Genomic DNA, 83,607 nt, shown 5'->3' on the forward strand with positions numbered 1-83,607 from the left:
CGTCCGCGCAGCCAATCCTGTTGCAGGGCGGCGAATATGTCATGTTTACCTATGAAGGCCTGGGAACGGGCGTGCAGGAATTTATTCTGACAGTGTACGGCACCTGTATGCCAATGCTGAACCTGACCCGTCGTAAAGGTCAGGATATAGAGCGATACTACCCGGCAGAAGATGCCAAAGCAGGCGATCGCCCTATTAACCTACGCTGCGAATTCCTGATTCCTATTCGCCGTTAACGCTGTAGCTCATCCAACGCAGGGGCGTCCAAATGCGAGATGTCCCCTGCCGTTTCGACCACCCAACCCGGTGCCAGCCATAAACTTTCCTGATAATCGACACGGGAAATCGAGCAGTTGCGCAGACGCAGCCGACGCTCAGCCCAGGCGGGCAGTCCCAAAATCGTGCTCACCAGGCAACCCAGCGCAATACCGTGGCTTACCAACAATGGGCGGCTCCCTTGCGGCAGTTCCAGACAAGATGCCAGCGCGGCGTTAACACGATCGGCCAGTTCCTGCATGGATTCCCCATCCGGAATACGACCATCAACCGTGCCGTTGACTAACTGGCGACGCCAGCCCTCTTCCTCTGGCGTCAGAGAGTCGATGTGGCGCTTTTCCAGCACCCCCATATTCAGCTCGCGCAAGCGGGCGTCGAAGGTGATATCACAGCCACACGCCTGGGCGATGATTTCTGCGGTGCGTCGTGTACGACCTAAATCGCTACTGATGACGTGAGTAATGCCAAGCGAGCGGGCGCGTTCGCCAACCTGCATAGCTTGCTGTTCACCTTTAGCGGTCAGCGGGCTGTCTGACTGGCCTTGAATACGTCGCTCGGCGTTCCACTGCGTTTCACCGTGGCGAACAAGGTATACCTGTAACATGCGTTTTTTCCGTTATACTGCGATTCGATGAATTTTCAAACTGAGCTTAATTATGCACAAGGTTATCTCTGCGACCACCAATCCTGCCAAAATTCAGGCAATTCTTCGGGCATTTGAAGAGATTTTCGGTGAAGGATCCTGCCATATTGAACCCGTCGCCGTCGAGAGCGGTGTGCCGGAACAACCTTTTGGAAGTCAGGAAACGCGCACTGGCGCACGAAATCGCATACATAACGCACGCCGCCTGCATCCGCAGGCCGATTTCTGGGTGGCCATTGAAGCCGGCATTGACGATGACGCGACCTTCAGCTGGGTAGTGATTGATAATGGCGTTCAGCGCGGTGAAGCGCGTTCCGCTACGCTGCCGCTGCCGTCGGTGATTCTCGACAGAGTCCGTCAGGGAGAAGCGCTCGGTCCGGTGATGTCACAGTACACAGGCATTGACGAGATAGGTCGTAAAGAAGGGGCGATTGGCGTGTTTACCGCCGGGAAGTTAACCCGTGCCAGCGTCTATCACCAGGCGGTGATCCTGGCGCTCAGCCCGTTCCATAACGCGGTGTATCGGTAATTATTTTCGCTACGTTGTAGGCCTGATAAGCACAGCGCCATCAGGCAATTCAATCTTTTCCGAGCAGCACCTGTTCCAGCCACTGACGCAGCTCGACCGGCGCAGTTTTGAGGCTATTGGACCCACGCGTTATGGTCGCAATACCGGCCCCAAGCTCGTTTTTCAACTCGCGTTGGCTCATCTCACCGCGCAGCAGTTCTTCAATAATGCGCACGCGAGTCCCCAGCGCTTCGCGCTCATCAGGCGTTAACATCAAATTGAGCAATGGCTGGTGTAAATCTTGCTCATAAGCGTGTTTAAGCAGGTCGACAAAACGTAACCACTCCTGGTGACGCTGTTCTGCCATCTCTGCTGAATAGGGTGATTGCTGAGTCATAAGATATCGCCATCGTTGCGGGGGAGGCGCGATTGCCTCCCCCTTTGTACTCTTTAACGAGTACGATAGCATAACACACTCGCCACGATCAGTAACGGCGTTGCCTTTCTGCGTCGTTCATCAATTCCGGCTTATCACCGAGGAAGTAACGATAGTAGGCATCGTAAGCCAGCACGTTTTTCACGTACCCACGGGTCTCGGAGAACGGGATGCTTTCTACAAAGGCCACCGCGTCAATGCGCCCTGCACTGTTGCCAAGCCAGGTACGAACGCGACCCGGTCCGGCGTTATAGGCTGCGGAAGCAAAGATGCGGTTATTGCCAAACTGTTGATACACATACTGTAAATAGCTGGTGCCGATGTTGATATTGGTTTCAGGATCCAACAGTTGGTTAGGACTGCTGTAACCCGGAATCGAGAACATCTTCACTGTATGCGTCGCCGTACCCGGCATAATTTGCATCAACCCGCTGGCACCCACCGGCGATTTTACCTTCGGGTTCCAGGCACTTTCCTGACGGGCAATGGCCATCGCGTAGCTTGGCTGAATGTCTTTCCCGCTGGTGTAACGGGTAAACAGATCTTTGTAGGCCAGCGGGAAACGCTCTTCCAGATGATCCCAGAGTTTACCTGCGATCGTGGCCTGCACGCTAAGATCCCACCAGTGATTGTTAAACGCATAACGCGCCAGCTGCGCCTGCTCAGACTTGGTGCGGCTGGTGACCAGATTCGCCCACTCGCTGCGCGCGGTGTTGTCCATGTTCCAGTACATTAACTCACGTACGCGCGCCATCTCCGGTCCCTGCGTCAGGGCAGCGTCAACATCCGCAGGCGCTTTATCGATTTTCAGCGTGTACTCTTCACCGAGGCGCTGTGCCGCCACCATCGGATAGAAGCCACGCTGCTGCATCAGCGCATGCAGGATCTCTTTCGCTTCGGCGTCACGTCCACGCTCCAGTAGCAGATCCGCCTGCCAGTAACGCCATTCATCTTTTTCCTTCGCGTCCATCGGCAGACGCGCCAGCCAGGTATTCAGCCCTCGACGATCGCCAGTTCCCAACGCCATCCGCACGCGGCGCTCCACAAGCGTGGTGGATTGTGAGCGCATAATCGCGTCATCGCGCCATTTGGCCTGCTCGTCAGTGACGTCGTTGCCCATCAGACGCCAGGCGACAATATCGCGCAGCTCCTGAGTTTGATCGTCATTAAGCTGCTGCGCCTGCGCCAATGATGGGATCATCAAACGTGCATTTTCCGCGTCCTGACGCGCTACGCTGGCAAACGCCACCGCCGCCATCTGACGGGTAAAATCCGTAGCGCCGGTGGTACGCGCAAACGTCATCACCGAATTAGGGTTATTTGCCAGTGCAATAATCGCTGAAGCAATGGTCTGATAATCCGCGGGCATTTGTCCGGCCAGCGCGGTAACCAGTCCGGTATTACCCGCCTTCATCGCCAGGCGAATACGTTCAAGATACGCTAACGGATCCTGAGTCCCCGATGCCCGCCATACGCCGAATAATTTGTCACAGGCGTTGGGCTGACTTTTCCCGGTCAGCCAAAGATCTTTTGCACCTTGCCAGGCTTCTTCGGCCTGCCCGGTACTCCATTTCGCAAAGTAGTAATTACATTGCGCTTCGGTGGTGCCGGGCTTATCCGGGCTGAATGCTAACAACCCTCGCCAGTCTTCCCGACGTGCCAGTTCGTTCACGAAGCGCGATTGCAACGTGCGTGCAGGTGGCAGCGTTGGATTAGCGCGCACAAAATTGGTGACGGTAACGGTGGGCTGATTCATCAGATCGTCAGTAATCTGGCGATATTCAAGGTAGGGGTACAGAGGGTAGCTTTTCAGGCCCGGCATCATCTGCTCAACGACGTCCATCTGCCGGTTATCCCAGGCCTGCTTAATTTGTGCATAGCGATTGCGCTGTTCATCCAGAGAATCCGCTCGCGCCACTTGACTGACCGTCAGCAGACATACACTGGCTGCCAGCAGGCGCCAGGCTACGTGTTTGGCTTTGTCCACAAGCTCTTCCTCTTATCGTGTTACGACTGTGCAGCATCATGCCGCTTAATAGATTCATGCTAATCAGACATTGCAGAAAGTGCCACGTTCCGGACACTTTTTTACTTTTGTTGCGAGTGAGATCTGCTGGCTGGGATTAGAACGTGAAAAAGGCTACACTTCGCCTTTGATAACTATTCACTACCCTACTCAAAATCATTCTGGCTGCATCAAGGCGGCAAGAGAGAAAATCCCTGCGAGCATAGATGGCTATGTGACCAGGGTTTTCGAATGCAGCCAACACAGAGGCAGCCTGAAGGATGAAGAGTATATAAAAGAGGCGAAGTCCAACGTGGCTCAATTCGTTTATACCATGCATCGTGTCGGCAAAGTCGTTCCGCCGAAACGTCATATTCTTAAAAACATCTCTCTGAGCTTCTTCCCGGGTGCCAAAATCGGTGTACTCGGTCTGAACGGCGCGGGTAAATCCACCCTGCTGCGCATCATGGCCGGTATTGATACCGACATCGAAGGCGAAGCACGTCCACAACCGGGCCTCAAGATCGGTTACCTGCCGCAGGAACCGAAACTGAACCCGGAACATACCGTGCGTGAATCCGTTGAAGAAGCGGTCGCCGATGTGGTTAACGCCCTGAAAGGCCTGGATGAAGTGTACGCGAAGTACGCCGAGCCGGATGCCGACTTCGATAAGCTTGCCGCACAGCAGGGTAAATTCGAAGAAATCATTCAGGCACACGACGGCCACAACCTGAACGTGCAGCTGGAGCGCGCCGCTGACGCACTCCGTCTGCCGGACTGGGATGCCAAAATTGAAAAGCTGTCCGGGGGTGAACGCCGCCGCGTCGCGCTGTGTCGCCTGCTGCTGGAAAAACCAGACATGCTGCTGCTCGACGAACCGACCAACCACCTGGATGCAGAATCCGTGGCATGGCTGGAACGCTTCCTGCACGACTTCGAAGGGACCGTAGTGGCGATTACCCACGACCGTTACTTCCTCGATAACGTGGCTGGCTGGATCCTGGAGCTTGACCGCGGTGAAGGTATTCCGTGGGAAGGTAACTACTCTTCCTGGCTGGAGCAGAAAGATCAGCGTCTGGCGCAGGAAGCCTCTCAGGAAGCGGCTCGCCGTAAATCCATTGAGAAAGAGCTGGAGTGGGTACGCCAGGGCGCGAAAGGCCGTCAGTCGAAGGGTAAAGCCCGTCTGGCACGCTTTGAAGAGCTCAACAATACCGAATACCAGAAGCGTAACGAAACCAACGAACTGTTTATTCCACCAGGACCTCGTCTGGGCGATAAAGTCGTTGAGGTTACCAACCTGCGTAAATCCTACGGTGACCGCGTCCTGATCGACGATCTGAGCTTCTCGGTACCGAAAGGCGCTATCGTCGGGATCATCGGTCCGAACGGCGCGGGTAAATCCACCCTGTTCCGTATGCTCTCCGGTGAAGAACAGCCAGATAGCGGCACCATTGAACTGGGTGAAACCGTGAAACTGGCCTCCGTTGACCAGTTCCGTGACGCGATGGATAACAGCAAAACCGTGTGGGAAGAAGTGTCCGGCGGGCTGGATATCATGAAGATCGGCAACACCGAAATGCCAAGCCGCGCTTACGTAGGCCGCTTCAACTTCAAAGGTGTTGATCAGGGTAAACGCGTCGGCGAGCTGTCCGGTGGTGAGCGTGGTCGTCTGCACCTGGCGAAGCTGCTGCAGGTTGGCGGCAACATGCTGCTGCTCGATGAACCGACCAACGACCTGGATATCGAAACCCTGCGCGCGCTGGAAAACGCCTTGCTGGAGTTCCCGGGCTGCGCAATGGTTATCTCGCACGACCGTTGGTTCCTCGACCGTATCGCCACCCACATTCTGGATTACCAGGATGAAGGCAAAGTCGAGTTCTTTGAAGGTAACTTTACCGAATACGAAGAGTACAAGAAACGCACGCTGGGCGCAGATGCGCTGGAACCGAAGCGTATCAAGTACAAGCGTATTGCTAAGTAATTACCATTAAGCGCCGGATGGCGGCGTTACGCCTTATCCGGCCTACGAGGTTAGTGCGATTTGTAAGCCGGATAAGCGCAGCGTCATCCGGCCTATGAGGTTAGTGCGACTTGTAGGCCGGATAAGCGCAGCGCCATCCGGCATTAAATCCTATCTCTGCTCACCCATCAATTCTTTCACCAGCTCCACACAGCGCAGGAAGCGACCGTCATAGTCCGGCTCCTCGACGTGGACAAAATCGATGTTATTTTCCTGCAGCATTTCCACCAGCAGCGACTGAAACGCCTTACGGTCAACCGAGCTGCCCAGACTGCGTAGTCCATCTGCCACCCACGGCGTGTTGTTTTCCAGCAGAATGACCAGGTCAAAGCGATACTCGTCGATCAGTGCCTGCACAAACGGGTGCTCACGCCCTTCGTACTTTTTACAGAACGCCTGAGTGGTCACGAAGTCGGTATCGATAAACGCCACTTTATTGGCGTATTTAACTGCAAAATCAATGTACTGTGCCTGACCCAAAGCAATTTTATCGTAGTCAGAATACTGTAACGCCATCTCGTCGCCGCCCAAATGGGAGAAGACATAATCACGGCCGTACTCCCACGCACTGGTGGTATTGAAGATATTAGCGAGCTTATTCACCAGCGTCGATTTGCCGCTCGACTCACCGCCGAGGATCGCCACGGTACGCACGAAAAACGGCTTCACTTCGGTCGGAATATATTCCCAGTAGCGGAACGGATTTTCGCGGATTTGCCCACCGCTGATGCTCATAAACGTCCGTTTCGGATCGACCAGTACCGTTTCAATGCCCAGATGCTCCAGATACTGCGGGGCATCTGATTCCTCAGAGGTGTAGATCCAGTTTGGCTGGATCCCTTTCTCCTGCATAAACGTTTTGATGCCGTTGCTCCAGACATCCCAGCCGTGCGGGTAAGGCTCCATGCCCTCTTCATTGAAGGCGTGAATCCGGATATTTTTCTGATATTTGAACGTTTGCAGCAGCCAGCGTAAACGATCGGAAACCGTGGGCTGCTGTGACATGGCGCTGTCTTCAAACAGGCTACGATCGCGCGTATCGTCATAGCCCATGATGATATGTAGCTCATCAACCTGGCTACAAGCGCGCTGGATCAGATAGATATGACCGGTATGCAGCGGATAAAACTTCCCGAAGACCACGCCGATGTTTTTCTGCTGGCGAGGAAATTCGAGTCCGAGAAAACGGTGCAGCGCCTCCAGCTTTTGCGCGCTGGGGCTTTTGATTTTGGCATTCAGCAGCTGGCTTAAATAGCCCTTGGTCATGCCACTGGCATCCGCCACCTGTTGCAGAGTACAGCCCTTTTGCTTAATGGCGGTTTTCAGATAATCAAATGACACAAGAGCCTCCTGCTGAAAAAACATGCAACAATGCCTGATGGCGCTTCGCTTATCAGGCCTACAGGGTGAAACAAATAATTACCCTATGGATTTCTGGTGGCAGGAAGGCGGCAAGTGAGTGAACCCCGATGAGCTTAGTAAACTAAGTGATTCGGGTGAACGAACGCAGCCAACACACCTGCCGACAGAAAGACGACGGGTAATGAATTATAAGTCGTCAAACACGTTTAACGCATCCGCGAGCTTTTTAACGCCAAAAACCTGCATTCCTTCCGGCACCTTTTTCGGCACATTGGCGGCAGGGACAATCGCCCGACGGAAACCGTGCTTTGCCGCTTCAGAAATTCGCTCCTGGCCGCTGGGAACCGGGCGAATCTCCCCCGCCAGCCCCACTTCGCCAAAGACCACGAGATCGTGCGGTAGCGGCCTGTCGCGCAGGCTGGAAACCATCGCCAGCAGTAACGCAAGATCGGCACTGGTTTCGGTGACTTTGACGCCGCCAACCACGTTAACGAACACGTCCTGATCAGACATTTGCAGGCCGCCGTGACGGTGCAACACCGCCAGCAAAATCGCCAGGCGGTTTTGTTCCAGCCCTACAGCTACGCGTCGAGGGTTCGCCATCATCGAGTGATCGACCAGCGCCTGAATCTCCACCAGCAGCGGGCGCGTCCCTTCCCAGACCACCATCACCGAGCTGCCGGAGGTCACTTCATCGCCACGGCTTAAGAAAATCGCGGAAGGATTGCTGACTTCGCGCAGGCCCTGTTCGGTCATGGCGAAGACACCAAGCTCATTCACCGCGCCAAAGCGGTTTTTATGGCTACGCAGGGTACGGAAACGAGAATCCGCATCGCCGTCAAGCAGCACCGAGCAGTCAATGCAGTGCTCCAGTACTTTTGGCCCAGCCAGAGAGCCATCTTTGGTGACGTGACCGACCATGACAATCGCCACGCCGCGCGTTTTAGCAAAGCGTGTCAGGTATGCGGCGGTTTCACGCACCTGCGCCACGCTGCCCGGCGAAGACTGAATATCCGCCATGTGCATCACCTGAATGGAGTCGATGACCATCAGCTTTGGCTGCTCTTCCTCTGCAATCAGGCAAATCTGCTCAATGCTGGTTTCTGACAGCATATTCAGATTTGCCGTCGGCAGACCGAGTCGATGGGCGCGCATCGCCACCTGTTGCAGCGATTCTTCCCCGGTGACGTACAGGGTCTTCATCTGCTCGGCAAGCTTGCACAGCGTTTGCAGCAGCAGGGTGGATTTCCCGGCCCCTGGATTACCGCCGATCAGAATGGCGCTGCCGGGCACCACACCACCGCCCAGCACGCGGTCGAATTCTTTAAAACCGGTAGAAAAACGCGGCAGCTCTTCCAGACTGATATCCGACAGCTTTTGCACCTTTGCAACACCCGCATTACCGGCATAGCCGCTGAGACGCTCGTTACGCGCCACCGTCGGCGACGCGGCAAGACGCACCTCGGTAATGGTGTTCCAGGCCTGACAGGCGCTACATTGCCCCTGCCAGCGCGGATAATCGGCCCCGCATTCATTACATACAAAGGCGCGTTTAGGAGCTTTTGCCACGTTTTACCTCGTTATTTCTGGTTCATGCTGCCGGAGAGAATGCAGAACACCCCCATCAGATCAGCGTGACGGATAGTAATCTCCGTCTTTTCATTCACTTTCGGCTTAGCATGGTAGGCGATCCCCAGCCCTGCCGTTTTGATCATCGGCAGATCGTTGGCGCCGTCGCCAATCGCCACCGTTTGTGTCATCGGGATTTCATATTCCTGCGCCAGTCGGGTCAGGGTGGCGGCCTTGTACTGGGCATCGACGATATCGCCAATCACGTTGCCGGTAAATTTCCCGTCCATGATCTCCAGCTCGTTCGCCACGATCGCCGTCAGACGCAGCTTTTCACGCAGGTAGTCAGCAAAGAAGGTAAAGCCACCAGAGGCAATCGCCACTTTCCAGCCCAGCGTTTCCAGCTTCAGCACCAGCTGCGTTAAGCCGGGCATCAGCGGGAGATTTTCACGTACCTGCATCAAAATATTGGCATCAGCGCCCTTCAGCGTAGCGACGCGGCTGCGCAGACTGGCGGTAAAATCCAGCTCGCCGCGCATCGCGCGTTCCGTCACTTCTGCGACCATCTCGCCGGTGCCGGCCAGTTTGGCGATTTCATCAATGCACTCGATCTGGATCGCCGTCGAATCCATATCCATCACCAGCAGGCCTGGCGTGCGCAAATGCGGGATTTTCCCCAGCGGGGCGACATCCAGTTTGGCATCATGCGCCAGTTTTGTTGCCCGCGGTGTTAACGACCCCGCCAGGCGAATCACCTGATAATCCTCGACGCACCAGGCTGCCACGATCACCATCGCCGCCCCCAGTTTGCTCTGGTATTGCGTTAAGCGCTGTTTATCCAGCCCACGACCATACAGCAGCCAGCCGCTACGGCCCGCGTGGTAATCCAGTGGCATCACTTCATCACCACTTAAAGAGAGGGGCAGACCTGGCCACAGAGAGACATCTTCAGGTAGATCGCACCAGGTAATGTTAGGCATTAAAGCTCCTGTAAAATCGTTCGGGTCGGAATCATCAGGGGAAAATAACGCATGAGGCTACCCTGTAACCAGCGCTTCTGGCAACATTAAGCCTCAAATTTTCAGCAGGTGGAATATGGCTCGCGCAAAACTGAAATTCCGACTTCATCGTGCAGTGATTGTATTGTCCTGCCTCGCGCTGCTCGTCGCCCTGATGCAGGGCGCGTCGTGGTTTAGTCAAAACCATCAACAGCAGCGAAATCCGCAGCTGGAAGAGCTAGCCCGCACGCTGGCCCGCCAGGTTGCGTTAAACGTCGCGCCGCTGATGCGAACAGAAACGCCGGATGAAAAACGCATCGCTGCCGTGCTGCGTCAGCTCACCGACGAGAGCCGTATTCTCGATGCGGGCGTCTATGATGAACAGGGCGATCTCATTACGCATGCCGGTGAGAGCGTGAATGTTCGCGACCGGCTGGCGCTGGACGGTAAAAAAGCCGGGGGCTATTTTAACCAGCAGATTGTCGAACCCATTCAGGGTAAAAACGGCCCGCTGGGCTATCTGCGCCTCACGCTCGACACCCACACCCTTGCCACCGAGGCCAAACAGGTGGATAACACCACCAACATTCTACGCCTGATGCTGCTCCTGTCACTGGCGATTGGCGTGGTATTAACCCGGACATTACTGCAAGGTAAGCGCACCCGCTGGCAACAATCGCCGTTCCTGCTGACCGCCAACAAACCGGTGCAGGAAGAAGATAGCGAGAAAAAAGAGTAATTTACCAGGAAGGAAATCAACCATGACCACATTACGCCTGCTTATCTCCGACTCTTACGATCCGTGGTTTAATCTGGCGGTTGAAGAGTGCATTTTTCGTCAAATGCCCGCCACGCAGCGCGTGCTGTTTTTATGGCGCAACGCCGATACGGTGGTCATAGGCCGGGCGCAAAACCCGTGGAAAGAGTGCAATACCCGACGCATGGAAGAGGATAACGTCCGGCTGGCTCGCCGTAGCAGCGGCGGCGGCGCGGTGTTTCACGATCTCGGTAATACCTGCTTTACCTTTATGGCAGGCAAACCGGAATACGACAAAACCATCTCCACCACTATCGTACTCAATGCCCTGAACGCACTGGGCGTCAACGCTGACGCCTCCGGGCGTAACGATCTGGTGGTCAAAACGGCCGAAGGCGATCGCAAAGTTTCAGGTTCGGCGTATCGCGAAACCAAAGACCGCGGATTCCACCACGGTACGCTGTTGCTAAATGCCGATCTCAGCCGCCTGGCGAACTATCTTAATCCCGATAAAAAGAAACTCGCGGCGAAGGGAATTACCTCCGTTCGTAGTCGGGTCGCTAATCTGGTTGAACTGCTGCCGGAGGTTACTCACGAGGCCGTATGCGAAGCCATCACCAACGCCTTTTTCGCGCATTATGGCGAACACGTGGCGGCAGAAATTATTTCCCCGGATAACACGCCGGATCTGCCCAACTTTGCCGAAACGTTTGCCCGCCAGAGCAGCTGGGAGTGGAACTTTGGTCAGGCGCCTGCCTTCTCTCATCTGCTGGATGAGCGTTTTACCTGGGGCGGCGTCGAGCTGCATTTCGACGTTGAGAAAGGCCATATCACCCGTGCGCAGATGTTTACAGACAGCCTGAATCCCGCGCCGTTAGAAGCGCTGGCGGGTCGCCTGCAAGGGTGTCTGTATCGTGCGGATAGGCTACAACAGGAATGCGATGCGCTGGTTGGTGATTTCCCGCAGCAGGAAAAAGAGCTACGCGAACTGTCGGCATGGATAGCGGGCGCAGTACGCTAATAAAAAAGCCCGCTGGCGCTGTGCTTAGCGGGCATACAAAACCGTAGGCCGGGTCAGGCAAAGCCGCCCCCCGGCACTAAAGATATTACGCTTTATCGCCCAGCAGCACGGATTCCAGCGCGATTTTGATCATGTCGTTGAAGGTCGTCTGACGTTCAGCGGCAGTGGTCTGCTCGTGAGTACGGATATGGTCGGATACGGTGCAGATGGTCAGCGCTTTCGCACCAAACTCAGCCGCAACACCGTAGATACCTGCAGCTTCCATTTCCACGCCCAGCACGCCGTATTTTTCCATCACATCGAACATTTCGCCGTCCGGAGAGTAGAACAGGTCAGCAGAGAACAGGTTGCCCACGCGCGCGTCTACGCCCAGCGCTTTGGCCGCATCCACAGCGTTACGCACCATGTCGAAGTCAGCGATAGCAGCAAAGTCATGATCTTTAAAACGGATACGGTTAACTTTGGAATCGGTGCAGGCACCCATACCGATGACCACATCACGCAGTTTCACGTCCATACGCACAGCGCCGCAGGAGCCTACGCGGATGATTTTCTTCACGCCGAAATCGGTGATCAGCTCTTTGGTGTAGATGGAGCAGGACGGGATACCCATGCCGTGACCCATCACGGAGATCTTACGGCCTTTGTAGGTGCCGGTGAAACCTAACATGCCGCGAACGTTGTTCACTTCACGAACATCTTCGAGGAAAGTTTCAGCAATGTGCTTCGCACGCAGCGGGTCGCCAGGCATCAATACGACGTCAGCGAAATCACCCATTTCTGCATTAATATGTGGAGTTGCCATCTTTTATCCTTATCTCGTTGTTATTGCCTGATGGCGGCTACGCCTTATCAGGCCTACAAAACTACAAAACGTATTCAAATACCTTAAGGATTTCACGTTGTAGGAAGGCGACGAATTCGTGAATCCCCGGGAGCATAGATTAACTATGTGACCGGGGTGAGCGAATGAAGTCAACGCATCTACAGCGGGAAAGACAACGGGTATTACAGCATGTTTTTACCGTAGTCCATCGGCGACGTACCAAAGTAGCTCGCCAGCGTCTGACCGATATCCGCGAAGGTTTCGCGGTGACCCAGTGAACCCGGTTTGACTTTCGGGCCATAGATCAGCACCGGAATGTGCTCGCGCGTGTGGTCAGTGCCCGGCCAGCTTGGGTCACAGCCGTGGTCAGCGGTCAGGATCAGAATGTCATCTTCACCCACCAGCTCCATCAGCTCAGGCAGGCGGCGGTCGAACAGCTCCAGGCCTGCGGCATAACCGGCGATATCGCGACGATGGCCCCATGAGGAGTCGAAATCGACGAAGTTGGTGAAAACGATAGTCTCGTCACCGGCTTCTTTCATCTCTTTGATAGTGGCGTCAAACAGCGCGTCCAAACCGGTCGCTTTCACTTTTTTAGTGATACCGCAGTTCGCGTAAATGTCGGCAATCTTACCTACAGAAACAACGTGGCCATTTTTCTCGTCGACCAGCTTCTGCAGAACGGTCGCCGCTGGCGGTTCTACAGCCAGATCGTGACGGTTACCGGTACGCTGGAAGTTACCCGCTTTATCGCCAATAAACGGACGGGCGATCACGCGACCAATGTTATAGCCGCCTTCGGTCAGTTCTTCACGGGCGATTTCGCACAGCTCGTAGAGTTTATCCAGACCGTAGGTCTCTTCGTGACAGGCAATCTGGAACACGGAGTCAGCGGAGGTATAGAAAATCGGCTTGCCGGTTTTCATATGCTCTTCGCCCAGTTGGTCCAGAATCACCGTACCGGAAGAGTGGCAGTTGCCGAGGTAGCCCGGCAGGTTGGCACGCTTAACCAGCTTGTCCAGCAGCTCCTGCGGGAAGCTGTTTTCATGATCGGAGAAGTAACCCCAGTCAAACAGAACCGGCACACCGGCGATTTCCCAGTGACCAGACGGCGTGTCTTTGCCGGAAGAGAGTTCATGCGCCCATGCGTAGGCACCGATTACCTCTGCATTACCGTCCATTCCGGCGGCAATTTTACCTGTAGAACCTTCGTGAGCTTTCACCAGGCCCAGACGGGTCAGGTTAGGCAAATTCAGCGGACCTTTGCGACCATTGTCAGCTTCACCTTTCGCGCAGGCTTCTGCAATGTGCCCCATAGTGTCTGAGCCTACGTCGCCAAAGCGATCCGCATCTTCAGTCGCACCAATACCAAAGGAGTCCAGCACCATAATAAATGCACGTTTCATCTTGTTCTCCATACATCTGCGCCGCAAAAAAGCGATCAGATCAGTATACAGTTATTCGGTTATACGACGATAGACTGTCGGTGTAATTTCTGGCGCTTTGTCGTCAAGGCTAATTGCCGCTTTGACCGCTTTCGCCGCTTCCTGCCAGCTGGCTTCATCTTTAGCGTGGATCACCGCCAGCGGACGCTGTCCGTCTACGCTGTCGCCCAGACGCGCCATGTCGCTAAAGCCGACGCTGTAATCAATAGTGTCCGATGCCTGACGACGACCGCCGCCCATGGAAACCACCGCCATCCCCAGCGCACGGGTATCCATTGCGCTAACAAAACCTTCGGTATCAGCATAGACAGCTTTGCTGAGCATTGCCGTTGGCAGATACTTCGCATAGTTTTCCACGAAGTCGGTCGGACCTTTTTGCGCTGCGACCATGCGACCAAAAATTTCCGCCGCTTTACCGTTATCCAGCACCGCCTGCAATTTCGCGCGAGCTTCGGCATCGTCTTTCGCCAGTTTGCCGGAGATCAGCATTTCCACACACAGCGCCATGGTGACGTCTAACAAACGTGGATTGCGATATTCACCGGTCAGGAACTGCACGGCTTCGCGGACTTCTACTGCGTTACCGGCGCTGGAAGCCAGCACCTGGTTCATATCGGTTAACAGTGCGGTGGTACGCACGCCTGCCCCGTTCGCCACGCCGACAATCGCTTCGGCAAGGGCTTCAGAAAGCTCGTAGGTTGGCATAAAGGCGCCGCTACCGACTTTCACATCCATCACCAACGCATCCAGCCCTTCCGCCAGCTTTTTAGCGAGGATCGAACCGGTGATCAGCGGAATGGAATCCACCGTCGCGGTAATGTCGCGGGTGGCATAAAAACGTTTATCCGCCGGTGCGAGCGAGCTGGTTTGCCCAATAATCGCCACACCCACGTCTTTAATAATTTCACGGAAACGCGCGTCGTCCGGGAAGATGTCAAATCCCGGAATAGCTTCCAGTTTATCCAGCGTACCGCCGGTATGCCCCAGGCCGCGCCCGGAGATCATCGGAATATAGCCGCCGCATGCTGCGACCATCGGGCCTAACATCAGTGACGTTACGTCACCCACGCCGCCGGTCGAGTGTTTATCCACAATCGGGCCGTTCAGCTGCAGACTTTTCCAGTCCAGCACGGTTCCTGAATCACGCATTGCCATGGTCAGCGAAACACGCTCAGGCATTGTCATATCGTGGAAGAAAATGGTCATCGCCAGGGCGGCGATTTGCCCTTCAGAGATGGTGTTGTCGCGAATACCGTTAATAAAGAAACGAATTTCTTCATCACTTAGCGCATGACCATCACGTTTTTTACGAATAATTTCTTGTGCGAGAAACAAGGGAACCTCCCGATTATGGGCCGGGTAAGCAATGCGCCACCCGGCAAGTCGTATTCATGCCGGATGGCGGCTTGCGCCTTATCCGGCCTACGATGGGCAATGAAAACTTAGTAGCTGCTTGCGCTCTTACCGTCGCCGTGACCCAGCGCCTTCAGCAAGCTTGCCAGCAGGCTGGATGCGCCAAAGCGATAGTGACGGGAATCCGCCCAGTCTGCGCCAAACAGTTCGTCGGCAATGGCGAGGAATTGCTGCGCGTCTTCCGCAGTACGCACGCCGCCAGCCGGTTTGAAACCAACGGTTTTCGAAACGCCCATATCGCGGATCACTTCCATCATGATGCGTGCGCTTTCCGGCGTCGCATTAACCGGGACTTTACCGGTAGAGGTCTTGATGAAATCAGCCCCTGCTTTGATGGAGATTTCAGATGCTTTGCGAATCAACGCTTCTTCTTTCAGTTCACCGGTTTCGATGATCACTTTCAGCAGCACGTTTGCTTCTGCACATGCGTCTTTACAGGCTTTCACCAGGTCAAAACCGACCTGCTCGTTGCCAGCAATCAGCGCACGGTACGGGAATACCACGTCAACTTCGTCTGCGCCGTAGGCAATCGCTGCACGGGTTTCTGCCAGCGCAATATCGATATCATCGTTGCCGTGCGGGAAGTTGGTTACCGTTGCAATACGGATATCCGGCGTGCCCTGCTCGTTCAGCGTTTTACGCGCAATAGGGATGAAACGCGGATAGATACAGATTGCCGCCGTGTTGCCCACCGGGGTTTTTGCCTGATGACACAGCGCGATCACTTTTTCATTGGTGTCGTCGTCATTCAGGGTGGTCAGGTCCATCAGTTTCAGGGCACGCAGGCTGCTTGCTGTTAAATCGGTCATAACATTCTCCAACGGCATCGCCGTATAAAATTTCACCTTGCGAGTTTGTTAGTATTCTAACATCCGCTCGCTATTACACTTCGATATACATCACAGTTAATGAAAACCACATACAGATTTGCATTACTCTAATGAGATCTACTTCAAATAATCGACCTTTACTGGCGACATGCGATGGCATCAGGCGCATCCGGATCAAAGGTTGAGGATCGGTTGCTTCCTACAATGTTGCTTAACCTTCGGCACATAAAGGAATCGACGATGCCCACTTCAAGCGAACTCGCGCTGCAACAGCGCTGCCAACAAATCGTGACCAGTCCGGTGCTCAGCCCTGAGCAGAAACGCCACTTTCTGGCGCTGGAGGCAGAAAACGCACTGCCTTATCCGCAGTTGCCTGCACAAGCACGCCAGGCGCTGGATGACGGGGTTATCTGCGATATGTACGAAGGTCATGCCCCGTTCAAACCACGTTATGTTTTGCCCAATTATGCGCATTTTCTGGCCAACGGCTCAGCCTGGCTTGAGCTGGAAGGTGCACAGGATCTTGATGACGCCTTATCCTTGCTCACCATCCTGTACCACCATGTTCCGTCAGTGACGTCGATGCCGGTGTACCTTGGTCAGCTTGATGCCCTGCTGCAACCGTATGTTAGAATTCTAACACAAGACGAGATCGATATTCGAATAAAACGTTTCTGGCGGTATCTCGACAGAACCCTGCCAGACGCCTTTATGCATGCCAATATTGGCCCGGCCGATACGCCGATCACCCGCGCCATTTTACGTGCAGATGCAGAGCTAAAGCAGGTTTCGCCTAATCTTACCTTTATTTATGATCCACAAATCACACCTGACGACCTGCTGTTAAACGTGGCGCAAAATATTTGCGAATGCAGTAAACCGCATATTTCCAACGGCCCTGAAAATGATAAAATTTTCACAAAAGGACATTATGGCGTCGTCAGTTGTTACAACTCGCTGCCGCTGGCGGGCGGCGGAAGTACGCTGGTCAGGCTGAATCTGAAAGCCATCGCAGAGCGCAGCACGTCTGTCGATGACTTCTTTACACGCACCCTACCGCACTACTGCCAGCAGCAAATTGCCATCATTGATTCACGGTGTGAATTCCTCTATGAGAAATCACATTTCTTTGAGAATAGCTTCCTGGTGCAGGAAGGGTTGATTGATCCCGAACGTTTTGTGCCAATGTTTGGCATGTACGGTCTGGCGGAAGCGGTAAACCTATTGTGTGAGAAAGCCGGGTTGAACGCACGCTATGGCAAAGATGAAAGCGCCAATGAGATGGGCTATCGGATCAGCGCCCAGCTTGCTGACTTTGTGGCCAACACACCGGTGAAATACGGCTGGCAGCAGCGTGCGATGCTGCATGCGCAGTCGGGGATCAGTTCAGACATTGGCACCACGCCGGGCGCGCGTCTGCCGTATGGCGACGAGCCGGATCCTATTACTCATCTGCAAACCGTGGCCCCGCATCACGCGTATTATCACGCCGGGATCAGCGACATCCTCACGCTGGATGAAACCATCAAGCGTAACCCACAGGCGCTGGTACAGCTTTGCCTGGGCGCGTTTAAAGCCGGAATGCGTGAATTTACCGCCAACGTCAGCGGTAACGATCTGGTCCGCGTCACCGGTTATATGGTGCGCCTGTCGGATCTGGAAAAATACCGTGCCGAAGGATCTCGCACTAACACCACCTGGCTGGGTGAAGAGGCCGCACGCAATACGCGCATTCTGCAACGACAACCTCGTGTGATAAGCCATGAACAGCAGATGCGCTTCAGTAAGTAAACTGATCCCTTTTTCCTGCGTCGACGGGCCAGGTAGTCGCCTGGCCCTGTTCCTGCAAGGGTGCAATCTGCGCTGTAAAAATTGCCACAATCCGTGGACGATGGGGCGCTGCAACGATTGCGGGGAGTGCGTGCTGCATTGTCCGCATGACGCATTAAGTCTGAGTGCGGGAAAAGTGTGGTGGCAGTCTGATGTTTGCCAGCAGTGCGACACCTGCCTGCAAATGTGCCCGCAGCAGGCCACGCCGATGGCGCAGACGATGAGCGTCGATGAGGTGCTGCGTCACATTCGTAAGGCATCGTTGTTTATTGAAGGGATAACCGTGAGCGGCGGTGAGGCGACGACGCAGCTTCCCTTCGTGATTGCGCTGTTTTCCGCGATCAAAGCCGATCCGCACCTGCAACACCTGACCTGCATGGTGGACAGCAACGGCATGCTGGGCGAAACCGGTTGGGAGAAGCTGCTGCCGGTGTGCGATGGCGTCATGCTGGATTTAAAAGCCTGGGACAGCGCGTGCCATTTGCAGCTCACCGGGCGCGATAACGCGGCAATCAAGCGCAGTATTCTCTTTCTGGCCGAGCGGAGAAAACTGGCGGAGCTTCGCCTGCTGGTCATTCCCGGACAGGTGGATTACTTGCAGCACGTTGATGCGCTGGCAGCGTTTATTCACCGCCTGGGCAACATTCCCGTGCGCCTTAACGCGTTTCATGCGCATGGCGTGTATGGTGAAGCCAAAACCTGGCCGAGCGCGACGCCAGAGGATGTGGAGCAACTGGCGCAAGGGCTGCGCGAACGCGGTGTGAATAATGTGATCTTCCCGGCGCTGTACCTGTGAAATGCCGAATACGACGACATCACCATGTGTAGGCCGGATAAGGCACAGCCGCCATCCGGCAAAGATATGCCTGATGCGCTTCGCTTATCAGGCCTACGGAGCGCACACTTTTGTCGGCCGGATAAGGCGCAGCCGCCATCCGGCACTCAACAATCACACATTAAACAACGCCGTGGTATTACGATACAGCGCCTCGGCGATGACCTCTGCGGGCTCCGGGCGCAGCTCACATAATACTTCAAACACCCTGGTGACCTGCTCCGGGCGATTGGGCTGACCCTGAAAGCCGTTGAGCGGCATATCCGGCGCATCGGTTTCCAGCAGCAAGGATCCCAGCGGCAGCCGCGCCATCACCTCGCGCGTTTTGCTGGCACGGGGATAGGTAATGGTTCCGCCCACGCCAATTTTATATCCCAGCTGCACAAAGCGTTCCGCCTGCTGCAAGCTCCCGGCAAAGCCATGCACTACGCCGGTACGCGGTAGCGCATGGCGCTTAAGGTGCATCGCCAGTTTGTCATGAGTACGTCGTGAATGCAGGATCACCGGCAGTTCGTAGCGTTTCGCCAGTTGAAGCTGCGCGTCCAGCATCCTTTCCTGCTTGTCGAACTGCGGATCGTCACGATACAAATCCAGTCCTATCTCCCCTACCGCTACCACCTTCTGCGCACGCTTTTCCAGCGCCTGTTGCAACTGGTCCAGGGCATCGTCGTCATGATGTTCAATCACAATCGGATGTAAACCCAGTGCGGCAAACAACGGGGGATAGGTGTGTGCCAGAGTTAGCACTCGAGTAAAGTTCGCCGCCTCGGTCGCCGGCACGATAATCCCGCTCACCCCCGCCTCTGCAGCGCGCTGCAGGCTGGCAGGTTCATCGCCGGTGAACGGCGGAAAATCAAAATGACAATGCGTATCGATAAACCGATAGCTCACGCCAGATCCTCATGATTAAACGTCGTATCGTTGGCATGAGGCACATCAGTCACCACGGGCGCCAGCTCGTCATTGGCAACCGGCGCCGGAGGGACCACCACCGGTCCAGGCACCATAATCTTCGGCGTCTGGCGGGGCAACGGTGTGTTTTTCGCCAACAGTTTACCGACGGTCGCCAAAAAGTAACGTCCGCACAGGCGTCCGGTTTTGTAGTCTTCCCGCAGGGCCGGAATTCGGCTTCCCAGCGCCATACTGTGGAGCGGCTTGGGCGGATAGATCTCAAAGATACGCAGCTTACCCGGCGGTTTTTCAATAAAACTCTGAATGGCGCGGTAGCTGGCCTCATGATGCTGCACCAGATTGACCAGCGGTTGCAGGCTGCTTTCCCCCAGCCAACGTTCCATGCGTTTGAACCACTGCGGGGTGTAGTACATTTGCGAGGGCACGGTGCGGATCACCACCAGCGTTTTCGCCCCCTGCTTTACCGCCTGCTGAACGGGGATGGCGTCACTGACCCCACCGTCCAGATAGTTCACGCCGTCCAGCGCTACCCCGCTACGATAAAATCCTGGCATGGCGCTGGACGCACGCAGAAGGTCGAGCCAGTTTTGTCGGTTCGGCGAAAAATAGCCCGGCGTGTAGTCATCTCCGCGACAGGCGCACATGTAAAACGCTTTTCCCGCGGCAAATAACTGTTCGGCATGGTCTATCGCCAGCGGCATCTGCGCGGCGGTGGACTCTACCAGCCAGTCGAGATCGATGAGATTTCCCCCGCGCACAAACCGCACCGGGTCAAAGAATTCACGTCGGGTGGTGTAGCGCATAATCACTTTGCGCCCGTAACCCGGCTGGTTACAGAGATAGGCCGACAGGTTTTGCGCACCAGCGGACGTCCCGTAGAAGAGATCAAAAGGATTAAATTGCGCGCGCATAAACTCGTCCAGCACGCCCGCGGTAAAAATGCCTCTTTGCCCTCCGCCCTCGCACACCAGCGCCATGTTGCCGGGTTGAAACGGACGTAACGATAAAGGCGCAATATTACCGAGCGTGACGGGTATTCTCTGCCCCACCTCTGCCTTCCTGTTTTTTTTATGATAGAGCGACAAAGTAACGCAAATTACGTATCACTAAAACCGTAAAAGCCAGTCCGCTGGACTGGCTGAGTAGCAATTTTTCTTTACGGTTTACCAACTAGGGTCGTTTACGCCCGGTAAACAGGCTGACCAGGAACAGGATAATCCCCACCACGAAGACAATTTTCGCTGCACCTGCAGCGGTACCCGCCAGTCCACCAAAGCCCAGAGCGGCGGCAATTAACGCGATAACCAGAAATATGATGCCCCAACGAAACATACGCTTCTCCTTTACCATAGTTAATGTCAACCGCTTGATATGGGCGCTCAGGCCGCCCATTGCGATATTTTAGTGTGGTGCACAACGCGCCTTCCGACAAATATCAGGTTGGCGAATTAAGTCGAATTACTGAGTTTTGAGGTCGTTTTTAACGCTTTTCACGCCATCAACGGCTTTGGCGATACTCTCAGCGCGCTCGATTTGCGCCTGTGAGTCAACGGTGCCTGAAAGCTGAACCACGCCATCGGTGGTCTCCACTTTCACTTTGCGAGAAGGAACGATGTCATCAGCCAGCAATTTGGCTTTGACTTCACTGGTGGTTGCCGTATCGCCCGCATAGCCTTTTACAGAAGTGCTTTTGCTGTCACGCACGTGCAGTTTGTCGCTCACGGAGGTAACTCCCTCAACGCCTTTCGCCACTTTTACCGCTTCTTCTGCCTGCGCCTGGCTTTCAACAAATCCGCTTAACGTGACCACTTTCTGGTCTGTTTTAACCGAGATATCGGTGCTCTTTATGCTTTCGTGATCGACCAGCGCGGCTTTCACTTTTGCGGTAATGGAGCTGTCATCCATGAAATCGCCGACTTTATTCATCGAGCTATCAACTTTCTGCCCTGCGCTTTCAAGACCGGATTGCCCTTTATCGGTGGTCGCGTTTTCTGCAAATGCAGACCCCGTGGCAACAGCAGACGTCAGCATCACAGCCAGCAGCGTTTTTGAGATCTTCAGTTTTGTCATTGTCATCGATTTAATCCTTTTTTTGCTCATATCGATGCTCTGCCGCTTATCGGGCTGAGCCAGCAATTCATCTCGTAATCGAAATAAATATCAGCTAAAACAACTAAGATGAGAAAGTAACGTAGAATTTAAAGCCGATATTTATGTCATCACAATGTTAAATATAGATCACATTTTTGATGCCGCAGACAAATACGATTAAAAAACAGGCAAAATAAGGAAAAAGTGCGGGATTTAAGAACATTCCGTAAGGGATTAATAAGGCAGGGAAAGTCGCAGGGCACGGCATAAGCCGCACCCTGGAAGGTCGATTAGTGTTCGCGCGTTTTACGGAACGTCACGTCTGGATAACGTTCCTGGGTGAGGTTCAGGTTAACCATGGTCGGGGCGATATAGGTCAGGTTATCGCCGCCATCCAGCGCCAGCTGAATTTCGTTTTTACGCTTAAATTCTTCGAATTTCTTCACGTCTGAGCATTCTACCCAGCGCGCGGTCGCCACGTTGACCGATTCGTAGATCGCTTCAACGTTGTACTCGCTTTTCAGGCGGGAAACGACGACGTCAAACTGCAGCACGCCGACAGCACCGACGATCAGGTCGTTGTTGGCAATTGGACGGAAGACCTGCACCGCACCTTCTTCAGACAGCTGTACCAGCCCTTTCAGCAGCTGTTTTTGCTTCAACGGATCTTTCAGGCGAATACGACGGAACAGTTCTGGCGCGAAGTTCGGAATACCGGTGAACTTCATCATCTCACCCTGGGTAAAGGTGTCGCCAATCTGAATAGTGCCGTGGTTGTGCAGACCGAGGATATCGCCCGGGTAGGCTTCTTCCACGTGAGAGCGGTCGCCCGCCATAAAGGTCAGCGCATCGGAGATCACCACGTCTTTACCAATGCGCACCTGGCGCATTTTCATGCCTTTCTCGTACTTGCCGGAAACCACACGCATGAACGCCACACGGTCGCGGTGTTTCGGGTCCATATTGGCCTGAATTTTAAACACAAAACCGGTGAATTTCTCTTCAGATGCCTCAACGATGCGGGTGTCGGTTTTGCGCGGCATAGGCGCAGGCGCCCACTCCACCAAACCGTCAAGCATATGGTCAACGCCGAAGTTACCTAACGCGGTTCCGAAGAACACCGGAGTGATTTCACCGGCGAGGAACAATTCCTGGTCGAACTCGTTAGACGCGCCCTGCACCAGTTCCAGCTCGTCGCGCAGCTGCTGCGCCAGGTCTTCACCGACGGCGGCATCCAGCTCCGGATTATTCAGGCCTTTAACAATACGGACTTCCTGAATAGTGTGACCTTTACCGGTCTGGTACAGATAAGTTTCATCTTTATACAGGTGGTAAACACCTTTGAACAATTTACCGCAGCCAATCGGCCAGGTAATTGGCGCGCAGCCAATTTTCAGTTCGTTTTCGACTTCATCCAGCAGCTCCATCGGATCGCGGATATCACGGTCGAGTTTGTTCATGAACGTCAGGATCGGCGTATCGCGCAGACGCGTTACTTCCATCAGTTTACGCGTACGATCTTCAACACCTTTCGCGGCGTCGATAACCATCAGGCAGCAGTCCACCGCCGTCAGCGTACGGTAGGTATCTTCCGAGAAGTCTTCGTGCCCTGGGGTATCCAGCAGGTTAACCAGGCAGTCATGATACGGAAATTGCATCACAGAGGTGGTAATAGAGATACCACGCTGCTTTTCCATCTCCATCCAGTCTGATTTCGCATGCTGGTTAGAGCCGCGGCCTTTAACGGTACCGGCGGTCTGAATTGCCTGTCCGAATAACAGCACCTTTTCGGTGATCGTCGTTTTACCGGCATCCGGGTGAGAAATAATGGCAAAGGTGCGGCGTTTGGCCACCTCTTGCAAATAAGGAGACAACGTCATAGTTCAATCTTCTTGAGTAAGCGCGGCTCTACGTCACGCATGTTGAATACGAAAAATTGCGGCTATTTTACCCATCAATGGGGGGGAGGCAATCAGTGTTTACACAGGAGTTGTTCCAGTTCGCTTAATGAAGCCACGGTCCAGGTCGGCTGAATGCCTACCGGCTGTTCGCGTTGGTGCGCATTTAGCCAGCAGGTTGATAGCCCGGAATTGATGCCACCCAGAATATCGGACTCCGCCGTGTCACCCACCATCAGCACGCGGGAGCGATCGGGATTGCCCGCCTGCTCCAGCGCATAATCAAAAATACGCGGGTCGGGTTTTGCCACGCCAACCTGTTCAGAAATGATCATCAGGTCGAAGTAATCGCGCAGCCCGGTGCGCTCAAGGCGAATTTGCTGCAAGGCGGTAAAACCGTTGGTAATAATGCCGATTTTCGTTTTGCCACGAATCGCATTCAGCAGCGAAACCGCACCCGGTAACGGGGAACAGATTTCTGCCATCGCATTAATAAACGCATCATTGAGCGAGCCAGGCGGCACGTTCAGACGCTCAGCCCAGCTCAGGAAACGGGCATGCTGCAGTTGTAATGAGGTGATCGCACCGTTTTGATAATCCACCCACAGCGGTTTATTCACGGCCTGGTAGTCCTGAAAATCCTCAGCGGTAAAGGTAATGCTGTAGTCAAGAAACATCCGCTGTAGGCCGGTAAACGCATCAAATGTAAACAGCGTTTCGTCGGCATCAAAGAAAATCCAGTCCCACTTCATCATCATTACACCTTGTCTTACATACTGATTGGCAATGCCATAATAATGGCGTCTTCGTGGCCGTCGGCTGTCGGGTAGTAATTGCGGCGGATCGTCGCCTCGTTAAAGCCCAGGCTTTCGTACAGCGCAATCGCCGCAGCGTTCGAGGCGCGCACTTCTAACCACAGCGTCAGAATGCCGCGTTTTTCCAGCTCGTCGATCAGGTACTCCAGTAGCTCACGTCCCAATCCCCGTCGCTGAAAATCAGGATCGACGGCAATGTTGAACAGCGTGGCTTCATCCAGCACGACCTGCGTTATCGCAAAAGCGGCCATCGTTCCATCAACGGTTAACTGATAGTTGAGATAGCGATCGCCCTGGTTGCTGGCAAATGTTTTTTCGCTCCATGGAAAAGCATGGGCGCGTTTTTCAATCTGAAATGCTGCGGGTAAATCAGTCGGATTGAGGGAAGAAATCGTGTTCATATGCGCAGATTTGTTGCCATAAGGCGGCGCGTGCCGCTGGGTTTTCCCGTAATTCATTAAACGCAGGACTGGTGACCTGAGCGCCATCCAGTTGCAGAGGCTCTTCGGTTCCCAGCCGCCAGCTATTACAGCGACTGCCTTGCGGCAGCATGGCGACACGGTCTGGCGTCAGTTGTAAAACCTGATCCGCACTGACGGTCAATGCGCGTAAAATATCGTTCATCAACGGTTCGGTTAACGCGGGTAACTCCGCCGCGACCATCACCAGACGGACGTGCGCAGGAATGGAAATCGCGATCTCCCCTTGCAGTGCGCCAGGACGGCGCAGCGACCACTGCGTAATGCCCAGTTGCTGTAACTGCCAGTCTCGTCGGGATGTCATAGCGAAACACTCCTGTCTATCAGGGGCGCAAATATAGCAAATCTGTCGAATCTACGCCAACAAACAACGATACACGACATCCCGCAGGCCGCCTTGATTCAGCTTGACTGATTTTGTGTATATAATCGCAACCTGTATAAATTGAGGAGCATTCCATGTCTGCTTTTACCCCGGCAAGTGAAGTCTTGCTGCGCCACAGTGATGATTTCGAACAAAGCCGTATTCTGTTTGCCGGTGATTTGCAGGATGACCTGCCTGCCCACTTCGAAAGTGCCGCCAACCGCGCACATACCCAACAACTCCACCACTGGCAGGTGCTAAACCGCCAGATGGGCGATAACGTACGCTTTAGCCTCGTAGCCCAGGCCGAGGACGTTGCGGACAGCGATACGCTGATCTATTACTGGCCGAAGAATAAGCCGGAAGCCCAGTTCCAGTTGATGAACATTCTGTCGCTGCTGCCGGTCGGCACCGATATTTTTGTCGTTGGCGAGAACCGCAGCGGTGTACGCAGCGCGGAGCAGATGCTGGCCGAATTCGCGCCACTGAATAAAATCGACAGCGCACGCCGCTGTGGTCTCTATCACGGTCGCCTGGAAAAACAGCCGGTCTTTGATGCCGAAAAATACTGGGACGAGTACAGCGTCGACAACCTGACCATCAAAACGCTGCCGGGCGTGTTCAGCCGTGACGGCCTGGATGTCGGCAGCCAACTGCTGCTCTCAACCCTGACGCCGCACACCAAAGGTAAAGTGCTGGATGTCGGTTGCGGGGCGGGTGTTCTCTCCGTAGCCTTAGCCAGTCATTCACCGAAAGTGCGCCTGACCCTGTGTGATGTCAGTGCATCCGCGGTTGAAGCCAGCCGAGCTACGCTTGCAGCAAACGGTATTGAAGGCGATGTCTTTGCCAGCAACGTCTTTTCTGACGTGACAGGTCGCTTTGACATGATAATCTCTAACCCGCCGTTCCACGATGGGATGCAAACCAGCCTCGATGCCGCACAAACCCTGATTCGCGGCGCGGTGCGTCACCTGAACAGCGGCGGTGAACTGCGTATTGTGGCCAACGCCTTCCTGCCGTACCCGAAAATTCTGGATGAGATGTTTGGCTTCCATGAAGTCATCGCCCAGACCGGTCGTTTTAAGGTGTATCGCACGGTAATGACCCGCCAGGCAAAAAAAGCCTAACGGAAATCACTCACGGCCATGTACGTGGCCGTTTTTGCGCCAATCAACCCAGACCGCGTAATTAGCTATTGACGAAAAGTTGAAAACCACTAGAATGCGCCTCCGTGGTAACGATACTTTTTGAGTGTCGATGGTATGCGAAGGTGGCGGAATTGGTAGACGCGCTAGCTTCAGGTGTTAGTGTCCTTTCGGACGTGGGGGTTCAAGTCCCCCCCCTCGCACCATAATCCACATTTGATATTGCTCGCACTGGGCGAAGGTGGCGGAATTGGTAGACGCGCTAGCTTCAGGTGTTAGTGTCCTTAGGATGTGGGGGTTCGAGTCCCCCCCCTCGCACCAACGAGGCGATATCAAAAAAAAGTAAGATGACTGTGCGAAGGTGGCGGAATTGGTAGACGCGCTAGCTTCAGGTGTTAGTGTCCTTAGGATGTGGGGGTTCGAGTCCCCCCCCTCGCACCAATTATCTTATTTTCCTCTCGATTATCTTCCTTGCTTTGTTCATCCCTGATTCCAGTTCATCATCATCAGAACCACACCGGCGATCACTGCTGCGCATGAAGGCAGTAAAACAAAATGCCGTAAACGCTTGTGGTACAGCATCAGTGAAGTTAACAGTAATCCTAATACAATCATCGCTTTCCATGCGTGAACTGACAGGTCAGTAAAAGCCAGACCCGCAATGAATATCCCCGGCAGCAGCACACCCCATCCACTGCCCAGCGCACGTTGCAACATGGTTTCACCTATGACATTGATAATGATAACCAATATCATATGATATATTTTCTCATTTGTCAGCGGGGAGGTACTATCAATTATATGAGTTTTACTTAACGATTGATGACATGAATAATTTAAGGTGATAAATTGCTCGCCGGTTAGCTTTTCAACTAAAACAATAAAGACCTTAGCTAATGATATCTCGTTCGTTATTTGTTTTATTTACCAACACACCTTCGTATATTGCAGATAAATAACAATATTTACCTATGACAGTACAATCCTGGCGAACGCTGCGCACCAAAAAATATCAACTCTCTTTACGACTGTTTCTGCTGCTCAACGCAGTCTCCGCACTGTTTACACTTTTTTTCCCACTTTTTGCCATCAAAACGTTACCAGTGCCAGCATTGTCGATACTCGTGATGAGTACACTGTTGCTGGTATGGCATGGGAGATATACGGATAAACGAATTAATCTTCCTTTTATTTCAATCGCTTTTGGCTTGCTATGGGCATTACATATTTCCCTGAAATATAACGCACTAGGTCATAATGATTATTCTTTTTTATTGATAGCCCTGCTCAGCGTGCTGTTTATTGGCTCGATTGCTTTTGCCAATAATATCATCGCCTTTACCCTCCATTCACTCCCTTCCGTTGCCGTCTGCTTGTGGCTGAACGGCAGCGAACATGGGCTGCGCGTGATCTATTTTATGGCGCTGCCGATGGCCGGGATCGCCATTCAGCATGTGATTCAAAAGCGTTACGACGGTTTTGCTCAGCAACTGATGTACAAGCTGCTGGAAGAGCGAGAAACGCTTAACGGTCTCAGTATGCTCGACCCCCTAACCGGCCTGTATAACCGCCGGGGACTGCAACACCGACTCGATACGCTGCTGGCCCTGAGCAACGCGAAGCATTACGTGCTGCTGCTGGATATCGACCATTTCAAAGCCTATAACGACCATTACGGGCATATGATGGGTGACCAGGCGCTGATCCGCGTTTCTGCCGCCATTCGGGATTCCGTGCGTTCACGGGATGTGGTGGCACGCTTTGGCGGCGAGGAATTTATGGTTTTACTGACGGCAGTCGATCCGCAGCAAGCACAGACCGCCGCCGAGCGTATTCGCCAGAAAGTCTACGATCTTAAAATTCCCCACATGTTTAACGAAAACGTGGCCACCAACGTGACCATCAGCATAGGTATTGCGCCGCTGGTGGATCAGGATATTGATACCGCAATCAGCAAAGCGGATAAAGCCCTGTACGAAGCCAAAAACCAGGGACGCAATAACACCCTGGTCAGCAATGAACTGCGGATAAACTAACCCCTACCTACGCTATGTGTGCGCTGTCACCCGACGCCACGACAAAAACCTTGCCATCGCCAGATTCTGTCTATAGGATTAGCAATCATTATCATTTAGATTAACATCCTTATATAGCTATGGCTTATCGTTCCGCACCGATCGTTGAAATCGTTGAAGATGTCATCTGGCGCAGCTACCTCCCTACGGAGATGCCGTCGCTGGCCGATTCAGTGCGTGCAACCATTGCTCAAACCCGTGAGCACCTACTGGACTTCATTCGTCTTGATGAAACACCTCCACAAGGTGCCATGACGCTGCATGAATGGACCCAACCCGCCACGCTGCGTTCACTCCTGGCAGTTTATTCCGATCATATCTATCGCAATCAGCCCACGTTAGCTCGTGAAAACAAACCGCTGATTTCACTCTGGGCACAGTGGTATATCGGTCTGATGATGCCCCCGCTGATGGTGGCGCTGCTGACGCAAAAAGACGCCATTGATGTTGCACCCGAACATATGCACGTCGAGTTTCACGAAACGGGTCGTGCAGCCTGCTTCTGGATAGACGTTCACCCCGACAGGCAGACCACCGCCCGCTCACCACAACAGCGGATGGAAACACTGATTCTTTCTGCACTGACGCCGGTTGTCCGGGCGCTGGAAGCAACGGGAGAGATTAACGGCAAGCTTATCTGGAGCAATACCGGATACTTAATTCACTGGTATTTGACAGAAATGAAGCCGCTGCTGGGTGATGAACTACTGGCAGCGTTGCGCCAGGCCTGCTTCTTTGAGAAACAACTCACCTGTGGCGAAGATAATCCACTCTGGCGCACCGTGGTGCCACGTGACGGGCTGTTAGTCCGCAGAACCTGCTGCCAGCGCTACCGTCTGCCAGACGTCCAGCAATGCGGCGACTGTACGCTGAAATAAGCGAGAATCCTCCCCCTCGCCGCTCGTCTTAAACGTCCTGCTGATGTTGCTTTGTTGTAACAATAAAATATTTACAGCCACGCTTCCCCTGTGACAAATTACGCCATGCGGTTTTCTGCCGTGCAGAACTGCGCGTACGCTATCGGGAGAGAAGAATGAGTTTGCAATCAGTACGGCTATTTTTGGCGGAACATGCCCCGGATATTGAAATCATTGAACTGGACCAGAGCACGGCCACCGTCGATCTGGCAGCGAAAGCCCACAATGTCGAACCCGGACAGATCGCTAAAACGCTTTCTCTAAAAGTAAAAAATGACATTATCCTGGTCGTCGCCAAAGGCGATGCCCGTCTGGATAATAAGAAGCTAAAAGGTACGTTTGGCGCGAAAGCCCGCATGCTGAGTAGTGATGAAGTGGTCAACGCAACGGGACATCCGGTTGGTGGCGTCTGCCCTTTTGGACTGGAGACCCCCATTTCAGTCTACTGTGATATCTCCCTGAAGCATTACGCTGAAGTCCTACCCGCAGCTGGAGCCACGCACAGCGCAGTGCGTATCACGCCAGACAGAATGGCTGAACTGACTTCTGCTACCTGGGTTGATGTATGTCAGTAACGAATACCCACCCTGGTGCCGGAGAGTGAATCCGGCACACGCGTAATCGCCCCGTTACGAAACCGCATGGAGAAAAGGCGCTGGCTCCCCGGCACGTAAGTACAGCAGAATATCAGCGGCATCCAGGAGTCCGGCGTCAGAATTCACACCCAGTTTAGACATCACGTTAAATTTATGCGCCCGAATGGTTTTAATGTTCCGTTCAAGCTGAATGGCGATCTGCGGCATCGAGTATCCATTCGACATAAAACGCAGTATTTCGCGCTCAGTAGGGCTTAACATACGGTTTTGGTTAACAAACCAGTGATTTTTTGTCCCTTCGACTCCCCGTTTGGCGCAATTCAAGGCTGCGAGTAACCCTTCCTGTAATACATCCAATGACGATGCTTTGCTGATGACCCCATCCAGCGGCAACGGGGAAAGCGAGCTAATTAATCGCACTTCAGCATCATCATCAGCGATCACCACACGCCGGATACGCGGATAATTGACCGCCAGTTCCGTCAGGTAGACCAGCCCAGCGCGGCGATCCGCTCTTAACGCTGAAAGTGAAAAAATGACCGCAGAAAAAGACGTTTTTAACATTTCCTGGCTAAAGGTCGGCTGATTAGAAAACTGATAAATATGGTATGGGCTATCTGGCATGGTATTAAATAAACTCTTAATACCAACACGACTCATTGCGCACTTTTCTACCAGTGCGACATTGCTTTTGTTATTTCTGCTTTCCATTCCGTGGTCTCTCCATAAACTGAAGGTAAGTTCAGCTCTCGTGCTCCTTGAGAACTATTTATCCATGCATACATTTCTGCATTGCTATGGATTGATAAACGACGCATCGCGCTATTTTTTTGTGCGCTAATTGTTTTATTACTTTTCTTTAGTAACATCGCAATCTGGTTAATTCCCCAACCTTTTCCGAGTAGCCGTAACACTTTTCTTTCAGAAAGAGTGAGAACAATTGACCGGGCGCTGTGATCCTGTAATTCAGGGATAATTGGCGGAGAGAGCAGCACCTTACTGATTCTCTCGGCCCGGGTATTTCCCGAATGAATAACATTCACCAGACTCTCAATGGGTTCCGCATCAGATAACAGTGAGCTGACAGGACACATGAGCAACTCAACAGCCAGAGGATAAAACAGGCGTGAAACGAGAAAAACCCAGTGGATATCGCGATATTGAGACAGTAAAGAATAGAATTGATCGCAGATTGCACGCGGATTACTACAGTCCCTGGTTAAGTCAGCTATCACCAGGTCAGAGCAGCGCAACTGCAGCAAAGTTAGTTCTTCTACGGAGCGACAATATGTCAGTTCATAATCAGAGAACTGCCCTTGCATCACCCCTTTGAGCCCAGTTTGTATGATTGGTAATTTACTAATGATAATTGCGTTCTTGCAGCGTCCTGGCAACATAAATCCTCCATATTCACCTGTCCGCAATCTTGTTCACCTGAAATTATTTCATAAATAAAAAAACAATAAGACAGCAGGTAAAAAGATAGACAGTGTGAATTATTTATCCTTGGTTTTTATTTTTAATATATGAAAAAGTGATGACACTACAGTCCTAATAGCATCACACTATAAAACCATCCTGACATAATCACTTAGAGGAACATTAATTGTACAATTAAAATATCTACATTAATTTATTAGCGCTACTTACGTAATTGCAGCACACAGGAATAACCGCGCCTGGGAAGTTAACTCTATAGCATAGAAAAGAGAGCCGTACATCGGCAAAACTCACCGCTCTGCCTTTTTTTTCAACACAAAGATTGATCTTAGCCAGAGCCAGCGGGATCATGCTTCATGATAAAAAGAAGACAGTCGTTATCCAGAGTGCATCTTTTCAGTCAGAGCGAGCCATGCAAACAGAGCAGTCGTCACAGCGAACGGTTACACGGTTATGTATACAATGCGGACTATTTTTACTGCAACACGGGGCGGAAAGCGCGCTGGTTGACGAACTCTCTACCCGCCTCGGCCTGGCGCTTGGTATGGATAGCGTAGAAAGCGCCATTTCCTCTAACGCTATCGTCCTGACCACCATTAAAGACGGACAATGCCTGACATCGACCCGAAAAAATCAGGATCGCGGCATCAATATGCACGTCGTAACCGAAGTTCAGCACATCGTCATTTTGGCCGAGCATAAGCTGCTGGACGGCAAAGGCGTGGAGAAACGCTTTAGTCAGATTAAACCGCTGCGCTACCCTCGATGGCTGGTTTCATTGATGGTCGGCCTGTCCTGCGCCTGCTTTTGTAAGCTGAATAATGGCGGATGGGATGGGGCGATTATTACCTTTTTTGCCAGCATGATTGCTATGTATATCCGCCAGATTCTGGCCTCCCGGCATTTGCATCCGCAAATTAACTTTTGCGTCACCGCTTTTGTCGCCACCACCATTTCCGGTCTGCTGCTGACGTTGCCGACGTTTAATCACACGCCGACGGTTGCCATGGCGGCCAGCGTGCTGCTGCTGGTTCCAGGTTTCCCATTGATTAATGCGGTCGCAGATATGTTTAAAGGGCACATCAATACCGGGCTGGCGCGCTGGGCCATTGCCAGCTTGCTCACGCTGGCAACCTGCGTTGGTGTAGTGATGTCGATGACTCTGTGGGGGTTACGCGGATGGGTGTAATTGATTTCATTTTTGCCCTGCTGCAGGACATGATCCTGTCTGCAATTCCGGCTGTCGGATTCGCCATGGTCTTTAACGTACCGCATCGGGCGCTCCCCTGGTGTGCCCTGCTCGGCGCGCTTGGGCACGGTTCACGCATGGTGATGATGACCGCGGGGCTCAATATCGAATGGTCAACCTTTATGGCATCATTACTGATTGGCTGCATCGGGATCCAATGGTCACGCTGGTATCTGGCGCACCCGAAAGTCTTTACCGTCGCGGCGGTAATCCCCATGTTTCCGGGGATCTCCGCGTACACGGCGATGATCTCTGCGGTAAAAATCGGTCATTTCGGTTACAGCGAGGAGCTGATGATTACCCTGCTGACTAACTTCCTGAAAGCCTCGTCCATCGTGGGGGCCCTGTCCATCGGGCTTTCCGTACCGGGATTATGGCTGTATCGCAAACGCCCGCGCGTGTGACGCTGCACCTGCTTAAATACCATAGCGGATGGGGAATCACCCTCATCCTGCTGCTCTCCTTCTTCTCTGTGTTACTATAAAAGCAGTCCCCTTCTCGGTTGTTGTTCAGTATTGAGAAACATTATGCCCTGTAAAATTTTGACTCCGGACGTCGTCGGTATTGACGCCTTATTACACGATCACCAGGCCGTGCTGACAAAGTCAGCAGGTGGCGCAGTGGCCGTTTTCGCCAATAATGAGCCCGCGTTTTATGCCGTAACCCCTGCGCGTCTGGCCGAACTACTGGCGCTCGAAGAGAAGCTGTCACGTCCGGGAAGCGATATCACGTTGGATGCGCAATTTTACGAAGAGCCGCAAGCGGCACCTGTTGCCGTACCGATGGGGAAATTTCCGATGTACGCTGACTGGCAGCCCGATGCTGACTTTCAGCGACAGGCCGCGCTATGGGGCATCGCGCTCAGAGAACCGGTCACCGCCGAAGAGCTGGCCGCGTTTGTGGCCTACTGGCAGGCAGAAGGCAAGATCTTTCACCATGTTCAGTGGCAGCAAAAACTCGCGCGTAGCGTACAAATTGGCCGGGCCAGCAATGGCGGAATGCCCAAACGTGATGTTAACAGTGTCAGCGAACCTGACAGTCATATTCCACCGGGTTTTAGAGGATAACGATGAAAAACGTTGGCGACCTGATGAAACGTCTGCAAAAAATGATGCCGCCCAATGTCGAGCCCGCATTCAAAACGGGCGAGGAACTGCTGGCGTGGCAAAAAGAACAAGGTGAAATTCATGCTGCGGCGCTGGCGCGCGAGAACCGGGCCATGAAAATGCAGCGTACGTTTAACCGCTCCGGTATCCGTCCGCTGCACCAGAACTGCTCGTTTGAGAACTATCGGGTCGAGTGCGAAGGACAAATGAATGCCCTGAGCAAAGCCCGTCAGTACGTCGAAGAGTTTGATGGCAATATCGCCAGCTTTATCTTCTCCGGCAAACCTGGCACCGGAAAAAACCATTTGGCTGCCGCCATCTGCAACGAACTGCTGCTGCGCGGCAAGTCAGTGCTGATCATTACCGTGGCAGACATTATGTCGGCAATGAAAGAGACGTTCAGCAATCGTGAAACCAGCGAAGAGCAGCTGCTCAACGATCTCAGCAACGTAGATCTGCTGGTGATCGACGAGATCGGCATGCAGACCGAATCGCGCTATGAAAAAGTGATCATCAACCAGATCGTCGATCGCCGCTCTTCCTCCAAGCGACCGACCGGCATGCTGACAAACAGCAATATCGATGAAATGAACAAACTGCTGGGTGAGCGCGTGATGGATCGTATGCGGCTCGGCAATAGCCTGTGGGTGATTTTTAACTGGGAAAGTTATCGCAGCCGGGTGACAGGCAAAGAGTATTGAGACCATTCCTAACATCAGCGGCGCTATACTGCGCTGAAAAGGCATAACACGAGTTACCTGGAATGATAATGATGAAAGCAACAAAACGATTTCTGTGCTGTGCGGTTGCCGCCAGCACGCTGATCTCCACCAGCGTTTTCGCCGCCTCCTGGCAGGATTCACTCTCCAGCGCGGCTGGCGAGCTGAGTAAGCAAACCTCAGGTTCACAGGACAGCACCTCACTTTCTTCCCTGACCAGCCTGCTCGGCAGTAATCAGTCGCTCACGTCCAGCAGTATGAACAATGCAGCCGGGATTCTGGAATATTGTGCGAAACAGAAACTGGCTTCGGTCACCGATACCGAAAACGTCAAAAATCAGGTGCTGGATAAACTAGGCCTCGGCGCAACGGAGCAGAAAAAAGACACTAACTATCTGGACGGCATTCAGGGCATGCTCAATGCCAAAGATGGTCAACAGCTTAATCTGGATACGATTGGTAACAGCTCGCTGGCAAAGCAAGTCAAAACCAAGGCCTGCGATCTGGTGTTAAAACAGGGTATGAACTTCATTTCCTGATGCACAAATGCCGCGCACGGTTTTTCACAGCCTGCGCGGTATCAATTTATGTCCCGCAAACATTCCTCAAAATAATCAGTAATCCCCTTCAACACCCTGCATATCTAAACCAATTCTGAATAACAACGTAATTAAATGTCACTACAATTGCAGCAATGTAACAACGCTATTACATTGTACTGTCCAGAAATGATTAGCCTGCCAGGTATTTACCCGGCTTACTGAGGATCGTCCGTTGTCTGAATTATTCTCCATCACTCTGTTTCTCGCGTCGGTGTTGATTTACGCCTGGAAAGCGGGTCGCAACACCTGGTGGTTTGCCGCCACGTTAACGGTGCTGGGGATTTTTATTGTCCTGAATATCACGCTGTATGCCAGCGACTATTTCACCGGCGACGGCATCAACGACGCAGTGCTGTACACGTTGACCAACAGTCTGACCGGCGCGGGCCTTGGCAAATATGTTCTGCCCGGCATTGGGATTGCACTGGCGCTGGCCACCGTGTTTGGCGCGCTGGGTTGGGTGCTTCGCCGTCGTCGCCACCATCCTCATCACGTGGGTTACAGCCTGCTGGCTCTGTTGCTGGCGCTGGCGTCGGTGGATGCTAGCCCGGCGTTTCATCAGATAACCGAACTGGTGAAATCCCAGTCGCGCGATGGCGACCCGGACTTTGCGGCGTATTACAAAGAGCCGTCAAAAACCATTCCCAACCCGAAGCTGAACCTGGTATATATCTACGGCGAAAGCCTGGAGCGCACCTATTTTAACAATGATGCATTCCCGGATCTGACCCCGGAGCTCGGGGCATTAAAAAACGAAGGGATGGATTTCAGCAATACTATGCAGCTGCCGGGAACGGATTACACCATCGCCGGCATGGTCGCTTCACAGTGCGGCATTCCGCTGTTTGCCCCGTTTGAAGGTAACGCCTCGGCATCAGTTTCCAGCTTCTTCCCAAACAATATTTGCCTGGGCGACATCCTGAAGAACTCCGGCTATCAAAACGTCTTTGTACAGGGCGCAAATCTGCGCTTTGCCGGGAAAGACGTGTTCCTGAAATCCCATGGTTTTGATCATCTGTACGGCGCAGAAGAGTTAAAAGGCGTAGTCGCGGACCCGGCCTATCGTAATGACTGGGGCTTTTACGACGATACCGTCCTCGATGAAGCGTGGAAAAAATTCGAAGAGCTTTCACGGTCTGGTCAACGTTTTTCACTGTTTACCCTGACGGTCGATACTCATCACCCGGATGGATTTATTTCGCGCACCTGCAACCGCAAACGCTATGACATCGATGGCAAAGCCAATCAGTCATTTAGCGCAGTCAGCTGTAGTCAGGAAAACATTGCCGCGTTTATTAAGAAGATCAAAGCGTCACCGTGGTTTAAAGATACCGTTATTGTAGTGTCCTCCGATCATCTGGCGATGAACAACACCGCCTGGAAGTACCTGAACAAGCAGGATCGCAACAACCTGTTCTTCGTGCTACGCGGCGACAAGCCGCAGCAGGATACGCTGGCGGTGAAACGCAACACGATGGATAACGGCGCGACCGTCCTGGATATTCTCGGCGGCGATAACTTTATCGGTCTCGGACGCAGTAGCTTGTCGAGCGAGTCCGTGTCAGAAGTATTCCTGAACATCAAAGAGAAAATGCTGGCCTGGAAGCCCGATATTATTCGCCTGTGGAATTTCCCCAAAGAGATGAAAGCATTCACCGTCGACACGGACAAAAGCATGATCGCGTTCTCCGGCAGTCACTTCCGCCTGCCGCTGCTGCTGCGCGTGTCAGAGCAACGCGTTGAACCACTGCCGGAAAGTGAATACTCTGCCCCGCTGCGCTTCCAGCTGGCGGATTTTGCCCCGCGCGATAACTTTGTCTGGGTAGACCGCTGCTACAAAATGGCCCAGCTGTGGGCACCGGAACTGGCGCTCTCCACCGACTGGTGTGTATCACAAGGGCAACTGGGCGGGCAGCAAATTGTACAACACGTCGATAAAGCCAAATGGCAAGGTAAAACCGCGTTTAAAGACACGGTGATCGACATGGAGCGCTACAAAGGTAACGTCGATACGCTGAAAATTGTCGATAACGATATTCGCTACAAGGCCGACAGCTTCGTCTTTAACGTGGCCGGCGCGCCAGAAGAGGTGAAACAATTTAGCGGGGTTTCACGCCCCGAATCCTGGGGGCGCTGGTCCAATGCGCAGCTGAGTGACGAGGTAAAGATCGAATACAACGCCCCGTTACCGAAGAAATTCGATCTGGTGATCACCGCCAAAGCCTTCGGTGACAACGCCAATCGTCCCATCCCGGTACGCATCGGCAACGAGGAACAAACGCTGGTGTTAAGCCATGACGTCACTACCACCACGCTGCATTTTGATAACCCAGCAGACGCCGACACGCTGGTCATTATCCCACCCGATCCCGTCGCTACCAACGAGGGCAACATTCTGGGCCACTCTCCGCGAAAGCTGGGGATCGGAATGGTTGAAATCAAAATCGTGGACCTGCAAGGATAAAAAAAACAGCGCCCAACACACCTCCGGGCGCTGCATGGCAACCTTATCAGAAGGTGATCACGCCCTTAATCAGTTCACGGTTGTTGATCACATCCCGCTCGTAGATCTCTGCAAGCGTGGCAAACGCGTAACGGTGCGTCAGCATCATGTCCGCCGTCAGCTTACCTTCCGACATCAGGCGACCGACTTTGGCAAAGTCTTCCGGCGTGGCGTTGCGACTCCCCATCATGGTGGTTTCTTTCTTGTGGAATTCTGGGTCAGAAAACTGCAAATCACCTTTGAACAGCCCAACAAACACAATGCTGCCGCCGTGACGAATCAAATTCACCGTGTTGTTCATTGCATGCTGATTCCCCGTCGCATCAATCACTTTTTGCGCCAGAGAACCGTCAAACTGCGCGCGTAACTGCGCGTCAAAGTCCTCAGCAGAGGGATCGATAACCGGTAATCCTAAGCGGGAGACTACATGCTCCCGCCTGGCAGGGCTGGTATCCGCCACCACCACCTGTGCACCATCGGCTTTGGCAATCGCCGCTGCGCCAAGACCAATCGGCCCCGCGCCCACCACCAGCACCTGCTCGCCAGGCACCACGGCAGCCCGACGCACAGCATGCGCACTGATGGCATACGGTTCGATCAGCGCCGCCGCTTGCGGATCAATGCCCTGCGCATCCAGCAAGTTGGTCTCCGGCACGGACAGATATTCGCTGAAGCCCCCATCCTGGTGCACGCCAATCACCGAAATCTTCTCGCAGCAGTTGGTGCGCCCGCTCTGGCACGCCGGGCACTGTTGGCACGCAACGTAAGGAATAACTGCAACCTGCTGGCCTATTTCCAGATTTTGTATATTCCGCCCCAGGCTGACAACTTCCCCACATATTTCATGGCCTAATACGCGTGGATAGCTGAAAAAAGGTTGATTGCCACCCCAGGCATGAATATCGGTCCCACAAATCCCGACAGACTTTATTTTTATTAATGCTTCGCCATTACCCGGAATAGGTATATCACGTTCTTTCCAGACTAATTTTTTGGGTTCCTGGCAAATCAGTGTATTCATCGTAGACATGATTCTGCTCTCCTGTTTTTTTGTTGCCTCAGATATCGATGAAAATAAAAATGCTGGCGCAAGCAGAAACATAATCTGTGAAACCCAACGCATAAAAATGTTTTAAATCGGGTTTTAATAGGTAAAAAGGAGACGCCATGAGCCGTTCACAGAATCTACGCCACAATGTGATTAACCAGATAATTGATGATATGGCGCGGGGTCATATTCCTTCCCCACTGCCCACACAAAGCGCGCTGGCAGAGATGTACAACATCAGCCGCACCACCGTGCGCCATATGCTGGGCCATTTAGCTGAATGCGGTGTGCTGACGCAGGTGGGTAGCCACTACGTAATCGTACGCAAACCGGATCATGACGACGGTTTTGATTGCACTACGGCCCCAATGGCTGAGCAAAATCGTATTTTTGAACAGGCCTTTTTCACTATGATTAACCAGCGCCAGCTGCGCGCAGGCGAAACGTTCTCCGAGCTGCAGCTTGCCAGAGCAGCGGGTGTCAGCCCGGTCGTTGTGCGGGAATACCTTTTAAAATTCGAACGTTACAACCTGATTAAAAACGAAAAACGCGGTCAGTGGAGCATGAAGCAGTTCGACCAGGCCTATGCCGAACAACTGTTCGAACTGCGCGAAATGCTGGAAACGCATTCTTTGCAGCATTTCCTGAATCTGCCCGACAATGACCCGCGCTGGCTGCAGGCCAAAACGCTGCTCGAGCGCCACCGGATGCTACGCGACAGCATTGGCAGTAGCTTTCGTATGTTCTCGCAGTTAGACCGCGAGTTCCACGCCCTGCTGCTTTCCGCTGCTGATAATATCTTTTTTAATCAGTCACTTGAGATAATTTCTGTGATTTTCCACTTCCACTATCAGTGGGACGAAAGCGACCTCAAGCAGCGCAATATCATTGCCATAGATGAGCATATGACCATTCTCAGCGCGCTGATCTGCCGCAGCGACCTGGATGCCACCCTGGCACTCTGTAACCATTTGAATTCAGCCAAACAATCGATGATTCGCTCGATCAACCAAACCAGTGACAGCCCCAATTAAGAACGGATAAAAAACAGCAAACCACTACCGGGAGCACGATTTTATAAAAATAAAAACGCCAGAAAAAACCTCTTGCCTATGCTCACGCTAAGTCGACTGCATTAAAAAAATTTCGTGAGCGGTGATGAATAACGTGATTTATCACTGGTATTTTTCAATACAGCACGGTCTAGCACCGTGTAAAAATAAATTATTGAGGTTCAGGAGTCCGGCGTGGAAAAAAATAATATTACCCTCGACCCGAGTTCTTCGTTTGGCACCTCGTCATCTGCGGATATTAATGTTCCGCCAGACGGCATGGTGCAACGCAGCAGTCGAATAAAACGCATTCAGACCACAGCAATGATTTTATTATTTTTTGCGGCGGTCATTAATTATCTCGACCGCAGTTCACTGTCAGTAGCTAACCTGACAATTCGTGAAGAACTGGGACTCAGCGCAACCGAAATCGGCATCCTGCTGTCCGTGTTCTCTCTCGCTTACGGTATTGCGCAACTACCCTGCGGTCCGCTGCTGGATCGCAAAGGCCCGCGCATTATGCTGGGGCTGGGCATGTTCTTCTGGTCACTGTTTCAGGCGATGTCCGGCATGGTACATACCTTCACTCAGTTTGTGCTGGTACGTATCGGGATGGGGATTGGTGAAGCGCCCATGAACCCGTGCGGCGTGAAGGTGATCAACGACTGGTTTAACATCAAAGAGCGCGGCCGCCCGATGGGATTATTCAACGCTGCCTCAACGATTGGTGTCGCCATTAGTCCGCCGATTCTGGCCGCGATGATGCTGGTGATGGGCTGGCGCTGGATGTTTATCACTATCGGCGTACTGGGTATTTTCCTCGCCATCGGCTGGTACATGCTGTATCGCAACCGCGAGCAGATTGAACTGAGCGCCACCGAACAAGCGTACCTGAACGCCGGTAGCGTCAATGCCCGCCGCGATCCGCTGAGCTTTGCCGAATGGCGCAGCCTGTTCCGTAACCGTACCATGTGGGGCATGATGCTGGGCTTTAGCGGCATCAACTACACGGCATGGTTGTACCTGGCCTGGCTGCCGGGTTACCTGCAAACGTCCTATAACCTGGATTTAAAAAGTACCGGGCTCATGGCCGCCATCCCGTTCCTGTTTGGCGCCGCCGGCATGCTGATTAACGGTTTTGTCACCGACTGGCTGGTGAAAGGCGGCATGGCGCCGATTAAGAGTCGGAAGATTTGTATCATTGCCGGGATGTTCTGCTCTGCAGCGTTCACCTTCGTGGTACCGCAGGCGACAACCTCAATGGCCGCAGTGTTACTGATTGGGATGGCGCTGTTCTGCATCCACTTCGCCGGCACGTCCTGCTGGGGTTTGATCCACGTCGCAGTGGCTTCCCGTATGACCGCCTCCGTGGGCAGTATTCAGAACTTTGCCAGCTTTATCTGTGCGTCGTTCGCACCGATTGTCACCGGATTTATCGTGGATACCACCAACTCTTTCCGTCTGGCATTGATTATCTGTGGTTGCGTGACGATGGTAGGGGCGTTCGCTTATATCTTCCTGGTTCGCCAGCCAATTAGCGACCCGCGTCAGGAGTAATTATGTGTAGCCCGATGGCGGCTACGCCTTATCGGGCCTACGTAACGCTTCCTCGTAGGCCCGATAAGCGCCAGCGCCATCCGGCATCACAGGCTTAGAACGTTTCCCAGTTCTCACCCGCATCCGTCGCCACGGCTTTACGCGGCTGGGTGGTTGTCGATGCCGGTTTTACGGCAGCAACATCACGCGGACGCTTTTGATCGTGCTGAATACGGAACACGGCAACGGCCTGGGTCAAACGGCTGGCCTGTTCTTCCAGCGCCGCCGCGGCGGCAGCGGACTCTTCCACCAGCGAGGCGTTTTGCTGGGTTACACGATCCATCTCGGCAACGGCCAGACCGACCTGATCGATACCACGGCTTTGCTCGTCAGACGCGGAGGCGATTTCCCCCATGATATCGGTCACGCGGGTCACCGCATTGACGATCTCATCCATGGTTTCACCGGCGCTTTCAACCAGCGTTGACCCGACATCCACGCGGCTGACCGAGTCTTCAATCAGGCTCTTGATCTCGCGCGCGGCCTGCGCACTGCGCTGGGCCAGGTTACGTACTTCACCGGCGACCACCGCAAATCCACGGCCCTGCTCACCTGCGCGTGCCGCTTCTACTGCGGCGTTCAACGCCAGAATGTTAGTCTGGAAGGCAATGCCGTCGATCACGCTAATAATGTCGGCAATTTTCTGTGAACTGGAGGCAATGTCACGCATGGTTTGCACCACATTGTCCACCACTTTGCCGCCTTTCTGCGCCGTTTCAGAGGCACTCAGCGCCAGATGGCTGGCCTGACGGGCGTTTTCGGCGTTCTGCTTCACGGTTGCCGTCAACTCTTCCATGCTGGCCGCGGTTTCTTCCAGCGAAGCCGCCTGCTGCTCAGTACGTGACGAGAGATCGTTATTGCCCATCGCAATCTCGCTGGCACCGCTGTAAATGGCGTTAGCACCGTTACGCACATCACCCACGGTGCTCATCAACTCACTCTGCATGTGGCGCAGGCTCTCGGCCAGTTGCCCAATCTCGTTGGAGCCTTCCACGTCGATGCGCTTCACCAGGTCACCGCTGGCAATATGACGAATGCTGTCAATCAGGCGGTTCATCGGGGCGATCAGCGAGAACTTAATGCCAAACCAGACGGCGATAATGGCCGCCAGCACGGTAATCAGCACACAGGCCAGCACCCACATCGCCTGGCTGTAAGAGCTGTTGTTATCTTCAACCGCAATGTCATACAGACGATCGTTCTGCTGCATGTAGTTCATATACTGCTTCTCAAAGCCATCCTGATAGCTTTGCGTCGGCTGATCAAAAAACGCATTGATCTTGCCGTCGCCCAGCAACTGGATCAGCTCCGCCAGCGCGCCGTGGTAAATGTCATAAGTGCGGTTGATCTCCTGGAACGCGGCTTCGCTTTGACGCGGATCGCGCGGCAGCGATTCATAGATTGCCCAGTTTTTCTCGGTCATTTTCAGCGCCGTGCTCGCCACCTGCATCAGCTCCGCCACGGTGGCACCGCTGCCGATATTGCTCTGATCCATCATGTAGCGGATCCCTGCCCGGTTCAGGGTATTTCGCGTTTGCAGCAGTTCAACCCAGGTCGCATTCAGCGCAGACTGCTGCTGGCGAATATTTTGCAGAACGGTAAAGTTCTCTTTGTCATTCTTCAGTGAATTAAAGAACAACCCGCCCGAGGCCAGCTGTAAAAGGCCAAACAGCGCCAATACCAGCAGTAAGCTGGTAACAATCTTCATTCGTTTTAACATGTTTTCTCTTTCCGCTAGACAGATGTCAGAATTTTCGGCCTGAAAAGAGAAAACTTTACGGAATTCGTGCTTCCTGAATCGATCGCAGCATCGACGAATCGGCGATACCGCCTTCCGTAAGGGCTCTAAAGGAGTTTTTTAGTGATCTCAATCACATAATCATCCCCATTTACCGCTCCCCTGAACCGCTCACTGACACTTGAGACCGCTTAAGCTGACATACAACCACTCACATATTTACCTTACTTTACGCGCGTAATTCTCTGGCAAGATCCTCCCAACATAGCAGTCAACTTATCTCCTCAAACACACAATCAACCCCCCAGCGGCCTCGGCCAATTATTAGGTTTTACTATGGATACGAAAAAGATATTCAAGCACATACCCTGGGTCATTCTCGGCATCATCGGTGCATTCTGCCTCTCGGTAGTGGCATTACGTCGGGGTGAACACATCAGCGCCCTGTGGATCGTGGTCGCCTCTGTCTCTGTTTATCTGGTGGCCTATCGTTACTACAGTCTGTACATCGCCCAGAAAGTGATGAAACTTGACCCCACGCGTGCCACGCCGGCGGTCATCAACAACGACGGTCTGAACTACGTCCCAACCAACCGTAACGTCCTGTTCGGTCACCACTTTGCTGCTATCGCCGGGGCAGGTCCGCTGGTTGGACCGGTACTGGCCGCGCAAATGGGCTACCTGCCTGGTACGCTGTGGCTGCTGGCGGGCGTGGTGCTGGCCGGTGCAGTGCAGGACTTCATGGTGCTGTTTATCTCTTCTCGTCGTAACGGCGCGTCTCTCGGTGAGATGATCAAAGAAGAGATGGGTCCGGTACCGGGAACCATCGCGCTGTTCGGCTGCTTCTTAATCATGATTATCATCCTGGCGGTGCTAGCGTTGATCGTGGTGAAAGCGCTGGCGGAAAGCCCGTGGGGTGTGTTCACCGTCTGTTCAACCGTACCGATCGCGCTGTTCATGGGGATCTACATGCGCTTCCTGCGCCCGGGACGTGTGGGCGAAGTGTCGGTGATAGGTATTGTGCTGTTGGTTGCCTCTATTTACTTCGGCGGCGTGATTGCTCACGACCCGTACTGGGGCCCGGCACTGACCTTTAAAGACACCACCATTACCTTTACGCTTATCGGCTACGCGTTTATCTCTGCGCTGCTGCCGGTATGGCTGATCCTTGCGCCACGTGATTACCTGGCCACCTTCCTGAAAATCGGCGTTATCGTTGGTCTGGCTGTCGGTATCGTTATCCTTAACCCAGAGCTGAAAATGCCGGCGATGACCCAGTACGTTGATGGTACCGGTCCGCTGTGGAAAGGTGCGCTGTTCCCGTTCCTGTTCATCACCATCGCCTGTGGCGCAGTGTCTGGCTTCCACGCGCTGATTGCTTCCGGTACCACACCGAAACTGCTGGCCTGTGAAACCGACGCGCGTTTCATTGGTTATGGCGCGATGCTGATGGAATCCTTCGTCGCAATTATGGCGCTGGTTGCTGCTTCCATCATCGAACCAGGTCTGTACTTCGCGATGAACACCCCGCCTGCGGGCCTTGGCATTACCATGCCAAACCTGCATGAAATGGGTGGCGAGAACGCGCCGCTGATTATGGCGCAGCTGAAAGACGTGACTGCGCAGGCAGCGGCAACCGTCAGTTCCTGGGGTTTCGTGATTTCGCCTGAGCAGATCCTGCAAACCGCGAAAGACATCGGCGAACCGTCCGTTCTGAACCGCGCCGGTGGCGCACCGACGCTGGCTGTCGGTATCGCTCACGTGTTCCACAAAGTCCTGCCGATGGCTGATATGGGCTTCTGGTACCACTTCGGTATTCTGTTCGAAGCACTGTTCATCCTGACCGCACTGGATGCCGGTACCCGTTCTGGCCGCTTTATGCTGCAGGATTTACTGGGTAACTTCGTCCCATTCCTGAAGAAAACCGACTCTCTGGTTGCCGGTGTTGTGGGTACTGCGGGTTGCGTAGGCCTGTGGGGCTACCTGCTGTATCAAGGCGTGGTTGACCCGCTGGGCGGCGTGAAGAGCCTGTGGCCTCTGTTCGGTATCTCTAACCAGATGCTGGCCGCCGTGGCGCTGGTTCTCGGCACCGTGGTACTGGTTAAAATGCAGCGCACCAAATACATCTGGGTCACCGTGGTTCCGGCCGTATGGCTGCTGATCTGCACCACCTGGGCGCTGGGTCTGAAACTGTTCAGCACCAACCCGCAGATGGAAGGCTTCTTCTTCATGGCAAGTCAGTACAAAGAGAAGATTGCTAACGGCGGTGAACTGACCGCGCAGCAGATTGCCAACATGAACCATATCGTTATCAACAACTACACCAACGCCGGCCTGAGTATTCTGTTCCTGGTGGTGGTGTACAGCATCATTTTCTACGGGTTCCGTACCTGGCAGAAAGCCCGCGCCATCAACGGTCGCTCTGATAAAGAGACGCCGTATGTACCGGTGCCGGAAGGCGGCGTGAAGACCTCTTCACACCACTAACCTGAAGCCGGGAGGCGCGCAGCGCTCCCGGCCTACATCACTGAGTACCGCAGTTAACGTAGGCCGGATCAGGCGCAAGCCGCCATCCGGCTTTATTCATTAACAGGACGGCACAATGTTTGGTACTTTAGGTCAGGCAAAAAAGTATCTCGGTCAGGCGGCAAAAATGTTGATTGGCATTCCGGACTACGACAACTACGTCGAGCACATGAAGACCAACCATCCCGATAAGCCGTACATGACCTACGAAGAATTCTTCCGCGAGCGCCAGGAAGCCCGCTACGGTAGCGGCGGAAGCAGTTGCTGTTAGAAGGAGAAGTGAATGACCCCGATTGCAGTTACCCTACTCACCGGTTTTCTTGGCGCGGGTAAAACCACCCTACTGCGCCATATCCTCAACGAGCAGCACGGTTATAAAATTGCCGTTATCGAAAACGAATTCGGCGAAGTCTCGGTAGACGATCAGCTGATTGGTGACCGCGCCACGCAGATCAAAACCCTGACCAACGGCTGTATCTGCTGTACACGCTCCAGTGAGCTGGAAGACGCGCTGCTCGACTTGCTCGACAACCTCGACAAAGGCGCGATCAATTTTGACCGTCTGGTGATTGAGTGCACCGGCATGGCCGATCCCGGCCCGATTATTCAGACCTTTTTCTCCCATGAAGTGATTTGCGAACGCTACCTGCTGGACGGCGTGATCGCGCTGGTTGACGCGGTGCACGCCGACGAACAGATGAACCAGTTCACCATCGCCCAGTCGCAGGTTGGCTACGCCGACCGCATCCTGCTGACCAAAACCGACGTAGCAGGTGAAAGCGAGAAACTGCGTGAGCGCCTGGCGCGCATCAACGCCCGCGCGCCGGTGTATACCGTCACTCATGGCGACATCGACCTCGCGCAGCTGTTCGACACCAACGGTTTTATGCTGGAAGAGAACGTGGTCAGCGCCAAACCGCGTTTCCACTTTATCGCCGACAAACAAAACGATATCTCCTCGATCGTCGTCGAACTGGATTACCCGGTGAATATCAGCGACGTGTCCAGGGTGATGGAAAACCTGCTGCTGGAATCTGCCGAGAAACTATTGCGTTACAAAGGCATGTTGTGGATCGAAGGCGAACCCAACCGCCTGCTGTTCCAGGGCGTCCAGCGCCTGTACAGCGCCGACTGGGACCGCCCGTGGGGCGACGAACAGCCGCACAGCCAGCTGGTGTTTATCGGTATTAACCTGCCGGAAGACGAGATCCGAGCCGCGTTTGCGGGATTGAAGAAGTAATCCCCTGCTGAATTGCCCGGTGGCGCTACGCTTACCGGGCCTACAAAGCCTTCTCCCGTAGACCGGATAAGGCGCAGCCGCCATCCGGCACTCACAACCTCGGTATAGGGCTATTTCTTGTTTTGCTCTCTCAGCATAGCCTCGCGCAAAATAGCATTTAGCCGCGTCTGGTAACCCTTCCCGGGGCGCTTTAACCACTCCATCACATCGGCATCAATGCGCACCGATGCCTGAGTTTTCAACGGACGGAAAAACGTACCGCGATTAGCCTCTGACCACTGCTCATCTTCAGTCACCGGAATGTCGCTATAATCAATATCATCATCCGGTTTATTCGCCAGCGCCTTCAGTTCCGCCTCATGCTGAGCACTCAGCGCGGATGCGCTGCCACGTTTATGTTTAATCATGCTCATAACGATTCCTCTCTTTACGATCTGCCTTTCTGGCACTGATGATACGAATGACTTCAAAGCCACTTTCAAACCTAACGCTATGGGCAACCAGAATAACCACAATGCCATGAACAAGACCGATGGTCTGCCACCGGTACTCACCGTTCTCATAACGATCCTGTCTGGACAAATGCCGGGGGTCGTCGAAAACGAGTACCGCGTCCTCAAAGCGAACACCATGTTTACGGTGGTTACTTTGTGCCTTGTTTGCATCCCACTCAAACTCCATTGGCATGTATTTTATCCCTAATTGTATATACAAAAATGTATCTACAATTATCTTACGATTATACCTGGATTGTTGGAAATAGCTTCACAACTTGACGATCAGGGATTAAATTTTGTAGGCCGGATAAGGCGGTTACGCCGCCATCCGGCACTGACAGCCTCTGTCGATGAAAGAACAATTACTCCACCTGATCGCGTCGCAGCCCGACATCCTTTAGCCGCTCATCGCTCATCTGTTGCAATACGCGCCGCGTTTGCGCCCGCAGATGCCAGCGTGTAATCGCCCTCCAGACCTGCACCAAACCAATAAATGGCTGCTTTGCTCTGTTCTCATGAAATTCCATACCCGCCTCCCCGTCTTATCTGAGACGTTATCTTCGCGGATTTAGGGGGATACAATACAGATTCACAAAGTACTTTTATTTAACATACAGATTGGTTAAAAAGGATCCTGAATCGCCTTTTTCACGCCAGTCTGTACTGGTTTTTTGATCTGTATGGTACCCATGAGGGATACAGCATGACGCGTTACCAATATCTGGCCAGTCTGCTGGCCGAACGCATTGAGCAGGGGTTGTATCGCCATGGCGAAAAGCTGCCGTCGGTGCGCAGCCTGAGTCAGGAACATGGGGTCAGCATCAGCACCGTACAGCAGGCATATCAGATGCTGGAACAGCGACAGCTGATCACCCCGCAGCCGCGCTCTGGCTATTTTGTCGCCCCGCGTAAAGCACAGCCGCCGGTGCCGCCAATGTCGCGTCCGGTACAGCGTCCGGTGGAGATAACCCAGTGGGATCAGGTGCTGGACATGCTGGCAGGTCACGCAGACACATCAATCGTCCCTTTCAGCAGCGGCGTTCCCGATATTAATCAACCCAGCCTGAAACCGCTGTGGCGCGAGTTAAGCCGCGTGGCGCAGCATAATCTGCGCGCGGTGCTGGGTTACGACGAGCTACCCGGCTGTCGGGAATTGCGCCAACAGATAGCCCGGCTGATGCTGGACGGCGGTTCGGTGGTCGGTGCGGACGATATCGTAATCACCAGCGGCAGTCAGAGCGGAATGTCGCTGGCGCTGCTGACGGTCTGCCAGCGCGGCGATATCGTCGCTGTGGAATCCCCCGCCTATTACGGCACCATGCAGCTGCTACGCGGTCTTGGCATCAAAGTCATTGAGATCCCGACCGATCCGGATACCGGGATCAGTATTGAAGCCCTGGAGCTGGCGCTGGATCAGTGGCCGATTAAAGGGGTGCTGCTGGTTCCCAACTGCAATAATCCCCTCGGATTTATTATGCCGGATGCCCGCAAGCGAGCGGTACTCGCCCTCGCCCAACGTCACGACATTGTGATTTTTGAAGATGATGTGTATGGCGAGCTGGCGACGGAGTATCCGCGTCCACGCACAATTCATTCCTGGGATAGCGACGGTCGGGTGCTGCTGTGCAGCTCATTTACCAAATCCGTGGCGCCGGGTCTGCGCGTGGGTTGGGTGGCTCCGGGTCGCTATTATGACAAACTGCTGCACATGAAATACGCCGTCATCGGCACCAGCGTTCCCGCCACGCAGCTGGCGGCGGCAACCTTTGTGCGCGAGGGTCATTATCATCGCCATGTCCGGCGCATGCGCCAGATTTACCAACGCAATATGGAAATCTACACCTGCTGGGTACGGGAATACTTCCCCTGCGGGATCTGCGTCACCCGACCAAAAGGCGGCTTTATGCTGTGGGTCGAATTGCCACCACTGGTCGACATGGTCTGCGTCGCCAAACAGCTCTGCCGCCTGAAAATCCAGGTCGCGCCAGGTTCGCTGTTCTCGGCGTCAGGAAAGTATCGCAACTGCGTACGCATCAACTGCGCACTGCCACCAGACGAAAAGCACCGGGAAGTGATGCAGAAACTCGGAGAGGCGGTGATGGTGGCGATAGAGTAAATCGGCACACACGGCTTCGCCTCTATCTAATGGCTTAAACCCTGGATATCCTCAGCGGACAGTCGGGTAATTTTTTGTATCGTGTTGATATCGATACCGTCGGTCAACATGGTGCGGGCAATACGCAATGCTTCATCACGCCGCCCCTCCATCAGCCCTTCCTGTTTGCCTTCCTGTTTGCCTTCCTGCCATCCTTTTTTAAATCCCGCCTCATGCAATCTGTCCGCGATCGTCATCAAATGCTCCTTATGCTGCGGTGAACGTTCGGCAATCGCACTGATAAACGTATTGAAGCGAGGTGCATCACCGGTTCGCAAAATATAATTAAACAGCGTCTTGAGCTGGCTGTCATTAGTGGACCCGGTAACTAACAGAGAAACAATATTCTCGACCAATCCCATAAGATCGCGCTGACGGATATGTTTTTGTATTAATTCCAGCAGTGCCATACGGCGATGCTGCACAATCTCATCGTCCGGAATAACTGTAATATCGACCAGCGGAAACGCTGCGGCATAAAGCCGACGAGCCAATGTTGGATTGGCAAATTCATCCAGCCAGCACAGTGACCAGGGATACGGACTTTTAGCGCCGTGATAAAACAGCATCGGCACCACCAGCGGTAGTTGCGGGTGTCCGGCATCTAAATGTTTTTGCATGGCCGCTATCGCATAGCGCATCAACCTGAACGCCATATGTGCATCCGGTGTACTCTGATGTTCAATCACCACATAAATATATCCATCCCCTTCCGTCGTTTTCAGCGACCACAGCACATCGGAATAATACGCGCGTAAATCCCCCTCAATAAAACTGTCAGACTCGAGCTTTAGTGTCTGCAGGTCACATATTTCGCGTAACGCATCAGGGAGATGAATCTGTAGAAAATCCCGGGCAGTCTCCGGATGACGTAAAAATGTTTTAAAGACCGCATCATGCGGGGTTGAGGTCGGTGTTTTTTGCATGGAGATCCATCGTCCGAGGAAAAAGATGGCGCGACTATAACGGTTAAATTTATGACTCTCATTCAACACGTTTTATGTCTGCGAGGCACTATCCACAGTAAATACCGCCCTCTGCAAGGCAGACATTTTCTCAGAACACTCCCCGCAAAAACGCGTTTGCTTACGCGCCCATTCGCATTACACTGCGGATGTCTATTTTCCATTCAACTGACGCCACCCGAGGTGCGATCTCGCTATTCCCGTTGAGGGTTTTCTCCCGACAAGGAGCTGTTTTATGCAACGGATTTTCGCGTTTTTCTCGCAACGCGCCACGACGCTTTTTTTCCCCATCGCGCTGATTCTGTACGACTTCGCCGCCTACCTGTCAACGGACCTGATCCAACCCGGCATCATTAATGTCGTGCGGGATTTCAACGCTGATGTCAGCCTGGCACCGGCTGCGGTTAGCCTGTATCTGGCGGGTGGGATGGCGCTACAGTGGTTGTTAGGTCCGCTTTCCGATCGAATTGGTCGCCGGCCGGTGCTGATTACCGGCGCGCTCATCTTCACCCTTGCCTGCGCGGCTACACTGTTCACCACCTCAATGACGCAGTTTCTGATTGCACGCGTTGTGCAGGGCACCAGCATCTGCTTTATCGCCACCGTCGGCTACGTCACGGTGCAGGAGGCATTTGGCCAGACAAAGGCCATCAAGCTGATGGCCATCATCACCTCCATTGTGCTGGTGGCGCCGGTCATCGGCCCGCTCTCCGGGGCGGCGCTGATGCACTTTGTCCACTGGAAGGTTCTGTTTGCCATCATTGCCGCGATGGGCCTGGTCGCCTTTATTGGCCTGCTGCTGGCGATGCCGGAAACGGTGCAGCGCGGCTCGGTGCCGTTCAGCGCACGCGGCGTACTGCGGGATTTTCGCGATGTATTTCGCAACCGGGTGTTCCTGTTTGGGGCCGCCACGCTATCGCTGAGCTACATCCCGATGATGAGCTGGGTGGCGGTATCGCCGGTGATCCTGATCGACGCGGGCGGCATGACCACCTCGCAGTTTGCCTGGGCGCAGGCTCCGGTATTTGGGGCGGTTATCGTCGCTAATATGGTGGTGGTGCGATTTGTGAAGGACCCGACAAGGCCGCGCTTTATCTGGTGGGCGGCACCTGTCCAATTGAGCGGGCTGGCGATACTGATTGGTGGCAATTTACTCTGGCCGCACGTCTGGCTGTGGTCGGTGCTGGGCACCAGTCTGTATGCATTTGGTATCGGGATGATTTTCCCGACGCTGTTCCGTTTTACGCTGTTTTCCAACAACCTGCCGAAGGGCACGGTCTCCGCATCGCTGAATATGGTGATCCTGACGGTAATGGCGGTTTCTGTCGAGATCGGGCGCTGGCTGTGGTTTAACGGCGGCAGGATTTCGTTTCACCTGTTGGCGGTTGTCGCAGGTATTGTCGTGATATTCACGCTCGCCGGATTGTTGAAGCGGGTACGTCAGCACGAGGCCACGACGTTAGCCACGGAAAACTAACCAGCCATGCTTATCCGACCTACGCCATCGTGGTAGGCCGGATAAGGTGCTGGCGCCGCATCACATCACATCACATCACATCACATCACATCACATTACGCGATACGCGCGAACCCGGCGTCCAGATCGGCAATCAAATCACCGACATCTTCCAGGCCAATATGCACCCTGACCAGCGTGCCGCTGAAGTCGACATCCCCGGCCGGGCGAATGCTGTTCAGCTCCTCCGGCTGATTAGCCAGAATCAGCGACTCGAATCCGCCCCACGAATAGGCCATATGGAACAGCGAGAAGTTATCGAGGAAATTCGCCATCTGTTCATCAGTCAGGCGCTTTTTCAGGATAAACGAGAACAGGCCCGAGCTACCGGCAAAGTCGCGCTGAAAATACTCATGGCCCGGACACTCCGGTAACGCCGGATGGTTCACCCGCGCCACCTCCGGTCTTGCCGACAGCCAGCGGGCAATATGGATACTGCTTTCCTGATGCTGTTTCAGACGTACCGCCAGCGTGCGCAGTCCGCGGCTGCCGTTATACGCCGTGTCGGCATCCAGCGTTTGCCCCATCAAATACGAGTTCTCACGCAGACGATCCCAGCAGCGGGCGTTGGACACCGCCGTGCCCAGCATGCCGTCCGAGTGGCCAATGGTGTATTTCGTCCCCGCCTGAATGGAAATATCCACGCCGAAATCCAGCGCCTTAAACAGTACGCCCGCCGCCCAGGTGTTGTCGATCATGATGACTATGTCCGGGTTCACTGCGCGGATCGCCTTCACCATTCCCGGCACGTCCTGGACTTCCATGGTGATTGAACTGGGCGATTCCAGAAACACCACTTTCGTCTCAGGGCGCAGAAAATCGACGATACCTGCGCCTATCAGCGGATCGTAATAGGTGGTTTCCACGTTGAATTTACTCAGGATCTTATTACAGAAATCCTGGGTTGGCTCATAGGCCGCGCCGGTCATCAGGATATGATCGCCGCTTTGCACAAACGCCAGAATCGCATTAGTAACCGCCGCGGCACCGCACGGGTACAGCGCACAGCCCGCACCGCCTTCCAGTTCGCTCATCGCCTTCTGAAAAGCGAAGTGGGTATACGTACCGCGACGACCATAAAACAGTTCCCCGTTAGCGCGATTGGCGGTAGCGAATTTTTTATCCTTCACGGTATCAAACACCAGCGAAGAAGCGCGTTGGATAACCGGATTCACCGCCCCCTGGGTGTAACGTTTGTCACGTCCGGCGACGACCAGTTGGGTTTCAATCTTCATTGCGTCTTTCATAACATCTCCTGTTTCTTAATCCGTGTGCAAACCTATACCGCAGCGGCGGTCGCGTTGATTTCAGCGTCGTTCTGCTTTTTTCCAGCAAACCGCTCAACAATTTGTGCCGCGTTCAAATCATGGATCACGTTGATAAGCGTGGCGGGCGCATCGGTAATCGTACCCAGCACCACCAGCATCGGGATCGCTTCCATCGGCAACCCGAGCGTGGTGACAATAAAGATCTCACCCAGAAACGCGCCGCCCGGTACGCCGCCGACGATAATGGCGGAGAGCACGGCAATCAGCATGGTCAGGAAGAAGGTCTCGGTGGTGAACGGTATGCCGAGCACGGAATAAATAAAGACAATTTTCAGCGCGGCAATCATCGCCACGCCGCCTTTGTTCAGGTTAACCAATAACGGAATAGAGACATCGACGATTTCCGGGTTAATCCCCATCGCCTTACCGGCGCGCAGCGTGACAGGTAACGTGCCCAGTGAAGAACAGGTTCCCAGCGCGGTGGCAGAAGGTTCAATCGCATTACGCCAGAAGGCTCTGACCGCCGGAACACCGCCGCCAATATACGAATAGAGAATTGAGCCGAAAACAAAGTAGACCAGCGTGGCGACCATAAACAGGCCAATGGCGCGGGCAAAGGTTAACAGCAGCGCGGAATCCTGGCTGGCCATGGTCGCAGCGAAATAGCAACCAAGACCAATCGGCGCCACTTTCATAATGATAGAGACGATCTTCATGATCACGGTATTGGCATCTTCCAGCAGTGACGCAATGCGTTTCCCCGCCTGATCTGATTGCCCAATCGCCACACCGGCAATGATCGCCATGACGATCAGCGCCAGAATATTGGACTTCGAAAACAGTCCGATAAAATCATTGGTGGTGATCATGCTGACAAAATCCATCTTGCCACTGCCCGCCTGCACGGACTGCGAGAGATCGATAGTGACGCCCTGCGCCGGGTTGTACCATAGCGCCAGCGCCACAATCCCGGCAGCCGGAATAAAGGCCATCGCGATCGAAACAATAAAGATAATCGCCATAATGCGTCCCAGCCTTTTCAGGTCGGTCATACTGGCGATAGAAGACATGACGCTGATCCCCACCAGCGGCACGATGATCATAAATAACAGGTTTAAGAATATCTGACCGACTGGCTGGAGTGTGCTGGCAAACGTCGGGGCATAAATACCTAATAAGCCGCCAATAACCAGAGCAAATAATAAAATAATCGACGATCTGTAGGGTTCGAGTCGTGACCACATAATGGGTACCTTTTAAATTATATAATTTTTAATGAGACTACATTCACAACTTGATGCGTTTCAGGCCTACCTCCTTATATTTTGTGATGCAACTCACTTAACCTGTTATTTTTTCATTTTGCCAGCGAGTTGTTTCCTGTGATTCAATAGTTGCATGTTTAAAATGCGAATGTAACGGCCTATTCGTACCGTTTTTGCAAATCACTTGTGAATTAAAGGAAATTATGGGTACGCCGATTTCACTCAAGCATTTGGAATTTTTCGTCAAAATCGTTGACTGCGGAGGGTTATCGGAGGCTGCCGCGCAGCTCAACGTCTCGCCTTCCGCGGTGAGCAAAAGCCTGACGGCGATGGAAGACACGCTGGGGACAACGTTAATTAAACGCACCACCCGCAGTATTACCCTGACCGATGCCGGGCAATATTTATTTAACCGCGCCAATAAGCTACTGACAGAGTTTGATGAAACGCTGAATACTACCTCCGGTTATTACCACAGCCCGCAGGGCGAATTACGCATCACCTGTTCCATTGCCTTTGGTTATTCGCGACTGGTAAACCTGGTGGATAAATATCGTACCCAGTTCCCGGATGTGAATCTGTACATCGATCTCAACGATAACTTCGTCAATCTGAACGAAACCGATTTCGACATCGCCCTGCGCATTTCCACCGCGCCGCCGCAGAATTACGCCATGCTTAAACTGGTCCCTATCCGCTGGGCGTACTGCGCGTCGCCGGGATACCTCGCAAAAAAAGGGATGCCCCAGCGTCGCAGCGACTTGGTGAATCATGATTGCCTGGTTTACCCCGGCCTCACGCCAGTGCTTAAAGTGGCAGACGAGCAGGATCGTTTGCATCAATTGAAGCTGCATATGCCGATCCAGGCCAACAGCAGCCTGGTGTTATTGAAGTCGGTGTTAGAAGATCAGGGCGTGGCGTATTTACCCACCTATCTGATTGGCGATCATATTCAAAAAGAAGAGGTCACGCCGCTGATGCTCGACGGCACCATCACCTGTGAAACCCACGCCCTGTATGCGCTGTATTTTCCCAGCAAGTACAGTAATCCGAAGGTACGATCGTTTATCGATTTTCTGGTGGCGGAACTCGGTCCGTTACCCGCGTGGGACAACTGGATCCCAGGATAAGATCGTTCAGTCTAAAAATGGGAGGCGTGCCACAATTTTTGCACGTTCCCCCCGTCTGGCTCTATCCTTAAGTCTATGAATAAAATTGCTGAACTCAAACGCGCCAAGCGACTGGCGCTCTCTCTGCTGCTGATTGCTGCCGCGACCTTCGTCATCACGTTGTTTCTGCCACCCAACTTCTGGGTGCTCGGGATCAAAGCGATTGCCGAAGCGGCGATGGTAGGCGCGCTGGCGGACTGGTTCGCCGTGGTCGCGCTTTTTCGCCGGGTACCGATCCCGTTTATCTCGCGCCATACGGCGATTATCCCGCGTAATAAAGACCGCATCGGCGAAAACCTGGGTCAGTTCGTGCAGGAAAAATTCCTCGACACCCAGTCACTGGTGGCGCTGATTCGCCGCCATGAACCGGCGCTGCTCATTGGCAACTGGTTCAGCCAACCGGAAAATGCCCGGCGCATCGGCCAGCATCTGCTGCAGATCATGAGCGGATTTCTCGAATTGACCGACGACGCCCGCATCCAGCGGCTGATCAAACGCGCGGTGCATAAGGCTATCGACAAGGTCGATCTCTCCGGCACCAGCGCATTAATGCTGGAAAGCATGACCAAAAACAACCGCCACCAGGTGCTGCTCGACACGCTGATTACGCAGCTGATCGCCCTGCTACAGCGCGACAGTTCGCGGGCGTTTATCGCCCAGCAGATTGTGCGCTGGCTGGAGACCGAACATCCGCTCAAAGCGAAGATCCTGCCAACCGAATGGCTCGGTGAACACAGCGCCGAGCTGGTCTCTGATGCGGTCAACTCCCTGCTGGATGACATCAGTCACGATCGGGCGCATCAGATCCGCCACGCCTTCGATCGCGCCACGTTGAACCTGATCGATAAGCTCAAACACGATCCTGACATGGCCGCACGTGCAGAAAGCCTCAAAAGCTACCTGAAAGAGGACGAAGCCTTTAACCGCTATCTCGGCGAGTTGTGGGCGGATCTGCGTCAGTGGGTGAAAACCGACATTAACGCCGATGATTCTCGCGTGAAACAACGCATTGCCAGCGCCGGACAGTGGTTTGGCGAAACGCTGGTTGCCGATGGTGCCCTGCGTGCGTCGCTGAATGAACACCTGGAGCAGGCTGCGAAAAAAGTCGCACCGGAGTTCGCTACCTTCCTGACGCGCCACATCAGCGACACGGTCAAAAGCTGGGATGCACGGGAGATGTCGCAACAAATTGAGCTCAACATCGGCAAAGATTTGCAGTTTATTCGCGTCAACGGCACGCTGGTTGGCGGCTCTATCGGGCTGGTGTTATATCTGTTGTCGCAACTTCCGTCCCTGCTCACGCTGCCGAATTTTTAAGGAGAAAAAATGGATCTGAAAAAAAATCCTCTGACGATAAATCCTGCGTTATTTAACTTTTAATTATCATTTGCGCATGTAATATAACAAACATCAACATAACAGCGTGAAGTGAGCGTCTGCATGCCGCAGGGAAGTCCTGGTTCAAATCATCATTCCATCCGCATCGCGCTGTTTGGCCTGCTGGTGTTGACGCTGGGCATGGGGATTGGCCGCTTTCTGTATACGCCAATGCTGCCGGTGCTGCTGACTGAAGGTCAGTTTACCTTTAGCCAACTCTCGTGGATTGCCAGCGCCAACTACGCCGGGTATCTGGCAGGCAGCCTGCTGTTTTCCTTTGGCTTGTTTCACCTGCCTTCACGCCTGCGTCCGATGCTATTAGCCTCTGCGCTCGCGACCACCGGACTTATCCTGGCGATGGCGCTTTTTACCCTGCCCGCACTGATGATGGCGATCCGCTTTCTGGCAGGTGTCGCCAGTGCCGGCATGATGATCTTTGGTTCGATGGTGGTTCTGCAGCATACCCGTCATCCGTTTGTGATTGCGGCCCTGTTCTCCGGCGTCGGGACCGGCATTTTTCTCGGCAATGAGTATGTCATCGCTGGTTTACGCTTTGCGCTGTCATCGCACACGCTGTGGCTGGGTGCCGGAGTCCTTTCTGGCTTACTCCTTCTGCTGCTGGTCGTACTGCTCCCCTCTCGTGACCGCGTGCTGCCCGCCGTACCACTGGCAAAATCCGCGCATCAACCGATGTCATGGTGGCTGCTGGCGCTGCTTTACGGGCTGGCCGGTTTTGGCTACATCATTGTCGCCACTTACCTGCCGCTGATGGCGAAAAATGCCGGTTCGCCACTGCTGACCGTACACCTGTGGTCGCTGGTTGGCATCGCAATCATTCCGGGGTGTTTCGGCTGGCTATGGGCGGCAAAACGTTGGGGAGTCCTGCAATGCCTGACAGCCAATCTGCTGACCCAAAGCGCCTGCGTGGTGTTAACACTTGCCAGCGACTCGTTGTTCCTGCTGGTTCTCAGCAGTATCGGTTTTGGCGCAACCTTTATGGGAACCACCTCACTGGTAATGCCGCTCGCCCGCCAACTCAGCGTGCCGCGAAACATTAACCTGTTGGGACTGGTGACGCTGACGTACGGCATTGGGCAAATTCTCGGGCCGCTATTAACCAGCCTGCTGGGAAGCGGTGCTGTCGCCATTATCAACGCTACGCTGTGTGGTGCAGTGGCGCTATTTTTTGCTGCACTGATTAGTGCAGTACAATGCTATAAACAGCTCTCTCTTACACCTAAAGAAGTATAACCCTCCCCTCTAAAAAATCTTAAATTCGGATTACTCCGCAATTAAATGTCAACATTTCATAATCCACAAATAACCAATAATTCATTTTCCAGACACTTTATAATCCGTCTTAACTCATTTGTAGAATAAACATAAAATGAGTAAAAATGGACATATCCATACAACATCAACAGCATATTCAGGAACAGTACATGTCGTGGTTTAAAAAGATCATACTTGGGTTGATTATTATCATCAGCTTATTTAGTACCATGAAGGACTATAAAGACTTCGGCTTTTTCGGGGCCGCAGGGCTGTTTATTATATTTGTACTCACCACGATTTTTCTCTGGCAGTGGGCTGCCGGAAAGTGGCCAGAGATAGGCACCGTCAAAGCGATTCTTATTTTGCTGGCCAGTACCATTGCCTCTATATTCGTCATTAATATGGCCATCGCCGGAAATTTACATGTAGATCTGATGGAAGTAATGCGCGTTTCGATTACGCATAAACCCCTTTTTTATCTCATTTTCTGCGTGGTGGCATGGGTAAAAGTGGGGATCTGGAAGTGGTTATTTAGCGAAGTGCGTGGCAACCCGCAGCAGCCTGCCTGACAGGAAAAGCAATGTAAAAAAGGCGTCTGACCAGAGACGCCTTTTTCATGACATAACAAAAACTTAGAACTGGTAGGTCAGGCCAGCAACAACTTCGTTGTCACCGTCCTGGCCATTGAGCAGGTTAAACTTGTAACCCACATCGGCCACGATGTTTTTGTTGAAGTAGTAATCGGTACCCAGCGCCACATACTCGGTCAGGTCAGTGTTGTCAGTGTCACGTGAGTGGACGTAAGCCACGTTCGGACGCAGACCAAAATCAAACACATAGGCCGCCATCGCTTCAAAGTGCTGCGCTTTGTTGGCATTCTGGATCAGGTTGTGGGATTCACCGTACATCGTCGCCACATAGACAGCATTGGCATCATACTTCAGGCCCGCACCCCAGAATTCAGCGTTATCACCTTCCCAGCCCTGCTGTTTCTGCTCAGCAGTTACCGCGCTGGTAGAGTAAGCCGCGATGGCAGACACGCCAGAGTCCGCGATGTTGTCATAACCCAGAGAGAAGCCGTAGCCATTGCCGTGCTGTTTAGCCGGGTCCGCATCGGTATCATCCTGACCCTGGTATTGCGCCGCCAGGTTTACACCATCAACGGCACCAAACAGATTTTTGGTACGGAGTGTTGCAACGCCAGAAGTGCGTGTAGTAAGGAAGCGGTCAGTATTTTCATAGGAATCACCGCCGAACTCTGAAAGAACGTCAGTGTAAGATCCCACGTCATAAGCGACACCGTAGTTACGACCGTAGTCAAAGCTAACGTCGTGACCGTAATCCAGGCCAGCAAACGCGAGACGTGTTTTAATACCATCCTGAGAACCTTCTGCTCCAGCGGCATCAAACTGACTTTCAAAGTGGCCATAACCGGTCAGCTGATCGTTAATTTGTGTCTCACCACGAAAACCCAGACGCGCATAAGTACCGTCGGCGTCGGTGCCGTCAGTCCAGGTATGTACTGCTTTAACTTTGCCGTACAAATCCAGTTTATTGCCATCTTTGTTATAAATTTCCGCTGCATGAACGGACGTTACCCCTAATGCCATCACGGCTAATGCCACTGCTGTCTTTTTCATTTTTTTACTCACTTTTAATTGTGAATTTTGCTATCAACTTTGTTATGCGGGCGGCGCGCCAACATAAAAAAGCCCCCTATTGAACAAGGGGAAAACAAATAACACACCAGTAAAATTATTAAGGACGTAGCAAGGCATATATCATTATTGGGAATATAAATAAAACCCAGACAGAGCGTGATAGCATGTATTACTGAGAGTCACTCTCATTAATAGAGCGATGTAGCATTAATGCTTCAGCAATAATATCTTGTTTGCTTTTTCGTGTTTCAAATGCCAGCGTGCGAACGTATTCCCACAAAGAGGTATCGACACGCGCACTTAAAAGAACCATATCTTTCGAGCGGGTACCTCTGGCTTTTCGACTATCGGGATAATCTCGAGAAGGCATTGTCATCTCCTGAACGCAATAATACGCTTATGGCGATGAAATATGCAGCCAGTGTAAAAACATGTCAACGGCAAAAAAAATGCACAATAGTAATGAAACTGTTAATAAATCACTTAAAAGTGGAACGCCATTTCAAATGAAAGATAACTTGATTGTAGAATAATGTGTAATTTTTACTTTACGCGCATTCATTGTGGCTCATTAGATTAAAAAAAAGACGCCAGCCGCATGGGTGATAACCCCCCATCAAAACATCATTCCAGCCAATAGGTTACATAACGTGTTTAATGTCTACTTTTACCTAAAACCCCTGTTTTTATATGCCTTTTTGCATTGATTTTCGGTGCTATCCGCTGCGTAAATCGCGTTGATTCTCACTGCGTTGTCGCCTGCGTTGTCGAAAAATAAGCACGGAAAGGTAAAATTTTAGTAAACATTGCATTCTTTCGCTTTTAAAAATAAGTCGATTTAAATTGATTTAGATCAATTTTACCAGCCGCGTAACGGCGTAAAAATCGCCACTTGCGGTGACTGGAAACAATGTTGTACGCCGATTTTATCAGCAGAAAAAACAGGTGCAGGGACGTTAAACCGCAGAGGAAAGCGCGGACCAGGACGCCATTTTCAGGCGATCCCTTGCGAAAGGAGAGTCCGCAGAGTGCGGAATGTCATCCCGCTCTGGGCTACAACGCCAGAGCGGTCTTATTCACGAATCTCAACAATCTTCAATAATCAGATACACCGCCTTCACCGGACCATGCACCCCGACCACTTTGATAAGCTCAATATCCGCCGTTGAGCTGGGCCCGCTGATGATGTTAATGCACGACGGCATACGCTCCCCGGCCTGCGCTTTCTGATGCAGAATCTCCGCCAGCTGCGCCACGCGCGGCAGGATGCTGCTTTTACGCAGCACGAAAATAGAGGACTCGGGCAACAGGCTGATTGAACGCCCGCGATCTGGAGCGGAAAACAGCACCACGCCCCCGGACTCCGTCAGGCCATACTCGGCATACACCACACCAACTTTCGCCTGCTCGGCCTGAACAATATTCTCGGCTCCACGCGCCGGATCCCAGACCACGGCGTTACATTCCTGCTGCAAACGCTCGGTTATCCCCATTTCTGCCAGCCGACTGTCGCCGCTGACCACCACTGGCTGCTGCCCCAGCTGTTGGCACAGACGTAACGCCACCTCAGGGGCCTGCGCCTCATGGGTCAGTTCGCACTGCGCCAGCATCACCTCGCTGGCAAACTGCACAAACGCAGAGCAGCGCAGCTCGGGGCTGAGTTCAGTCAGCCGCTCGTTCGCATAGTTGTTCACCGGAGCGGCTTCGGCCTGCGGTTCCCGCCGCAGCGGACGGCCCAGCGCCTGGGCAACGGTGTTTAAAAACGCGGTACGGTTATCCATTCTTTTTCTCCTGCGCCTGATGTTTCTTAAACCAGCTACGGAAACTCTCTCCGTCAGCATCAGGAAGATCGCGCGCTTCCATCCAGTCGCCAATCGCGCCAACCTTGAGCGGCGTTTTACCGCCATTGATAAACCAGCTCGCCGCGTGGGCACCGGCCATCATGCCGACCTTCCACAACCCTGGATGGCTGTTGGCATAAGCGAACATTTTGATCGCCCGACGTTCCGCTTTCGGGGTAATCCCTTCCTCGGCCATTACCCGGCGATGGCGCAGGATCAGTTTTGACAGTGGGATCTGTACCGGACAAACGCTGTCGCAGGCCGTGCACAGTGAACAGGCGTAAGGCAGGTCTTTAAAATCTTTATAGCCGCCGAGCAGCGGAGAGATCACCGCCCCGATAGGCCCTGGATAAATAGAGCCGTAGCCGTGCCCGCCAATATGGCGATACGCCGGGCAGGTGTTCATACAGGCTCCACAGCGGATGCAGCGCAGCACATCGCGAAACTCAGAACCCAGCACCTGCGAGCGACCGTTATCCACAATCACCAGGTGAAACTCTTCCGGCCCGTCGACGTTATCCGCCTCGCGCGGCCCGGTAAGCCAGGTGTTATAGCCCGTCAGACGAGCGCCCACCGCACTGCGTGCCAGCATAGTGATCAGCACGTCCACGTCGGCAAACGTCGGCGCGATGCGCTCCATGCCCATCACCGCAATGTGCGTTTTCGGTAACGTGGTACACATCCGCGCGTTACCTTCGTTGGTGACCAGGCAAACTGAGCCGGTCTCCGCCACCGCGAAGTTACAGCCGGTAATGCCAATTTCAGCGCTGAGGAAATCCTCGCGGATCTTCTGGCGGATGAACAAGGTCATCGCTTCTGGCGTTTCCGGGCCGTCATAGCCCATCTGCTCATGCAGCACGCGACGGATCTGATAGCGATCTTTATGGATAGCCGGGACCACCACATGCGAAGGCGGATCCTGATCCAACTGGAGAATATATTCGCCCAGATCGGTTTCGATCACCTGAATACCGGCATCCTGCAGCACGTGGTTAACGCCGATCTCTTCGGTCACCATCGACTTGGACTTCACCACCTTCTTCGCGTTTTTCGCTTTCGCGACCTGCAAAATATAGCGGGTGGCCTCTTCTTTAGTCTTCGCGAAATAGACGTGCCCGCCGTTTTGCGTGACTTTTTCAGAGAGTTGATACAGGTAGGCGTCGAGGTTACTCAGAACGTGATCGCGGATCTGGCTGGCACGGTCGCGCCATTCTTCCCAGTGCCCTAACTCATCGACCATTTTTTGCCGGTTCGCGCCGATGCGCCCCTGCGCGTTAGCCACGGCTTTGCGCATAATCGGATCGTCAATTTGCTGGCGAATGCGCGTTTTAAACTCTACATCGCTGGTTTTTATCGACATCTCTTTCCCCTCAGCGGCTCATCAGCACTTCAGCAATATGCATCACTTTGACCGGCTGGCCTTCACGCTGCAGTCGGCCGCCAATGTTCAGCAGGCAGCTAACGTCGGCACCAATCAAATACTCCGGTTTCGCATCCATGAGATGCAGGACTTTCTCTTTCACCATCTCGCCGGATATTTCGGCCATTTTGACCGAGAAAGTGCCGCCAAATCCGCAGCAGGTGTCCTGATCGGCAAAGGTTAACAGCTCCAGACCGCGTACGTTTTTCAACAGCGTGAGCGGCTCTTCTCTCACGCCCAGCTTGCGAGTCAGGCTGCACGAAGGGTGATAAACCGCTCTGCCCTGCAGGCTGGCACCGACGTCCACGACGCCCAGTTTGTTGACAATAAAAGAGGTGAGATCCTGCATGCGCGCGGCGACCTTCTCGGCGCGCAATGCCCATGCAGGTTCATCGGCCAGATACGTCGGGTAGCTTTTCACCGCATAGGTACACGAGCCTGCCGGAGAGATAATCGGGTCGTCGTTCTCCTCCAGCGCGGCGATCATGTTTTTCATCCCCGGGATGGCTTCTTTGATATAGCCACTGTTAATGGCGGGCTGACCGCAGCACCCCTGCTTCTCGGGGAAATTAACGCGGCAGCCGAGCTTTTCCAGCAACAATACGGAATCGCGTGCCATCCGTGATTTCAGCGCGTCACCAATACAGGTGACAAAGAAATTTACATTCACAATAAATACCCCATTGCTTCATTGCCTTTTAAAACCGGCGGCACATTGCCGCCCGGTAATAATTCAATAGTAAAAACTGGCCATTTATAAAACGGTGAAACCTGACCTTTACTGTTTTATTGTCTGTTCGTCAGGCCCAGTTTTTACGCTTACTGGTTTTACCAATTCCTGGATTCATACTGTTGGTCGGGTCATTTTCCTGATAAAACCGCGCCAGGTTTTCCGGGGCTTTATACAGATGCCCGACATTATGTTCCGCCGGATATTGCGCCCCGCGCTGGCGCAACAGTTCCAGCATCTGTTCTTTTAACGCGTGCGCATCAACGCCTTTTTTAACGATATAATCCTGATGGAACACATGGCACATAAAGTGGCCATAATAGAGTTTATGCACCAGCTGACTGTCAATTTCAGCCGGCAGATGTTCATACCACTCGGTATCATTACGGCGTAGCGCAATATCCAGCGCCAGAATATCCTCAACCTCATCAGAATGAACGGCCTGATAGCGAATGGCGGCCCCCGCCGCGGCAAAACGGTGCAGAAACGCCTTGCTGCCCTCTTCCGGGGTACAGGCAAAGAAATCTCCGTCTGCCGTTTTAAAGTACTCGGTTAACCACGCCTGCGCTTCGCCGATGCCGTCCCCTGCCATTTTCAGCATCAGATGATGCTCGTAGTTGTCACGCCAGGTTTTCATGCGTGGCGGGAGATGGCTCGGGAAAAGATGACTGAATGTCTGCATTGCGCGGTCGGTAAAGTGCGGGCGGAAAATCCTCACCTTCTCCAGCATGGCCTCGGTGCGCCCCTTCAGATTAAAGAAAAACGGCATTTTGTCGGTGCCGAGTTTGTCGATCATCAGGAAGGTGTCTTTGCTGTATTTCTCTGCAACATCATAGATATCACGATGCATATACTCACCGGCGACCGGTAAGTGTGTAAACGTCGCCAGCATATGGCGGCGTATGTCCGTCAACACCGAGGTCTGATTGGTACCAATGTAGAACACCTGCTGATTCTTCTCAGCTTCAAAGGTGTCCAGACGCACGGCAAACACCGCCAGTTTCCCCGCGCAGCCTGAGGATTCGAACAGGCGATCCGGGTCGGCGTTGTAGCGCGCCGGGGTGTCGGCATCAACGTCTCTGACGCGGGTCACGTAGTCGTGGTCGTGCGCGTGACGCCCGTCATGACTGACGTCAGCACGCGCAATCGCGTTGTTATCCAGGCGGGCGAGGATCTGCTCCGGCGTCTCGCCCAGTTCGATACCCAGATGATTGACCAGCTGTAGCTGTCCCTGTTCATCCACGCGGGCAAACAGCGACATCTCGGTGTACGCCGGGCCACGCTGAACCAGTGCACCGCCGGAGTTATTGCAGATACCGCCAATCACCGACGCCCCAATGCAGGAGGAGCCAATCACCGAATGCGGCTCGCGGCCAAACGGCTTCAGCGCCTTCTCCAGCGAATACAGCGTAGTGCCCGGATAGGCCAGCACCTGCTTGCCCTCATCCAGCACGTGCAAACTGTCGAGCCGCAGTGTGCTGATGATAACGATGTCGCGGTCGTAGCCCTTGCCGTTCGGCGTGGAGCCTTCCGTCAGGCCGGTATTTGAGGCCTGCATCAGAATGATTTTATCGGCCTCCACGCAGGCCTTGAGCACCTGCCACAGTTCAAGCAGAGAGCCGGGGATCACCACCGCCAGCGCCTCGCCCTGACCCGAGCGGAAGCCCTTGCGATAACGCGCCGTTTTGGACGGATCGGTAAGGACGTAAGCGGGGCCAACCCGTTGGATAAGTGCAGTCAAAAAGGATTGATTATCAGTGTTTTTCATGGAGGGCGGCTCTCCGCTCCTTATATCAGGGCAATCGAAAATGGCGATAGATCCATTTGTATGACAAAACAAAATAATCCCCCAATCATTACTTACATGCAATACCCTGGTTTATTTCTTTCGGCCTCGCTCACATTTTTATATTGAAAACCACAATTATCAGAAATCAAAAAACCGTTTAAAACGACTTGCCCGCCCGTCCCTATCATTATTACACAGACCATTATATAACTATTTATAGGTACCCATTTTGCGCCCAAAGATATTTACAGAGCATTATTTCTCAATTAAAAGCTTACAATAGTTACAAAACCATTAATCATAATTACTTTATCCACTGAAGCGATTCAGTTTGCATTATTTATTTCATCGCACCTATAACCTTCACCGCCATAAATATAAATCAGGTTTAATAAACCCATCAGGAATAGTAATGAACGAATATATTATGTTTGTTTTAGCCCTCTCTCCTTTGCTGCTTATGGTATTTTTAATACTAAAATTAAAAATGCCGATTCATTATTCAGTCTTGATTACGCTGGCCTTTACCATCGCGCTGTCGGCGATATTCTGGGATATGCCGTTACAGAATTTGAAAGCCTCCGTGGGCTATGGTGCCCTCAAAGGGTTATGGCCGATTGTGATTGTGATCCTCGGTGCGATATTCAGTTATAACGTGATGCAGGCCACCAAAGCGCTGGATATTCTGCGCGATATTCTCGCCAGTATTAGTGAAGATAAACGCATCCAGGTACTACTTATTTCGTGGTGTTTTGGCGGATTTCTTGAGGCCGCCGCTGGCTACGGCACCGCGGTTGCCATTCCTATCGGCATCCTGATCGCACTGGGATTCAATCCGCTCAAAGCGGCCATCGCCTCACTCGTCGCCAATACCGTGCCGACGGCATTCGGCGCGGTGGGTATTCCGGTTTCAATTCTCGCTGAACAGGTTAACCTGCCGGTTTTCACCCTCGGCGGAACCATTATTATGCAGCTGGCGCTGTTTAATATTCTGCTGCCGTTTGTGATTATTTGTATTATCGGCGGTGGCCTGAAGGCGATTCGCGGCGTGTTCTTCATCACACTAATTTGCGGTATTACCACGCTGGTGCCGCAGTATTTTGTCGCTATCCACCTTGGCGCAGAACTCCCTGCATTTGCCGGCAGCCTGGTCAGCCTGTTTGCCGTCGCCATTCTTGGTCGCCTGCGCAACGGCAAAACCGCCCCCGAATGGCGCATTGAAACCAGCCATACCCGGGAAACCACACCGCGCTCGGCGAAGGTGCTGTTCCGGGTCGGCTCCATCTACCTGTTTATTTTTATCTTTATTCTGCTGTGCTCGCCGCTGTTCCCGGCGGTAAAAGCGGCAGCATCACAGCTGGCTTCGGTGCTGCATTTCACCCTCGCCGACGGTAAAACGCTGGCGCTGAAAATCGAGTGGGTCACCACGCCGGGGATGCTGATCATCTTTGCGACCCTGATCGGTGGTTTTATCCAGGGGGCTTCGGCACGCGGGATGCTGGAAGTGTTTGTCAAAACCATTTTCCAGTTGAAGAACTCGATCGTCGCCATTATGGCGATTGTTGCGCTGGCCACGGTGATGGATCTCAGCGGTATTATCGCCACGCTGGCTCAGTCGATTGTTGACCTGACCGGCGGCTCGTATGTCTTTCTCGCCCCGGTCATTGGCGCGCTGGGTACGTTTGTCACCGGCAGCGACACCAACTCGAATATTCTGTTTGGTAAACTGCAAACCATTGCTGCCAGCAAGTTGAATATTGACCCTAACTGGCTGGCGGCGGCCAACACCTCCGGCGCGACGGGCGGGAAAATGATCTCCCCACAGAGCATCGCCATTGCGGTTTCCGCCACCAAAATGGAAGGCCAGGCGAACCAGATTATGTCTGGCACCATGAAATACTGCTGCGCCTACATCGTGATCCTCGGCTTAAAGGTCGGCCTCTTTTACTACTGGTTTATGGCGTAACGCATTGTCAACCCCAGCCATATTCTGGCAAGCGTGTTTGACAAGACAGTGAACAAAAAGGTTTACAGCCACCCGGTCAGGAGAACGCCGCGGCTGGCTTTACGATTTGTCGGCGCTGACTAAAATAGCGCCGATATTTCAAAGAGAGGATTGTTGTTATGTTGTTCTGGAAAAAGATGGTGAAGAAGTTCGACGCCTTTTCTGCGTTGATCCCACCACGCTACTTCCGCGTGTAATGCCTGGCACTTATGCCTGATGGCGCTTCGCTTATCAGGCCTACGTTTCACGCACATTTGTAGGCCGGATAAGGCGCAAGCGCCGCATCCGGCTGCTACAGCAGAGTAAAACACTCACCCCTTTCTCTTACGCATTCCGCACGTTCTTAACACCACCACCCGTAAACGCAGCCACGTAAAGCGATAAACCAGCGGATGCTGAAACCGTAGCAATGTCAGAAACATAGCGCCTCCCGTTACCGGAACGTAGGCAGCAGGCCAAACACGTCCAGCACCACCGTCAGATAGACAACCGCCCCGCAGACGATCACCAGGTTAAGCACCGTGTTATTGCAGGGTGCAGTGTAGCTGGCCGTAGGGAAACGCTTACGCGCCGCTTTTACCAGGAACGGTGGCAGGATCACGCTCCAGATGGTGAAGGCCAGACCGGCATAGCCAATCGCGTGGACAAAACCATTCGGGAAGAAAAAGCACACGGCAGCCGGTGGGAAGTAGGTTACCAGCGCAGTTTTCAGACGACCGACGCCGTTATCCGGGAAGTGAAACAGGTCAGCGATATAGTCAAACAGGCCGAGGGTTGCCGCCAGCAGGGAACTGGCTACCGCAAAGTTGCCGAAGAAGGTCAGGATCAGATCCATATAGCGGCTGGTAAACAGCCCGCTGATGGCCTCGACAAACACATCGATATTGCCGCCTTTAGCGATAATCGGCGGGAATTCCGAACGGCTGATGTTGCCCATCGTCACGCCCAGCCAGAAAACATACAGCAGCAGAGCAAACAGCGTGCCGATGATTATCGAACGCGTAATATGCGGGATCCCACTCTTACCGTACAGTTTGACCAGGCTCGGCACGTTGCCATGAAAACCAAATGAGATAATACAGAACGGCAGCGTCATCAGGATATACGGCAGGTACTGCGACCCTGGGATCGCCACCGCTACGCTGTCGACCAGTTTCGCCACTTCAATATGGCCGACCAGTCCGGAGAATGTAGCAAAGAAGGCGATAAACTTACCGATGATCAAAATAGTGGTGATGCGTCCGACCAGCAGCGAACTGTACCAGGCAATCGCCCCGACCAGCATACTGACAATCACCACCGAGACATTCGCCGGAAAGCGCACGCCGCTGTATTTGAACACAGTTTGCGCCATCACCGCCGATGACCCGGAGATATAGGCGTAGGTCAGAATATACAACACAAAGCCAAACGCGATACCGACCACGATATTCCACTTCTGGCCTAATAAATCCTGAGTAAAGGTATTAAAACTGGCACCTGCGCCGTAATGCAGGTTAACTTCAACCAGCATCAGGCCGGTTAATAACATCATGATGGCAACAAAAAGCAGAATGACAGAGGCGCCGGGAAACCATACGCCGGCCATCGCAATCGGCAGGGAAAACATTCCACCGCCCACGACGGTTGCGATAACCAACATGGTTCCGCTAATCAGTCCGGGGGTACTACTCTGTCGCTCAATGGCATTAATATCCATGATAAATGTTCCTGTAGACTATTCGTTATAATTACAGCTGTCATTTGTACATCATGCGGATAATAAAAATGTCGGAGTCAGGGTTTGCAATTTTTTCGTTATATTGCGGTAACGGGCACCGCAAAGGCTTCCTGTTCATGGAAAAGGAATACAAAAAAGCCCCATCACAAGATGGGGCCTGAATAACATTTAAATATAGTCAAAGCGTGCGGTAAAGAAGCGCAACTGCTTCGGCTCGTAAATAAACTTCAGCCCGCGAATATCTTCTTTATGCTGGTAAAGTTTAATGATGCCGTCTGCCACCACATCCATATGCGCATAGGTATACACGCGACGTGGAATAGTCAGGCGTACTGTTTCCAGTTTTGGTCTGTGGTGCTCACCGGTGGCATTATTACGGCCCGCAGAGATAATTCCACGCTCCATACTGCGCACGCCGGTCTCGACATAAATGCTGGCTGCCAGGCTCTGCGCCGGGAACTCGTCCTGGGTCAGATGTTCGCAGAAGCGACGCGCATCGAGGAATACCGCGTGTCCGCCCACTGGCTCAACAATCGGCACACCGGCAGCTTTCAGCTTGTCGCCGAGGTAGCGAACTTGCTTCACGCGGTGCTCGATGTACTCATACTGCATGGCTTCGCGCAGGCCAATCGCCATCGCTTCCATGTCGCGTCCGGCCAGACCGCCGTAGGATGGCATGCCTTCATAGACCACCACTAACTCTTTGGCAGAAGAGAACATTTCGTCGTCGTTCATGCACAGGAAGCCGCCGATGTTCACCAGACAGTCTTTTTTACCACTCATGGTACAACCGTCGGCATAGCTGAACATTTCATGGACGATCGCGGCGATGCTCTTGTCCTCAAAGCCCTGCTCTTGCTCTTTGATAAAGTAGGCGTTTTCTACGCAGCGGGTGGCATCGTAGAACACTTTAATGCCGTGAGCTTCCGTCAGCTCGCGCACCGCACGCATGTTAGCCATCGAGACCGGCTGCCCGCCCGCGAGGTTAACCGTCACCGCCAGGCAGATATACGCAATATTCTCTGCACCTTTTTCATCAATCAGCTTTTGTAATTTTTTAAGATCAATATCACCTTTAAAAGCAATATTCAGACCAGCATCGTGTGCTTCGTCACGCACGATATCCACGAAGATGGCACCGTTTTTTTCCTGGTGATAACGCGTGGTGGTGAAATACATATTCCCGGCAACATATTGCCCCGGCTTAATGGCCAGCTGCGATAACAGGTTTTCTGCACCGCGTCCCTGGTGAGTCGGAACAATATGTTTAAAGCCAAACAGTTCCTGCACGGTTCTTTCCAGATGATAGAAGTTTTCGCTGCCCGCGTACGCTTCATCACCCATCATCATTCCGGCCCACTGCTTGTCGCTCATCGCGTTAGTGCCGCTGTCTGTCAGCAGGTCAATATAAATATCTTTCGAATTTAACAGGAAAGTATTGTAACCCGCTTCTTGCATTTTTATCAGGCGTTCATTACGCGGGATCATAGATACAGTTTCAACGCTTTTAATACGGAAGGGTTCTGCCGGATAATTCATGTTGTTTCTCCAGTAACAGTGGTCGTGTACGTATTAATGTGAAGTAAATCATATCGAGTTCATCAACAGAGGCTGATGAAATATTACTATTCTCCGCCTGATACAGGGGGTGAAATAATGTGGAAGCACTATGCAAGATTTGATTGATTATGGAAATAGCCCAGTCAACATTAATCACTGCCAATAATTTAAAAAGCTGTAAATGTGAGTGATGCAAATCACACGTCTTTTTTTTACCCGTTCATATTCAACAAGTTTTTTTCTGCGTATTGATTTGCTGTTTGCCGTTGTGTGTCTGTGGAAAGTGGAAATACTGAAAACTTAACTTTCCACGCTGTTCTCACAATCTACGGGTGAATAAGTACACGCCATTTTGTGAGAGTCGGATCACTTCACGGGGTTATATTTGTGATTCATATCACTAAAAGTGTAAACCAAAGTGTACAAATCGGTGTAGTTTCAGAGTTTGCTATTTGCTTCAGTGATTTAGATCGCATTTTTAGCCCAACTCAGGGCCATGATATTTTCTGGAAATAATCGGTCTTTGACGGATGGAATGAGAATGAATTTATACGCTGAATAATACTGGTTTTATTGGTGCAGGGAGATGTTCTGTTTATTCCGAATAGCACGCTAATCGCGCTTATTTCATTATATTTACATCTGGACTTCCCCCATTCTACTGGCGTAATTTACAGGGGTTTTATTAGCGCGACACGAAGGTGCTACCAACACCCTCGCATCGCTAATCACAGTAACTATTTCACGAGAATAGCCATCATGACTGATACGCATTGTATTGCAGTTTCGTTTGATCCAGAAGTCCACGCCGCCGATAACCGCCATTTGAAGGTGGGATATGCGAGTCGTTATCCCGATTACAGCCGTATTCCGGTGAAGTACGTGCGCTTTCCGTCCATCGTGATGAAGGGGATGTGGTTAAAAGCCGCCGGATTCGACACCGGCACCGACGTAAAAGTACGGGTGATGGAAGGCTGCATCGTGCTCACCGCCCAAACGCCCCAACCCGAAGAGTCAGCGCTGATGTCGTCGCTGCGCAAAGTGGAAAAGCTGTCGGCACGCAAACAAAAGCAGGTGCTGGAGTTTATCGCGGTAATTGCGGGGAAAGCGTCGAAGGGGTAACGGTCTTGCTAAAGGCGCCTGCGGGCGCCTTTTTAGAGTGGGCTGCGCCATCATTCCATTATGCCGTGGGTGTTCGTTCCTGGCGTCGGTATAATTAACGGGTACAGCCATTTTTAAAACTCACTAAAATCAATTATATAACCAGTGACCTGCTCTGGCTGATTCTGCGAACATACGCACAGTAAGCGGTTTTGACACTTGTTTGATGGGTTCTTTGGTAAACCACTTTCGATAGACCGACTCTCTTTCCCACGGGTAATAGGCCTCGAAATCAATGACTGAAACATCAACGTTATATTTCTCTCCAAAATCTTCAATGGCATACGGTAATTCATCCCATTCAGCGTAACCTTGCAGCGGCGTATCAAGTTCAATCGGGATAGGCTTGAAAGTAAACGTTACCGCGAGAGATAACTCTCCCCGAAAAAATTCTAATACCTCGTTATCAGTCACCATACCCGACTTCCCTCTCTGCATAGTTCCTGGCAGGGCGACTTTACGCTCGAAATACGGTATGAAAAAGAAATACGTAACGAAAAACGTATAACAGGAGGGACATTATCCCGCCTGTTATAGCGATAATTATTTCACTAACGCAGATATATCCTTGAAAAGTGAATGGGCGATTTCCACACCGTCTCGAATTGTACGCGTACGGGAATGGTAGCGACGTTCGCCCGGCAAACGCGCCCCTTGCCGCTGCATCCCGGCAAAGAGCATCTCGGCACGCGCCAGATGTTGCGGGGCGCCCGCTCCCATGAAGCGGACCGGATCCAGGGCCAGGATCAGCTCACCACCATAGGGCAACCCGCCAGCGCCGTTATCCCACGCCAGTGATTCCGCACTGGTCATATCACCGATTAGCGGTCCGGCAAGCAGTTCCACCATCGCCGCCAGAGCTGACCCTTTATGCCCGCCAAACGTCAGCATCGCACCGTCGAGGATCGCCTGCGCGTCGGTGGTGGCCTGACCGTCACCATCGATACCCCACCCTTCCGGCACCGCTTTTCCTGCCCGTTGATGGAGCTGGATCTCACCCCGTGCCGCTGCACTGGTCGCCATATCAAAGATAAACGGTGGTTTTTCTTCACGCGGCCAGCCAAACGCTATCGGGTTAGTGCCAAAAAGTGGCTGCGTCCCGCCAGCAGGGGCAACCCACGCATGGCTGGGCGTCGTCGCCAGCGCCACCAGCCCAGCCTCCGTGAGCGGCTCAACATCGGCAAACAGCGCCGAAAAGTGGACGCAGCGGTTAATCGCCAGTGCTGCAATACCACTGTGGCGCGCCTTTTCCATCAACAGCGGAAGCGCGCGCTCGAACGCCAGCAGGGAAAATGCCCCACCGGCGTCCACCTTCACAATGGCCGGCGCGGTATCGGTGATAGCTGGCTCGGCGTCGGGTGACACCTTCCCTTTACGTAGGGTCGCCACAATCCCCAGCAACCGCCACAGACCATGCGAGGCACAGCCATCACGCTCGCCGTGGGTAACGTTTTTCGCTACCACAGCGGCATGCGCTTCACTGAATCCGTTCCCGCGCAGCACCTTATATGCCAGCGCATAAGCCTCTGTTAACGAGAGGTTTACCATCTCCATGACCGACTCCTTTACTCTTCTTCATCACCGGTAAAGTTAGCCTGCGGCAGACAGGTTCGCTCGCCCCAGTAGTAAATCCCCAGCGACATCACCGCCACCACGACCGTATCCCACGGATGACCAATAACCCCTGTGCCGCCAAAACTGCCCAGCCAGGAGAAGAGCATAATCAGCGCGTAGAAGGCGATAAGCCACAGAGACGATTTCACCTGTTGTGCCAGACTCACGGTGTGCACCGGCACTTTTGACTTGCACAGCACATAGACGACAAACATCACAATCTGCAGCCCCAGCAGCCATGACAGCGTGCCCCAGCCGGACCAAAATACAATCAGCGCCGAAATCACAAACGACACCGGGCCGATGATCCCGAAGGCACGCACGCGGAATGGGCGCGGCAAATCCGGCGCATTACGACGCAGCCCCGCCGCCGTGACCGGAGCAATGGCGTAGCTCAGCACCAACGCCGCCGACACCACGCTAATCAACTGTTCCCATGACGGGAACGGCAATGTCCAGAAGATAGACAATGCGAAGGTCAGCCACAGCGCCGGACGCGGAATGCCAGACTCTTTATCAATGTGGGTAAACGCCTTAAAGAAGGTGCCCGCTTTGGCCCAGCCATAAATCACGCGCGGCGTGGCGTTCATGTAGATATTGCCGGTACCACTTGGGGAGACAATCGCATCGCACACCACCATAAACGCCAGCCATCCCATACCGAGTGTAATGGCGATATCTCGGTACGGCAGCGAGAATTGCTTGCTGATTTCCGCCCAGCCCCCTCCCAGCATATCGGTCGGAATACTGCCAAGAAACGCCACCTGCAGCAGCACGTAAATAATCGTCGACAGCACCACCGATAAAATCAGCGCCACCGGAATGGTACGCTGCGGATTCTTTACTTCACTCGCCACCGAAATAATTGGCGTCAGCCCCAGGTAGGCAAAGATGATCCCACCGGCGCTAATCGCGGCCTCAACGCCCGACATGCCAAAAGGGGCAATGCCCTGAACGTGCAAGTTCTCCGGTTTGAAAAAGGTAAAGAGCGTCACAACCACCGCCAGCGGTACCAAAAACTTCAGAATACTGATGATGTTATTGGAGCGGGCAAACGTTTTTACACTGTAGTAATTCAGCGCGAAGAATAAACACAGCAGCAAAAACTGCACCACCCATCCCAGCAGCGTTGGGTCGCTCGAACCAGGTTGAGTCAACATAGGGAACCAGGCTGCCGCATACTGCCGCGCGGCAACAATCTCAATGGAGATGAGGCTTGAGAACGCAATCAGCGTAATAAATCCAAGCAGGTATCCCATCAATTCACCGTGGGAAAAGACCGGATAACGGATAATCCCCCCGGCGCGAGGCAGCGCAGCGCCCAGTTCACAATAGACAATCCCCAACAGCAGAACGGCAATCCCGCCGATGACCCACGAGGCAATGCCCGCAGGTCCGGCAATGGATGCGACATGGCTTGCGGCAAACAGCCAGCCGGAACCGAAGATGGCCCCGAGCCCAATAAACGTCAGGTCAGTTAGCGTAAGCTGCTTTTTAAATTTCCCCACCTCGACAACGCGGGACTGTGTTTGGTGCGTAGAGTGAATCGTCATGGTCATGCCCTTCAGTCAACAGAGGGGGAAATGGCTTCCCGGGTCCACTGCCCGTTAATCAGGCGCAGCAGGTTCAGAGGGTTGTCATCCTGGACAGCAGGCGGAAGCAGCGCGGCAGGCACATTTTGCAGGCATACCGGGCGTAAAAAACGATCGATAGATTGGGTTCCTACCGAGGTACCGCGAGAGTCGGTGGTGGCCGGCCACGGGCCGCCGTGCACCATGGCATCACAGACCTCGACACCGGTCGGATAACCGTTGAACACGACGCGTCCCGCTTTTTCACTGAGGGCGGGCAGCAGGCGCTGCGCCAGCGGCCCATCATCAGATTCAGCGTGAACCGTTGCCGTCAGCTGGCCCGGAATGGCACGCAGAATGGACTGCAATTCCCCCTCATCTGCCACCTCGACCAACACCGCCAGCGGGCCAAACACCTCATGCTGCAGAAGTGGATCCTGTGCCAGCAGCAGCGAAGCCGGTGCCTGATACAGCCGGGCCTGCGCGCGACCGATAACCCTTTCGTCCGATCCTGCCAGACGCTGAATATTCGGATGCGCCTCAAACGCGCTGACCCCTTCTTCGTAATGGGCAAGCGTCGGGGCATTCAGCATGACCTGTGCCGGCACCTGGCCCACCGCGTCTTTCAGTGCCTGCGTGAAGCGGGACATGCCCTCGCCGCGCAAGGCAAGGATCAGCCCCGGCTTGGTACAAAACTGGCCACATCCCAAGGTGAAAGAGGACACCAGCTCATGTGCCAGCGTTTCTGCCCGGGCAGCGACGGCCTGCGGCAGAATAATCAGCGGGTTAATGGCAGACATTTCCGCAAAGACGGGGATCGGCTGCGAACGCTGCTGCGCCAGCTGCCAGAGCGCCTTGCCACCGCGCAGCGAACCGGTAAACCCCACCGCCTGAATCGCCGGATGGCGAACCAGCTCCGCGCCAATATCGGTGCCGAAAATCATGTTAAAAACACCCGCAGGTAGGCCAGAGGCCGCGACCGCACGCACTATCGCCTGGGCAGTCAACTCCGCCGTCGCCATATGCCCAGGATGGGCTTTCACCACCACCGGGCAACCGGCCGCTAGCGCGGAGGCGGTATCGCCCCCCGCCGTAGAGAAGGCCAGCGGGAAATTGCTGGCACCGAACACCGCCACCGGGCCAAGCGCGGTCAGATACTGACGCAGGTCCGGGCGCGACAGAGGCTTACGCTCAGGGAGTGCGGTATCAATGCGTACGCCAAATGCATCGCCCCGACGCAGCACCCCGGCAAACAGACGCAGCTGATTGCTGGTACGCGAGCGCTCTCCCTGTAACCGTGGCAGCGGCAGCGCCGTCTCCTGATGGGCAATCGCGAAAAAGTCCTCACCGAGCAGATCCAGCTCGTTGGCAAGCGTGTCGAGAAAGTGGGCACGCACATCGGGCGATGTCTGTGAATAGACCGGGAATGCCTGCTCAGCCGCCACCGCGGCGGCGGCGGCCTCCTCGCGGGAGGCCGGGTAAAAATGGTATCCGGTCAGTTCGCCATCAGCGGCGCGCAGGCTCGGCAGTGTCGCCTCACCGCTTGCCACGCGGCGACCGGCAATAAACTGCTGCCCCGATACAGAGAGAGGTAATGTCATCATCGCTCCTTTACTTAAAGGCCGACATCCGGCAGCTGTGGTCGGGTCGCCAGCGCCTTCTCAACAATCGCCACCACTTGCGCACGGGTATCCCCTTCCAGCGCCAGACGCGGTGGGCGGGTAATGGCGCTGCCGCGCCCCAGCAATTCTTCACAGAGCTTGATGCACTGCACCAGATCCGGACGCGCATCCAGATGCAGCAGCGGCATAAACCAGCGGTAGAGCGCCATCGCTTCCTCATAACGCTGCTGTTTTGCCAGGCGGAACAATGTCTCTCCTTCACGCGGGAAGGCGTTTGACATCCCGGAGATCCAACCTTCTGCCCCAACGGCGATGCTCTCTACCACCACATCATCCAGCCCGGCGAACAGCACAAAGCGGTCGCCAACGGAATTACGCAGGTCGATAAAACGGCGGGTATCGCCGGAGGAGTCTTTGAAGCAGACGATGTTGTCGCAGTCGGCGAGCGTGGCCAGAATGTCCGGCGTCACGTCGTTTTTGTAAATCGGCGGGTTGTTGTACACCATGATCGGCAGGTCGGTAGCCATAGCCACACTGCGGAAGTGGGCCGCTGTTTCATGTGGTTTTGAGGAATACACCAGCGCAGGCATCACCATAATGCCGTCAACGCCCACGCGCTCAGCCTCTTTCGCCATCTTCTGTGCAAACGCGGTGGTGAATTCGGCCACCCCCGCAATGACCGGGATCTGACCGCCCGCAGCGTCTTTCGCCACTTCGATGATCTGCAGCTTTTCCTGCGTGGTCAGAGAGGTGTTCTCCCCCACGCTGCCGCACACCACCAGGCCAGAAACACCATCCTTGACCAGGTTTTTCATCACCGTGTGGGTGGCATCCAAATCCAGGGAATAATCGCTGCGAAACTGGGTGCTGACTGCCGGGAATACACCGCTCCAGTGAATGGCTTTCTTGCTCATGTTCGGTTCCTTGTCGTCAATTTGTTAATTTAAAGTGAATGAATGGTGAATATTCACTGACAGATTGACGTTTCAGGCGACCGACTGCTTGGTGGTTTTCTTCCTCTTTGATGACGAAATTAGCACAGTGCGCGTGTTTTACCCGGCGAGCGTGAGGCGGAAATCACGCGGTGTAGAGCCCGTCATCGCCTTAAACTGGCGGCTAAACGCGCTGTGATCGGTATAACCACACTGCAACGCAATATCAGTAATCGGCGTATCGCCCGCCAGCAGTTCGGTGGCTTTTTCCAGTCGAACTTTGTGGATCATCTGGCGCGGTGTGAGATGAAAAATACGCTTGCAGTAGCGTTCAATTTGCGCGACCGACATGCCACTCAGGGCGGTTAGCTCTTCCATCGCGATGGGGCGGTGGTAATGGTTGCGGATATGATCGTCAACGATCGCCAGCCGCTGCCATGCCGGGTGACGCGCCTGTGCTTCCTGCAGATCGTGTGAAATCCCCGCCATACCGATGACCTGGCCCTGCGTATCCCGCAACGCCAGTTTCTGGGTCAAACACCAGCCACGTTCACGACCGTTGTAGAGATGCATTTCCAGCTGATCGCGCAGCATTACCCCTTCGCGCAGCACCCGCATATCCTGCTCGGTATAGCCCAGCCCAAGCGCCGAAGGGAAAACATCGGCAGAGGTTTTGCCCAGCAGGGAGACCACAGTCTTAAACCCGCAGCGACGTGCCAGGGTCATATTGACCATCAAATAGCGGGCCTGCACATCTTTGATAAAAAAAACCACATTCGGAATGGCATTAAGCAGTGGCGCAATCAATGCCATCGCATGGAGCAACGTCTGGATATTGTCCGGACGCTGGCGCGCCAGCCCTTCACATATCTGGCTAAGTTCAGCCACTTCCAGCACCGGCGACAGGGCCCGCACATCATCAATCACACAGGACATCATGCTTCCTCCCGATTAGTGACCTGAATATTTATTAACTTTTTGTTAACTGAGCAAGTGTCCTTACCGCGTTTTGCGATCCTGCCGTAGGTTTATAATTTCCCCTTTTCCAACCACTGGCGCGGTTGCCTTTTTTGGTTTACCACACCACTAACCAAATGATTAATAAAAATAAACATGACAAAGCCCTAACAATGATGCCGGCCATTATGCTGATTTCGTCATTTGGTGTGACGAAAGCGATCAAGCAGGAACGCAAGGCTTGCGTCAGCATTTAGCAACAAAGTATTAACTTTCCGGAGATCCTATGACAGCGCAGTACAGTGAACTGAGAGTGATTGATTCCCACACCGGCGGTGAACCTACTCGCCTGGTCATCGACGGTTTTCCGGATCTGGGAACGGGGAACATGGCCGAGCGTCGGGCGCGTTTTTCCCGCGACTACGACGACTGGCGAAAAGCCATTATTCTTGAGCCACGCGGTAACGACGTCCTGGTCGGCGCATTGCTCTGTGAACCTGTTTCGCCACAAGCCACGGCGGGGGTCATCTTCTTTAACAACTGCGGCTTTCTGAATATGTGCGGCCACGGCACTATTGGGCTTATTGCCTCGCTGGCATGGCTTGGCCGCATTCAACCCGGTAAACATCTGATTGAAACGCCGGTGGGCGATGTGACCGCCACGCTGCACGAAGATGGCAGTGTCTCGGTCGAAAACGTTCCGGCATACCGCTGGCGTAAGCAGGTACAAATTGAAACCGTTCACGGTACGGTAACGGGTGACATCGCCTGGGGCGGCAACTGGTTCTTCCTCGTTAACGATCATCCGTTCGCGGTCACGCCGGACAAGATCCCTGAATTAACGGCATACGCATGGGCAATCCGAGAAGGGTTAGATCGTGCAGGCATCCGTGGCGAACATGAGGGCATTATCGATCATATCGAACTGTTTGCGGAGGATGATCACGCGGACAGCCGCAACTTTGTACTCTGTCCAGGTAAAGCCTGGGATCGCTCCCCCTGCGGCACCGGCACCAGCGCCAAACTGGCCTGCCTGGCAGAGGATGGTAAACTCAAATCCGGAGAGTCCTGGCGGCAGGCAAGCATCATCGGCAGTGAATTTACGGCGCATTTCGTGCCGCATGGCGACAAGATCGTCCCGACGATCCGCGGAGAAGCATGGGTCTGCGGTGATAACCGGCTGATCCTCAATCCTGACGATCCGTTCTGCTGGGGGATCGTGCTGTGACCGAAAGTGACGTTATTGTCATCGGTGCCGGGATTATCGGTGCCGCCTGCGCCTGGCAGTTGGCCGCTCGCGGGCAGCGCGTCACGCTGGTCGATGACGGCAACCCGGGCGCGACGGCGGCAGGTATGGGCCACCTGGTGTGCATGGATGACGATCCTGCGGAGCTCGCCCTCTCCTCCAGGTCTCTGGCGAGCTGGCGTAAACTGACGCCCCGGATGCCGGAAAGCTGCGCCTGGCGCGGATGCGGCACGCTGTGGCTGGCAGAAACGCCGCAAGAGCTTGCGCTGGCAGAAGAAAAGAAACAACGGATGGCACAATACCAGGTTGTCAGCGAAATGCAGACCCGCGATCAGCTTGCCGCACGTGAACCGCTGCTCACCGCCGGGCTCACCGGCGGGCTGTGGGTCCCCGACGACGGGATAGTTTACGCCCCAAACGTCGCCCGCTGGTTCATTGACGATGCCGATTTAACCCATCTTCGTGATAGCGCCCTCTCTGTTGATGCCCCCTACGTCACCCTACGCAGCGGCAAACGACTGCGCGCACGCGCCATCGTCATCGCCAATGGTCTGGGGGCCAACACGCTGTTGGATGAACACTGGCTCAGGGCAAAAAAAGGCCAGTTGGCGATCACCGACCGTTACGGCCCCTTGCTCAGGCACCAACTGGTAGAGTTGGGATACGGTGCCAGCGCCCATGCAGGCGGCACCTCTGTGGCATTTAACATTCAGCCGCGCCCCACCGGACAGCTGCTGATTGGCTCCTCCCGCCAGTTCGATAACACCGACCGCGAGGTTGATCTCCCCTTGCTGGCACAGATGCTAGCGCGAGCACGCCATTTTTTACCTTCTCTGGAGACGCTTAATATCATCCGCTGCTGGAGCGGTTTTCGGGCAGCATCCGCTGACGGCAACCCGCTGATTGGCCCACACCCCACTCGTCCGGGTATATGGCTGGCGCTGGGGCATGAAGGTCTGGGCGTCACGACCGCACCGGCAACCGCCGAGTTACTCTGCGCCCAGATCCTGGGTGAACGCCCGGCGATATCTCCGGATGCCTGGCTCCCCGCACGCCTGCACAAGCAGGAGGCCATCGCATGACAACTCTGAACGTGATAATCGACGGCCAGACCTGTGAGGTTCCCGTCGGAATAAGTATTGCGGCAGCACTGGCCCTGGTGGGCAACGGCGTGATCCGCCGTTCGGTCAGCGGCAAACTGCGCGCGCCCTTCTGCGGAATGGGTGTGTGTCAGGAGTGCCGCATCACGGTGAACGGGCGCCGGGTGCTGGCCTGTCAGACGGAATGCCAGCCCGAAATGGTGATTGAAAGGAGCCATCATGCAAAGCGTTGACTGTGAGATCCTGATCCTTGGCGCAGGGCCAGCCGGATTGTCGGCGGCACTGGCTGCCGCACGCTGTGGAAAATCGGTGGTGATCCTCGATGACAACCCGCGCCCCGGCGGGCAAATCTGGCGCGACGGGCCGCAGGTTTCGCTCCCCCAGCACGCCCGGCAGCTTCGCCAGGCGGTGGCGGAACACCCCCACATTACGCTGCTGAACAGTGCCCGGCTCATTGCCCGCCCCGCCCCACATTCCGTTGTCTTCGAAACCGCAGACGACTGCGGCGAAATCCGCTGGCAGCGACTGATTTTATGCTGCGGTGCCAGAGAGCTCTCGCTACCTTTTCCCGGCTGGACGCTCCCCGGCGTGACGGGTGCCGGAGGCCTGCAGGCCCAGATAAAACACGGCCTGCCGCTCAAGGGGGAGCGCGTGGTCATTGCAGGCAGCGGTCCACTTCTGCTGGCGGTCGCCAGTACGGTGAAACGCGCTGGCGGGAATATTGTGGCCATCATCGAACAGGCACCGATGACCGCACTGGCCCGTTTCGCGACAGGGCTTTGGCGTTGGCCGGAAAAATTGCGCCAGTTGGGCGAGCTCTTTCCGGCCCGCTATCACCCGGCAAGCCAGGTCATCCATGCGCAGGGGGATTCCTGCCTTCAGTCAGTGACCGTACGTCACCAGGACAAAAACCGAGAGATCGTCTGCGACAGGCTGGCTATCGGCTATGGACTGGTACCGAATATTGAACCCGGCGCAATCTTTGGCTGCAAAACAGAAAATCAGGCGATTTGGGTCGATGCAGAGCAACGCACCAGTGTGCAAAATATCTTTGCGGCAGGGGAATGCACAGGTTTTGGCGGCAGCGAGCTGGCGTTAGCCGAGGGAGAAATTGCCGGCTACGCCGCGGCAGATTGTCCACAAAAGGCCCGAACCGCCATAGCCGCGCGCGCCCGCTGGCAGCGTTTTGCCCAGGCACTGCATGCGACGTTTGCGCTGCCGGAGTCGCTCAAAGCCGCGATCACCGCGGATACGCTGCTCTGCCGCTGTGAAGATATTCGCTGTGGCGATGTACAAGACGCTGATAGCTGGCAAGAAGCAAAGCTCGCGTCACGCTGTGGAATGGGGGCCTGTCAGGGAAAAGTCTGCGCCACCAGCGCCCGCTGGCTGTACGGCTGGCCGCTACCGCAACCGCGCGAACCGCTCTCCCCCGCGCGAGTCGACACGCTTATCCATCTCGCAAAACCAGAGGGCTGATTTATTTCTTATCCGCGCTTTGTACTATGGTGATGCCGGGCGCGATAAAGGCTTTGCGCAGTACCGTCATCTTTTGTGACACGTACTGCTCACATTAATCGTATTGAAGTGGTTTACTGGTTCAGTCCGGTTCAATGACATCGCAATGAACGATCTATTGAGAAATCAATACATCCCGATTGCCCCGCTACGCGCTGATGATTTTGAAGCATTCTACGCACAGCGACAAAAAAGAACCAATTGACTTATATTGACTGAATAAGCGAGAGAAGCCTTGCGTGGACTGGATTTCAGATATAAAAAAGACATCAGTTAAGGTCTATTTACTTACTAATGGTGCGAAGGCCGGACTCAAAACACAATGTAATAAACTGAAAACAAAGAAAATAAAAAAGAATACATGTTTATGTGCCCCCTTTTGTGCCCCCATGGTTTTTTAAGCCCCTTAAGTTCACAACTGATTGGTATTCAAAAGGAAATTGATATTTTCCCCATCGGTTAGGTTCCGATATACGGATCCTAACCGGGGTAATATTGAACATCAGTAAAATTCTTTTTTTCCATATAACTGTTCACACTGTTCACCTTTTCATTTTTCTTTTTAATATCATAACGATAAGTGGTGAATGGTTAGTGAAGAGTGAACAGTCGACTCTTCACCTTTGTGATTTGTGCTCGTTCTGGAACCGCCCGCTCAGGCGATGCGCAGGGTGATAAAAAGTTTTTTCAGGTTTTATTGTTCACACTGTTCACCGCTGGTTTTTTATCAATAATTTCATGGTGATACAGGGTGAATATACGGTGAAGGGTGAACAGTGGATTGTTCACCC

The 83,607-nt window shown here is 53.6% G+C and carries 77 protein-coding genes and 3 tRNA genes (1 of these 80 running past the window's edge); 37 read left to right on the forward strand and 43 right to left on the reverse strand.

Annotation, left to right across the window (positions count from 1 at the left end):
- Nucleotides 1-236: the 3' end of an MDR efflux pump AcrAB transcriptional activator RobA gene (gene robA, locus QNN86_RS13610; protein WP_096758389.1), read on the forward strand. 634 nt of this gene lie to the left of the window's left edge; the window shows 236 of its 870 coding nt (coding positions 635-870); its start codon lies beyond the left edge, outside the window; it ends in the stop codon at nt 234-236.
- Here the strand turns inward: robA and gpmB are convergent.
- Complete coding sequence (gene gpmB, locus QNN86_RS13615; protein WP_096758390.1) at nt 233-880, reverse strand: 2,3-diphosphoglycerate-dependent phosphoglycerate mutase GpmB; 648 nt, start codon at nt 878-880, stop codon at nt 233-235. The genes robA and gpmB overlap by 4 nt on opposite strands.
- 52 nt (nt 881-932) lie before the next feature.
- Between gpmB and yjjX the strand changes: the two genes are divergently transcribed.
- Nucleotides 933-1,448: an inosine/xanthosine triphosphatase gene (gene yjjX, locus QNN86_RS13620; RefSeq protein WP_182270468.1), complete on the forward strand. Its 516-nt coding sequence runs from the start codon at nt 933-935 to the stop codon at nt 1,446-1,448.
- A gap of 49 nt (nt 1,449-1,497) precedes the next feature.
- Here the strand turns inward: yjjX and trpR are convergent, their stop codons facing one another.
- Together trpR and sltY are read right to left on the reverse strand one after the other, a co-directional pair.
- Nucleotides 1,498-1,824 (reverse strand): trp operon repressor, encoded by a 327-nt coding sequence (gene trpR / locus QNN86_RS13625; RefSeq protein ID WP_096758392.1) that lies wholly within the window; start codon nt 1,822-1,824, stop codon nt 1,498-1,500.
- 88 nt (nt 1,825-1,912) lie between these two features.
- The gene (gene sltY / locus QNN86_RS13630) at nt 1,913-3,850 is read right to left on the reverse strand and encodes a murein transglycosylase (protein WP_414211260.1); all 1,938 of its coding nucleotides are present in this window, start codon (nt 3,848-3,850) and stop codon (nt 1,913-1,915) included.
- 331 nt (nt 3,851-4,181) lie between these two features.
- On the opposite strand from sltY, the gene ettA reads away from it, so the two are divergent.
- Nucleotides 4,182-5,849 carry an energy-dependent translational throttle protein EttA gene (ettA, locus tag QNN86_RS13635; RefSeq protein ID WP_181618589.1) on the forward strand — a complete coding sequence of 556 codons (1,668 nt, stop codon included), beginning with the start codon at nt 4,182-4,184 and terminating at the stop codon, nt 5,847-5,849.
- 150 nt (nt 5,850-5,999) lie between these two features.
- On the opposite strand, the gene nadR is transcribed toward ettA, so the two are convergent.
- The 3 genes from nadR to serB form a co-directional block, all read right to left on the reverse strand.
- On the reverse strand, nt 6,000-7,229 hold the full coding sequence (nadR, locus tag QNN86_RS13640) for a multifunctional transcriptional regulator/nicotinamide-nucleotide adenylyltransferase/ribosylnicotinamide kinase NadR (RefSeq protein ID WP_411961646.1): 1,230 nt from the start codon (nt 7,227-7,229) through the stop codon (nt 6,000-6,002).
- Between the two features lie 207 nt (nt 7,230-7,436).
- The gene (radA, locus tag QNN86_RS13645; protein WP_182270471.1) at nt 7,437-8,819 is read right to left on the reverse strand and encodes a DNA repair protein RadA; all 1,383 of its coding nucleotides are present in this window, start codon (nt 8,817-8,819) and stop codon (nt 7,437-7,439) included.
- An 11-nt stretch (nt 8,820-8,830) separates the two neighbouring features.
- Nucleotides 8,831-9,799, reverse strand: a complete 969-nt coding sequence (gene serB / locus QNN86_RS13650) for a phosphoserine phosphatase (protein ID WP_181618586.1) — start codon at nt 9,797-9,799, stop codon at nt 8,831-8,833.
- Between the two features lie 115 nt (nt 9,800-9,914).
- Between serB and QNN86_RS13655 the strand changes: the two genes are divergently transcribed.
- Together QNN86_RS13655 and lplA are read left to right on the forward strand one after the other, a co-directional pair.
- The gene (locus tag QNN86_RS13655; protein ID WP_181618585.1) at nt 9,915-10,556 is read left to right on the forward strand and encodes a YtjB family periplasmic protein; all 642 of its coding nucleotides are present in this window, start codon (nt 9,915-9,917) and stop codon (nt 10,554-10,556) included.
- A 22-nt stretch (nt 10,557-10,578) separates the two neighbouring features.
- On the forward strand, nt 10,579-11,595 hold the full coding sequence (gene lplA, locus QNN86_RS13660) for a lipoate--protein ligase LplA (protein ID WP_414211263.1): 1,017 nt from the start codon (nt 10,579-10,581) through the stop codon (nt 11,593-11,595).
- An 85-nt stretch (nt 11,596-11,680) separates the two neighbouring features.
- On the opposite strand, the gene deoD is transcribed toward lplA, so the two are convergent.
- The 4 genes from deoD to deoC form a co-directional block, all read right to left on the reverse strand.
- Nucleotides 11,681-12,400: a purine-nucleoside phosphorylase gene (gene deoD, locus QNN86_RS13665; RefSeq protein ID WP_115643920.1), complete on the reverse strand. Its 720-nt coding sequence runs from the start codon at nt 12,398-12,400 to the stop codon at nt 11,681-11,683.
- 203 nt (nt 12,401-12,603) lie between these two features.
- Nucleotides 12,604-13,827, reverse strand: coding sequence for a phosphopentomutase (gene deoB / locus QNN86_RS13670; RefSeq protein WP_414211265.1), 1,224 nt, complete (start codon nt 13,825-13,827; stop codon nt 12,604-12,606).
- Between the two features lie 51 nt (nt 13,828-13,878).
- On the reverse strand, nt 13,879-15,201 hold the full coding sequence (gene deoA / locus QNN86_RS13675) for a thymidine phosphorylase (protein ID WP_043018339.1): 1,323 nt from the start codon (nt 15,199-15,201) through the stop codon (nt 13,879-13,881).
- 107 nt (nt 15,202-15,308) lie between these two features.
- Nucleotides 15,309-16,088 carry a deoxyribose-phosphate aldolase gene (gene deoC, locus QNN86_RS13680; protein ID WP_220132985.1) on the reverse strand — a complete coding sequence of 260 codons (780 nt, stop codon included), beginning with the start codon at nt 16,086-16,088 and terminating at the stop codon, nt 15,309-15,311.
- A 261-nt stretch (nt 16,089-16,349) separates the two neighbouring features.
- Between deoC and QNN86_RS13685 the strand changes: the two genes are divergently transcribed.
- Together QNN86_RS13685 and QNN86_RS13690 are read left to right on the forward strand one after the other, a co-directional pair.
- A complete protein-coding gene (locus QNN86_RS13685) occupies nt 16,350-17,900 on the forward strand; it encodes a YjjI family glycine radical enzyme (RefSeq protein WP_181618582.1) in 1,551 nt (516 codons plus the stop codon).
- Nucleotides 17,872-18,735: a YjjW family glycine radical enzyme activase gene (locus QNN86_RS13690; protein ID WP_181618581.1), complete on the forward strand. Its 864-nt coding sequence runs from the start codon at nt 17,872-17,874 to the stop codon at nt 18,733-18,735. Before QNN86_RS13685 ends, QNN86_RS13690 begins: the two co-directional genes overlap by 29 nt.
- Nucleotides 18,736-18,888: 153 nt before the next feature.
- On the opposite strand, the gene QNN86_RS13695 is transcribed toward QNN86_RS13690, so the two are convergent.
- The 8 genes from QNN86_RS13695 to QNN86_RS13730 form a co-directional block, all read right to left on the reverse strand.
- The gene (locus QNN86_RS13695) at nt 18,889-19,665 is read right to left on the reverse strand and encodes a metal-dependent hydrolase (RefSeq protein ID WP_182270474.1); all 777 of its coding nucleotides are present in this window, start codon (nt 19,663-19,665) and stop codon (nt 18,889-18,891) included.
- Nucleotides 19,662-20,735 carry a patatin-like phospholipase family protein gene (locus QNN86_RS13700; RefSeq protein WP_414211269.1) on the reverse strand — a complete coding sequence of 358 codons (1,074 nt, stop codon included), beginning with the start codon at nt 20,733-20,735 and terminating at the stop codon, nt 19,662-19,664. Before QNN86_RS13700 ends, QNN86_RS13695 begins: the two co-directional genes overlap by 4 nt.
- Before the next feature lie 121 nt (nt 20,736-20,856).
- Nucleotides 20,857-21,018, reverse strand: coding sequence for a DUF1328 domain-containing protein (locus QNN86_RS13705; RefSeq protein ID WP_003019081.1), 162 nt, complete (start codon nt 21,016-21,018; stop codon nt 20,857-20,859).
- Between the two features lie 126 nt (nt 21,019-21,144).
- Entirely contained in the window at nt 21,145-21,762 is a 618-nt protein-coding gene (gene osmY, locus QNN86_RS13710) for a molecular chaperone OsmY (protein WP_115259528.1), read from the reverse strand.
- 305 nt (nt 21,763-22,067) lie between these two features.
- Nucleotides 22,068-23,657, reverse strand: coding sequence for a peptide chain release factor 3 (gene prfC, locus QNN86_RS13715; RefSeq protein WP_115259529.1), 1,590 nt, complete (start codon nt 23,655-23,657; stop codon nt 22,068-22,070).
- Between the two features lie 92 nt (nt 23,658-23,749).
- On the reverse strand, nt 23,750-24,427 hold the full coding sequence (yjjG, locus tag QNN86_RS13720) for a pyrimidine 5'-nucleotidase (protein ID WP_279278124.1): 678 nt from the start codon (nt 24,425-24,427) through the stop codon (nt 23,750-23,752).
- 17 nt (nt 24,428-24,444) lie between these two features.
- Complete coding sequence (gene rimI / locus QNN86_RS13725; RefSeq protein ID WP_096758411.1) at nt 24,445-24,891, reverse strand: ribosomal protein S18-alanine N-acetyltransferase; 447 nt, start codon at nt 24,889-24,891, stop codon at nt 24,445-24,447.
- Nucleotides 24,860-25,273 carry a DNA polymerase III subunit psi gene (locus QNN86_RS13730; RefSeq protein WP_137399159.1) on the reverse strand — a complete coding sequence of 138 codons (414 nt, stop codon included), beginning with the start codon at nt 25,271-25,273 and terminating at the stop codon, nt 24,860-24,862. Before QNN86_RS13730 ends, rimI begins: the two co-directional genes overlap by 32 nt.
- Before the next feature lie 155 nt (nt 25,274-25,428).
- On the opposite strand from QNN86_RS13730, the gene rsmC reads away from it, so the two are divergent.
- The 4 genes from rsmC to QNN86_RS13750 all read left to right on the forward strand — a co-directional run bounded on the left by rsmC (nt 25,429) and on the right by QNN86_RS13750 (nt 26,919).
- Nucleotides 25,429-26,460 carry a 16S rRNA (guanine(1207)-N(2))-methyltransferase RsmC gene (gene rsmC / locus QNN86_RS13735; protein WP_115259530.1) on the forward strand — a complete coding sequence of 344 codons (1,032 nt, stop codon included), beginning with the start codon at nt 25,429-25,431 and terminating at the stop codon, nt 26,458-26,460.
- 137 nt (nt 26,461-26,597) lie between these two features.
- Nucleotides 26,598-26,684: transfer RNA gene (locus QNN86_RS13740), tRNA-Leu, on the forward strand.
- 29 nt (nt 26,685-26,713) lie between these two features.
- Nucleotides 26,714-26,799, forward strand: a tRNA-Leu gene (locus QNN86_RS13745).
- Between the two features lie 34 nt (nt 26,800-26,833).
- Nucleotides 26,834-26,919, forward strand: a tRNA-Leu gene (locus QNN86_RS13750).
- A 39-nt stretch (nt 26,920-26,958) separates the two neighbouring features.
- Here the strand turns inward: QNN86_RS13750 and QNN86_RS13755 are convergent.
- A complete protein-coding gene (locus QNN86_RS13755) occupies nt 26,959-27,234 on the reverse strand; it encodes a DUF1435 domain-containing protein (RefSeq protein WP_096758414.1) in 276 nt (91 codons plus the stop codon).
- Nucleotides 27,235-27,449: 215 nt separating this feature from the next.
- On the opposite strand from QNN86_RS13755, the gene QNN86_RS13760 reads away from it, so the two are divergent.
- From QNN86_RS13760 to QNN86_RS13770, 3 genes are all read left to right on the forward strand, one after another.
- Nucleotides 27,450-28,514 (forward strand): GGDEF domain-containing protein, encoded by a 1,065-nt coding sequence (locus QNN86_RS13760; protein WP_182270479.1) that lies wholly within the window; start codon nt 27,450-27,452, stop codon nt 28,512-28,514.
- Between the two features lie 119 nt (nt 28,515-28,633).
- On the forward strand, nt 28,634-29,431 hold the full coding sequence (gene fhuF / locus QNN86_RS13765; protein ID WP_182270480.1) for a siderophore-iron reductase FhuF: 798 nt from the start codon (nt 28,634-28,636) through the stop codon (nt 29,429-29,431).
- Nucleotides 29,432-29,586: 155 nt separating this feature from the next.
- Entirely contained in the window at nt 29,587-30,045 is a 459-nt protein-coding gene (locus QNN86_RS13770; RefSeq protein WP_181631594.1) for a YbaK/EbsC family protein, read from the forward strand.
- Nucleotides 30,046-30,099: 54 nt separating this feature from the next.
- Here the strand turns inward: QNN86_RS13770 and bglJ are convergent, their stop codons facing one another.
- Nucleotides 30,100-30,777, reverse strand: coding sequence for a DNA-binding transcriptional activator BglJ (bglJ, locus tag QNN86_RS13775; RefSeq protein WP_181618574.1), 678 nt, complete (start codon nt 30,775-30,777; stop codon nt 30,100-30,102).
- Nucleotides 30,738-31,463, reverse strand: coding sequence for a helix-turn-helix transcriptional regulator (locus QNN86_RS13780; protein WP_181618573.1), 726 nt, complete (start codon nt 31,461-31,463; stop codon nt 30,738-30,740). The genes bglJ and QNN86_RS13780 overlap by 40 nt, the downstream gene beginning before the upstream one ends.
- A 455-nt stretch (nt 31,464-31,918) precedes the next feature.
- Here QNN86_RS13780 and QNN86_RS13785 point away from each other — a divergent pair, with 455 nt between their 5' ends.
- The 6 genes from QNN86_RS13785 to opgB all read left to right on the forward strand — a co-directional run bounded on the left by QNN86_RS13785 (nt 31,919) and on the right by opgB (nt 37,646).
- Nucleotides 31,919-32,695, forward strand: coding sequence for a threonine/serine ThrE exporter family protein (locus QNN86_RS13785; protein ID WP_181618572.1), 777 nt, complete (start codon nt 31,919-31,921; stop codon nt 32,693-32,695).
- Nucleotides 32,686-33,159, forward strand: a complete 474-nt coding sequence (locus QNN86_RS13790) for a threonine/serine exporter (RefSeq protein ID WP_096758421.1) — start codon at nt 32,686-32,688, stop codon at nt 33,157-33,159. Before QNN86_RS13785 ends, QNN86_RS13790 begins: the two co-directional genes overlap by 10 nt.
- A 123-nt stretch (nt 33,160-33,282) precedes the next feature.
- The gene (gene dnaT / locus QNN86_RS13795) at nt 33,283-33,822 is read left to right on the forward strand and encodes a primosomal protein DnaT (RefSeq protein WP_181618571.1); all 540 of its coding nucleotides are present in this window, start codon (nt 33,283-33,285) and stop codon (nt 33,820-33,822) included.
- 2 nt (nt 33,823-33,824) lie between these two features.
- Nucleotides 33,825-34,562 (forward strand): DNA replication protein DnaC, encoded by a 738-nt coding sequence (gene dnaC / locus QNN86_RS13800; RefSeq protein WP_096758423.1) that lies wholly within the window; start codon nt 33,825-33,827, stop codon nt 34,560-34,562.
- A gap of 68 nt (nt 34,563-34,630) precedes the next feature.
- Nucleotides 34,631-35,119 carry a DUF2501 domain-containing protein gene (locus tag QNN86_RS13805; protein ID WP_414211276.1) on the forward strand — a complete coding sequence of 163 codons (489 nt, stop codon included), beginning with the start codon at nt 34,631-34,633 and terminating at the stop codon, nt 35,117-35,119.
- 235 nt (nt 35,120-35,354) lie between these two features.
- Nucleotides 35,355-37,646 carry a phosphatidylglycerol--membrane-oligosaccharide glycerophosphotransferase gene (gene opgB / locus QNN86_RS13810; RefSeq protein ID WP_414211278.1) on the forward strand — a complete coding sequence of 764 codons (2,292 nt, stop codon included), beginning with the start codon at nt 35,355-35,357 and terminating at the stop codon, nt 37,644-37,646.
- Between the two features lie 46 nt (nt 37,647-37,692).
- On the opposite strand, the gene QNN86_RS13815 is transcribed toward opgB, so the two are convergent.
- Nucleotides 37,693-38,715 carry a zinc-binding alcohol dehydrogenase family protein gene (locus QNN86_RS13815; RefSeq protein WP_096758426.1) on the reverse strand — a complete coding sequence of 341 codons (1,023 nt, stop codon included), beginning with the start codon at nt 38,713-38,715 and terminating at the stop codon, nt 37,693-37,695.
- Between the two features lie 137 nt (nt 38,716-38,852).
- Here QNN86_RS13815 and QNN86_RS13820 point away from each other — a divergent pair, with 137 nt between their 5' ends.
- Nucleotides 38,853-39,767: an FCD domain-containing protein gene (locus QNN86_RS13820; protein WP_414211280.1), complete on the forward strand. Its 915-nt coding sequence runs from the start codon at nt 38,853-38,855 to the stop codon at nt 39,765-39,767.
- Between the two features lie 213 nt (nt 39,768-39,980).
- Nucleotides 39,981-41,342, forward strand: coding sequence for an MFS transporter (locus QNN86_RS13825; protein ID WP_096758428.1), 1,362 nt, complete (start codon nt 39,981-39,983; stop codon nt 41,340-41,342).
- A gap of 94 nt (nt 41,343-41,436) precedes the next feature.
- Here the strand turns inward: QNN86_RS13825 and tsr are convergent, their stop codons facing one another.
- Nucleotides 41,437-43,101: a methyl-accepting chemotaxis protein gene (tsr, locus tag QNN86_RS13830; protein ID WP_181618568.1), complete on the reverse strand. Its 1,665-nt coding sequence runs from the start codon at nt 43,099-43,101 to the stop codon at nt 41,437-41,439.
- A gap of 354 nt (nt 43,102-43,455) precedes the next feature.
- On the opposite strand from tsr, the gene btsT reads away from it, so the two are divergent.
- The 3 genes from btsT (at nt 43,456) to yjiA (ending at nt 46,885) form a co-directional block, all read left to right on the forward strand.
- Entirely contained in the window at nt 43,456-45,606 is a 2,151-nt protein-coding gene (gene btsT, locus QNN86_RS13835) for a pyruvate/proton symporter BtsT (RefSeq protein ID WP_135912629.1), read from the forward strand.
- A 115-nt stretch (nt 45,607-45,721) separates the two neighbouring features.
- Nucleotides 45,722-45,916: a YbdD/YjiX family protein gene (locus QNN86_RS13840; RefSeq protein ID WP_003830038.1), complete on the forward strand. Its 195-nt coding sequence runs from the start codon at nt 45,722-45,724 to the stop codon at nt 45,914-45,916.
- Nucleotides 45,917-45,928: 12 nt separating this feature from the next.
- A complete protein-coding gene (yjiA, locus tag QNN86_RS13845; RefSeq protein WP_181695030.1) occupies nt 45,929-46,885 on the forward strand; it encodes a GTPase in 957 nt (318 codons plus the stop codon).
- A gap of 110 nt (nt 46,886-46,995) precedes the next feature.
- Here yjiA and QNN86_RS13850 read toward each other — a convergent pair whose 3' ends face one another.
- The 3 genes from QNN86_RS13850 to QNN86_RS13860 form a co-directional block, all read right to left on the reverse strand.
- Nucleotides 46,996-47,298, reverse strand: coding sequence for a BrnA antitoxin family protein (locus tag QNN86_RS13850; RefSeq protein WP_117342368.1), 303 nt, complete (start codon nt 47,296-47,298; stop codon nt 46,996-46,998).
- The gene (locus QNN86_RS13855) at nt 47,285-47,572 is read right to left on the reverse strand and encodes a BrnT family toxin (protein WP_117342369.1); all 288 of its coding nucleotides are present in this window, start codon (nt 47,570-47,572) and stop codon (nt 47,285-47,287) included. Before QNN86_RS13855 ends, QNN86_RS13850 begins: the two co-directional genes overlap by 14 nt.
- Before the next feature lie 172 nt (nt 47,573-47,744).
- On the reverse strand, nt 47,745-47,909 hold the full coding sequence (locus QNN86_RS13860) for a DUF1127 domain-containing protein (RefSeq protein ID WP_279277307.1): 165 nt from the start codon (nt 47,907-47,909) through the stop codon (nt 47,745-47,747).
- Between the two features lie 176 nt (nt 47,910-48,085).
- Between QNN86_RS13860 and QNN86_RS13865 the strand changes: the two genes are divergently transcribed.
- Nucleotides 48,086-49,498, forward strand: coding sequence for a PLP-dependent aminotransferase family protein (locus QNN86_RS13865; RefSeq protein ID WP_414211285.1), 1,413 nt, complete (start codon nt 48,086-48,088; stop codon nt 49,496-49,498).
- 26 nt (nt 49,499-49,524) lie between these two features.
- Here the strand turns inward: QNN86_RS13865 and QNN86_RS13870 are convergent, their stop codons facing one another.
- On the reverse strand, nt 49,525-50,463 hold the full coding sequence (locus QNN86_RS13870) for an Rpn family recombination-promoting nuclease/putative transposase (RefSeq protein WP_153880209.1): 939 nt from the start codon (nt 50,461-50,463) through the stop codon (nt 49,525-49,527).
- A 274-nt stretch (nt 50,464-50,737) separates the two neighbouring features.
- Here QNN86_RS13870 and mdtM point away from each other — a divergent pair, with 274 nt between their 5' ends.
- A complete protein-coding gene (gene mdtM, locus QNN86_RS13875) occupies nt 50,738-51,979 on the forward strand; it encodes a multidrug efflux MFS transporter MdtM (protein ID WP_181517562.1) in 1,242 nt (413 codons plus the stop codon).
- A gap of 95 nt (nt 51,980-52,074) precedes the next feature.
- On the opposite strand, the gene metC is transcribed toward mdtM, so the two are convergent.
- The gene (gene metC / locus QNN86_RS13880; RefSeq protein ID WP_117342374.1) at nt 52,075-53,265 is read right to left on the reverse strand and encodes a cystathionine beta-lyase; all 1,191 of its coding nucleotides are present in this window, start codon (nt 53,263-53,265) and stop codon (nt 52,075-52,077) included.
- Nucleotides 53,266-53,297: 32 nt separating this feature from the next.
- Nucleotides 53,298-54,530, reverse strand: coding sequence for a dicarboxylate/amino acid:cation symporter (locus QNN86_RS13885; RefSeq protein WP_279271320.1), 1,233 nt, complete (start codon nt 54,528-54,530; stop codon nt 53,298-53,300).
- A 224-nt stretch (nt 54,531-54,754) separates the two neighbouring features.
- Here QNN86_RS13885 and QNN86_RS13890 point away from each other — a divergent pair, with 224 nt between their 5' ends.
- The 4 genes from QNN86_RS13890 (at nt 54,755) to QNN86_RS13905 (ending at nt 58,941) form a co-directional block, all read left to right on the forward strand.
- On the forward strand, nt 54,755-55,681 hold the full coding sequence (locus QNN86_RS13890) for a LysR family transcriptional regulator (protein ID WP_414211289.1): 927 nt from the start codon (nt 54,755-54,757) through the stop codon (nt 55,679-55,681).
- 75 nt (nt 55,682-55,756) lie between these two features.
- On the forward strand, nt 55,757-57,037 hold the full coding sequence (locus tag QNN86_RS13895) for a DUF445 domain-containing protein (protein ID WP_115259549.1): 1,281 nt from the start codon (nt 55,757-55,759) through the stop codon (nt 57,035-57,037).
- Nucleotides 57,038-57,160: 123 nt separating this feature from the next.
- On the forward strand, nt 57,161-58,348 hold the full coding sequence (locus QNN86_RS13900) for an MFS transporter (RefSeq protein WP_414211291.1): 1,188 nt from the start codon (nt 57,161-57,163) through the stop codon (nt 58,346-58,348).
- 191 nt (nt 58,349-58,539) lie between these two features.
- A complete protein-coding gene (locus tag QNN86_RS13905) occupies nt 58,540-58,941 on the forward strand; it encodes a hypothetical protein (protein WP_181695035.1) in 402 nt (133 codons plus the stop codon).
- Between the two features lie 63 nt (nt 58,942-59,004).
- Here the strand turns inward: QNN86_RS13905 and QNN86_RS13910 are convergent, their stop codons facing one another.
- The 6 genes from QNN86_RS13910 to dld form a co-directional block, all read right to left on the reverse strand.
- Entirely contained in the window at nt 59,005-60,012 is a 1,008-nt protein-coding gene (locus tag QNN86_RS13910) for a porin (protein ID WP_096758445.1), read from the reverse strand.
- A gap of 190 nt (nt 60,013-60,202) precedes the next feature.
- On the reverse strand, nt 60,203-60,403 hold the full coding sequence (locus QNN86_RS13915) for a hypothetical protein (protein ID WP_096758446.1): 201 nt from the start codon (nt 60,401-60,403) through the stop codon (nt 60,203-60,205).
- Nucleotides 60,404-61,118: 715 nt separating this feature from the next.
- Entirely contained in the window at nt 61,119-61,814 is a 696-nt protein-coding gene (locus QNN86_RS13920; protein ID WP_414211294.1) for a LutC/YkgG family protein, read from the reverse strand.
- Complete coding sequence (locus QNN86_RS13925) at nt 61,807-63,234, reverse strand: LutB/LldF family L-lactate oxidation iron-sulfur protein (protein WP_414211296.1); 1,428 nt, start codon at nt 63,232-63,234, stop codon at nt 61,807-61,809. Before QNN86_RS13925 ends, QNN86_RS13920 begins: the two co-directional genes overlap by 8 nt.
- A 10-nt stretch (nt 63,235-63,244) precedes the next feature.
- On the reverse strand, nt 63,245-63,964 hold the full coding sequence (locus QNN86_RS13930) for a (Fe-S)-binding protein (protein WP_279277312.1): 720 nt from the start codon (nt 63,962-63,964) through the stop codon (nt 63,245-63,247).
- Nucleotides 63,965-64,094: 130 nt separating this feature from the next.
- Nucleotides 64,095-65,792 (reverse strand): D-lactate dehydrogenase, encoded by a 1,698-nt coding sequence (gene dld / locus QNN86_RS13935; RefSeq protein ID WP_414211298.1) that lies wholly within the window; start codon nt 65,790-65,792, stop codon nt 64,095-64,097.
- 433 nt (nt 65,793-66,225) lie between these two features.
- Between dld and QNN86_RS13940 the strand changes: the two genes are divergently transcribed.
- Nucleotides 66,226-67,779, forward strand: coding sequence for an L-lactate permease (locus tag QNN86_RS13940; RefSeq protein WP_096758450.1), 1,554 nt, complete (start codon nt 66,226-66,228; stop codon nt 67,777-67,779).
- A 472-nt stretch (nt 67,780-68,251) separates the two neighbouring features.
- Here the strand turns inward: QNN86_RS13940 and QNN86_RS13945 are convergent, their stop codons facing one another.
- Together QNN86_RS13945 and QNN86_RS13950 are read right to left on the reverse strand one after the other, a co-directional pair.
- Nucleotides 68,252-69,517, reverse strand: a complete 1,266-nt coding sequence (locus tag QNN86_RS13945) for an aromatic amino acid transporter (protein ID WP_096758451.1) — start codon at nt 69,515-69,517, stop codon at nt 68,252-68,254.
- Between the two features lie 189 nt (nt 69,518-69,706).
- The gene (locus QNN86_RS13950; RefSeq protein ID WP_096758452.1) at nt 69,707-71,077 is read right to left on the reverse strand and encodes a tyrosine phenol-lyase; all 1,371 of its coding nucleotides are present in this window, start codon (nt 71,075-71,077) and stop codon (nt 69,707-69,709) included.
- 780 nt (nt 71,078-71,857) lie between these two features.
- On the opposite strand from QNN86_RS13950, the gene symE reads away from it, so the two are divergent.
- Complete coding sequence (gene symE, locus QNN86_RS13955; RefSeq protein WP_414211301.1) at nt 71,858-72,220, forward strand: endoribonuclease SymE; 363 nt, start codon at nt 71,858-71,860, stop codon at nt 72,218-72,220.
- Nucleotides 72,221-72,349: 129 nt separating this feature from the next.
- On the opposite strand, the gene QNN86_RS13960 is transcribed toward symE, so the two are convergent.
- The 6 genes from QNN86_RS13960 to QNN86_RS13985 form a co-directional block, all read right to left on the reverse strand.
- A complete protein-coding gene (locus tag QNN86_RS13960) occupies nt 72,350-72,676 on the reverse strand; it encodes a DUF1493 family protein (protein WP_414211303.1) in 327 nt (108 codons plus the stop codon).
- 126 nt (nt 72,677-72,802) lie between these two features.
- On the reverse strand, nt 72,803-73,813 hold the full coding sequence (locus tag QNN86_RS13965) for an Ldh family oxidoreductase (protein ID WP_414211305.1): 1,011 nt from the start codon (nt 73,811-73,813) through the stop codon (nt 72,803-72,805).
- An 11-nt stretch (nt 73,814-73,824) separates the two neighbouring features.
- The gene (locus QNN86_RS13970) at nt 73,825-75,426 is read right to left on the reverse strand and encodes an APC family permease (protein ID WP_153880229.1); all 1,602 of its coding nucleotides are present in this window, start codon (nt 75,424-75,426) and stop codon (nt 73,825-73,827) included.
- A gap of 11 nt (nt 75,427-75,437) precedes the next feature.
- The gene (locus QNN86_RS13975; RefSeq protein ID WP_279278125.1) at nt 75,438-77,045 is read right to left on the reverse strand and encodes an aldehyde dehydrogenase (NADP(+)); all 1,608 of its coding nucleotides are present in this window, start codon (nt 77,043-77,045) and stop codon (nt 75,438-75,440) included.
- 14 nt (nt 77,046-77,059) lie between these two features.
- Nucleotides 77,060-77,980, reverse strand: a complete 921-nt coding sequence (locus QNN86_RS13980; RefSeq protein ID WP_181637254.1) for a dihydrodipicolinate synthase family protein — start codon at nt 77,978-77,980, stop codon at nt 77,060-77,062.
- A gap of 138 nt (nt 77,981-78,118) precedes the next feature.
- Nucleotides 78,119-78,934, reverse strand: coding sequence for an AraC family transcriptional regulator (locus QNN86_RS13985; protein WP_279278126.1), 816 nt, complete (start codon nt 78,932-78,934; stop codon nt 78,119-78,121).
- A gap of 307 nt (nt 78,935-79,241) precedes the next feature.
- Between QNN86_RS13985 and QNN86_RS13990 the strand changes: the two genes are divergently transcribed.
- Genes QNN86_RS13990 through QNN86_RS14005 form a run of 4 tightly spaced genes read left to right on the forward strand, consistent with a single transcriptional unit; the run spans nt 79,242 to nt 82,777 of the window.
- Nucleotides 79,242-80,183, forward strand: coding sequence for a 4-hydroxyproline epimerase (locus QNN86_RS13990; RefSeq protein WP_181631612.1), 942 nt, complete (start codon nt 79,242-79,244; stop codon nt 80,181-80,183).
- Nucleotides 80,180-81,283: an NAD(P)/FAD-dependent oxidoreductase gene (locus tag QNN86_RS13995; protein ID WP_279277316.1), complete on the forward strand. Its 1,104-nt coding sequence runs from the start codon at nt 80,180-80,182 to the stop codon at nt 81,281-81,283. Before QNN86_RS13990 ends, QNN86_RS13995 begins: the two co-directional genes overlap by 4 nt.
- Nucleotides 81,280-81,534 (forward strand): (2Fe-2S)-binding protein, encoded by a 255-nt coding sequence (locus QNN86_RS14000; protein ID WP_181618553.1) that lies wholly within the window; start codon nt 81,280-81,282, stop codon nt 81,532-81,534. The genes QNN86_RS13995 and QNN86_RS14000 overlap by 4 nt, the downstream gene beginning before the upstream one ends.
- Nucleotides 81,521-82,777: an FAD/NAD(P)-binding oxidoreductase gene (locus QNN86_RS14005; protein ID WP_279277317.1), complete on the forward strand. Its 1,257-nt coding sequence runs from the start codon at nt 81,521-81,523 to the stop codon at nt 82,775-82,777. Before QNN86_RS14000 ends, QNN86_RS14005 begins: the two co-directional genes overlap by 14 nt.
- The last annotated feature ends 830 nt before the right edge of the window (nt 82,778-83,607 follow it).

Source organism: Citrobacter sp. C348 (assembly GCF_047467975.1).
Taxonomy (GTDB): Bacteria; Pseudomonadota; Gammaproteobacteria; order Enterobacterales; family Enterobacteriaceae; genus Citrobacter; species Citrobacter gillenii.

Bases quoted from the DNA above. Each gene is read 5' to 3' on its own strand.
- QNN86_RS13690 (WP_181618581.1), top strand. From the start codon at position 17,872: ATGAACAGCAGATGCGCTTCAGTAAGTAAACTGATCCCTTTTTCCTGC.
- QNN86_RS13655 (WP_181618585.1), top strand. From the start codon at position 9,915: ATGGCTCGCGCAAAACTGAAATTCCGACTTCATCGTGCAGTGATTGTA.
- deoB (WP_414211265.1), bottom strand. From the start codon at position 13,827: ATGAAACGTGCATTTATTATGGTGCTGGACTCCTTTGGTATTGGTGCG.
- QNN86_RS13870 (WP_153880209.1), bottom strand. From the start codon at position 50,463: ATGCAAAAAACACCGACCTCAACCCCGCATGATGCGGTCTTTAAAACA.
- trpR (WP_096758392.1), bottom strand. From the start codon at position 1,824: ATGACTCAGCAATCACCCTATTCAGCAGAGATGGCAGAACAGCGTCAC.
- QNN86_RS13840 (WP_003830038.1), top strand. From the start codon at position 45,722: ATGTTTGGTACTTTAGGTCAGGCAAAAAAGTATCTCGGTCAGGCGGCA.
- QNN86_RS13890 (WP_414211289.1), top strand. From the start codon at position 54,755: ATGGGTACGCCGATTTCACTCAAGCATTTGGAATTTTTCGTCAAAATC.
- metC (WP_117342374.1), bottom strand. From the start codon at position 53,265: ATGAAAGACGCAATGAAGATTGAAACCCAACTGGTCGTCGCCGGACGT.
- QNN86_RS13940 (WP_096758450.1), top strand. From the start codon at position 66,226: ATGAACGAATATATTATGTTTGTTTTAGCCCTCTCTCCTTTGCTGCTT.
- QNN86_RS13905 (WP_181695035.1), top strand. From the start codon at position 58,540: ATGTCGTGGTTTAAAAAGATCATACTTGGGTTGATTATTATCATCAGC.
- QNN86_RS13985 (WP_279278126.1), bottom strand. From the start codon at position 78,934: ATGTCCTGTGTGATTGATGATGTGCGGGCCCTGTCGCCGGTGCTGGAA.
- QNN86_RS13925 (WP_414211296.1), bottom strand. From the start codon at position 63,234: ATGTCGATAAAAACCAGCGATGTAGAGTTTAAAACGCGCATTCGCCAG.
- QNN86_RS13970 (WP_153880229.1), bottom strand. From the start codon at position 75,426: ATGACGATTCACTCTACGCACCAAACACAGTCCCGCGTTGTCGAGGTG.
- QNN86_RS13705 (WP_003019081.1), bottom strand. From the start codon at position 21,018: ATGTTTCGTTGGGGCATCATATTTCTGGTTATCGCGTTAATTGCCGCC.
- QNN86_RS13960 (WP_414211303.1), bottom strand. From the start codon at position 72,676: ATGGTGACTGATAACGAGGTATTAGAATTTTTTCGGGGAGAGTTATCT.
- rsmC (WP_115259530.1), top strand. From the start codon at position 25,429: ATGTCTGCTTTTACCCCGGCAAGTGAAGTCTTGCTGCGCCACAGTGAT.
- osmY (WP_115259528.1), bottom strand. From the start codon at position 21,762: ATGACAATGACAAAACTGAAGATCTCAAAAACGCTGCTGGCTGTGATG.
- tsr (WP_181618568.1), bottom strand. From the start codon at position 43,101: ATGTTAAAACGAATGAAGATTGTTACCAGCTTACTGCTGGTATTGGCG.
- QNN86_RS13910 (WP_096758445.1), bottom strand. From the start codon at position 60,012: ATGAAAAAGACAGCAGTGGCATTAGCCGTGATGGCATTAGGGGTAACG.
- QNN86_RS13815 (WP_096758426.1), bottom strand. From the start codon at position 38,715: ATGTCTACGATGAATACACTGATTTGCCAGGAACCCAAAAAATTAGTC.
- QNN86_RS13685 (WP_181618582.1), top strand. From the start codon at position 16,350: ATGCCCACTTCAAGCGAACTCGCGCTGCAACAGCGCTGCCAACAAATC.
- QNN86_RS13865 (WP_414211285.1), top strand. From the start codon at position 48,086: ATGACGCGTTACCAATATCTGGCCAGTCTGCTGGCCGAACGCATTGAG.
- QNN86_RS13785 (WP_181618572.1), top strand. From the start codon at position 31,919: ATGCAAACAGAGCAGTCGTCACAGCGAACGGTTACACGGTTATGTATA.
- QNN86_RS13965 (WP_414211305.1), bottom strand. From the start codon at position 73,813: ATGGAGATGGTAAACCTCTCGTTAACAGAGGCTTATGCGCTGGCATAT.
- bglJ (WP_181618574.1), bottom strand. From the start codon at position 30,777: ATGGAAAGCAGAAATAACAAAAGCAATGTCGCACTGGTAGAAAAGTGC.
- QNN86_RS14005 (WP_279277317.1), top strand. From the start codon at position 81,521: ATGCAAAGCGTTGACTGTGAGATCCTGATCCTTGGCGCAGGGCCAGCC.
- QNN86_RS13820 (WP_414211280.1), top strand. From the start codon at position 38,853: ATGAGCCGTTCACAGAATCTACGCCACAATGTGATTAACCAGATAATT.
- gpmB (WP_096758390.1), bottom strand. From the start codon at position 880: ATGTTACAGGTATACCTTGTTCGCCACGGTGAAACGCAGTGGAACGCC.
- deoC (WP_220132985.1), bottom strand. From the start codon at position 16,088: ATGACCGATTTAACAGCAAGCAGCCTGCGTGCCCTGAAACTGATGGAC.
- mdtM (WP_181517562.1), top strand. From the start codon at position 50,738: ATGCAACGGATTTTCGCGTTTTTCTCGCAACGCGCCACGACGCTTTTT.
- fhuF (WP_182270480.1), top strand. From the start codon at position 28,634: ATGGCTTATCGTTCCGCACCGATCGTTGAAATCGTTGAAGATGTCATC.
- QNN86_RS13730 (WP_137399159.1), bottom strand. From the start codon at position 25,273: ATGACATCCCGACGAGACTGGCAGTTACAGCAACTGGGCATTACGCAG.
- serB (WP_181618586.1), bottom strand. From the start codon at position 9,799: ATGCCTAACATTACCTGGTGCGATCTACCTGAAGATGTCTCTCTGTGG.
- yjjG (WP_279278124.1), bottom strand. From the start codon at position 24,427: ATGAAGTGGGACTGGATTTTCTTTGATGCCGACGAAACGCTGTTTACA.
- QNN86_RS13895 (WP_115259549.1), top strand. From the start codon at position 55,757: ATGAATAAAATTGCTGAACTCAAACGCGCCAAGCGACTGGCGCTCTCT.
- QNN86_RS13805 (WP_414211276.1), top strand. From the start codon at position 34,631: ATGATGAAAGCAACAAAACGATTTCTGTGCTGTGCGGTTGCCGCCAGC.
- yjiA (WP_181695030.1), top strand. From the start codon at position 45,929: ATGACCCCGATTGCAGTTACCCTACTCACCGGTTTTCTTGGCGCGGGT.
- QNN86_RS13780 (WP_181618573.1), bottom strand. From the start codon at position 31,463: ATGTTGCCAGGACGCTGCAAGAACGCAATTATCATTAGTAAATTACCA.
- QNN86_RS14000 (WP_181618553.1), top strand. From the start codon at position 81,280: ATGACAACTCTGAACGTGATAATCGACGGCCAGACCTGTGAGGTTCCC.
- QNN86_RS13760 (WP_182270479.1), top strand. From the start codon at position 27,450: ATGACAGTACAATCCTGGCGAACGCTGCGCACCAAAAAATATCAACTC.
- QNN86_RS13850 (WP_117342368.1), bottom strand. From the start codon at position 47,298: ATGAGCATGATTAAACATAAACGTGGCAGCGCATCCGCGCTGAGTGCT.
- QNN86_RS13980 (WP_181637254.1), bottom strand. From the start codon at position 77,980: ATGAGCAAGAAAGCCATTCACTGGAGCGGTGTATTCCCGGCAGTCAGC.
- QNN86_RS13900 (WP_414211291.1), top strand. From the start codon at position 57,161: ATGCCGCAGGGAAGTCCTGGTTCAAATCATCATTCCATCCGCATCGCG.
- QNN86_RS13790 (WP_096758421.1), top strand. From the start codon at position 32,686: ATGGGTGTAATTGATTTCATTTTTGCCCTGCTGCAGGACATGATCCTG.
- QNN86_RS13975 (WP_279278125.1), bottom strand. From the start codon at position 77,045: ATGACATTACCTCTCTCTGTATCGGGGCAGCAGTTTATTGCCGGTCGC.
- symE (WP_414211301.1), top strand. From the start codon at position 71,858: ATGACTGATACGCATTGTATTGCAGTTTCGTTTGATCCAGAAGTCCAC.
- dnaT (WP_181618571.1), top strand. From the start codon at position 33,283: ATGCCCTGTAAAATTTTGACTCCGGACGTCGTCGGTATTGACGCCTTA.
- btsT (WP_135912629.1), top strand. From the start codon at position 43,456: ATGGATACGAAAAAGATATTCAAGCACATACCCTGGGTCATTCTCGGC.
- QNN86_RS13945 (WP_096758451.1), bottom strand. From the start codon at position 69,517: ATGGATATTAATGCCATTGAGCGACAGAGTAGTACCCCCGGACTGATT.
- lplA (WP_414211263.1), top strand. From the start codon at position 10,579: ATGACCACATTACGCCTGCTTATCTCCGACTCTTACGATCCGTGGTTT.
- prfC (WP_115259529.1), bottom strand. From the start codon at position 23,657: ATGACGTTGTCTCCTTATTTGCAAGAGGTGGCCAAACGCCGCACCTTT.
- deoD (WP_115643920.1), bottom strand. From the start codon at position 12,400: ATGGCAACTCCACATATTAATGCAGAAATGGGTGATTTCGCTGACGTC.
- QNN86_RS13755 (WP_096758414.1), bottom strand. From the start codon at position 27,234: ATGATATTGGTTATCATTATCAATGTCATAGGTGAAACCATGTTGCAA.
- QNN86_RS13885 (WP_279271320.1), bottom strand. From the start codon at position 54,530: ATGTGGTCACGACTCGAACCCTACAGATCGTCGATTATTTTATTATTT.
- QNN86_RS13855 (WP_117342369.1), bottom strand. From the start codon at position 47,572: ATGCCAATGGAGTTTGAGTGGGATGCAAACAAGGCACAAAGTAACCAC.
- dld (WP_414211298.1), bottom strand. From the start codon at position 65,792: ATGAAAAACACTGATAATCAATCCTTTTTGACTGCACTTATCCAACGG.
- QNN86_RS13950 (WP_096758452.1), bottom strand. From the start codon at position 71,077: ATGAATTATCCGGCAGAACCCTTCCGTATTAAAAGCGTTGAAACTGTA.
- QNN86_RS13860 (WP_279277307.1), bottom strand. From the start codon at position 47,909: ATGGAATTTCATGAGAACAGAGCAAAGCAGCCATTTATTGGTTTGGTG.
- QNN86_RS13990 (WP_181631612.1), top strand. From the start codon at position 79,242: ATGACAGCGCAGTACAGTGAACTGAGAGTGATTGATTCCCACACCGGC.
- QNN86_RS13920 (WP_414211294.1), bottom strand. From the start codon at position 61,814: ATGGATAACCGTACCGCGTTTTTAAACACCGTTGCCCAGGCGCTGGGC.
- QNN86_RS13770 (WP_181631594.1), top strand. From the start codon at position 29,587: ATGAGTTTGCAATCAGTACGGCTATTTTTGGCGGAACATGCCCCGGAT.
- rimI (WP_096758411.1), bottom strand. From the start codon at position 24,891: ATGAACACGATTTCTTCCCTCAATCCGACTGATTTACCCGCAGCATTT.
- dnaC (WP_096758423.1), top strand. From the start codon at position 33,825: ATGAAAAACGTTGGCGACCTGATGAAACGTCTGCAAAAAATGATGCCG.
- yjjX (WP_182270468.1), top strand. From the start codon at position 933: ATGCACAAGGTTATCTCTGCGACCACCAATCCTGCCAAAATTCAGGCA.
- QNN86_RS13915 (WP_096758446.1), bottom strand. From the start codon at position 60,403: ATGCCTTCTCGAGATTATCCCGATAGTCGAAAAGCCAGAGGTACCCGC.